This is a genomic window from Pantoea sp. X-Soil-TKNS-1279, assembly GCF_059730565.1.
This window is the reverse complement of the sequence record NZ_AP035948.1, coordinates 1,150,244-1,262,164: the sequence shown is the minus strand read 5'-3', so window position 1 is coordinate 1,262,164 and position 111,921 is coordinate 1,150,244. Positions and strand designations below refer to the sequence as shown.

Sequence of the window (111,921 nt, the reverse complement as noted above, 5' to 3'; positions counted from 1 at the left end):
ATCCTGCAAGGCCGCATCAACCAGCAGGCGATGGGCATCAGCCGTCGTATGTTGGGTACCGTGCAGCGCATCCTGGTGGAAGGTACCTCACGTAAAAACGTGATGGAGCTGTCAGGTCGTACCGCAAACAACCGTGTGGTGAATTTCGAAGGCTCGGTCGGCATGATTGGTAAGTTCGTTGACGTGGAAATCGTCGATGTTTATACCAACTCATTACGTGGCAAAGTGGTACGTACTGAAGACGAGATGGGCCTGCGTGTGGCAGAAAGCCCGGCGTCGGTGATTGCGCGTACGCGTAAAGAGAACGAAATCGGCGTAGGTCTGTTCCAGCCTTGAAACCCCGACCTTTGAGCGACAGCGCACAAAACGCTGTCGCCTGTTGCCTCAGGCAGCACTTGCATTCTGGCAGTGCTGCCCAAATATCTCCCCTGAAGCTTGCGCCCAGGCGTTGCCCCATAAATAATTCCGTAATGATGCGTCGGGCCTTGCTGCCACGCCTCGGATACACTTTTTCAACTGGCCCTGAGTGACCCAAAGGATTCATTTGAATATCGAAACTCGTGAAATCGCCCTTGAACCGGTAGATAACCGCCGACTGCTCAGCCTGTGCGGTCCGTTTGATGACAATGTGAAACAGCTGGAACGGCGTCTGGGGATCGAAATCAACCGCCGTGACAACCAATTTAAACTGGTGGGCCGCACGCTGTGCGTCAACGCCGCAGCAGATATTCTGCGCACCCTGTATGTGGACACGGCACCCGTACGTGGTCAGTTCCAGGATATCGAACCCGAGCAAATCCATTTAGCGATTAAAGAGAGTCGCGTACTGGAACAAAGTGCGGAGAGCGTGCCGGAGTACGGTAAAGCGGTCAATATCAAGACCAAACGCGGCGTGATTAAACCGCGCACGCCCAACCAGGCGCAATACATCGCCAATATTCTCGACCATGACATTACCTTTGGTATCGGTCCTGCCGGTACGGGTAAAACCTATCTGGCGGTTGCTGCCGCAGTCGATGCGCTGGAACGCCAGGAAATTCGCCGTATTCTGCTGACGCGTCCGGCGGTGGAAGCCGGCGAGAAACTTGGTTTCCTGCCAGGCGATCTCAGCCAGAAAGTCGATCCTTATCTGCGCCCACTTTACGATGCGTTGTTCGAGATGCTCGGTTTTGAGCGGGTTGAAAAACTGATGGAACGCAACGTCATCGAAGTGGCACCGCTGGCGTATATGCGTGGCCGTACGCTGAATGATGCCTTTATCATCCTTGATGAGAGCCAGAACACCACCATCGAGCAGATGAAGATGTTCCTGACGCGTATTGGTTTTAACTCCAAAGCGGTGATTACCGGTGACGTAACGCAGATTGACCTGCCACGCCATACGAAATCCGGCCTGCGCCATGCTATCGAAGTGTTGTCCGAAGTCGATGAACTCAGCTTTAACTTCTTCCACAGCGAAGATGTGGTACGTCACCCGGTGGTGGCGCGCATCGTTATCGCCTATGAAGCCTGGGAAGAAGCAGACCAGAAGCGCCGTGATAAACAGGCCGAAGAGCGTAAACGTGAAGCGCTCGCGGCCACCCAACCCAGCCCGCAGGAGCCTTCATGAGCGCGGTAATTCTTGATCTACAACTGGCTTGTGCTGACAGCCAGGGCTTGCCTGACGAAGCGGCTTTCCAGCGTTGGCTGGAAGCTGCCGTCACCCCGTTCCAGCCCGAGAGCGAAGTGACGATACGTCTGGTTGATGAGGCGGAAAGTCATGAGCTAAATCTGACTTATCGTGGGAAAGATAAGCCGACCAACGTGCTCTCTTTTCCCTTTGAAGCCCCACCCGGCATTGAGTTGCCGCTGCTGGGTGACCTGATTATTTGCCGCCAGGTCGTGGAGCAAGAAGCCGTTGAACAAGGGAAAACCCTGGAAGCCCACTGGGCGCACATGGTGGTGCACGGTACACTGCACCTGCTGGGTTACGACCATATCGAAGACGATGAAGCCGAAGAAATGGAAGCGCTGGAGACCGAGATAATGCTTGCCCTTGGTTATCCGGACCCGTACATTTCGGAGAAAGAAGACGCCTGAGCCACTGGCTCCGGTCATTATGCTGCTGGCGTGGACGCCGGCAGTTTCCTTCCCTCACCAGAGAGAACTAAATAAAAACGCCATGAGCGACGACCATTCTCAAAACAGCGATGCACCCAGTAGTAAAAAGGGATTTTTTTCCCTGCTAATCAACCAACTGTTCCACGGCGAACCGAAAAACCGTGACGAACTGCTGGGGCTAATCCGCGATTCTGAGCAAAAAGAACTGATCGACCAGGACACCCGCGACATGCTGGAAGGGGTGCTGGATATTGCCGAACAACGCGTGCGCGACATCATGATCCCACGTTCCCAGATGATCACCCTGAAACGTAACCAGAGCCTCGAAGAGTGCCTGGCGGTGATCATCGAATCGGCCCATTCCCGCTTTCCGGTGATCAGCGAAGATAAAGACCACGTTGAAGGCATTCTGATGGCGAAGGATTTGCTGCCCTTTATGAGCAGCGCCTCAGAACCTTTCAGCATGGAGAAGGTACTGCGTCCGGCAGTCGTGGTGCCGGAAAGCAAGCGTGTGGACCGCATGCTGAAAGAGTTCCGTTCACAGCGCTATCATATGGCGATTGTGATTGATGAGTTTGGCGGCGTGTCCGGTCTGGTGACCATTGAAGACATCCTTGAACTGATCGTCGGAGAGATTGAAGACGAGTATGACGATGAAGAAGATCGTGATATCCGTCAGTTAAACCGCCACACCTACACGGTGCGTGCGTTGACGCCGATTGAAGACTTCAACGAGGTGTTTGGTACCGGCTTCAGTGATGACGAAGTGGATACCATTGGCGGTCTGGTGATGCAGGGATTCGGCCACCTTCCCGCGCGCGGTGAAAGCATTGAAATTGATGGTTACCAATTCAAGGTCGCCATGGCTGACAGCCGCCGTATCATCCAGGTGCATGTAAAAATTCCGGAAGACTCGCCGCTCCCTCAACTGGATGACGAATAACTTTATGGCTTTAGCCTCTCTCTACTCGCGGCAGCGGGTTCGCCTGCTGCTGGCGTTAATTACGGGTGCCATCGGCACCCTTTCCTTTTCCCCGTATGATTTCTGGCCCGCGGCGCTGATTTCGCTGTGCGGCCTGCAACTGTTATTGCTGGACCGTCGTACCGCGCAGGCGGCCGCGATTGGCTTCGCCTGGGCTTTTGGCCTGTTCGGCAGTGGTATCAACTGGGTATACGTCAGCATTGCGACTTTTGGCGGTATGCCGGGACCGGTTAACGTTTTCCTGGTGGTGTTGCTGGCTGCCTACCTGTCGCTCTACCCGATGCTGTTTGCCATCCTGCTTAATCGCCTGTGGCCTCGCGTCACATTATGGCGTCTGGCAGTGGCGGCCCCGGCATTATGGCAAATCACCGAGTTCCTGCGCGGCTGGATCCTCACTGGATTTCCGTGGCTCCAGTTTGGCTACAGCCAGATTGATGGCCCGCTGAAAGGTCTGGCTCCGCTGGCCGGAGTGGAAACCATTACCTTCCTGTTGATGGCCATTGCCGGACTGCTGGCGTATGCGCTGCATCAACGCAACGTCAAAAGCCTGATCGCTGCCGCACTGCTGCTGTTGCTGCCGTGGCCGCTACGCATGTTGCAGTGGTATCAACCGCTGCCGGAACGCAGTGTCAATGTCGCGATGGTACAGGGCAACATCCCGCAATCGATGAAGTGGGATCCCCAGCAACTGCTGAATACCCTGCGGGTCTACACCTCTTACAGCCAGCCGTGGATGGGCAAAGCGCCGATTATTATCTGGCCGGAATCGGCGATTACCGATCTGGAAAGTAATCAGCAACCTTTCCTGCGCGCGCTGGATGACGAACTGCGCGCACGCGGTAGCTCACTCATCACTGGCATCGTCGATTCACGTCTGGAAGGCGACAACCGTTACCACGATTACAACTCGGTGATTGTGTTGGGTGGCGAACAACCTTACAGCTATCAAAGCCAAAACCGTTACCAGAAAAACCATCTGGTGCCGTTTGGTGAGTTTGTCCCGCTGGAAGAATTGCTACGACCGCTGGCACCGTTTTTCGATTTGCCAATGTCGTCCTTCAGCCGTGGCGCTTATATCCAGCCTGCGCTGAAAGTGGCGGGTTATAACCTGACCACCGCCATCTGCTATGAAATCGTATTGGGTGAACAGGTTCGCGCCAATTTCCATCAGGACACTAACTTCCTGCTTACCGTCTCGAATGATGCCTGGTTTGGTCACTCCATCGGCCCATGGCAGCATTTCCAGATGGCGAGAATGCGGGCGCTGGAACTGGGTCGTCCGTTACTGCGTGATACCAATAATGGCGTCACGGCGGTGGTTAACGCCAACGGAGAGGTTGAGAAGATGCTGCCGCAGTTCACCCGTGATGTGCTGACCGCCAAAGTGACTCCGACCACCGGTGAAACCCCCTATGCCAAAGCCGGTATTTGGCCGGTGTGGGTACTGACATTATTGGGCGTAGTGCTGGCGCTGTTACGACGTCGTCACTAACCTCCCACTTTTTACCAAGGCGAAGCTCATCCTTCGCCTTTTTTTATCGCATTTTTCCGCTCCCTTCCCGTGGCTTTACCGCATTCTCTGCTGGCTTTTTACACTCATTAATCGCTTTGGCACGATCATTGCTATTTATTTCAGTGTTTTTCGCAAACATCAGCTTTTGTCAGCGTAATGTTCGCCATGAAGCACCGTAATAAGGCAATGATGCGCACCATTGTGGCGCACAGGTCAAATTTTGCTTTTTATTGGTGCGGAGCGGCTCGCAAAAAAGAAACTTTTCTGTTTCATTGCGTTAACAATTCGCTATGTTAAGCACTATCCTGCGCGCGGTTGCGCTACGGGATAATCAGAAAAGCAGCGAAAAATACACACAACATCACAATCTGCGCAGTTTATCTGCTGTGCACCAGCAATACGAAGGAGTTGGAGATGAAATTACGGAAACTGGGCCTTTGCCTGGCTCTGGCTGGCCTCGCCTCCGTGGCTCATGCGGAAGATGCTAAACCGGCAGCCGCAGCACCGGCCGATCAGCAAGTCAGCACGCTGGATAAAATCAGCAAAAATGGCGTGATTGTCGTCGGGCATCGCGAATCGTCTGTTCCCTTCTCTTACTACGACAATGAGCAAAAAGTCGTCGGCTATTCGCAGGATTACTCCAACGCGATTGTTGAAGCCATTAAGAAAAAGCTGAACAAACCGGATTTGCAGGTCAAAATGCTGCCAATTACCTCGCAGAACCGTATTCCGTTGCTGCAAAACGGCACCTTTGATTTCGAATGTGGTTCCACCACCAACAACCTGGAACGTCAGCAACAGGCAGCCTTCTCTGACACCATCTTCGTGGTAGGTACACGTCTGCTGGTGAAAAAAGGCGGCCCGATTAAAGATTTCGCTGATCTGAAAGGTAAAACCGTGGTTGTCACCTCCGGCACCACCTCAGAAATTCTGCTGAACAAGCTGAATGATTCACAAAAAATGGGCATGCGTATTATCAGCGCCAAAGATCACGGTGACTCCTTCCGTACGCTGGAAACCGGTCGTGCCGTGGCCTTTATGATGGATGACGCCCTACTGGCCGGTGAACGCGCCAAAGCGAAGAAACCGGATAACTGGGAAATCCTCGGCACGCCGCAATCGCATGAAGCTTACGGCTGTATGCTGCGCAAAAACGATCCTGAGTTTAAAAAGCTGATGGATGACACCATTGCCCAGGCGCAGACCTCTGGTGAAGCGGCCAAATGGTTTGATAAGTGGTTCAAAAATCCGATCCCGCCAAAAGGCATGAACATCAATTTTGATCTCTCGGATGATATGAAAGCGCTGTTCAAAGCACCAAACGACAAGGCAATGAACTAACAATCACAATAAGGGCGGCCCTGCTGCCCTCTCGATTGCTGAAAACACGGTGCGGACAGACAGACTCTCACAGGTCGTTCCCCTGAGAAGAGTAAGCAAGACACCGTTCATCAATCTTCCGGGTAACTTGTACCCTACAGGTATAAGTTACCCTTTTTTTACCGGAGCTCGTTATGGGTATCGACTGGAACTGGGGCATCTTTTTACAACCGGCCCCGTTCGGCAACACGACCTACCTCGGCTGGCTGTGGTCCGGATTTCAGGTGACCATTGCCGTCTCCTGCTGCGCCTGGATTATCGCTTTCTTTGTAGGTTCCTTCTTTGGCATTCTGCGAACCGTGCCTAATCGCCTGTTATCAACGATTGGTACTTGTTACGTGGAGTTGTTCCGCAATATTCCACTGATTGTGCAGTTCTTCTTCTGGTATCTGGTCGCGCCGGAACTGGTGGGGGAGAACCTTGGCATGTGGTTTAAATCGGAACTGGACCCGAACATTCAATTCTTCTCTTCATCGGTGATTTGCCTTGGGCTATTCACCGGTGCACGCGTCAGTGAGCAGGTGCGTGCCGCAATTCAGTCGTTGCCGCGCGGCCAGAAAAATGCGGGGCTGGCGATGGGCCTGACGCTGCCGCAAACTTATCGCTACGTGCTGCTGCCAAATGCGTATCGCGTGATAGTGCCGCCGATGACCTCGGAAATGCTTAACCTGGTGAAGAACTCCGCCATCGCCTCAACCATCGGTTTGGTAGATATGGCCGCGCAGGCGGGTAAGTTGCTGGATTATTCAGCACACGCCTACGAATCTTTCACCGCCATCACCCTGGCTTACATTGGTATTAACCTGGTGATTATGCTGCTGATGAGTCTGGTAGAGCGCAAAGTGCGACTGCCCGGCAATATGGGAGGGAAATAATGTACGATTTTGACTGGAGTTCAATTCCTCCCAGCCTGCCCTACCTGCTGAATGGTATGGTGATTACGCTTAAAATCACGCTGACTGCGGTGGTGTTCGGTATCATTTGGGGCACCATCCTCGCGGTGATGCGCTTGTCGCCCTTCACGCCGGTCCGCTGGTTTGCCAAGTTGTACGTCAACCTGTTCCGCTCCGTACCGCTGGTAATGGTGCTGCTGTGGTTTTATCTGGTGGTGCCGAGTTTCCTGCAACAGGTGCTGGGCTTGTCGCCGAAGACCGATATTCGCCTGATCTCCGCGATGGTAGCCTTTTCGCTGTTTGAAGCCGCTTACTACTCGGAGATTATCCGAGCCGGCATCATCAGTATCGCCCGTGGGCAATCCAGTGCCGCACTGGCGCTGGGCATGACCCACTGGCAATCGATGCAACTGGTGATCCTGCCGCAGGCGTTTCGTGCGATGGTGCCGCTGTTACTGACCCAGGGGATTGTGCTGTTTCAGGATACCTCGCTGGTGTACGTACTCAGCCTGGCAGACTTCTTCCGCACCGCGTCCACCATTGGTGAGCGTGACGGTACCCAGGTAGAAATGATTTTGTTTGCCGGACTGGTCTACTTTGTGATCAGCCTGAGCGCTTCGCTGTTGGTTAGTTATCTGAAAAGAAAAAGGACGGTTTAAATGATTAGCCTGAAAAATGTATCTAAGTGGTATGGGCACTTTCAGGTGCTGACCGACTGCTCCACCGAAGTGAAAACCGGTGAAGTGGTGGTGGTATGCGGTCCGTCCGGCTCTGGCAAATCAACGCTGATCAAAACGGTGAACGGTCTGGAACCTATCCAGCAGGGCAGCATTCAGGTCACCGGCATCGAAGTCAACGACAAGAAAACCAACCTCGCACAGCTACGTAGCAAAGTCGGTATGGTGTTCCAGCATTTCGAACTGTTCCCGCACCTCAGCATCGTCGACAACCTGACGCTGGCGCAGGTCAAAGTGCTGAAGCGCGATAAGAAGGCGGCGCGCGAAAAAGGGCTGAAGCTGTTGGCGCGTGTCGGCTTATCCGCGCATGCTGACAAGTTTCCCGGCCAGCTCTCCGGCGGCCAGCAGCAGCGTGTCGCGATCGCCCGTGCGCTGTGCATGGATCCGGTGGCCATGTTGTTCGATGAACCTACTTCAGCGCTCGACCCGGAAATGATCAATGAAGTGCTGGACGTGATGGTGGAACTGGCGCAGGAAGGGATGACCATGATGGTGGTTACCCACGAAATGGGCTTTGCCCGCAAAGTCGCCAATCGCGTGATCTTTATGGACGAAGGCAAAATTGTTGAAGACACCAACAAGGATGATTTCTTTAACAATCCGCAATCAGATCGCGCCAAAGACTTCCTGGCGAAGATCCTGCACTAACGCATAACCCGTCGTGGCGCGATAAATCGCGCCGCGACGAAATAGGATCAGGGTTCAAATGGCTGGCGCTGGAACTGATCGTGGCCGCATTCCGGGCAACGGGTTAAGGTCTCCGGGGTATAAATGGCGCGGGTGAAATGACACTTCTCGCATACCAGATTCCCCAGACCCACCACTTCGCCGCTTTGATAGACGCCATGATGACGCAGATCCTGAAACACTTCGCGCCACTCCAGTTGGCTCTTATCGGTGATATCAGCCAGTTCCTTCCAGATGCTCTCACGGATAACACGCATAAAGACCGAGTCACCCACTGCATCGGATGACTCCTCATAGCTGAGTGCGAACTCCTGGAGATCCCGCCGTACTGCACGCATCACTTCATCAACCTCTGCCGACGTCAAATCCTGCTGCGCCAGCAGACGCAGACGTGCACTGGCAACCAGCGCCTCAATATCACGCTCGCCACGCTCCAGCCGTTGGGTTAATGCCGCTACCGTCGCACGATAGACCTGCGCCACGTTATTCATTTTGTTCTCCTTTCTGCTGCGAATGCCCTGATTAAGTTTAGTCACTGGCAAGTGCACGCGTTGAGGAAATCACAAAAGGGTGAATGTGGCGGCGCATTCAGTAGAAATCGCGCGGGCAAAGGCGCGAAGTGTTGTTGAGGGGCAGCCTTATGGGTATGCTATGCGGATCTAAAAGTACGCTTAGAGCGATATTCATTAAGGACCACAGGCAGCCATGCAAGAGCAATACCGCCCGGAAGAGATAGAATCCCGCGTCCAGCAGCACTGGGACGAAAATGAAACCTTTAAAGTGACCGAGCAGGAAGGCAAAGAGAAATACTACTGCCTCTCTATGCTGCCCTATCCTTCCGGCCGCCTGCACATGGGCCATGTGCGTAACTACACCATCGGTGATGTGATTGCCCGTTATCAGCGTATGCTGGGCAAAAACGTGCTGCAACCCATTGGCTGGGATGCATTTGGTCTGCCCGCCGAAGGTGCGGCAGTCAAAAATAACACCGCCCCTGCTCCCTGGACGTACGACAACATCCAGTACATGAAAAACCAGCTCAAACTGCTGGGTTTTGGTTATGACTGGAGCCGCGAACTGGCAACCTGCCAGCCGGAATATTATCGCTGGGAACAATGGTTTTTCACCAAGCTGTACGAAAAAGGCCTGGTTTACAAGAAGACCTCGGCGGTCAACTGGTGCCCAAATGACCAGACCGTTCTGGCGAACGAGCAGGTCATTGACGGCTGCTGCTGGCGCTGTGACACCAAAGTGGAGCGTAAAGAGATTCCACAATGGTTTGTCAAAATCACTGACTATGCTGAAGAACTGCTGAACGACCTCGACAAGCTGGAAGATTGGCCGGAACAGGTCAAAACCATGCAGCGCAACTGGATTGGCCGGTCTGAAGGCGTGGAGATCACTTTCAACGTTGCCAACAGCGACGAAAAAGTGACGGTCTACACCACCCGCCCTGACACTTTTATGGGGGCGACTTACGTAGCCGTTGCCGCAGGACATCCTTTGGCGCAGCAGGCTGCAACCAGCAACCCGGCGCTGGTGGACTTCATTGACGAATGCCGCAACACCAAAGTGGCAGAAGCCGATATGGCAACGATGGAGAAAAAAGGTATGGCCACCGGCCTGCATGCCATCCATCCGCTGACCGGCGAAGAGATCCCGGTGTGGGTCGCCAACTTCGTCCTGATGGAGTACGGCACCGGTGCGGTGATGGCGGTTCCGGGTCATGACCAGCGCGACTGGGAATTTGCCACCAAATATGACCTGTCAATCAAGCCGGTTATTCTGAACCTCGATGGTACGGCACCCGACCTGAGTGCAGCCGCGATGACCGAAAAAGGCACGCTGTTTAACTCTGGCGAATATGACGGGCTCGACCATCAGGCAGGCTTCAACGCCATCGCCGATGCGCTGACCGCCAAAGGCGTTGGCGTGCGCAAAGTTAACTACCGTCTGCGCGACTGGGGTGTTTCCCGTCAGCGTTACTGGGGTGCACCGATCCCGATGGTCACGCTGGAAGATGGCACCGTGATGCCAACCCCGGAAGATCAATTGCCGGTGATCCTGCCAGAAGACGTAGTGATGGACGGCATTACCAGCCCAATCAAAGCGGATCCTGAGTGGGCGAAAACCACCGTAAACGGCCAACCTGCGCTGCGTGAAACCGATACTTTTGACACCTTCATGGAGTCATCCTGGTACTACGCGCGGTACACCTGTGCCAACTACAACGAAGGTATGCTGGACCCGGCTGCTGCGAACTACTGGCTGCCGGTCGATCAGTATGTTGGCGGTATCGAACACGCCATCATGCACCTGATGTACTTCCGCTTCTATCACAAGCTGCTGCGTGATGCGGGCCTGGTGAACTCTGACGAGCCAGCCAAACGCCTGCTGTGTCAGGGCATGGTGCTGGCAGATGCCTTCTACTACGTGGGTGCCAACGGCGAGCGTAACTGGGTTTCTCCGGTTGACGTCAACGTCGAGCGCGATGAGAAAGGTCGCATCGTAAAAGCTATCGACAATCAGGGCCGCGAAGTGATTTACGCTGGCATGAGCAAAATGTCGAAGTCGAAAAACAACGGTATCGACCCGCAGTTGATGGTAGAACGTTACGGTGCAGATACCGTACGTCTGTTTATGATGTTTGCTTCCCCGGCAGAAATGACGCTGGAGTGGCAGGAATCAGGCGTGGAAGGCGCAAACCGCTTCCTGAAACGTGTCTGGAAACTGGCCTGGGATCACGTCGCAAAAGGTGCCACCGTTGCGCTGGATGTGAACAGCCTGAACGACGATCAGAAAGCGCTGCGTCGCGATCTGCACAAAACCATCGCCAAAGTGGCGGATGATATTGGCCGTCGTCAGACCTTCAACACCGCGATTGCAGCGATCATGGAGCTGATGAACAAGCTGATCCGCGCACCGCAGGAGAGCGATCAGGATCGCGCCCTGTTGCAGGAAGCGCTGGTGGCTGTCACGCGTCTGCTGTACCCGTTCACACCGCACACCAGCTATGCCCTGTGGGAAGCGCTGGGCGGTGAAGGGACTATCGACGACGCCAGCTGGCCGGTCGCTGACGAAGCAGCTATGGTTGAAGACTCACTGCTGGTGGTGGTTCAGGTTAACGGCAAAGTGCGCGGCAAAATCACCGTTGCGCCCGATGCCACCCAGGAGCAGGTGCAGGCGCGTGCCGCGCAGGAGCATCTGGTGGCGAAATATCTGGAAGGCGTCACCATTCGTAAAGTGATTTATGTCCCTGGCAAACTGCTTAACCTGGTCGTGGGTTAAGTTCAGGAGGAACTGTGCGACAACTGATTATCAGGCTGTTTGTCCTGCTGGCGGTGATGATCACCGCTGGCTGTGGTTTTCATCCGCGTGGTACGACACAAATACCCGCGGAAATGAAAACGTTGATCGTCTCTACCGGCGATCCCTATGGTCCACTGGCTCGAACCGTTCGTCAGCAGTTGCGTCTGAATAATGTGCGCATTGTTGATGACACCAAAGATGCACGCGCCACTATTCCGACGCTGCGTCTGGGTGCAGAACGCCAGGGCCGTGATACCGCATCGGTGTTCATTAGCGGGACCACCGCGGAATACTCGCTGGTGATGACCGTCACCGCGCAGGTATTGCTGCCAGGCAAAGGGATCTACCCGATCAGCACCACGGTGTATCGTTCGTTCTTCGACAACCCGAATGCCGCACTGGCGAAGGATGCCGAGCAGGACAAGATCCTACAGGAGATGCGTCAACGTGCAGCCGAGCAACTGGTACGTAAGCTGCTGGTGGTGCATGCCGCACAGGAAAGCCAAAAAGACACGCTGCCAGAACCTGAGGTCATTGTCCCTGGAGAATCACCGGAAGTGCCCTCCTCGTCAGCTACCAGTCTGCAATGATCAGGATCTATCCTGAACAACTCAGCGCGCAGCTCCGTGAGGGGCTGCGCGCCTGTTATTTTCTCACCGGCAATGAACCGCTGCTGATTCAGGAGAGCGCCGACGCCATTCGAGCGGCGTCGACGACTCAGGGATTTGAAGAGCATTTCAGCGTGGCGCTGGATGCGCACACCAGTTGGGACGATTTGTTCGCCAGCTGTCAGTCACTCAGCCTGTTTACCCAACGCCAGACTTTAACTCTGCTGTTCCCAGATAATGGCCCGAATGCGGCGATGGCCGAACAGTTGGTCAAACTTGCCAGCCTGTTGCACAGCGATATTTTGCTGGTGCTGCGTATGGCAAAACTGACTAAAGCGCAGGAAAACAGCGCCTGGTTTAAAGCCCTGAGCGCTCAGGCAGTGCTGGTGCCCTGCCAGACGCCCGAGCAGGCCCAGTTGCCGCGTTGGGTGATGAATCGCGCTAAAGCGATGAAGCTTCAGGTGGACGACGCCGCCATCCAACTGCTTTGCTACTGTTATGAAGGCAATCTGCTGGCACTGGCGCAGGCACTGGAACGGCTGTCGTTATTATGGCCGGATGGCAAGCTGACGCTACCTCGCGTGGAAGAAGCAGTGAACGATGCCGCACACTTTACCCCGTTTCACTGGGTAGATGCGCTGCTGGCTGGCAAAAGTAAACGCGCCCTGCACATCCTGCATCAGTTGGAGAAAGAAGACAGCGAAGTGGTGATTCTGCTGCGCAGTCTGCAACGTGATCTGCTGACGTTGCTGCATTTGCAACGCCATCAGGCGCAACAAGCGTTGCGTACCCTGATGGATCAACAGCGTATCTGGCAGAATCGGCGGGCGTTGTTTATGGAGGCGTTACAACGGCTGGATGCGCGCCGTCTGCAACGTGCTATTCATCTGCTGGCGGAGATTGAGCTGTCGATGAAACAGGATTACGGTCAAAATCTGTGGCCGCAGCTGGAAACCTTATCCCTGCTGCTATGTCACCGCGATTTCCCGATGAGTTTTGCTGATGTCTGAACTTTATGCCCTGTTTGGCGGCACCTTTGATCCGATCCACTTTGGGCATCTGCATCCGGTTGAAGCGCTGGCGCAGCAGATCGGCCTGAAAAAAGTCACCCTGCTGCCGAACAATGTTCCCCCCCATCGCCCACAACCACAAGCCAGCGCCCGGCAACGCGTTGAAATGTTACGCTGTGCAATCGCTGACCGACCCTTGTTTGACATTGATACGCGCGAACTGGAACGCGACACACCGTCATGGACAGTAGCAACGCTGGAAGCATTACGTGCGGAACGCGGAGCGCAGCAGCCTCTCGGATTTATCATCGGTCAGGATTCTCTGCTAACGTTATCCAAATGGCACCGCTGGCAGGACTTGTTGTCGCTGTGTCATTTGCTGGTGTGCAAGCGTCCTGGCTATGCGACGCAGATGGACACCCCTGAGATGCAACAGTGGCTGGATCAGCATCTCGCCCGCGATGTGCAACAACTGCATCGTCTTCCGGCTGGCCATATCTGGCTGGCCGATACGCCGCTTTTCGACATTTCAGCCACAGAAATTCGGCAACGCCGTCATCTGGGCGTTTCCTGTACGGATTTATTGCCTGCATCGGTCATCAACTATATCGATCGTGCTGGCTTATACCTTGAATAATTCAGGTTGACGCCGGGTATTCCCGCCCTGTCTGGGCCGGGAGAATATTCGCCACGTATCTTCCGACAACCTGAAAGATGGGCGGAATATATCTATATTTCGCCGACCGATCGCGACATGCTATACTGCGCCGCTTCATATTTTGGCTGCGTTTCCAGGGCATTCAGCCTGCCCGTAATCACCTGTTTTGAGGGGAACCTTTTGCAAGGTAAAGCACTCCAAGAATTCGTTATTGATAAGATTGATGATCTCAAAGGCCAGGACATCGTCGCACTCGACGTTCAGGGCAAATCCAGCATCACCGATTGCATGATTATCTGCACAGGCACGTCAACCCGCCATGTGACCTCCATCGCTGACCATGTGATGCAGGAGTCACGCGCTGCCGGGCTGGCGCCGTTGGGCGTGGAAGGGAAAGCTGCCGCCGATTGGGTGGTTGTCGATCTCGGCGACGTGATTGTGCATGTTATGCAGGAAGAGAGTCGCCAGCTGTATGAGCTGGAAAAGCTCTGGAGCTAAGCGGTGAAACTGCAGCTTGTGGCCGTCGGGACCAAAATGCCCGACTGGGTTCAGACCGGATTTACCGAGTATCTGCGCCGTTTCCCGAAAGATATGCCGCTGGAATTGACAGAAGTGACAGCAGGCAAACGCGGCAAAAATGCCGACATCAAACGCATTCTGGAAAAAGAAGGTGAAGCGATGTTGGCTGCCGTAGGGAAAGGCAACCGTATTGTGACCCTGGATATACCCGGACAGCCGTGGGAAACCCCACAGCTGGCACAACAGCTGGAACGCTGGAAACAGGATGGGCGCGATGTCAGCCTGTTGATTGGCGGGCCAGAAGGTTTGGCACCGGCCTGTAAGGCAGCGGCAGAGCAGAGCTGGTCGTTGTCGGCACTGACGCTGCCGCATCCGTTGGTGCGTGTGCTGGTGGCTGAAAGCCTGTACCGAGCCTGGAGCATTACCGCCAATCATCCTTATCATCGTGAATAAACACCAGGCCACACCGGATATTAAACACAGCGGATGAAATTACAAACCAACGCCTTTCGCGATTACACAGCCGAACAAAAACTGTTTGTCCGACGTGCTTTAGTCGCCTTTTTCGGCATCTTCCTGCTTTCAGGCATCTTGGTGGTCAATTTGTACCACCTGCAAATTTTGCGTTTTGCCGATTACAGTACCCGTTCCAATGACAACCGTATCAAGTTGGTACCGGTCGCACCGAGTCGCGGCATTATCTTCGATCGTAACGGTGTTCCCCTTGCACTGAACCGCACCATTTATCAGGCTGAACTGGTGCCGGAAAAAGTCGATAACCTGAAACAAACGTTGCAGGATCTGCGACCGATACTCGACCTCACCGATGACGATCTCGATGCTTTTGAGAAAGAGCGGAAACGGTCACGTCGTTTTACCTCGATCCCGGTAAAAACTGCGCTCAGTGATGTGCAGGTGGCCCGCTTTGCCGTTAACCAATATCGTTTTCCTGGCGTAGAAGTAAAAGGCTATCAGCGCCGTTACTATCCCTATGGTCAGACGCTCACCCATGTCGTCGGTTATGTTTCAAAAATTAACGACCGCGATGTTGCCCGCCTCGATCAGGAAGGCAAATGGCCGAACTATGCCGCTACCCACGATATAGGCAAGTTAGGTATCGAGAACTATTACGAAGACGTATTGCACGGCACCACCGGCTATGAAGAAGTTGAAGTCAACAACCGTGGCCGTGTGATTCGCCAGTTGCATGAACAATCGCCGCAGGCCGGGCGAGATATCTACCTCACCATTGACCTGAAATTGCAGCAGTACATCGAAACGCTGCTGGCCGGAAGCCGAGCGGCAGTTGTGGTCAGCGATCCACGTACCGGTGAACTGCTGGCGCTGGTTTCAACGCCAAGCTATGACCCGAACCTGTTTGTTGAAGGCATCTCCAGCGCAGATTACAAGTCATTGCTTAATGACGAAAACCGCCCGCTGTACAACCGCGCGTTACAGGCCGCTTATCCGCCAGCCTCAACGGTGAAACCCTATGTCGCGGTTTCGGCGCTCAGTGCCGGGGTGATCAATCGCAATACCAGCCTGTTTGACCCCGGCTGGTGGCAGTTGCCGGGTTCGGAAAAGCGCTATCGTGACTGGAAAAAATGGGGACACGGGCGTCTTAACGTCACCAAAGCGCTGGAAGAGTCCGCCGATACCTTCTTCTATCAGGTCGCCTATGATATGGGCATCGATCGCCTGTCAGAGTGGATGACCAAATTTGGCTACGGCCATCGCACCGGTATTGACCTGCCGCAGGAAAGTCCCGGTAACATGCCGACACGAGATTGGAAGCTGAAGCGCTTTAAGAAACCCTGGTATCAGGGCGATACTATCCCGGTCGGCATTGGTCAGGGTTACTGGACCGCAACGCCGGTGCAGATGAACAAAGCGCTGATGATTCTGATTAACGATGGCGTGATCAAAGTGCCGCATCTGCTGCGTGCCACCCGTGAAGGTCACACTATGGTGCCGTATCGCCAGGCCCCGGATGAGCCGATTGGTGATATTCACTCCGGCTACTGGGAGATTGCTAAAGATGGGATGTTTGGCGTAGCCAATCGCCCAAACGGCACTGCGCATAAAAGTTTTGCCGACGCGCCGTATAAGATTGCGGCTAAATCCGGTACGGCGCAGGTTTTCGGTCTGAAAGCGAACGAAACCTATAACGCACACAAAATTGCTGAGCATCTGCGCGATCACAAACTAATGGCCGCCTTTGCCCCTTACGATAAACCGCGCGTAGCCGTCACCATGATTCTGGAGAATGGCGGCGCAGGCCCGGCTGTCGGTTCGGTGATGCGCCAGATTCTCGACCACATTATGTTAGGCGATAACAATACGGTGCTGCCAGAAGCAGCGCCGACGCCACCTGGTTATGAAGGTGATTAACAATGTCCATGAATGATAGCCCGCAGAAAAGATCAATCTGGATGCGCATCCATATTGACCCACTTTTTATGCTGGTGATCCTCGGCTTGCTGACTTACAGCGCCATCGTTATCTGGAGTGCCAGTGGTCAGGACCCGGGCATGATGGAGCGTAAAATCGGCCAGATTGTCATGGGGCTGGTGATCATGATTGTGCTGGCCCAGGTCCCCCCCCGCGTTTACGAGAGTTGGGCACCCTATCTCTATATTGTTTGCGTCATCTTGCTGATTGCGGTGGATGCCTTTGGACAGATCAGTAAAGGGGCACAACGCTGGTTGGATCTGGGTGTGGTACGCTTTCAGCCCTCAGAGATCGCCAAAATCGCGGTGCCGTTGATGGTGGCACGCTTTATCAACCGCGATGTGTGTCCCCCAACCCTGAAGAATACCGGTATCGCTCTGATCCTGATTTTCGCCCCGACGCTGCTGGTCGCGGCGCAACCGGACCTCGGCACCTCAATTCTGGTCGCGGCTTCTGGTTTGTTCGTGTTGTTCCTGTCGGGCATGAGCTGGAAATTGATTGGCGTCGCCGTTGTACTGGTGGCAGCCTTCATCCCGGTGCTGTGGTTCTTCCTGATGCATGATTATCAGCGCGCACGCGTGATGATGTTGCTCAATCCGGAAAGCGATCCCCTGGGGGCCGGTTACCATATTATCCAGTCCAAAATTGCCATCGGCTCCGGTGGACTGCGCGGTAAAGGCTGGTTGCATGGCACCCAGTCACAGCTGGAGTTTTTACCGGAACGCCATACCGACTTTATTTTTGCCGTCCTGGCTGAAGAATTGGGGCTGGTTGGCGTATTGGTCCTGCTGGTGCTTTATTTGCTGCTGATTATGCGCGGATTAGTTATCGCTGCGCGGGCACAAACCACTTTTGGTCGCGTGATGGCTGGTGGTTTGATGTTGATTTTATTCGTTTATGTTTTCGTTAACATTGGTATGGTTAGTGGTATCTTACCGGTGGTTGGCGTACCGCTGCCCCTGGTCAGCTACGGCGGATCGGCATTGATTGTATTAATGGCCGGATTTGGCATTGTGATGTCGATCCATACTCATCGAAAAATGTTATCTAAAAGCGTTTAAGAGGCTGCACATGCGTAAGGACTGGCTTGGGATTGCTCTGGCATCATTGGTATTGGCTGCCTGTTCCTCCCAGGAGGAACCGCAGAATACCGCCCCACCACAACCGGCCTACAATGGCCCGGTGGTTGAAATTCCTGGGGTGGAACCACGCTATGAACCGATTAATCCGTCGACCAGTCAGGATTACAGCGTCAATGGCAAAAGCTATCGTATCGTTAAAAACCCCGCTAACTTCAGCGAAGTTGGTTTAGCCACCTCCTACGGTGATGAAGCCAAAGGCAATCGGACTGCGATCGGTGAAACTTTTGATCCTGACGCCATGACCGCCGCGCATCCAACTCTGCCGCTGCCAAGCTACGTGCGTGTTACTAACCTGGCGAATGGTCGCCAAATCGTCGTGCGCGTCAATGATCGCGGGCCATATACCCCAGGGCGCATTATCGACTTGTCACGCGCCGCCGCTGACCGTCTGAACATCTCGAACAATACCCGCGTTCGCGTTGACTATATCAATGTCGCACCGGATGGCACGCTGTCCGGTCCTGGCACCATCGGCACGACGGTAGCGAAGCAGAGCTACGCCTTGCCCGCTCGCCCAGAATTGGGTGGCGGTACGGTGATGATGGGCGGAAGCACCAGCGCAGTCAGCGCACCGCCCGCGCAGGATGTCCGTGCGGTCGATAACAACACCCTGCAAAGCAGTGACAACATGGGTGCGCCCGTTCACAGTAACGGTTTCCTTGGCGCACCTCAGCCACTAGCCAGTGGCGTGCTGGAAGGCAGCGAACCGCAACCGACGGTCGCAACACCGACCCCAGCCCCTGCTGCCGCGGCACCGGTAGCGGCCTCATCCGCACCGGCAAGCGCAGGCAGTTATGTGGTGCAGGTCGGCGCCCTCAATGATTCCGCCCGCGCGCACCAATTAGCCGCCAGCCTGGGTCACCGTTTTGGCGTACAGGGTTTCGTTGAAGCCAACGGTAACGTTTATCGCGTGCAACTGGGTGGCTTTAAAACCCGTACCGAAGCGGCAGCGCTGCAACAGCGTCTGAGCAACGAAGCACAAATGAGTTCTTTTATCACCACTTCCCGTAACGGAATGTGATAATACCCACCAGGCATAGTTATGCCTGGTTACAACAGTTTTGCAAAGCAAGATGCCGCCAGATCAGGTGTTTGCTATAGTAAGGCACTTTTTTCACTCTAAACCCACGGATGTTGTAGTCCTGAACATGAATACGCTGAAACCTTCTCGTTTTCTGAAACGCCTGACAGTGGGATCACTGGTCGCCCTCTCTCTCAGCCATGCCGCCTTCGCGGATGATGTAAACCTCAAAACCATGATTCCGGGCGTGCCGGACATTGATGCTGAAGCCTATGTGCTGATCGACTATAACTCGGGCAAAGTGCTGGCCGAGAAGAACGCCGATGCACGCCGCGACCCGGCCAGTCTCACCAAAATGATGACCAGCTATGTCATTGGTCAGGCGGTAAAAGCAGGCAAAATCCATCAGGATGACATCGTCACCGTGGGTAAAGATGCCTGGGCCACCGGCAACCCGGTGTTTAAAGGTTCTTCACTGATGTTCCTGAAACCGGGCGATCGCGTACCGGTTTCGCAGCTGACGCGCGGTATTGTGTTGCAATCCGGTAACGATGCTTGCGTGGCGATGGCGGATTATGTCGCCGGTAGCCAGGATGCGTTTGTTAACCTGATGAACAACTACGTTCAGGCGTTGGGTCTGAAAAACACCCACTTCCAGACCGTGCACGGCCTGGATGCAGACGGCCAGTACAGCTCAGCCCGCGATATGGCGCTGATTGGTCAGGCGCTGATTCGTGACGTACCCGATGAATACGCGGTTTACCACGAAAAAGAGTTCACCTTTAACAACATCCGTCAGTTGAACCGTAACGGCTTGCTGTGGGATACCAGCCTGAACGTTGACGGCATCAAAACCGGCCATACCGATGCGGCGGGTTATAACCTGGTGGCATCTGCCACCGAAGGCCAGATGCGTCTGATCTCTGCGGTGATGGGAGGTCATACCTACAAAGGCCGTGAAACCGAAAGCAAAAAGCTGCTGACCTGGGGCTTCCGTTTCTTTGAAACCGTCGCACCGTTGAAAGCCGGTAAAGAGTTTGCCTCCGAGCCGGTATGGTTCGGCAACAGCGATCGCGTCCAGCTTGGTGTGGAAAAAGATGCTTATCTGACCATTCCGCGTGGCCGTATGAAAGATCTGAAAGCCAGCTACGTGCTGAACAACACCGAGCTGCACGCACCGTTGCAGAAAAACCAGGTGGTGGGCAGCATCAACTTCCAGCTGGATGGTAAAACCATTGAACAGCGCCCGCTGGTGGTGCTGAACGAAGTCCAGGAAGGCGGTTTCATCAGTCGCATCATCGATTACATCAAACTGATGTTCCACCACTGGTTCGGCTAAGGCGCGATTGAAAAAACGCCACTTTGCCCCTATATAAGTTAATATTATTGCTCCCGCCCCGGCGGGAGCCTGTTTTTATGCACCGGAGTCAATATGAAAACCAAACTGAATGAACTGCTCGAATTCCCTACCCCCTTTACCTATAAAGTGATGGGTCTGGCGCAACCGGAGCTGGTTGATCAAGTGGTTGAAGTGGTGCAGCGTCATGCGCCTGGCGACTACAAGCCGGATGTGAAGCCGAGCAGCAAAGGCAATTATCACTCTGTTTCCATCACCATCATCGCCACCCACATTGAACAGGTTGAAACCCTGTACGAAGAACTGGGCAATATCGATATCGTACGTATGGTGTTGTAATGCTGACGCTGGCAAAGGGTTCTTTGCCAGCGTTATACTTTGCCTCTCACTTCTCTACCGGACTTCGTTTTGTCAGCCAATACGCTTCTTGTTCGTCAACTGGGTCAGCGCGACTGGCAACCCATTTCTGACGCCATGCACCGCTTTACCGATCAACGCGACAGTGACACCCCGGATGAAGTCTGGCTGGTGGAGCACAACCCGGTGTTTACTCAGGGTCAGGCAGGCAAAGCCGAACATTTGCTGATGCCCGGCGATATTCCCGTGGTACAGAGCGACCGTGGTGGTCAGGTGACGTATCACGGGCCAGGTCAGCAGGTGATGTATGTGCTGATTGATGTTAAACGTCGCAAACTAGGCGTTCGCCAGTTGGTGACGGCGCTGGAGGAGACGGTAGTGGCCACTCTCGGCGATTACGGCGTCACCGCGCACGCCCGCCCCGATGCACCCGGCGTATACGTTGGAGAAGAGAAGATTTGTTCGCTCGGTTTGCGCATCCGTAAGGGGTGCTCTTTCCACGGTCTGGCCCTGAATGTGGCGATGGATTTGGCCCCCTTCCTGCGTATCAACCCTTGTGGTTATGCCGGGATGCGCATGGCGCAATTGGGACAGTTTCAGCCCGGCGTGACCACCGCTGATGTGCAACCGCGCCTGGTGCAACACTTTGCCCGTTTGACGGGTTTTGCACAAAGTGAGTGGTTAAATGCCGATGTGCCGGGTTGACCTTGTCCGTCAGTGCGGATTTACAATTTTGTAACCTAACGGCATACACAGCGGCTGATTCCCGCGCTGCGAGATGATATAATTTTTGCAATTTTTTCAAATAAAGTTGAAAGCCTGGTTCTCAGTTTGAGTGAGGAAGCTTTCAAATCGCAATCCCGACCGGAACCTGCAGATTTATGAGTAAACCAATTCAGATGGAACGTGGCGTCAAGTATCGCGATGCCGACAAAATGGCGCTGATTCCGGTGAAAACCGTGGTCACCGAACGCGAGGAGATTCTGCGTAAGCCGGAGTGGATGAAGATCAAACTTCCTGCGGATTCCAGCCGTATTCAGGGCATCAAGGCTGCGATGCGTAAGAATGGCCTGCATTCGGTCTGTGAAGAGGCGTCCTGCCCTAACCTGGCAGAATGTTTTAACCACGGTACCGCTACCTTTATGATCCTTGGGGCTATCTGTACCCGTCGCTGCCCGTTCTGCGACGTGGCACATGGTCGCCCGAATGCCCCTGATGCCAACGAGCCGGTAAAACTGGCACAAACCATCGCCGATATGGCGCTGCGTTATGTGGTTATCACCTCAGTGGATCGCGATGACCTGCGCGATGGCGGTGCCCAGCACTTCGCCGACTGCATCAGTGCTATTCGCGAAAAAAGCCCGTCAATTAAGATTGAAACTCTGGTACCCGATTTCCGTGGTCGCATGGATCGTGCGCTGGAAATCCTTACCGCCACCCCACCGGATGTGTTCAACCACAATCTGGAAAACGTGCCACGCGTCTACCGTCAGGTGCGTCCGGGTGCGAACTACGAGTGGTCACTCAAGCTGCTGGAACGGTTTAAAGAAGCGCATCCGAACGTGCCGACCAAATCCGGTCTGATGGTCGGTCTGGGCGAAACCAATGCAGAAATCATTGAAGTGATGCGCGATCTGCGTCGTCATGGCGTCACCATGCTGACGCTGGGTCAGTATCTGCAACCAAGTCGTCACCACCTGCCAGTGCAGCGTTATGTCAGCCCGGCAGAGTTTGATGAGATGAAAGAAGAAGCGATGGCAATGGGCTTCACCCACGCGGCCTGTGGCCCGTTTGTGCGCTCCTCTTACCATGCAGACATGCAGGCTAAAGGATTGGAAGTGAAGTAAATTCGTAGCGGCGCGACACAAAACAAAAAACCAGACTGGCGACAGTCTGGTTTTTTTATAACGTAATAAATTTTTACACTTATTGACGTTAGCCGTAAAGATTACTCTTTATGGGTGACACGTTCTGCTGATGCTTCTTCAGCAGTGCTTTTGGTTGCGGTGGATTCATCATCTTTCATGGCTTTTTTGAAGCCTTTGATTGCGGAACCCAGATCGCCACCCAGTGAACGTAACTTGTTGGTGCCAAAGAGCAGTACGATGAGAGCACCGATGATCAGCAGTTTGGCAATACTGATACCTTCCATAATTAACCTTTCAACCTTAGCGAAAAACGGTGACTGTTATTTACGCGCAGAAAGCTTAGCGGCTCAACTGCAATCTGTAACAGATTAAGATCAGGACGGCACACATTTGTAGCGGCGCGATTTATCGCGCAATAAATCGTACACCGGATATTGCGCGATAAATCGCACCGCTACAGGGTGTCCCCAATCCTTGATCAGATAAAACGGCTCAAAAACGCCTGGGTACGAGGGTGCTGCGGATTACCTATCACTTGCTCCGGGCTGCCCTGCTCCACCACCACGCCACCGTCCATAAATACTACCCGGTCAGCGGCTTCACGAGCAAAGCCAATTTCATGGGTGACGACAATCATCGTCAGCCCCTGATCCGCCAGCGTGCGCATGGTTGCCAGTACTTCACCCACCAGCTCAGGATCAAGTGCCGAGGTGGGTTCATCAAACAGCATCAGCGCGGGTTTGATTGCCAACGCACGGGCAATCGCCACACGCTGTTGCTGACCACCCGACAGATGGCGCGGCCAGGCATCGGCTTTATCACTTAACCCCACGGTAGCCAGCAACTCGCGGGCATGCTGTAATGCTTGCTGACGCGGAAACTTGTGCACGCCAATCGGCGCTTCAATGATGTTCTGCAACACCGTCATATGTGGGTAAAGATTGAACTGCTGAAACACCATGCCAATCTTCTGGCGCTGGTGGGCAATCTTGCGTGGCGACAGGCGATGCAAAATGCCTTTCTTCAGCTCATAGCCAATTTGTTCCTCACCGACCATGATTGAACCGGCGTTCATATCTTCCAGATGATTAATGCAGCGCAGAAAGGTCGATTTACCCGAACCCGACGGCCCGAGGATCACCACCACTTCCCCCGGAAACACATCGAGGTCGATGCCCTTCAGCACCTCATTGTCACCATAACTTTTCTGCACATTGCGGGCGCGCACCAGCGGCTGAACGTGACTCATACATCCTCCTTCTGCACCAGGGCACCACGACCGATATCCTCGCCCTGTGCGCGGCGTTTGGGCGCGACCACCGTGCGTTTGGTTCCGCGAGCATAGTAACGTTCGATCGCCGACTGACCGACATTCAGAATCGAGGTGATGATCAGATACCAAATCACCGCCACCATCAGCATCGGAATGATTTCAAAGGTACGGTTGTACACCGCCTGCACCGAATAAAGCAGATCGCCCATCGCAATCACGCTCACCAGTGAGGTAGCTTTGATCATGCTGATTAGCTGGTTGCCGGTCGGTGGAATGATGGAACGCATCGCCTGCGGAATAATGATGCGACGCAGTGCCCGCGTCCGGCTCATACCAAAGGCCTGGGTGGTTTCCACCTGACCGTTATCCACCGACAGTAAACCAGCACGAATGATCTCCGCCATATAGGCCGCTTCGTTCAATGCCAGCCCGGCAATCGCTGCGGTTAACGGGGTGATCAGATCATTGGTGTTCCAGCTGGCAAAGGTAATCCCGGTCCAGGGAACGGTAATCGACAGCGTCGGGAACAACGTTGACAGGTTGTACCAAAAGATCAATTGCACCAGCAACGGCGTACCGCGGAAAAACCAGATGTAGAGCGATGAGATGCCGCTTAACAGTTTGTTCTCCGACAGACGCCACACCGCCAACAGCAGACCCAACAACGTGCCGAGGATCATCGACACCACCGTCAGTCCAAGCGTGACCTGCAACCCCTTCAATACCGAGGCTTCCGTGAACCATTTCAACACCACGGACCACTCAAAGTTTGGGTTGGTCGCCACCAGCCAGAGAAAGTTGGAGGCGATCACCAGCACCACAATCCATGAGACCCAGCGTCCATATGTGGGCGCGCTGCGGGCAAAAGCCACGTCGCGCTGCTGCACGTCGGCCTTATCCCTGGCTCGCGAATCGTTGGTGTTCAAACTCATTTTGCCGCCCCTTTCGCCAGGTTACGCCCCGGTGCCTGCAACATGTTTCCGTCCAGCTTCCACTTCTTCATGATGGCTGCATAAGTCCCGTTGCTGAACAGCTCCTTATAGGCATCCAGCACCACGTTACCTAACTCAGAACCTTTCGGCACAACGGTGCCCTGGAAGATATCGCCAAAGCCGTTTTTCTGGCCTTTGCCGGACAACTCCAACTGACCATTCGCCTGCTCAACGAAGTACGTCAGCGGTGCCTGTGATGAGAAGAAGGCATCAGAACGTTTTGAACGCACAGCAAGGATCGAAGAAGGCTGATCGGTAAAGGATTGCACCACAACCGCCGGTTTACCCGCCGCCACACAGGCATCGGATTGCTTGCGGATCACCTGTTCAGCAGACCCCGCCGCCATCACCGCGATACGCTTGCCGCAGGTATCCTCCAGACCATTGATCTTCGCCGGGTTACCTTTCTGCACGCCGAACACCACAAACTCCTGCACAAAATCGATAAAGTCGACTTTTTCCTGGCGGTCCGGGTAATCGCCAATCGGACCAATCGCCAGTTGGTAACGACCAGAGTTAATCCCGGTCAGCACGCCAGACAGGCCGCTGACGGTCGCATGTTCGATTTTCACCCCGAGCAATTGACCCAGCGCGTTGGCAAGATCGGCAGATGCACCGTCCATTGAGTGCGGGCCATTGACGATCTCATACGGAGGAAAAGATCCGTTATTCACGGCGATCATTTTGCCCGCGCTTTTAATCTCAGCAGGCAGACGGTCATGCAGCGCCTGATCCACTTTTTGGCTTGGAATAGCGTCAGCAGCCTGGGCGAAGGATGCCGTCAGCCCTAAAGCCAGCGCGATTGCGGTTGTGATTTTTTTCATGCTCGAGTTTCCCAGTGCTGTCAGTGTGTATTCAATTCAGGTCGGGCAAAACGGCGGTTCTCAAGAACCGGCAAAACGCTGCGTGCGTAAGCGATACGTTGTGGATCGAGGTCGGCGAACACCAATGCCGCTGATTCAGGCGCTTTCGCAATCGCCACGCCGAGTGGGTCAATCACCAGGCTGTTACCGATATTGCGCGGGCCACATTCGCCTACCGCTACCATGTAGCAGGTGTTCTCTAGCGCGCGGGCAGTGGTCAGCAGCTCCCAATGCATCTCCTTCAGTGGCCCTTTCACCCAGGCAGCGGGCAGCACAAGTACATCAGCACCATCCAGCACCAGGCGGCGTGCCAGCTCCGGGAAGCGCACGTCATAACAGGTCATCAGGCCCACTTTCATACCGGCAACCTCAACCAGCGGCGGTATGACATGACCAGGATTGACGCGTTGTGACTCCTGCATGGCAAAAGCATCGTAAAGGTGGAGTTTTTCGTATTCGGCAATGATTTCACCATTGCGGATAGCAATCAGCACGTTCAGCGCTTTCTGTCCTTCAGTCGGGACATGCACGCTCATCATGGTCGTCAGATTATTGCCTTTACTGGCGGCCAGCAGTTGTGTGACAAACGGACCATCCAGCGGTTGCGCCGCTTTCAGTACCAGATCCGGGTCGGCGATATCACGCGCCAGCACACCTTCCGGCAGCACCAGCAAATCCGCGCCACCCGCCAACGCTTTGTTCATCAAACCAATGCAAATATCGGTGTTTTCCTGCCATTCGCGGCTGACCGCAAATTGTCCCATCGCAACTTTCATCATCACTCCCCCTGAGCCGCCGCCGGGAAAATCGCTTCCGGCGTCAGCAATGTTTTGGTCAAGCCCTGTTCGAACAGCTCACTGGCGAAATCCGCAATCATCTTTTTGTTAGCGGTAAATCCGTTTTGATTCCAGTCGGCCGGTAATTCCTGCGCGGTACGTCGCAAATCATCCAGTAACCACGGCGTGGTGTCGGCATATTTCTCGCGTTTCTTCATCCACAGCTGGTACGAACGATCGATAATCTTACTCAATGCCTGCGGCAGCCACGGATGTTCCGCTGCCAGCGCCGGTTTCATTGCCAGAATATGGATCCCCGGGACATAGCCCACACGATTGAAGTAATCACGCTCGGCGCTGGCAAAATCCGGCTGCAACTGGCGCAGGCCCGATCCCGGCAGGAAGAAACCTTCCGGCATAAAGGGGGTGAAGACGGCATCCAGCTCACCGGATTTCAGCAGTTCAATCAGAGGACGTTCACCCGGAGCCACTTCAATGCGTCCCGGACGCCCAAAACCTGCCAGACGATCAACAATCGGATGATCCGCCGTCAGACGGCCCGCAAACCAGTATGCGTCATCAATGCCGACCCCGGCTTCGCGCAGTACGGTGCGTGTCCAGGTATTGCCGGAGTCCTGCCAGCCGGTGACACCAATCTTCTTCCCTTTCAGCTGGGCTGGCGTCGTGATCGGGCTATCCGCCGTGGTGATGATGCAGCGCTGACGGAAGCCACGCATCAGAAAATGGGGCAGACCAAGCAGCGAAGTATCGCCTTTGGCACGCGCCTGGGCATAACGGCTGAACGAGACTTCACCCGCGTCATATTTTTCGCTGGTGCCAAGGTTATCAACCAGCGTACCGACGCGGTCAATTTCCAGCTGAAATCCTTCCGGCTTGATGTCGCCGAGTGCCAGCGGTGTGAAGTAATCCCAGTCACGAACCGCCAGTCTGATGGTTACCATATTCGTCGTTTCCCCGTGTGCAGCCACGCTGCGTTTAGTTATTCAGCAAATAGTGCTTGAATTTGATACTAAATCGGGAATACTAATCTGAACAATAAATACTTTGTTACTGAACAAAGGTTTTTCTTATGACGCAAACGGTAGATATCGACTGGTTCAGCGCGCAAATTACCGATGCGTCGGTAAAGGGCATCACGCTCACCGCTTCCACCTTAATTCGCGATGGTCAGATTGCCGTAGGCATGCAAATGCCCGCGGTGCGCGAGCTGGCGGAACTGCTGGGAGTGAGCCCGGCGACGGTCTCGGCAGCCTGGTCACAGTTAAAAAAACAAAAAGTGCTGGCGGGTAAAGGGCGTAGCGGCGTCTGGGTGTGCGGTAATACGGTGATGCCGCGACCGATTCGCTTTGAGAAAATCGGCAACTACGGCGATAACATTCAGGCAGATTTGGCGATGGCCTCCCCCGATCCGGCGCTGTTGCCGAATCTGCATGCGGCGATGCTGGCGGGCATTCAATCACCCCAGTTGAATAGTTACCATCGTGAAGCCATTTCACCGCAGTTGCTGGCAGCGATTAAGCCGCGCTGGCCCTACCCGGCGGAGTCATGGCTGGCGACGGATGGCGGTTTTGATGCCATGAATGTCATCGTGCAGACGCTGCTGTCGCCTGGCGACAGGGTGGTGCTCGAAGATCCCACCGCAACCCGTTTGCTGGATATGCTGGATAACATTGGCGCAGAAATTCTGCCGCTGCCGTGCGATGAACAGGGCCCCATCCCTTCTGCCTTAGCCGCACACCTGCATAAATCCCCGGCGATGTTTATCTACCAACCCCGCACCCATTCGACCACCGGGCATACCGTGACGCAGCAACGCAGCGCTGAACTCGCGCGCGTGTTAGCCAATAGCAAAACGCTGATCGTTGAGGATGACGGGATTGGTGATCTGTCATGCTGGCCGGTGTGGAGCCTGGGTTTCCACTTTCCTGAACGCGTGGTGCATGTGCATTCGTTTTCCAAAGCCTATGGCCCGGATTTGCGACTGGCCGTACTCTCCGCCCCCGGAGAACTGGTGAAGCGTATTCAGGCCTGGCGTAACTTCGGCGTCAGTTGGACCAGCCGAATTTTGCAGGATGCGGTGGCGTGGATGCTGACAGACACCACCACCCAGCAGCAAGTGGCGCAGGCGAAAACAATCTATCGTGAACGTCGTCAGCAGTTGTTGAACGCCCTGCTGGCACGCGGGCTGGCGCTGACCGATCGCGATGGCCTGAGTCTGTATATTCCGGTAGCGTCAGAACAATATGCCATGATTACGCTGGCGGCCCGAGGAATCGCCGCCGTGCCAGGTGAACGTTACAGTATCAATGCCGAACAGTTTATCCGCGTCAGCACTGCCATGTTCCCTTTGCAACAACTTGACAGTATTGCTGACGCGCTGGTGATTGCATCCGGACGGGAAATTAACCTTAACCCAGATCTTTGATGTGATAGCGTGGGGATTCGACATAACCTTCACGCGCGTAAAACTGGTTAGCTTTCAGGCGTGATGCGTGGCAGTGCACCTCCATCCGGTCGCAGCCGCGTTCACGCGCCAGTTGTTCGGCATAGTTAAGCAATTGCTGACCACTCCCCTTACTGCGCTCACCTTCCGCGATACAAAAGTAGCTGATACGGGCGAAATCGCCGGCCAGCGCCAGTTGCGGAATGAAATGAAGCGAGAGAAATCCGAGGACCTGCGTACCATGCTCCGCCACCAGCAAGACTTCATCCGGATGGCTGGAAAGCTGTGCTAAACGTGAATCAATAAACTCTTCCGTACCTGCGTAACCCAGTTCAGTGAGCAGGGCACTCAGAGCAAAACTGTCTTTCGCCTGTGCCTGACGTATGTTCATCCAGCCTCCTCATTAATCCATTTCCAGCTGTTATATAGCGTTGCCAGCAAAAAAGCTGCAAGTAAGGATTGTTATGGGAATGTTACGAAAATTATCTGTGAGTTACCCCGCAGATCGTGCCCTATCATGCGCCTGTCATCAGGGCTTAAGGATGCGTTAATATTGCTTTGCCATCCTGACCTGGAGCTTACAGGAGGCAGAAATCATGAAGAGTATGAAACCCCGTACAATGGATGAAATGCTGGCAATCACCATCAGCAGTTTCGCCATCATTGCCTGGGCCATTATTTGGTGGCAGGCATAAAAAAACCCGCCAGAAGGCGGGTTTTTAGAATTCTGCGTGTTAACTTACAGGCTGATAACGTTAGCAGCAGATGGGCCTTTAGCGCCGTCGGTGATTTCAAACTCAACGCGCTGACCTTCAGCCAGAGTTTTGAAGCCGTTGCTCTGGATAGCAGAGAAGTGTACGAATACATCTTTGCTGCCATCTTCAGGAGTAATGAAACCGAATCCTTTAGATTCATTAAACCACTTAACGTTACCTTTGATCTTGGACATCTATATTACCTTTACATGAAAAATGGACACTAAACTGTGTCGGCGCCTAGTACAGCAATTGCGGTGACATTTGTCCAGTGCGAATTGATGAAAAAGTGATAAATATCGCCTTTTTCGTCAGCCTTTACACTTTTCATCCGTCTTCCCAGGTCAGAACTGAAATCTCAACCAGGCAAAATAGACATTTCCATTGTTGTAAGTACCTGGAATATAAGTCATTTGAAAGGTAACAGGCCCATATCCCACTGAAGCCATCGGCAACAAAACCGGAATCGGGATATAGTTCCAGTTATCCCTGGCCGTTACACCGGCCGTGAAGCCTGCGCCAAAGTGAAAATTATCATCCCTCAGAGGACGCCATGTAGCTTCCCAACCGTATCCGCCGATCGGTTCCCATTTGTTAAATGAGTCCTTAAACGCCATCAGGTAGAGGCCATGCCAGTTCCCTTTGTCATCCCAACGAGAGATACCACCGCCAGCGCCCCAGGGCCGCTCATTGTACCTGTCGATATGTTCCTGATCATAGGTCCAGCGGTTATGCCAGGTAATGGCAGGCAAGTAGAAGTCATAGTTTTGTGGCTGCGACCATGTCTGGGCCACATTGTCAGTGAAAGTATTCCAGCCAGACTTGATAGCCTGCGTGGTGGTGTCAGCCTGAGCAGAAGAAACGCCCGCAACGATCAAAAAACAGCCGGCAAAGGCTGTAGAAACGTACCGAATCACAACAATCATTCCTGTAACACAATTCTTATGATGGCAAGACATCAGGCACTTATCTGAAATCTGCCCAAAATTAATGCTATCACCTGAAAAGCATAATAAAAATGGACCTGATACTCTTCAGGCATTATCTGGATTGATCCAGGGATCGTCTGCATGGTCAGACGCATGAAGGGTGCATGTTACCGATAATGCGATGAGATAACTGGAACAAGAGATAAACGAAACCGGCATTATCACCATTGATAAAATGTGCACTCCTGCTCTGTTGGCAATTGCTTAAAATTGCTTAATTTTCAGCAAGCTGGATTTGATTGTTGATAACGTAAATAAATTAACGAAATTTATTGTTTGAACTGATGCGGGGAATGAGATAAATCTCAGGATTCCAGGAAGGAGATGAGGAGGAATGCTGATGACTATCCGTTGTAGCCGTTGTGGATGCGCACGATTCTTTTATACATTGAACGGTACCAAGCTAACCCGAGAGCAGCATCACGGAGCCTGCTGTGCTGCCTGCCGCAAACCGCTAAATCTGCGGGATGTGGTTCTGCCGATACCTCGTACTTTTCCTGCGGCATTCACCAATGCAGATTGAGTCTGAAGCGGCACCCGCAGGTGCCAGATAGCGTCAGAAAATCAATTTAAACACGCCAGTAATCGTCAAGAGTCCAACAATGAAGATGATAGCGATGATCCACAGGATTATTTTCATTTTCAGCTCCTTGTTACGTCATAAATAGCGCCTGCTCACTCCAGTATAGATGAAAATTCTACCCTTGCTGCCAGGTGCGATGCCTGTCACGCCATCTTGCTGTCGTTTCGTTTACCTGAAGATTATTTCTGCGACCGGGATCGCAGCTGAAGATTTTTCTTAAGTTTGCCGCTTCGTTCTCCGCCTCAGCACTGTCTAAACTTACAGCGCCTGTAGCAGGCCTCAATTGTTATCACTGCCTAAGTAACAAGGAGATTCTATGAGCACGATAAATACCAGCATGGGACGTTATAGCCTTAAGGCAAAGGACTATGGCAATCATATCAGTGGCAGCATTGCCATAAACGATGAAGGTGGCACGCAGCTCACCATGCAGGAGTTTAAAGAGCATTATCTTGACGATGTCGTCAACAATGTCATTTATCCTGTCACCGGTGGTAACCGTGAGATTACTCGCGCGCTGCGAGATCAAATGGTAAAAGCGGGATTTGAACAACCGCACTGAGTTTTTGGGCCACGGTTTGTGGCCCTTTGCTTTGCATAATCCTCACTTGCCGTTATTACGCAATCGTCGCAGGATGGAGTCTCCATTTTTCAAGGAGATCAACCGCGTGAGTGCCCTTCATCGTATTCCGTCTTCCCCTCTTCATCAGTTTGTGCAGGCTATCTGGTTGCATGCTGGCAGCAGCGCCGACGAAGCACGACTGGTGGCCGATCATCTGGTCGCTGCAAATCTGGCCGGCCACGATTCGCATGGCGTAGGCATGATTCCCAGTTATATGGTTTCGCTCTCGCAGGGCTTTTTACAACTTAACCAGCACACCACTATCGAAAAGGATGTTGGCGCAGTCATTACCTTGAGCGGCCATAACGGCTTTGGTCAGGTTGCGGCATGGGAAGCGATGCAATTGGGGATTGAACGTGCCAGTAAATTTGGTATCGCTGCTGTGGGCCTGCATGATTCACACCATATCGGACGTATTGGTCACTGGGCGGAACAGTGTGCGGCTGCCGGGTTTGTCTCTTTTCACTTCGTCAACGTCGCGGGCGACCCGATGGTGGCGCCATTCAACGGCAGCGACCGCCGTTTCGGTACCAATCCGTTCTGCGCCGTGTTCCCACGAAGCAATGGCAAACCGTTGCTGTTGGATTTCGCCACCAGTGGCATTGCCTTCGGTAAAACCCGTGTCGCCTGGAACAAAGAGCAGCAGGTAGCCGCAGGCTATCTCATCGATCATCAGGGCAAAGCCACCACCGAACCGGGCGTGATGCATCAGGAGCCATATGGTTCACTGCTGCCATTTGGCCTGCATAAAGGCTATGCGCTGGCGACCATGTGTGAAATCCTCGGCGGTGCGCTCTCTGGTGGCCGCACCACCCATGAAGAGACGCTGGTGACCTGTCATGACGCCATCTTCAACTGCATGACCACCATCATCGTCAACCCGGAAGCCTTCGATGCCCCGGCGATGCAGCAGGAAGCGGAGGCTTTCCTCAATTGGGTGAAACGCTCACCACAAAGTGGCGATGCCCCGATTCAGGTGCCGGGCGAATGGGAAGAGAGTAATCGTCTGGAACGTGAGCGCGACGGCATTCCGCTCGACAGCAACAGTTGGGAAAAAATTTGCCTGGCGGCATTGCAGGCAGGTATGCCTGAAGATGAGCTGGCGGCGTTCCGCGCCCTGGCGCAGTAGGCCGCCCCACGCTGAGGCTTAACGCCTCAGCGTTTCCACATCAAATCACCATCGACAGCAGCAAACAACCCACCAGACCGCAGACCGAAATGATGGTCTCCAGCACTGACCAGGATCGGATGGTTTCACCGATAGTCAGGTTGAAATACTCTTTGAATAACCAGAATCCCGGATCGTTGACGTGGGAGAAAATCACGCTGCCCGAGCCAACGGCAATCACCATCAGTTCCGGGCTTGCACCGGAGGTGACAATCAGCGGAGCCACAATGCCGCCTGCCGTAATCGCCGCCACGGTGGCAGAACCCAGCGCAATACGCAGGACAGCCGCAATGGACCACGCCATAAAGATCGGAGAAACATTGGTTTCATGCATCATGCTGGCGATGTATTTATCCACGCCGCTGTCCACCAGCACCTGCTTAAATGCCCCGCCACCGCCAATAATCAGCAGCATCATCGCGATGATTTTGATCGAGTCACTCAGCGTGCCCATCACCTCATCCATGCTACGTCCACGGTTCAAACCAAAAGTGAAGATCGCAATCAACACCGCAATCAGCGTTGCCATGATCGGATCACCAAAGAACTCGGCGTAAGGCAGCACCACATGGCCTTTCGGCAGTACCATCTCCGCCACCGCACGCAGAGCCATCAGGATCACCGGTACCAGAGCCGTCGCAACGCTGACACCAAAACCCGGCATTTCTGCTTCGCTGAAGGTTTTCGGGTTCCACAGTCCTTCCGGAATGGGTTTATCAATGCCTTTGAGGAAACGTGCATACACCGGTCCCGCCAGAATGACGGTAGGAATGCCCAGCAGGGTACCAAACAACAACGTTTTACCCATGTCAGCATTGAACAGGGTGGCAATGGCGGTTGGCCCCGGATGCGGTGGCAGGAAACCGTGGGTGACAGACAGCGCAGCCGCCATCGGCACACCGACAAACAACAATGGAACGCGCGCTGAGGCCGCGATGCTGAACACCAGCGGCAGCATCAGCACAAAGCCCACTTCATAGAACAGTGCGAAACCGACGGTAAAACCGGTCAGTACCAGCGCCCACTGAATATGTTTTTGACCAAATTTAGCGATCAGCGTGGTCGCAATGCGCTGCGCCCCGCCACAGTCAGCCAGCAGTTTGCCCAGCATGGCACCAAAACCCATGATCAGCGCCAGACTACCCAGCGTGCCGCCGACACCCGTTTTGATCGATCCAATCACTTTGTTGACCGGCATGCCCTGCATCATACCGACGGCCAGCGCCACCAGAATCAGCGCAATAAACCCATTCAGTTTGAAACGAATCATCAGCAGCAGCAATAACGCCACCCCGATAGCCACGTAGAGTAATGGCATAATTTTTCTCCACTTTTTGCCAGATCTTTCACCGGCAGCGGTTTGTTGTGATAAGTCCTGAGGACGATGGATAAAGCAGCGTTTGATATGTTGTTACATAGCGTCGCATCTTGTTACCGGTATCATGTTAAGGGTAACACGATAAAGAAATCACCTGCCGCGCCGGGTGAATTTCGGATTTGAGAAGGTGATCAACTTTTTACCCACTGGTTATCAGAATGTTTGCCCCGGCAGCAGGAAGTGATTTGGTTACACTAAGGTCTTTCCGCCCATGAAAAAGGATGTGCAGGTGAGTGAGAATCTGATCGAGCTGTACAGTAATCAACAAACCCTGTTTGCCCGAGGCAGTATTGATCGGCTGGTGCCGTTGCTGGCCGCCAATCCGCAGCCGACGTTGTTGTTCTGTGGTCGCTCGTTTCTGAACGGCCCTACCTGGGCGCGCCTCGGGGCAGCGCTCAACGAGAACATCATCGGCTATGAGATCGTCAGCCATGAGGCTTCGCCAGATGAAATTGATGGCTGGGTCAATCGCTGGCGCGGCCATGTTGATCGTGTGGTGGCGATCGGTGGTGGCAGCGTGCTGGACGCAGCCAAAGCCTTTAGCGCCATGATGCAACATCCGCTACCCACCGCGCGCTATCTGGAGAAAGTGGGTGATACGCCGGTACAGCCTGCCACATTGCCGCTGATTGCGGTTCCGACCACGGCTGGCACCGGTAGCGAAGCGACACAAAACGCAGTAGTGACTGACCAACAACATATCCAGGTGAAAGCTTCACTGCGCCACCCGGTGTTTGTGCCGCAGGTGGCAATTCTCGATCCCGATTTACTCAAAGGGACGCCAGACCCTGTCCTGGCCACCTGCGCCATTGACGCTTTTACCCATCTGTTTGAAGCCTATTTATCGCGCAAAGGCAATCTGTTCAGCCAGCAGATGGCGTTGAGCGGCTTGCGCTTGTTCTTTCAAGCCTGGCCCGCACTGAATTGCACCGATCAGGCAGGTGATAATGCCCGCGAAGCGATGATGATGGCGTCATGGCTGGGCGGCGTCTGCCTGAGTAGCGCCGGATTGGGGGTGATTCACGGTATCGCCGGGGAGCTGGGGGCGATTAAGCCTTTCCATCATGGCGAAGTCTGTGGACGTCTGCTGTTTCCGTTCCTCGATGTGCTGGCCGAAAGCGAACACCCCGAGCAGCAGCAACTGATGGCGAAACTGGCGCAACAACTGCTGCCGGATGATCCGGCACCACCGGCACTGGCGCTAAAAGCCTGGCTGCAACAGCACGCCATCATGCCGTTCTGGCAGGGCGGCCCAACGTTGACAGCGACGGAAGTTGAGTGGATTGTGGCGCGAGCCAACAGTAAAAACGGCTGGGTCAGCTACACCAAAGAGACGTTAACTGACATGATCGCGGCAGCCTGGCAGATCGCATGATCCGTTACGGCGCGATTTATCGCGCCGTTTCGTCCCGGATATGCGTTCAGGCGTGGAATGGCCCCTGCCCTGCCAGCATCTGCTCAATGACCTGCAACACGCCCTCGTCATTATTGGACGGTGCCTGATAACGTGCCGCCTGCTTCACACGCTGCGGCGCATTCTGCATGGCAAAGCTGAAACCAGATTGCACCAACATTTCGAGGTCGTTGCCACCATCGCCAAACGCCATCACTTCCTCATCGTCAATGCCCCAACGCGCCTGCAACAGGCGTAATCCATTGGCCTTATGCAGACCCGGCACAATCAAATCAACCGACCCATGCCCGCTGGACGTCGCCGCTGCGGCACCATGATGCAAGCGTTCAATATCGGCCATCAAAATCGACACATAGTCGTCGGAGAGATTGAGCGCAAATTTAAACAACTTATCGTCACCGGTATCACTCAGGCTATCGATAGCCTTCAGGCGATGACAATAGTGCCGCATTTTCGTCAGCCATGACTCATCGGCATCGGTGAAGTAGTAAGCGCTGTTACGACCGGCAATCAAATACTTCAGATCGGGATAGTGACCACGCTGTAGCGTATCCATCACCGCATGAACGTCATCACGCGAAAACGCCCCACAGAACAGCTCCTCATCCCGGTCAATAATCCACGCGCCATTCTCCGCCACAAAGGCGATCTCGCTGGCGATCTCAGGGAAGAAGGATTTGAGCTGATAATATTGGTTGCCGCTGGCGACCACGAATTTGATGCCACGTTGTTTCAGTTGGGTGTAACAGGCGTGAAAACGTGCGCGATTGTACTGTTTTTTGTCGTCGAGAAAGGTGCCGTCCATATCTACCGCCACCATTTTTACCACGGCCATCATGACTCCTTAGCGCATTGAAAGGAAAACAGATCGCTATAGAGGATAACCTGGCGGGGAGGAGAAAACAGCGAAAAGACGGATGGCAATGGCCATCCGTCGGCAGGATTAGTTGAAGGCGTTATTCAGCAGAATCGCGGTGATGATACCGGTGGCTGCGGCTACAAGGACGTAGTTACCGTCGATATACGACCAATATTCACCGCGTGGCGGTGCATACAGGCCGTGTCCACGCCAGTCATCGACACGATAATGCGGGCCACGGAATTCCGGCGGCGCCGGGTAACCACGACGGAAATCATGGCCGTTCCAGGCGAAGCGATCACCACCGTGATGGCCTTGCGGCATCGGACGTCCAGCATAATGATCATTGCCACGGCCAGGACCACGATCTGCGCCGCGATCAGGGCCACGGTTGTTGCCGTGGTCAGGGCCACGATTACCACCACGATCCGGACCATTACCGTGGTCCTGATGTTGATTACCACCGTGTTGCTGCCAGCGCTGGTCACCGGGGCCGTCAGCCCAGGAAACGCTGGAAATCAATGTGCTGCATGCAATAAGCGAAGCGACTAAAGTCAATGTTGTTTTTTTCATGGTGTTACCTCCAGGGATAACGGCAGTGATAGCGCCGTTAAGCGATACTATTAATGATATGGAGGCAAAAACGCATTTCCAAAACTCCTAAAAAACTGCCGACTTACAATACATTACCTCGAATTATCACTTCCTTAACGTTTATGTCAGGCGTGACATTAAATGGACCGAAAATGCAGCATTCTACGGGGAGCGTAATCCATGAAAAAAACCCGATCGCGAAGATCGGGAGGAATCAATTTCCATTTATTGCATAAAGAGGGGTAACCCTACAAAAGCGAGGGTAAAACTGAAGCACACAACGCCACATCACTAGCATTGCCGGTAAACAATACCATTTCAAAATGAAAAATTCTTTTAAAAATGACTTTTTTTCAGAAAAATACGTAAGGAGTTAGATGCTGAGGTAAATAATCCTCTGCACAGAATTAAATACTTTTAAATAAGGTCTGTGCTCTGACCAGAGTAGCCAACAAGATATTTCTTGCTATCACGACATTATCAGACACATCAGGTCATTCCGCATAAAAAAATAATTAAAATCAAACATGTAAAGAAAAACCACTCTCTTGGCTATCAGCATTTCTTAACGAGACACAGCTTTCATGGATAATTTTCATCTGGCGAAAGCCGTAAAATCCCACAAAAAACCAATTAATACCAAACCGTTATTAATACAGAGTTCAATATTAGCGTTATTAGAAATAACTGATGCGATCAGATTATTCTGCCCAGGAAGTGCGAGCGGAGACTTCTTTTGTTTTTACTTCTGTATACCGGAACGGATAATTACCTGTTGAATACCTCATCACTGGTATTTACCTTGTTGCCAGATGGCGTGTCGTCGATGCCGGATAACGCAGTAACTTAGCTGCGGGTCGTATCGGGCGGCGTACCAGCTCTCCACCACAGTTCGGGCAATGTCCATCGAGCACCCCGGTGACACAATCAATGCAGAAAGTGCACTCAAACGAGCAGATATGCGCTTCTCTTGACTCCGGCGGCAAATCTTTATCACAGCATTCACAGTTAGGACGCAGTTCCAGCATGGTGTTCTCCTGTACGAAAAAATCCATCATCGCCGCTGCAATTGTTTATGACCAGATCGCAGGCAGACACTACAAGGACAAATCAGGACATCAACAGATTCCACATCACGCGATAAATCACGCAGCTGTCCTGCCGAATATGTGACGCTCATCACCAGACCTTCTATAGTTCATGCGTTCCCCTTTTTAAAGAGACGTATTGATGCAAGTTAAAGGTTTGAATATCGGCTTTTTCATCGTCATCCTGGCGATTGTCACGGTGGCGTTTTTTGACGTGCTCACCCCTTACTTCTCCGCCATTTTATGGGCAGCGATTCTGGCGGTGATTTTCCATCCACTGAAATCCGTGTTACGGCAAAAAATGGGGGATCGTAACGGCCTGGCCTCGCTGGTAACATTGCTGATCATCTGCCTGATCGTCTTCACACCGCTGGCTATCGTCACCTCATCGCTGGTGGTGGAGCTCAATACCGTCTACACCAAACTGCAAAACAACTCATCGCAGTTTCCGACGGTCTTTGCCGACCTGTTCCAACATTTGCCAGCGTGGGCACGTAATTATCTGTCTGAACATCATCTGAACAACGCCACGCAAATCCAGGAAAAACTCTCCGGCTTTGCCCTGAAGGGCGGCCAGTATATGGCGGGCAGCGTGTTCATCATCGGTAAAGGCACCTTCACCTTTACTGTAGGTTTTGGTGTGATGTTGTATCTGCTGTTCTTCCTGCTGAAAGATGGTGCCTGGCTGGTAAGCCTGATTTTAGAGGCGCTGCCTCTCTCCACCTATGTCAAACACCATCTGCTGTTGAAGTTTGCGGCGGTGTCTCGCGCGACGGTGAAAGGCACCGTGGTGGTCGCCGTGGTACAAGGGGTATTGGGTGGATTGGCATTCTGGATCACCGATATCGATGGCAGCCTGCTGTGGGGCGCGTTAATGGCGTTTCTCTCGCTCATTCCGGCGATTGGTTCGGCGATCATTTGGGTGCCCGCCGCCATTTTCTTCTTCGCTACCGGCGCGCTGTGGAAAGGCTTGTTCCTCGTTGGCTTCTTTGTGGTGGTGGTCGGTCTGGTGGACAATATTCTGCGCCCGCTGCTGGTGGGTAAAGACACCAAAATGCCGGACTATCTGATTCTGATTGCCACGCTGGGTGGCATGGAAGTTTACGGTATCAACGGCTTTGTCATCGGTCCGTTAATTGCCGCGCTGTTTATCGCCTGCTGGAACCTGCTTTCCGGACGTGATAACCGTGACAACGTGGAAGAGATTGATGAAGAGTTTATTGAGGAAGGGAAGCAGCGCGACTGATAGCGGGTGCCGTCTGGCACCCGACTTAAACGTTAACTCGCCATAACCTTGTCGCCTGATGTGCGCCAGCCGCGCGTCAGGCGTTTTTCAATTTCCACCAGCACAAAGATCCCGGCACTGACCGCCAACGCGATAAACCAGTATTTCAGCGGTAACGGCTGGGTGCCAAACAGGGTATTCATCAGCGGAACATAGATGATCAGCGCCTGGAGCAGGATCAACACCAGCGTCACCAGCCAGATTCCCCGGTTCTTCAGCAAACCAGCATCCAGTGAGAAGCCCTCGCTGTTGCGGCAATTAAGCATATACACCCACTGCGCGGTCACCAGCATCTGCAACAATACGGTGCGAATAAACTCCGGGCTGTAACCACGCGGTTGCAACCAGGCTTCCAGCATAAAAGCACTGACTGAGATCAGCAGCCCCACAAACAGCACACGCCAGATGGCAAATCCATCCATCACATTGCTGCGCACATTGCGTGGCGGCCGCCGCATGATGTTCTGTTCCGCAGGCTCAAACGCCAGACCAAAGGAGAGCGTGGCAGAGGTCGCCATATTCATCCACAGAATCTGAACCGGCGTCAGTGGCAACAGGTTACCCATTAAGATTGCGATGATGATCAGCAACCCCTGAGCAAAACAGGTTGGCATCACAAACAGGATGGTTTTCTTCAGATTGTCATACACCCGACGTCCCTCCTTCACCGCTGCCGCGATGGTGGCGAAGTTGTCATCGGCGAGGATCATATCAGCTGACTCTTTGGTCACTTCTGTCCCTTTGATCCCCATAGCAATACCGACATTGGCCTGCTTCAGCGCCGGGGCATCATTGACGCCATCGCCGGTCATACCGACAATTTCCCCGCTCGCTGCCAGCGCTTTCACCAGCCGTAACTTATGCTCCGGGCTGGTACGAGCGAAGATGTCGTATTCCTGTGCTGCCTGCGCCAATGCGGCATCATCCATATGTTCCAGTTGATAACCCGTCACCGCAGCGGTGCTGTTGCCAATACCCAGCATCTGCCCGATCGCCATCGCCGTTTCCTGATGATCGCCGGTGATCATCTTCACGCGGATACCCGCCTGCTGGCAGTCGCGAATGGCGGTAATCGCTTCCGGGCGTGGCGGGTCCATCATGCATGCCAACCCCAGCAACGTCATACCCTCGCGCAAATCCTCATGGTCGAGTCGATGCTTCACGTTCGGCAACCAGCGCCAGGCCGCCGCCACGGTACGTAACCCCTCGCTGGCGTACGTCGAGATGGCGTTCTCCCAGTAATCCCGATCGATCGCCGCAACGCCCTGATCTCCCTGCTGCTGCTGGCAAAGCGCCAGCAACACATCCGGCGCACCGGTCAGCAGGATGCAAGGTTTCCCATCCATCACCGCACTCACCGCCTGATATTTGTAGAGAGAATCAAACGGCAACTTGCTAACCACTTCAATCGCATCAGACTTCACGCCCGCTTTCGCGGCCAGCACCTTCAGCGCACCCTCGGTGGGGCCACCAATGATCCCCCAGTGGCCCTGTTCGTCCTGGCGCAGTTGGCTTTCATTGCAGCGATCGACAGCCCCGAGAAAGGCCTGCAACACGCTATCTTCTCCCGCAGCATGACCACTGGCGCTGATAACAGGATGAAACTCACCTTGTGGTTCATAGCTGTTGCCGCTGATACGCCACTGGCTGTCCGCCAGTACCACCGCTTTCACCGTCATCTCATTCATGGTCAGAGTGCCGGTTTTATCTGAACAAATAACGGACATCGCACCCAGTGTTTCCACCGTCGGCAACTTGCGAATAATCGCCTGATTGCGCGCCATTGATTGCACACCCAGCGACAAAATGATGGAGATAATGGCCGGCAACCCTTCCGGCACCGCTGCCACCGCGAGGCTGATTACCGACAGCAGCAGTTCCCCCAGAGGAATGTCGCGCAGCAAAAAACCAAACACAAACAGCGCCACCATCATCAACAGGATGATGGCAAAAATTGCTTTACCCAATTTATCGATTTGCACCAGCAGCGGTGTTTTGGCTTCCTCAATCGAGGAGATCATCGCATTGATATGGCCTAACTCGGTATCGCCACCGGTGGCGATCACAACACCCATCGCCGTTCCAGAACTTACCGTAGTGCCCGAATACGCCAGATTGAGCCGGTCACCCAGGGATTTCTCACCTTCCAGCGCCGCGATGCTTTTTGACACCACGGTGGATTCACCGGTCAGAATCGCCTCTTCAACCCGCAAATTATGGACTTCAAACAGGCGCAAATCGGCCGGGATTTTGTCGCCAGGCCGCAGCATGACCACGTCACCCGGCACGATATTCTGCGTGGCAACGGTAGCCTGTAATCCTTCACGCAGCACAATGGCATCGCTCGACAGCATATTTTGAATGCTTTTCAATGACTTCTCGGCGTTACTTTCCTGGATAAATCCAATCAGTGCGTTGATGACAGCAACGCCGAGAATGACAAAGGTATCGACCCAGTGGCCCATCATGGCCGTAACTAGCGCCGCCGCCAGCAGAATATAAATCAGCACATCTTTGAAATGGGCGATAAAACGCATCAACACCGATTTCTCTCGCTTCTGCGGCAGAATATTTGGACCCTGAGTATGCAGTCGCTGCTGCGCCTCTTCACCGCTTAATCCTTGTGGACAACTGTTAAATGCAGAGAACGCGGCTGCGCTGTCTTGTTGATACCAGGGACGCTCGGCGGAATCCGTTCGCCTCATGGTAAAAGGAATGACATTCATAATTACCCCGTGGGACTAAATCAATAAATTATGACCAAAATAAAAATCACACTTTAATAAAATCTCCAGCCATCGCGATGACCAATATCATGTTTTTCGCAGTTTTAAATCCGCAGGTAATTCACCCAAAGCTAGTCACAAAGGTAAATTATTATCACGATAAGAAAATTCTAATCCGACAATATTTAGAGATTTTCAGATTTTATAACCCTTTTTAATCCCTAACACCAAAACAAAACATAACCTTAAAATACAATAAGTTATATTTATTTTATTGTTTTATTTTGATGAGGAAATCGCCTTTCCTGTCACAGGATTGTTGATCTTTAATATTCCATCCAGCCTGAATAAATCGCGCAGAAGACATTAAACGAAACCTTAACGAAAGTTGAAAAAGTTAACTCCCGCCATAAAGATTGCGGGCAATCAGTATTTAAGCTGAATTCGTGATGCATATTTGACCCGGTAGTTAATTGATAAGGGCAAGGAAAATGAACAACTGGCCGGTGTTGGGTGCGTTGCTGTGCTGTTTGATTCTTATTGGTTGTAATAATAAAAAAATCACGGAGATGATAGTACCTAACGTAATTAAGAGTTCTGTATTCAAGGATAATAATGTTGAAACCCTGCGCATCTTCGCGGCACCGAGTAAAGATGGCCTGGCACTGAAAGGTGTCGGATCGTGGCGAGAACATGACGCTCAGAGCAGCCTGAAACTCAACGAGCATCCATACCCACTCGTCCCTTCCCCCCTTCACCGCGGCGATGCGCTGGAGGTGATTTTCAGCGTGCCGGAAAATCTGTTTATCAGCCTGGAGGGGCAAAACGCCAGCAGCTAGTCCCCCTTTCCGTAGCGGCGCGATTTATCACGCGTTTTTTGGTTACGAAAAAACCGCGCGATAAATCGCACCGCTACGGATCATGACTACTCCACGCGCCCAATCTCCGGTGCCAGAATCCATTCGGCGCTGTCGTTCCACACGTCCATTTTCACGATCAATCCCTCTCGCACTTCATAACGATCCAGATAACGATTACCGGCAAAGGGTCGACCATCCGGCCACTCGCCATACAGGGTGCCGTTGGAGTACACCACAACGTGATCGCCGCGATCCATCCAGTCAAATTGTCCGACGGACTTCTTCACCCATTTATAGCGTGCACCGTTGAAGTCCGTGATCCCTTTGGTAGTGGGAAACTCACGTTTCCCGGTAAAGGTGATGCTTACCTGCGGATGCATAAAGGTCGCTGCCAGCACCGCATCGGGAGCCATAGATGCTGCTAAAAACCCCTTAACCACTTCAACCGCTTGCTCAATCTCAGACATAAAACCTCCTGATGTGAATTTGCACAACGCTGGCGCATCAGCACCACAATGGCGCAACTTTGCCGCTAACTTGCGGGATAAACCGCCTGTTTTTAAGCAATAACAAACTGGCATCGTAATTGCTAGAAATAAAAATATTATTGCTAGCAATCCACATGAGGTGAGTGATGTCCGGAAAATCGTTACTGAAAAACTGGCGTTTATGCGCTGCCGCCACCCTGATGACCATGATGTCAGCGAGCGTGTTGGCAGCCGATCCGATCAAAGTCGGTCTGGTCACGGCATTGTCAGGTCAATCGGCTAAATCGGGCGAGGCGCTGACCCGTGGGCTGACCATCGCCATCAACGAGATCAATGCGGCAGGTGGTGTGAAAGGCCATCCGCTGGAGCTGGTGCGCCGTGATGATGAAAGCAACCCCGGCAAAGGGATGCTGGCTGCGCGCGAATTGATCCAGCGTGAAAAAGTTGCCGTGCTATTCGGCGGTCTGGACACCCCCGTCTCGCTGGCGATCGTACCGCTGGCGAATCAATTGAAGACCCCTTTTGTCGGCTTATGGGCCGCAGGCACCGGCATCACCCATAACGGTGCGAAGGAGAACTACGTGTTCCGCGTCTCCGCAGTGGATGAACTGGTGGATGAAGCACTGGTGGAATACGCCAGCGAAAAGAAAGGCATGAAAAAAGCCGGCATGATCCTGGTAAACAATCCGTGGGGTGAATCGAACGAGAAGGGTTTCCGCGCGGCATTGCAGAAAAACAACATCCCGGTAGCCGGGGTTGAACGTATCGAAGACAGTGATGTGGATCTGGTGCCGCAACTGACCCGCCTGAAAAATGACGGTGCCGATACTCTGCTGATGGTCGGCAACGTCGGACCTTCGGCGCAGGTAGTGAAATCGCTGCACAAGATGAACTGGCAGGTACCGGTCGTTTCACACTGGGGACCCGCTGGCGGTCGCTTCAGCGAGCTGGCTGGCCCGGGTGCCGATCAGGTGACCTTTATCCAGACCTTTGTCTTTACCGACCATAACTCGGTCAAAGGCAACCAGGTGATGGATGAACTGAAAAAACAGTATCCACAAATCAAAGGGTTGGCAGATGTCACACCGGCGGTGGGCATCGCCAATGCTTACGATGCCATGCACCTGACCGCCCTGGCGCTGAACAACGCCACCAGCCTCAATGGCACCGCCATTCGCAATGGTTTCTACGCCATCAAGGAATATGACGGCCTGATTAAACATTATCAGCAACCGTTCACCGTGCAGCAACACGACGCCCTGGGACCGAAAGACTACGTGTTTGCCCGGTTTGAAGGCGAGCAGATCCTGCCAGTTACTCAGTAAGGAGAAGGATAATGTGGAGTACCGCCCTGTCCACCGGACTTAGCCTTGGCAGCATGTATGCCCTGCTGGCGCTCGGCTTTCATATCACCTGGATTGTGTCCCGCACCCTGAACTTTGCTCAGGGCAGCGCCATGATGGTGGGCGCAACCCTCGGTTACAGCCTGTACGTGACTTTCGGCTGGCCGTTGTGGCTGGCTCTGCCCGCCACGTTGCTGTGCTGCGCCTTGTATGGCGTGGTGATTGAGCGCCTGCTGGTACGGCCATTTGTGGCACGCAATTCGGAAGCCTGGCTGATGGCGACGGTGGCGGGCGGGATTCTCGTCGATAACCTGGCGATGTTTACTTTCGGCAAAGAACCGCGCCAGTTCCCGGTGACCGACGTCACCTTTACGTTATTTGGCAGCTCATGGTCGCTAATCAACCTGCTAATCCCGCTGACCGGCGTGGTGATCGTGGTGGCTCTGACCGTGATCCGCCGTTACAGCCGCATCGGCAAAGTGCTGGAAGCCACAGTACAGAACCCGCGCGCTGCGCAGTTAATGGGCATTCGGGTGAATACCGTGGTGGCAGTGGCGTTCGCCCTCTCCACCGTGTTTGCCGCGCTGGCTGGCCTGCTGATCGCGCCGTTGTTCAGCATCCAAAGCGATATGGGCACCTTATTCGGCCTGAAAGCCTTCGCGGTGGCGATCCTCGGCGGTCTTGCCAGCAGCAGCGGCATCTGGATCGCCGGGTTGCTGTTTGGCCTCAGTGAAGCGCTGGTTACGCTGTGGTTTGGCTCCGCCTTCACGCAAATCTTCACCTTCTCGCTGGTGATTCTGGCACTGGCGCTGCGCCCGAACGGGTTGTTCGGGCAAAAATTAAGGGTCAAAGTATGATTAAAACCCTCCCCCTCGCTGCGCTGGCGCTGATCAGCCTGCTGCTGCCCTTCGTGCTCGGCAGCTATGCGCTGCTGGTGTTCTCCCTGTTTGCCCTCGCCGTCACCACGGTGGTCGGGCTGAATATACTGCTGGGGCTAAGCGGACAAATCTCCTTCGGCCACATCGCCTTCTACGCGCTCGGAGCCTACATTTCGGCGGCGTTGACCATGAATGGCGTGCCGCTCGGCGTCGCCATGTTGGTGGCGATGGTGGTGTGTGGCGTGATTGGCGGTTTACTGGCCATCCCGGCGCTGCGCGTCAGCGGTCCGTTTCTGGCGATGATTACCATCGCTTTTGCGCTGGTGGTGCGCCATGTGTTGATTGAATGGCGTGAGGTGACCGGCGGCTCGAATGGATTGATGGGCATCCCGATGCCCGACTTTGGCCCGCTCGATCCCAATATCGGACTGGCCTTATGCTGCGCCGTGCTGATGCTGGCAGCGCTGGCGCTGTTTGCCCGCCTGCAAGGCAGCCAATGGGGACTGGCGATGCGTGCCGTCAAGGCCAGTGAGATTGCTGCCCGTTCGCTGGGCTTCAACCCGGTGGTCAGTAAAACGCTGGCGTTCGCGCTTTCTGCCATGCTCGCCAGCGCCGCCGGTACTTTCGTTGCGCCGTTGATGATGTTTATCAACCCGGATTCTTTCCCCTTCGCACAGTCGATCCTGTTTGTGTTGGCAGTGGTGGTTGGCGGTAGCGGTACGCTATTCGGCCCACTGCTGGGCGCGTTATTGATTGTGGTGCTGCCGGAGCTGCTGTCCTCGTTCGCGGAATATCGCCTGCTGATTTTTGCCGTATTGCTGCTCAGCGTGCTGTGGCTGGCACCGCGTGGCCTGCTCGGTACGCTGGCGCGCTGGCTGGCGAAACCCGCTGCACAATTCGCCCCTGCAACACCCGACGAAGCCCTGCTGCAACGTCACTTCCAGCGTGGCGGCAATGATGTGTTGAATGTCGAGGGGATCGGCATCCGTTTTGGTGGCGTCCAGGCGGCCAACGATGTCAGCTTCAAAGTACGTGCCGGTGAGATCCTCGGCCTGATGGGGCCAAACGGCGCCGGAAAAACCACGGTGCTGAATATGATCAGCGGCTTTTATCGTGCCGACAGCGGCAGCATTCGCCTGCAACAGGAACTGCGTGGTCAGCCTGCCTGGCGCGTCGCACGCGCCGGGATCGCCCGCACCTACCAAACCACCCAACTGTTCGGCGGAATGAGCGTGCTGGAAAACCTGCTGGTGGCTCAGCAGCGTGGCCGCCAGGGACTGCCGTGGCGTCACCCGGCGGCGCAGCAACGGGAGGTCGCGCTGGCACTGCTGGCGTTGGTTGGTTATCGTGGTTCGGTGCATACCCCGGCAGAAGATCTGCCGCATGTTGATCGTCGGCTGGTGGAGATTGCCCGTGCGCTGGCGCTCGATCCTGCCCTGCTGCTGCTGGATGAACCCGCAGCCGGACTGAGTCGGGAAGAAACGGATGCCCTGATCCCGCTGTTACGCCGACTGGCAAAATTTGGTCTGGCGGTGATCGTGGTTGAACACGATATGGCGCTGGTGATGGCGGTCAGCGATCGTCTGCAAGTGCTGGATGCCGGTAAACCCCTGGCACAAGGCAGTCCGGCAGAAGTGCAGCGCAATCCGGCGGTGATCGCTGCCTATCTCGGCGGCACCGAGTATCGCGGCAAACCTCGCGTGATGCCGTTGCGCAGCAGCGGGGAACCGGGGCTGGTGGTGGATAAACTGACGCTCGACTATGGCGCTGCGCCGGTGGTGCGTAATGTCAGCTTCACCGTCAATCCGGGCGAAACCGTGGCGATTCTCGGTGCCAACGGAGCCGGGAAGTCCACCATTCTGCAAACGCTGGCCGGGCTGCATCCGGCACGCAGCGGAGCCATTTATCTGCACGATCATTCGATCAAAGAACTCAACGCCGCCCAAATCGCCGCTCGCGGTCTGGCGCTGGTGCCGGAAGGACGCCAGTTGTTCCCGCAAATGACGGTGCTGGATAACCTGCTGATCGGCCAGTATGCCTGTAGCGAACGGCTCGATCCGCAGGCGGAAGTGGAGGCGATCCTGCGCCGCTTCCCGCGCCTGCGCGACCGCCTGCACAGCCAGGCTGGGCTGCTCTCCGGCGGCGAACAACAGATGGTCGCGATTGGCCGTGGCCTGATGTCGCGCCCCTCAATTTTGCTGCTGGATGAACCCAGCCTCGGCCTGTCACCTGCGATGATTGGCGAACTCTATGACGCGCTGGCCGGGTTACGTAATGAAGGCGTCACGCTGCTGCTGGTCGATCAGATGGCAAATCTCGCCCTGACCATTGCCGACCGTGCGCTGGTGCTGGAATCAGGTGAAGTGGTCAAAGCCGGACGCGCGCAGGATCTGCTGGCACAGGCGGATCTGGCAGAAGCCTGGCTGGGAGCAGGGAACGCATGAAACGGCTGAACATCATCAATGCCCGATTGCCGGGCGCAGAGGCGTTGCAAACGCTGTACATCGCCAACGAACATTTTGTCGCTGCACATAATGAACCGGCGGAGACGCTGGATTTGGCGGGTGCGCTGGTGCTGCCCGGTCTGCTGGAAACCCATATCCACCTCGATAAAGCCTGCATCATCGATCGCTGCCGCCAGCAGGAGGGTACGCTGGCGGAGGCGATACGTGAAACCGCGCGCGCCAAAGCCGATTTCAATGAGGAGGACGTTTATCAACGTGGTGCCCGCGTGCTGGAACAAGCCATTATTCAGGGCACCACGCGTATGCGTACCCATATCGAGATCGATCCGGTGATTGGTCTGACCGGTTTTCGCGCCATTCGCCGTTTGCAGGCAGATTATGCCTGGGCGCTGGATCTGCAACTTTGCGTATTTCCGCAGGAAGGGATGCTGAATAATCCAGGCACCGAGACGCTGCTGTGCGAAGCACTGGCATCGGGCGCGGATCTGCTGGGCGGCTGCCCGTATACCGACAGCGATCCAATTGGTCAGATCCAGCGGCTGTTTGCCTTAGCCCAACGCTATGATGTCGATCTCGATTTTCATCTCGATTTCGATCTGTCGCCAGAAAACCGGCTGATCGATAGCGTGATTGAGGAGACAGAACGCGCAGGCTGGGGCGGTCGGGTTACCGTCGGGCACGTTACCAAGTTATCGATTCTGGATATCGAGCCACTGCGTGCATTAGGCCGGAGGCTCGCTGATGCGGGGGTGCAGGTCACCGCCCTGCCCGCCACCGACCTGTTTCTCACCGCGCGCGATCGCTTTGCCCTGCAACCGCGCGGCGTCGCACCGCTGGATGAGCTGGATCGCTGTGGCGTGGTGTGTTCCCTCTCCACCAATAATATCGCCAATCCCTTTACCCCGTTTGGCGATGCCTCACTGGTACGCCAGGCCAACCTGTTCGCCAACGTGCGTCAATTGGGAACCCAGGGAGATTTGCTGCGATGCCTGAGCTGGATCTCCAGCCAGTCGGCAAAGCTGTTGCGCTTAACCGACTATGGCCTGACGCCGGGCTGCCTGGCCGATATGGTGATATTTGATGTGATACACGCCGGGCATATTGTGGCGCAGATTGCTCCACCAATCGCCGGTTTTAAACGTGGCAGACAAACCTTCAACCGCCCGCAGGCTGTGCTCAATAGACCTTAACGGGTATGTGGCCCCCCTCCTTCTCCCGCTTACGGGGGAAGGTCGGGATGAGGGCGACTGACCGCTCGTACCCCGTTTACAGCAGTGCCTGGCTCAGCGACAGCTCCTCGGATACCACTTCGGTTAAATCCAGTTCCGCTTCCAGTTCATTCAGATGCGCCAGCATGATTTGCTGCGCTTCTTCGGTGTTGCCCGCTTTTAACGCCGTAAGGATCGCACCGTGCTCGGCGCACTGGCATGACGGCACATCATTACGCTGATACAGCGCGACAATCAGCGAACTGCGCACCATCAGGTTTGACAGAATTTCACTCAATACTTTGTTGCCGCTGACTTTTGCCAACAACAGGTGAAAGGCACTCAACTCACGCACGATATCACGACGATCCTGCTGCCCGGTGGCGGCATGTTCGGCCTTTTGCTGCGCATCGATATCATCGGCAAACTGCGCCATCTGCGTGGGGGTTATCGACGCCACAATCGCGCTCTCAATCGCCCGCCGGGCAATAAAGATCTCCCGCGCTTCCTGCGCTTCAGGATGCGCCACCATCGCACCGATATTGGGTTCGATAGTCACGATATGCTGCAACGCCAGACGTTGTAGCGCCGCCTGCACATGGTTGCGATTGGCTTTTAGCGCCTCGACAATTTGCGCCTCGACTAACCGCCTGCCTGGCTTTAGACGATGCTGCGCGATAGCAAGCGAGAGCGCATCAACGATACGCTGCACTTCGCGCTGCTTCGCGGTGGCGACCTGACTCATTCTGACCTCATCCGGGGGTGTTAATGCCTCGATATTAACATCTCAAGGGCTGCTTGCTGAACAGGTTGTAGGGGAAATTGCGTGAAGGAAATTGTTGTCGAATATCAATATTTAGCCAACAAGTTTGACATGGGTATTCATCCGCGTTTTGTTTTTTTGGTATAACAACTTTACAAACCTATCACACCTCTCCCAAATGATTGGGCGTTGTTATGCTAAGGGCACCGCATGGCTTTATCTGATTCAACCGGGGAAGACGTCTCCCGCTCGGGCCGCATCTCCGGCCTGGCGCTGCTGGTTGCCAGCGCATTTTTCATGGAGTTTCTTGATGGCACGGTGATCGCCACCGCGTTGCCGGACATGGCCAAAGCGTTTGGCGTCTCCGCTATCGATCTGAACATCGGCATCAGCGCCTATCTGCTGACGCTGGCGGTGCTGATCCCGGCCAACGGTTGGGTGGCGGAACGCTTTGGTGCGCGTAATGTCTTCAGCCTCGCGTTAACCATTTTCACCCTGTCATCACTGTTTTGCGGCCTGACGCACAACGTCACTGAATTTGTGCTGATGCGTATCTTGCAGGGCATTGGCGGTGCCATGATGGTGCCGGTTGGCCGTCTGGTGGTACTGCGCACCACGCCTAAAGATCAGCTGATCAAAGCCATCGCCACCCTGACGTGGCCCGCGCTGGTCGCCCCGATCATTGGGCCGCCGCTCGGCGGGTTTATCACTACCTACGCCAGTTGGCACTGGATCTTTTTCCTCAACGTGCCGCTGGGGATTATCGCCATCATCCTGGCGCTGCGCATGATGCCAAATGACTCGGCTCACCAGCATCGCCCATTCGATGTCACCGGTTTTATCGCTACCGGTGTCACCATGCTGTGCCTGGTGGCAGGCCTGGAAATGTTGAGCCAGCAAAGCGCCAGCCTGGCTGCCGCAGCCGTGACGATTGCACTTGGACTGGCAACGCTGGTGTGGAGCATCCGCCATTTGCGCCGCAGCAAAGCGCCGCTGATTAGTCTGTCATCGCTTTCCGTGCCCTCTTTCCGCATCACCATGCGTGGTGGCTTCCTGCTACGCGCCACTATCAGCTCCGCCCCTTTTATGCTGCCGCTGATGTTCCAGGTCGGTTTCGGCATGAATGCCTTTCAAGCCGGTTCGTTGGTGCTGGCGGTGTTTGCCGGTAACCTGGCGATGAAACCCGCCACCACGCCACTGATTCGCTATTTTGGCTTCCGTAAGCTGCTGATTGGAAACGGTGTGGTTTGTGTGCTGACGCTGCTGCTGTGTGCGTTTTTGACGCCGACTTCACCGCATGTGATTACGCTGGTACTGCTATTTATGGGCGGATTAAGTCGTTCGATGCAGTTTACCGGGATCAGCTCACTGGCTTTTGCCGAGGTGCCCGCGCAGGAGATGAGTTCGGCGAATACGCTATTTAGTACCTCCTTACAGTTGGCGAGCGGGCTGGGGGTAACGCTGGGGGCACTGTGTATCCGGCTGGGGACGGTGTTGGGGGATGAGTTTGGTTACACGGCGGTACCAGGGATAGGGTTTAAAGTGGGGTTTGGGGTGATTGCCCTGATTACGCTGATTGGGGTGTGGGATATGGTGCGGCTGGAGCCGACAGCGGGGGAGCGTGTTTCTCAACGACAACGTTAATCCCGACCTTAGAACAGGTCGGGATAGTCTGGTTATCGCACCGCTGCTTTCGCCTGTTTGATCCAACCATCGAAAGTAGCCTGGTGTGCCTTGATCCAACCATCTACGTGTCGTTGAATATCGGCTGCAGAGGATTCACCTTCATGCATACGTTGATTTTGTGCATTGACATCAGCAAGGGGTAATTTCACGATGGCAAACAATTTCGCTGCTGCCGGGTTTTTAGCCGCCCATTCTTTGTTAGCAACAACATGTTCATTATTAGGTTTGAAACCGTAATTTTTCCCATTAGGCAATGCAGTATCTTCATTTTTCTGAGAACCTGGCGTAACAGAAAAAGGCACGGTCAACCAAACAACATCTTTTCCTGGTTTTAATTCATCACTGACCCAATATGGCGTCCAGGTGAAATACAGAACTGGTTTCCCAGACTTATAGCGCGTCATGGTATCTGCGATGATGGCGGAGTAATTTCCTTGATTCTGCTGCACTGTACTACTTAAACCATAAGCTTTAATTTGTGCATCAATCACCTGTCCACAAACCCAGCCAGGATTACAACCCGCCAGATCCGCTTTTCCATCGCCATTCGCATCAAACAATTTAGCTATTTTCGGATCTTTAAGTTGTGAAATATCTGTAATGTGATACTTATCTGCCGTTTTTTTATCAATCAGGTATCCCTGTGCTGCACCTGTTATATAGCTACCTTCGCGATAAAATTTATTATCACCACCGGCAGCATTGTACATGTCCTTCTGCAACGGCTCCCAGTTTACCGCCATGTAAGTTGCATCTCCGGCAGCGATAGCGGTATACGCAACGTTATAGTCCACTTCCTCAGTGGGTTTGACATCATAACCCAACTTTTCCAATGCCCGGTTGATTAACTCAGTCTGGAAAGATTCTTCAGGCAATGTACTCTGTACCGGGTGTACGTCTACTCCTTTCCCTGGTAAATCTGCGGCAAAAACCACAGATGAAGAGAATAAAGCAGCGACGGGTAATAATATTAATTTTTTTCTGGTCATAATAATGGCCTTTTTTCTGACTATGATATGGCGGAAGAATCTTTCCATACAGAAAGAGAATTGAATGATGACAAACAACCTGATGGGATAGCGCGTAGCTGATAACGGCACATTAAATAAATAAAGGCAGTGGGAAATTTTAAAAGCGAACCAAGGTAACCTGAAATCATCATTGTTATTTCTTCCAGATGCTTTCGCTTTCAGTTATTTGCGAAGCCCTGAATCCACCCTCAAATAATTCAACATCCATTTACCATAACACATAAATCACATCATGCAACCTCTAACGGGGATAATGAGAAAAACAGCGGTATATTCTGGTGTGCATATTACTGATTATCCATGCTATAAAAAATAGATTCAGGGGCAGTACTCCGCATCGTTTCGGAAGCCATCCGGCAGGGCTTTAATAATGGCCGTACTATCGCTGAAAGGCTTAATGAAGCCGTTCACTTTTTTCTGGGCTGGCCTCTTCCAGTGATGGGTGTCGTATTCGTCCTCTGCCGATGACGTTCATTCATTCGCCTGCCAGGTTTGTGTCACTTAATTGCGGATATGAAAAGATTCTTCCTGTCGAGTGACTCACCGTTCTTGCGGGCATTTTGTAGCTGCGTCATCTCAATCGTCAGCCAGTCAATCATTGCAAACCTGCCTTAAGACTATCAGGTGTTCTTTAAGCTGAATATGACGGGTGGCGTCTGATCTACTCAGTACTGTTCATCTGTCAGGATGGTGCGATAAGAATATTCTGATAGCCTGAGTGCGCAAGGATTACACACCTCTTAACAAAACACAGGAATAAAAATGAAAAAGATCGCAGCACTAATCATGCTAACCGCGGTGTTCGCTTTCTCAACCTCAGCTATGGCATGTCCTAAAGGTACGCATCCGCATGGTGGAACAGGCTCGCATCATGCTGGTGGGACTTGCTACTGATATTCATGGCTCACATCTGTGGGCCATTTTTTAGCCACTACAGGATTGAAAAGTTAGGCGTAATTAGATGATTTATGCGGGGTAAATTCTGAGTTCAATGTTGTCCATACCCCCGGAAGTGCCCCCGGCTTGTTGTGTACGATAGCCGCTATCGCACACAACACACTGCCAAAAGCGGGACATTCAGCGCGCCTGGTAGCCGATGCCCTCAATCGCGAAATGCTTCAATGTCACTGGACATTATTGCAGAGAGGTTTTCAGTGATCTTTTCTACAGGCCAATCCCACCACGCCAGCTTTTGCAGCGCCTCTATGGTTTCATCGGAAAAACGTTGTTTAATCACTTTCGCGGGATTACCGCCCACAATCGCATAAGCAGGTACATCGGAAGTCACCACTGAACGCGAGGAGACAATCGCGCCGTTGCCTATCTTCACGCCGGGCATGATTAATGCCTGATATCCAATCCACACATCGTTACCAATTACCGTATCCCCCTTGTAAGGCAAATCCCCAGCCTTTGGCATCAACTTTTCCCATCCATTACCGAAGATATAAAACGGGAACGTGGAGAAACCAGAGAGTTTATGGTTGGCTCCGTTCATTATGAATTGAACACCTTTTGCAATCGCGCAAAATTTGCCAATGATGAGCTTATCGCCAATAAATGGAAAATGATAAAGAACATTACGTTCAAAGTTTTCCGAGTCTTCTGGATCGTCGTAATACGTGAAATCACCAACGATGATATTGGGATTATTCATCGTATTTTTTATAAAGCAAACCTGGGGAAATCCCTTCATGGGATGCTTATCAGACGGATCTGGTCCATGCATACTTGCCTCCTTACTTATTTGGATCAATGTTACGACTGCCAGATCATTATTTTAGCCAGTGCTTTTGCAGGTTGCATCAAAGCTGCACATGGTTTTCTGTGAGATCACACCCGCTTTCAACATACCGGCTGCTGCGCTATGGATAGCTTCAAATGCGGGGCTTTTGAATTTAATTTTTGCTGTCATGACAAATCTCCACACGTTCTTTGATCATCATGATTGGTGTAATTTTCTGTTTTGAGAGAACAGTTTAATGCTTTTCCAGTTCACAGAATCGAGATAGTTCTTGAGAATCAATGTCCGTCATATCCTGCTGGCAAACAGGAAAGCATATATCCGAAACGTCCCGACTTTAGCCAGAATGATGCCCCAGACAGGCAAAGTTTTAAGGAAACGAAATAGACGTCAAAAAATCAGGAATGCAGCATTGATTGGGATTTCAGTGAATTTTGCAGACCTACAGGATTGAATAATAAAAACTAACAGCATGTTATATATCAATATTTCATGTTTTAAATTTATCATATACCCCCAAAAATACCCCCAAATGTTTTTGTGACGCTTTCTTTTGGGTGTTTTTTGAGCAGGCATTGATGGGAATCTTGCTTTTGGTCCAGAGCAATTTCCCTGCTCCTTAAAACCGTGTTCCCTGCGTATCAACATACGCACTTATCGCTGCGTTCCTCATATTAACCTTTCCATGCCCTCTGCGCGAACGACTTGCCGTTTCTGGTGCTCCGCTCAATCCGCACCACGAATGTGTAAAGGAGAATAAAGGTAGATGCGAGTTCAGAACAGGGCGTCTACTTCACCTGGCAAATCTGTCGAGTGGAAACGCGCCATTCTAGTGGATACCTGGTGGATACTTCGAGATTTGATAGCGAGATGATTCACAGTGCGTCTATCTTCTCGGTGTTACCGTTCGCTCACGTTATATATGCAAAATCGTGTCGTTCAGTTAGTTCAGTTGGTTCAATTTATAAAGATGATTGTTTATATAAAAGAATATTTCTTGAAAACTGAACCAACACAATCACGATTTGAACCAACAAGCCTCAACAGGTGAACCAACAAAAGTGAGTGTCTTACATTGTCTTACGATGGTAAAATGCTCACTTCTTACCTGATGCTGGTGTGTTATGAGCAAATCCCTTTCCATAACCTTCCGTGTGCCTGCTGAGTTAAGTGAGGCTTTTACCGGCGCTGTGAGTGCTGCTGGTGGCGATAAAACCGCATGGCTGGTCGATGCTATTCGGCAGAAACTGAACCGGCCAGACAATAATCCTGACACACGCATGATAGCGTTGGTAGAAAGAATGGAGTTAGCAGCAGCTGCGCTGATTGGCGGTAAGCAGGGTATTCCTCCTTTTCCATACGATGAGGTGGCAGTAATCCGCATCGCTTCGGAAACCATCCGGCAGGGCTTTGATAATGGCCGTATCATCGCGGAACGTCTTAATGAGGCTGGCTATCAGACCAAAGCAGGCAAGGCATGGGATAAGGATATTTACAGCGCGTGGAAAAGGCAGACAAACAAACGTTGATGCCAGGCCGTCTCACTTATCAGCGCTGGTGTCGTCATCCCTTTCAGCCGAACGGCTTTTGAATTTCTCAAACGTATTAACGTTAAACAGGATAAGGATTCGATTTGGTCAAGGGTAACACATGGCGAAATTGATACACTGACTTAAGGTGGCGCTTGAGATGCCTAGAATGGCTGCGGCCACTTTCCTGCTCAAAATTAACCTTCCCATGACATATCACTCATTTGTACGGCTACAGGCCGACACATCCCGACTACTTTTTATCGTCACGAAAAGACGAATTAAACACGCGTATAATTCATGTTTGTGTGACGTAATCTCTTGGCTATTGGTTTCCAGATGCGAGCATCCTCTGTCGGAGGATCTCTTTTGCTTACAAGACTTGCGTTACGCCGGTGCGAATTGTTTAGAGGGTGTGCCGGTCTAATGGCTCGCCGTTCTGGCGAGCTATGTGTGGCAGTACCAACTCAAGCGTTTGGCTGTTACAGAAGATAGTTTATTTAACTGTTTTCTCTGAGTAATCCTTCCCTTTTTCTGTCTCTTCTTTAGAGGATAGTGGGAAAGTAATTATCATATTTTTATCTAACCCCTCGCTTTCATTCTCATCTAACAGGAGCCTACGGACATCGATTACTACATCCCGTATATCCACTCGCGGTGAGCCATGACTTAACAGAGATGAAAGTTTTAAGGCCAAATCTTTTGGTAGCCATAAAAAGGCTTTGAAAGTCAGCTCTCTTAATTTCTTTCTATCTTGGTTTGAGGTGTGCCATTCTGCTAAGAGCTCTGCGACAAGCTCAGCTTTTAACCTTATCTGATAATCCCTATCACGCTTCTCTGCTCTTAGTTTGAAATATTCGGCTATGTCTCCTTCCACCCATCCCTTTACGTAACTCTTACCAAACAGAATAATTGCGCCATTTACTAATGAAATGAGAGCGATAAAGGCCCACTGTAACAAATCTTCCATATATCCTCCTTGCTAAAAGAGAACACATTAGCGTTAGGATTAATCTTAGTGAAGTAAAATCACCCCCATTGAACTCGCTGGTAGTCTGTGCGGACTCATGACGCCGAAGGCGGCTACAGGGTTTATGTACAGGCGGCCATCTCACTCTTTTCTTAGAGTTGATTTGCATTCAGATGGACGGTTTTGTCAGATTCGAGTGGAGGTTATTCGACGTTAAAATACTGATCTAACCGTTTAGCGTATTCAGAAAGGTGGTTTGGTGATAGATGTGCATACCGGCGCACCATTTCGATACTTTCCCAGCCCCCCATTTCCTGCACAACGAATAATGGCACTCCGGCCTGAACCAGCCAGCTTGCCCAAGTATGTCTCAGATCATGAAACCGGAAATCCTCAATACCAGCCCTCTTGAGAGCGCTTCGCCAAGCAGTATTATTATCAATGCGCATTATCCGTGATGCTGGTAGAGCTTTTCCGGTTTTGTCGTAGGCCCCTTTTTGGTGGACGAATACCCAAGCTGGGTGGTTACCTTTTTGTTTCGTAAGAATATCTAAGGCTGTTTGATTAAGTGCCACGCCAATGGCGCGACCACTTTTACTTTGTTTTGCATCCACATATGCTACTCGACGTTCCAGGTCTACGTTATCCCATCTTAGATTGATGATGTTAGAGCGGCGTAAACCCGTATTAAGTGCGAAAATTACAACGGATTTTAATGGCTCAGGGCACTCATATATTAACCGTTTTGCTTCATAGGGTTTAAGCCAGCGCACTCGTTCATTTTTAGGCTTTTGGATGGCGATATGCGGGGCTTTTTGCAGACATTTCCAGTCAAACTCAGCCTTTCTAAGCAGTGCCTTAATGACCGCCAGGTGAGCCGACTTGGTGGCATTTGACGCAGGTTTGGGGTGGAATTTTAGAGGTGTCTCATCTCTGTTCTGACTTGAGGCCATCATCGAGCGCCAATTCATTTCATGCTTTCTGTTAGTCATGTCCCTGACCGCGTCATAAATCATTTTTTCATCTATATCAGAGAGGTAGATTCCTTTGAAATGAGTTAACCAGAAATCCAAACGTATTTTATCGTCGCCAATTGATCGTTTATCTTGTTTGTCTCTTAGCCATAGCGCTACTGCTTGTTCGAAAAGCATTGGCAGAGGTTCTTTCAGTCTGGATTCTCGCCATGAGGAAGCCTTGAGATGATCATAAAGCTCTTGGGCAAACGCTTTATTTGTCGTCCCAAGTGATTTCCTGACACGCTTCCCTGTAGCGTTAATGTAATCGCAATACCAGATATTGCCGCGCTTCCGGACAGGCATGCTATACCTCCCTTTAGCACCATGTTGTGCTGAAAAATCATTGCTTATTCACGGAATACACTACCAACTATAAGCATCTTCAAATTTAAAAATGCTTTGATCATCACAATGTGATGTTGGGTTGAATGAATGGTATGTTTCTAAAAATCATTCATAAAATGGATAAGCTAGTATGAAGCACTTACCACTCATTTTGATGGCTTTCACCCTCACAGGATGTTCAGTATCAACAGCTTTGGTTGTTCAAACCGAAGATCAAAAAGACCCATTGATGGGAACAGCGACAGCCTCACTCACCAGAGGTGACTTTGCTGTTGAAAATCTCTCAGGTATGTCCTGCAACGGTACTTATGACCAGTTCACGCAGTCACCTGTTTTAAAAGTTAACTTTGTTTGTAACGATGGTCGTACCGGTAGTGCCCAGGTTGTAAGAACAGGAGCCAATCTTGAAAATGGCTCGGGCAGTGGAAAACTGAGTGACGGAACGCGCTTCAAAATTCTTATGGGTGATTCCGCTACATACGCCAGCCAGCAAGGATATTGGAGTAAATTCTGATTATGAATTCCGGCAACAGTGCCAATTTTCATAAGCTGATCACCAAGAGGCCCGGATAAATTCTCACTGAGAATGTGGTTAATTAATGGAGCATAATTACCCATTATATGCGTATATAATGGGCGAAATGGTTACGATCGCCGCTTTCTGGCTGGCTTCTTCCATGTGAACTCTGGAGCCTCCAACCTTCTACGATTTCTCTCAGTGGCCTGCAAAGCCTGGGCAAGACCTGTCCTGATTGTATAAAGTGTATGCCTGTCGAGTGGTTCGCCATTTCGGCGGACCATCTGAATCAATGTCAGCTCTAACGACTTTCTATCCAGCATATTTCGTCTTACCCGTGATTATTCGAAGCAATGTCGCGTAGCAACTTCTCAGCAATTGCCTGACGCACGAATTCTGCTCGGTTCCCATAACATGGATGCTCAAAATTACCGCCTCGGCGTTTTATCAGGCTGTCCACCTCGCGCGCATGCGCGTACTGGTGCGTAAATCATCAAAGGCGATGACAAGAGTTCCTTTTATGGACTCCAGAAATCATCATTCCCGATTAGCGATTTTTACCCACCCAGCAGTGTTTTCTGCCCTGTTGAAGTCGTGCCTGGCGAACCGGAACCAGCCGTGCCACTGAGAAGGTTTGCGTTAATGCCCTGACGTGATCGCTTGCGGAGTTCTTCATCAGCCTGAGCGGTAGCAGCGTCAGGGTTAACACCAGGAACCTTTGCTTGAGCTGGAGTCTTATTCTGTGTTGCCGAATAAATTGCCGTACCAGCACCTACTGCGGCTGATGCGATTGCTGCATAGGCAGCCAGTGAACCTTCAACTACGCCCATGATTATTCTCCTGTTTACCTTAACTAATTTCTTTTAACGCCTTATCCATCAATTGTCGTGCAATCACATGGATGGTTGGCGCTACACCCAATGTTGATTTACTACGTTCCCGCTCCTGAAGCTCGCGAAGAGCTGAATACTGCTCGCGGCTTAACAGAACAGGCATCACCGTTGCTTTATTCATTTCATTTTCCTGCTTGTATTTCACACAGTTATTATAATTGCAATTAATGAAATGATTTAATTTAATATTTCATTTTTTGCATCAAAAAATCGATCGTATGGATAAGCAATCTTGGTGTAAAGAGGCCTGGCACCAGTGCCAGACATACCTGTGGCAGTTAAATAGACTAATGCGCGGAGAGAAATTCATTTGTGCTGATTGATGCCAAGAGTCAGTAATTATACCTTTAGGAATAGGTGCTCATAACCAAAGGGACGTAGATGAAATTAACACTCCAGGCTTTACCACTTTTATCTGTTTTGTTAATGCCGACAGCATGTCTTGCAACAGTTTTTGGAGGAAGTAACCTTGGTTTTGGCGGCTACCCGGAATTCAGCGAAGTCGCACCAACGCCACCATATACTAATGACCAATACGCTTGGGAGAACTACAAACAGGAAGTTGACGCATACACAGCTAAAGCAAAGCAGTATCTTGAGGATGCAAACTATGACATTCAGCGGATTCAGGAAGCGCAGCAAGACGCCATAAATAAAGCCAATGCCGCGGTGCAGGAATACAATAATCAGGTCCGATGACCGCAAGGGCCGGTCAATTTTAATGCCCAAGCCTGCCAGAACTACATATCCAAAATAACTTTTAAGTGTTGGTTCAAAACACTCTTTTGTTGGTTCAGTGTTGGTTCACTTTATGGATGAAAATCCTTAAAAAATAAGCCACTATAAAAATTGAACCAACTGAACTAACTGAACCAACACTATTTCTCTCACATGAAAGGATTACTCTCCCTCTGCTTCACCCTCTGGCCGGTATTGGATGACATAAACGTTGTACTGCCGCTTGTTAATCCTCGGTGATTTACGTTGATAACCCCTGCCGCTGGCTGGTGGCGTCAGCATCCCACTTTCCACCAGCACTCGCGCGAACTGCTTAGGGTTGAACCCACTGGCAATCTCCTGCTCAAAAGCTGCCGGAAAGGTGTAAAACAAAATGGGCGAATCATCATGGCTTCCACTGGCTCGAAATCCGGCCATATCCCGGATTGGCAGCGACTGAGGGTCATACGGGAAAGGTGCAAAGCGGCTGAAACCGTTGGCATTCAGGAACGCTTCACACTGGGCTACGATCTGCTGATGTTCCTTGTTACCTGTTCCGAATTCACGCACCCAGGCGTTATAGCTGTGCTGAATAGCATCACGACATGTCTGCGCATCCCAACCAGTAATCTCCCGGCTCATTACCAACGCAGCTTCCATCACGGCAAAACGGGCACCTACACGATGAACCTGCTCGCCATATTCAGCAGGTATGAGATTGCGCCACCGCGCCTCTGCTGCCCTGACGGCCTCAGTTGCCTGTTGTTGGTGTGATGCGAGCCATTTAATCCACTCACGTCCTGCTGCGCCATGATGGTTCTGCCAGGCATCCTTCAGCGCATCAGCATGTTGTTTGCCATTCTGGTATTGATGAAATCGTGCCGCCTTGCTTAACGGAATATTCAACAGCCGTACCAACTGCCCTGCTTTAGCCTTCCGGCCGGTCATAGCAATGAACGTTTCCAGATCCATTTCGCCGGTACTGATTGCCACACAGCGCCAGCGTTTCAGATCTCGGTTACCACCCTCTTTGGCCCCCTGTAACTTCCCGACACCGTTAAACAGGGCATATGCGGACTGTGAGACGCTTACAGGATCAGCACCCTGCCCAACCTCATCCAGTGGCATCAGCGCATCGTTATGTGCGGCAGCCTCATTCGCCAGCCCCAGCGCAGTGCCGTACCACGTCAGACGCAACTGATCAGGATTACCGTAGAGGCTGCTGGCTACATTAGCGGTCGTGGTTTTACCGGCGCTCGATTGCTCGTAAAAGTGTATGCCAAAGCCATCAGCACCAGACAGACCAATAAGCGGAGCCGCCAGCGCAGCAGCAACACCCGTCATCATTGAGTAGTTCCCATCGGCCAGTTGTGCCACAGAGTCACGCCAGCTTTCCGCACTCCCTTTGATTGTGTAACCGGCCGCAGCAGAGCTGCGCCCATTGAACAGCACCGGCTTATCAGGTGTACCGATGATTTCCCCGTCAGGCATGATATATGCGCCACACTGCCACCCTGTAGCATGCGCAACGCGCCAGATATCCTTTGAGCCGCTACGTTGTAACCAGTCTGCCAGAATGGCTCTTAGGCCGCTTTTGGTGGTCACGTTAACGCCACCAGCTTTTAGCATTCTCCATCCCTCGCGCTCCCCAATGTCCGCCAGCGGTACTGCCTGAGTGGTTTCAGCATCAGAGCCTGGTGCTTGCCAGCGCAGTATCAGAAACTGATCTTTATCGTCACGACCGATTCCGGCAACCTTCAGGGGTGAACAAAGCCAGCTTTCCCGGTTGATGATTTCACCGCTCTGTTTGTCTGTATTGGGTTCCACCCAATACACGCCATCCTGACGGCTTTCAATTCGGGGTTTGAGTGCTTCGCGCTCCGGTTCTACTGCTTTACCGCCCTCAATCACTTCCAATCGAGCGCCCATGTTTTCCCCCTGAGGTTGATACAGTGAATCGTTAAACGCTGCTGTAGCAGCTTTAAGCCCGTTCTGCTGGCGGTAATCGTCCCAGTCGGCCTTGCAGCTGGTGGGAGGCAATGAAACGCTCCCATTGACGGCTTCAGCAGCTTTATCTGCGAAAATCCTGCCTCTATTTACTTTCGGCTTTCCGTGGTCGTCGAGTTCATTAGGTTCATACCAGTCGTTATCACCGGCAATAATGATTGCGGCATCCGGATATTGACGGCGCATTGACCTGGCTACGGCCGTAAGATTACCGGCATCGAGCGCCACAACGGCCAGCGCATCTGGGCGTATCAGGTGGGCGGTAATCGTTGTTGCCAGCCCCTCACCAATTATGATTGAGGCCACTTCCTGCGGCTGGTTGAGAAGGTGCCAGGCTCCGCGCTTCGCTGAGCCATAGAGCACTTTCTTTTCACCCTGTGGTGTGATGGTCTGCGCTGCGGCGACATTACCGGTTTCATCCACCAGCGACAGAAGAATTGATCCATCAAACAGGCACGGCATAGTGAAACCGCTCAGGCCTTTGGCAATCAGGTATTCGCTTTCCCTATGCGTTACACGGCCTGCGAGCAACTGATAGTGGCTAACAAAACTTTCACGGCGCTGCTCAGCTTCTGCTGCCGCTTTCTGCTGGCGCTCCTGCTCAAGCTGGTGGCGCTGTTCCACCAGGTACTGCCTTCTCTGACTGGCTGATTGCTGGTCAACTTCTGTTTCCCGGTAATCAATACCCAGCACATCAGCCGCCATGCGGGCGGCCTCAGTGGTGTCACAATGGATTACTCTCTTGATAAGATCTAAGCCGTCACCAGCACCGCACTGGTTACAGATAAAGCTCCCGCGCCCTTTGTCATCGAAGCGAAAGCGATCTTTACCACCACAAGCAGGGCATGATGAGTGCTGGCGTGGCGATTGCGGCACGTTAATACCTAACTGGCTGAGAACTTGCGGCCAGCGATTTGCCGCCGCATTGGTGGTTTCACGTATGAGGTCGATGCTTCGCATTAATTTGGCTCTCCTTGCTGTTGGAGAGTCACCGCAATGTCCGAGAGCATGCAATCCAATATTTCATGCCCTCTGCTCGTGAGATTGCCACCTTCCAGGCATTCATCCAGCAATGACAAAGCCTGGTGCTCCCAATCCTTGTGGTGGAGTTTTAATACGAGCAATACGTAGCTGTTAACCAGATCGCGAATGCCTGAGAAACCACCGGTAATATCAATCCTGATATCACCATTTGTTGTTGATACCACGAACCAGTCGCCATTGTTTTGCTGAACCAAGACGTGATAAATAGCTGTCGCGTACTGGTCAGCCAGCGCGTCAAGTTGGATGTTTTTGGTGATTAGCGTCATTGTTTGGCCTGCGCTCCGTTGTCGCGAGATTTCAGGTCGGCATCTACGACTGACTCCAGCACCTCAATGGTGTCGTGAATGGTGCTGTGTGCGAGGCTTATAAGCCAGGCGAGATCCTCATTTGTGCCGGTACCAGGCATCGTATCGAGCAGCACGGAAAGAACCGCGCGCGCCTTCTTCAGATTGGCTGCCTGCTGGTCAATATCAGCAAATAAGATAGCCATCAGATACCCTCTCCCTGAGTCAGTTGATTTGAAAGGCTGGCAATGCGTATATCCGCTCGTCCAGTGGACGAACACAGCTCAGCGAACAGTGTGGCAATCCGCACTGCGACTTTGGGATCGTGTTTCATAAGGGCGGTGTGTACGCTGCCGTTGTAAATTTCGGCCAACTGATTCGCGTATTTATCAGCGTTGTGGATGTCGATAGACACAGACCTTAGCGGCGACTGCCGTTGAGATAAGGCGGCAACCTGCAGGGCATTTTCGATAAATACAGGGGGGTTGAATTGTTTCATGCATTTTCCCCCAAGGCCTTGCATTCGCTATCAGCATCACATTGCTCGAAGCGTGTTAAATCATGGATGCCGTCCACCAACAAAAAAACCTCGTAGCGCTGCTTTTCATCAGTGATTTTTGGGATCACTTCGAGCAGGAGGTGGTGCAGGCCAGCTTGCACTCGTAACAGACGGCCACGTGAGATATTTTCAGGTGTATCAAGATCAGGTGAGTTATCGTTGCCAATAATGGCCTGAACGCGGTGGCAATCTTTTTCGTAGCTTTCCAAGTTGAAGTTATGCATGGCGAATTTCCTTATCCATTAGCTTTAATCCCATGTAGCCCAATTGATAATCGGCTTCTCCCATCGCATCAGGAACTCCTCTCAGCAAAGTCATCAAGGCGCCCATCATCTCGATAGTCTTATCATCTGAGATGTCAGCTTCCATCCAGACAGAAAGTACTGCCTGAGCCTGTTCCACCTGACACTTTGCATCCAAAAGACAGATAGTCATGCTTTACTCCCTTTCCCGCTTTTGCTAGAGCGATACTTGGCCTCGTCTGCATGGTCACTTAGTGCACGTACTGTTTCAGTGAGTGGCTGAAGCATTGCGCCGATTTTGTACATGTCACTTTTGGCATCTTCGGGGTCATAGTCCTCGTTAGCTGCTGCCCAAAACATGATTGACCCAATGTCGGTTATACCTAGCAACAAATCGTTCACCGCTTGTTCAGCTCGACTTTGGATGCCGCTCAGTTCTTCACCGTTAACATTGGTGAAGGTCATACTGGTAAGATCGTTGTATAGGCTCATTTACCAGACTCCATGCTGATTGCTATAGCGTCGGCCAGGCCGTCCAGAAGTGTGGTTACTGCGTCTATCATGTCCGGCACATTGCCATCGTCCGTAGTCAGGGTTTGTAGCCAAACTGACAGAACAGCCTGCGCCTGCGTGATCCGCATCATCACAATTTCGAGGGGAATTGAATGGTTCATTAATAACCTCCGTGTTTCACTTTGAGATATGAGTTTCCTGCCATCCGAGGCGCTGCCTTGGTATTGGCAGGATGCGCAAAGTGAAGAAGATGAATCCATTTGGGGCAAGCTAACGCGGATTTTATTGTTGAAATTGTGACCGAATCTGACAAAGAAACATGATGGTTATCTGAAGTAATTACAGGCAAGCGTGCTGCTAAAGACAGAATGAAATTAGGTGCCAGAATTCGGCGCGCTTCTTTTTCGCTAGAAGCCTGAACAGATATGCGGCAGGGCTTGGCCTGCATGTCAGCGCGTGGCAGAGCCAGAAAACGAAACTCAAATTTGGGCGTGGTTTGGGTGAGGGTAGTAGCCATTATGGCAGCCTCCTTGTACTGGGATTTGATCCCACCACCGGAAACGCCAATTTCGCTGGTGGTGAGCTGAACAGGGTTGGCGTAACCGGCGTACAAGGTAACCGGCGCGGATTTCTCCGCCCCCATCCAGCCCACCATAACTTTGCGAGCGGCACGGATTATAACCGTAGCGCTGAAAAAAGGGTGAACGAATGCGAGGACACAAAAAAAGACGCTAGGCGCGTCATGTGTCGCCTTGTACTTTACCAGGACGCCAATCCTGGCACTGGATTTTGCCAGTGCAGGTTGAGAATAGTATGGATAACAGGACCGGAGCAAGCCCTTTTTTATGGACTCTAAAAACTCAATCCAGACTTCTTTTTGGAACTCCGAGAACTCAATTTTCTCTCGCGTTATGACCCCTAATAAATCTTCACATCCTCGCGATGTGAGGCCAGATAATCCATTTTTTGAACTTCTATTAAGGATGTCGGAAAAACATCTAAGGCCTCCCCCCGCTATATCAGAAATACATTTTCGTGACCGACTATCTTTTTCGACCGAATCACTCATAAACCCATACTGGCCTTGACTCAAAATCGAATTGGGAGTGTTTTGAATGTTAGGTTTTGTCAGGTTCTTGCCAAGTTTGGCTAAGTCCAAAACCATAGAATCCGATAACAACCCAGCTTGTGGTAAGCCCTTACTGTGGACAGCAATCATGGCGTTACCTCCGTAAACTCACGCACAAACCGCTCCACCGGCTGCGTGCAGGACGACCCATAGCCTTCGCGGTAGAATGTCACGCGATTGAATTGCACGCTTACCACTGTAACCAGTGAGCCGTGGGAATCCCGGTAGCAGTGATTGGGTAACGGGGTACTGATGGATTTATGCATGGTCAGCCCCCAAATGTTTGGCTAACCAGCGCTGTGACAGGCGCGTTAACTCTGCTTTGCGCTGGTCGTACTCCATACCCATATCAATCAGCGTTATGTTGGTGCTTTCCAGATAGGTAAAGTGTTCCAGTTGCCTAGTGTTCATGCTGTCGCGCGGCTCGCCAGTAATACCACTTACCTGCGCCCACTGTTTCGCCGTCATGCCACCCAGCACAATACGGGCGATCATGTTGCTTTCGTTGCTGTAGTGGCGGGATTGAGTCTGTTTACCCTGTTCGGCGCGGGCAGATTCCAAAGCGGCGCACATCGGTTTAAAGAGGTTCGCAGCACCAATGCGGGCTTTAAGCTGGCAGCGATACTGTGCGGCAATCTCTGGCACGCTGCGCTGTAGTGCCTCTTCGCACTGGATGAAGTACCGGCGCACGGCACGGCCCTGCTCGTTGCGCTCCACCATAGCCAGCTCTTTTGCCATGCTAAGAGAAAGGCCGGTATCTTTGCTGCGACGATCTCCTCCCCGCTTAGTTATCCAACCTCCATCGGAATGGTTAATTTCTGCACTTTGATTCCCCAAAACGGGGGAATCAAAAAACACATAATCCCCCCCTTGCTCAAATCCGTAGTCTTTGATGCGATCGGAAAGCCACGTCGAATAATCACGCCCAACCCCCAATGCTTTATGCAATGCTTTCGCGCTCACAATGTTGGTTTCCCGGCCACCAATCTGACCTGAAATAACCGGAACAATAGCGGCAAAGTCATTACCAGAAATATCGCTGATGCTGGTGGTAGGTTGAGGGGCGGCCTCAGAAATTAATCTGCTTTTTCCGATTTTCATTTATCTGTCTCCGTTAAGCTGCGTCGAAAGCGTCCGGGTAGAGTGAAAGGATGGCGTTTACGTCATTCTCAGCCAGCTCGTAATAACCACCAGCACGGGCGTTGTATTTCATCAGTTGGATCACACGCATCACATCCCCCCGACATGTGAAGCGATAGCGAAAGTGACTGCCTATCCCGTCAGGGTTCTTCTCATCAATACGTTCAAGGCGAATATCAAGCTGGCGTTCTAGCTCACTCGCGTAATTTCGACCGGATGACAGGCGGCAGTAGCGCAGCAGCTCGTTTTCAGTAAAACCATTAATGCCGCTGTGAAGCATGTACAGGCGTGCACGGTGCTTTTTAGGTGCTGGCTTAATGGCCGTAGCAGGCGTAATATCAGGGTTGTCAGCTTCCTGATTAGCCGCCTGTAATGGGCGGTTTTTCATTTCCATTAGGCCACCTCGCCACGCGATTCAGCGATGCGTTGATCGATCCAATCATCAATTTCACTTTCAAGAAAAGCAATTGAACGAGAACCGATTTTGATAGGTTGTGGAAATTTTCTTTGCGCGATTAGCTTGTAAACCCATGCTTTACCCAAACCAATTCGTTCAAGAACCTGATGCATGCGTATAAGCCTTTGACTTTTTGAAGACATTTTATCTCCTAACAGTTTATGGAGACGCCGACAGACGCCTCTAGATGGCAGGAGAATTTTTGCTCTAAGTCGTGCAATTATGAAGGGTTAAAACGAATGAAATTTTCTTCCGGAAAGGAATTAGCAACAAAAAATTCCGGAAGGCTATCAAAATATTCTATTTTCTGCATGGATCTGCCGCACCAGATCTTCTAAACAATCTCCCACATAGATATCTTTTACTGCTGGAATTAATGTCTTCCTAACTTTCTCTGTTGTATCAATATCGAAATCATCAAAATACAAATAATTTGCATATTGTGTATATGTTGGTGATTGATGGAAGTAATCAGCTAGGATTTTCATATCCAGATATGCTAACACCCTCAAGTCTTTCCATTTCTTCAAAAGTGATTTTTTAAAATTACTTTTCACATTGCTAGGTTCAGTATCAAAAAACTCCCTATGCATTTCCCTCGCTTGAGGCAACCAATTTTTAAATGCTTCAACAAGGATGTCATCAGAAGCATTCAAATCGACTTCACACCAAACTGTTTTCTTAAATAAACCATCAGATTCCCATCCGTAACCTTTTGGTATCTCCCTCCCTTTTTTAAGGACTTCAATACTTGCAGACTCAAGTAATGTATCACCAATAATCTTATTGTAATTGTTGTTTTTCATCCCTCCCATAAACCCTGCATATCTATTTAAAAAGGCTATATGTGGCATATCTATAGCTTTGATTGGGGCCATTAGATCAGCTCTCCCAAGAAATTTTATATCTACTTTTTTTAATTTAAGGGCGTCACCATAGAAAATCTCGACCAAGTGATCAACAGTATCTTTCAACTCAGAATAAATCCTACTATTTTTATATTCATTGAAGTCTTCTTCGGACATAGGTTCTGATTCTTCATCTCTTTCCAAGATAAATCCAGTACTCTCATCACTAAATTCATCATCATACATCTCTTTTTCTATATGTTTTGCATATTCAATACTATCTAGAATTTCAATTCTCTTTCTTAACGAAATGTAAAAGTCAACACTATTATAGTCTTTGGATAGCTCATCATATTTTTTTACATCAATTGTTCTGAGAATATCTTTGACACCAAAATTAAACTGTCTGATATGTTCGAAAAAATCATGAGATTCTTCTACTTCTTCGGCTATTTTCTTAATGGTTTTATCGAGTTCTTCGGGATCTTTCAATTTTTTATTCACACGCCACCTCACGCCCTCTGATCTTGACGGCCATGCCAGCCCGTAGAGGTGTACGGGTTTTCGGGGATCAACCTAGACATAGCCTAATCTTTGTTCGTCTACCGAAGTCTACTACCATCACTTATCACTGTCTATCCATCCAGTTATGCGCGTCTTCCAAACGTACCGTGCACAACGTTCTCCCCTTTCTCCAGCGCCTCCATATAATCTGCATACCACTGAAGCATCTCACGGCGGCCATCCAGATACTGAGCATGGTTATAAGTACCTCGAATACTGTTCTTATCAACGTGGGCAAGCTGCGTTTCAATCCAGGCGGTGTTATATCCCTGTTCATGAAGAATGGTGCTCATTGTGTGGCGGAAACCGTGACCTGTAGCTTTGCCATCGTAGCCAATACGCTTGATCACCTGATTAATGCTGGCCTCACTCATTGTCTTTCCAGCATCGTTCCGCCCCGGAAACACAAAGCGGCCACGCCCGGAAAGCAGGTGGACTTCCTCCAGTAATGCTTTAGCCTGGCGGGAAAGTGGTACAACATGAGGGCGGCGCATCTTCATCCGTTCTGCTGGAATCTGCCAGATGCCCTTTTCTATGTCGATTTCAGACCATTCAGCCGCTCGTAATTCAATCGTGCGCGTGCCAGTGAGCATCAGTAGACGAGTAGCATTCTGTGTCATTCTGCTACCTGTATATTCACTTAGGGCGCGAAGGAAGCCACCAATCTGCTCAGTAAGAAGATGAGGGAAGTGCTTTTGCTTTGGTGCTTTGAGTGCGCCAGCTAAATCAACAACAGGATTGTGCTCAGCCCTGCCCGTGATAACGGCATAGGTAAATATCTGCCTGCAAGCCTGGCGGGTTTTCTTCAGCTTATCCAGAACGCCTCGTTGCTCCATCTTTCTGAGCACCATAAGCATTTCTGCGGCTTTGATTTCTGCGATGGCTCGCTTACCAATAAAGGGGAATACATCTTTCTGCAGGTATTCGAGAATGTCATTTGCATACCCCTGTGACCAATTAGGGCGTTTATGCTCATGCCATTCAACCGCCAGAGCTTCGAAACTGTTACTGACAGCCAGAATCTTTGCCTGCTTCTCTGACTGTTTAACCTCGCTCGGATCACCACCAGCAGCTAAAGTGCGCTTGGCCTCATCACGCTTTGCTCTGGCATCAGCCAGAGATACGTCAGGATATACCCCCAGCGCCAGCAGCTTTTCTTTTCCAGCGTAACGGTACTTTAAACGCCAATAACGTGAACCATTGGTATTCACCAAAAGGTACAAACCACCGCCATCAGAGAGCTTGTAGGCTTTGTCCTTTGGCTTTGAAGCGTCCACTGTGCGGGCATTTAGTTTCAATTTGGGGGTATCTCATTTCATTGAACGGGAATCTACCCCCAAATGTACCCCCACAGCGTTGTTGATTTCAATAGATGTTAGTAGACGTTGAGATAACGACATTCGCGGGAAGGCGCTTCATGACTGGGGTTTTGTGGACTTTGGTAGACGATGAGAGAAGAAAAAATGGCACGCCCTACAGGATTCGAACCTGTGACCTACGGCTTAGAAGGCCGGTGCTCTATCCAGCTGAGCTAAGGGCGCATATGCGGTTGCGTCGAATTATACGTTGGCACGCAGTCGCGTCAACGTTTTTGCACCTGCCAAGTGCAGAGTGCTGATGTTCTAACCAATCCCTGTCAATGACGCTTACGATAATCGCTCAGCGACACCAGATTACTCTCCTCATCCGCCTTGCCTTCCAGCTCCACGCCCGGTAAAAACGCCCCATTAAACCGCTCACGCATCAGGTTCATCTCTTCACGGTCCGGCTCCAGTTCGCGCAGAAAGCCCATCGCCAGCAACAGCTGTTGTTGGGTGATCACCGGTGAAAAATGCGCCCGACTGAGAATCTGATGCCAGCGCCGCATGTTCTCTTCCCCGCCATCAACAATGCACACCTGCCAAATCAGCAGCACTGCCGCCGCGTTCTGCAAATGGCTTTCATTGTCGCCGGTGATGTAGTCAGTGAACTCCTTTGCCGCCTCTTTCCCCATCAACGATAGCATCGATTCCACATGGACCGGTGGCAGTTGCAGTCGTTTGCTCAGGGACTGAGCCGCATGGCGTGAACCGGCCGTCAGCAGGCGGAAGCCCACCACAAAAACCACCACTAAAGTCGCAAGGATTAGCCAGATCATAAACATTCCACTAAATTCATTGCCGGGCATCATACGGGTTAACGCGGGCAATCTGAAGTGACAAAAGCGCGCCTCAGGATCAATCTGTGCCTGACAGCGCGACGCGCTTCTGACAGAATAGGCGCCTTTCCCCGATTCAACATTACACAGTGGATTTCCTCTCTGATGGCAGCAAAAATTATTGACGGTAAAACGATTGCGCAGCAGGTGCGCCTTGAGGTTGCGGAAAAAGTACAGCAGCGTCTGGCGGCTGGAAAACGTGCGCCTGGCCTGGCAGTCGTTCTGGTGGGGGAAAACCCCGCTTCGCAGATCTATGTCGCCAGCAAACGCCGCGCCTGTGAAGAAGTGGGATTCGTTTCCCGCTCTTACGATCTGCCAGCAACCACCAGCGAAGCCGAGCTGCTGGATTTGATTGATGCGCTGAACAACGATCACGAAATCGATGGCATTCTGGTGCAGCTACCGCTTCCGGCAGGCATCGATAACGTCAAGGTACTGGAACGCATCGTGCCGGATAAAGACGTCGACGGTTTCCATCCTTACAACGTGGGCCGTCTGTGCCAACGCGCGCCGAAGCTGCGTCCCTGCACCCCGCGCGGTATTGTCACGCTGCTGGAGCGCTACAACATCGATACCTATGGCCTGAATGCTGTGGTGGTTGGCGCATCCAACATCGTTGGCCGTCCGATGAGCATGGAGCTGCTGCTGGCCGGTTGCACCACCACCGTGACCCACCGTTTCACCAAAGATCTGCGTCACCATATCGAACATGCCGATCTGTTGATCGTAGCAGTAGGTAAACCGAACTTTATTCCGGGCGACTGGATCAAGCCGGGCGCGATTGTGATTGATGTCGGTATCAACCGTCTGGAAAGCGGCAAAGTGGTTGGCGATGTGGATTTCGAAGCGGCCTCAGAACGCGCTTCCTACATCACCCCTGTGCCGGGCGGCGTTGGCCCGATGACGGTCGCCACCCTGATTCAGAACACCCTGCAAGCGTGTGAAGAGTATCACGATGAGGAGAACGCATAATGGCGACGTTTTCTTTGGGTAAACACCCACATGTTGATCTTTGCGATTTGCTGAAACTCGAAGGCTGGGTGGAGAGCGGCGCGCAGGCCAAAGCGGTGATCGACGAAGGCGAAGTGCGCGTTGATGGCGCGATCGAGACCCGTAAGCGCTGCAAAATCCTTGCCGGTCAGACGGTAGAATTTGCCGGCCAACGCATTACCGTGGTGGCTTAAAAAACCGTAGCAGCGCGATTTATCGCGCTTGTTGCTGCTAAAGAGTGCGATAAATCGCGCCGCTACCAGGCTGAAATAAAAAGGGCGAACATCAAAGTTCGCCCTTTTTTTCGTTACTTACGACGCCAGGTGGTGCCCTGCGGGCCATCTTCCAACACGATGCCCAGCGCATTCAATTTATCGCGCGCCACATCAGCTTGCGCCCAGTCTTTCGCTTTACGCGCATCGTTACGCATCTTAATCAACGCTTCGATTTCAGCCACTTCATCGTCGTTGGCTTGCGCACCGCTTTGCAGGAACTGCTCCGGGTCCTGTTGCAGAATACCCAGCACATCCGCCAGCTGACGCAGTTTTGCCGCCAGCGCATCCGCCGCGGTTTTGTCTTCCGCTTTCAGGCGGTTCACTTCGCGCGCCATATCGAACAGCACCGAATAGGCTTCCGGCGTGTTGAAGTCATCTTCCATCGCGCTACGAAAACGCGCTTCGAACTCTTCGCCACCGGCAGCCACTGCGCTGACATCGGTATGACGCAATGCGGTGTAGAGACGCTCCAGCGCCGCGCGAGCCTGGTTAAGGTTATCTTCGCCATAGTTGAGCTGGCTGCGATAGTGACCGGACATCAGGAAGTAACGCACGGTTTCGGCGTCGTAATGTTGCAGCACATCGCGCACGGTAAAGAAGTTGCCGAGGGATTTTGACATCTTCTCGCGATCAACCATCACCATGCCGGAGTGCATCCAGTAGTTAACATACGGGCCATCGTGCGCACAGGTGGATTGCGCCACCTCGTTTTCATGATGCGGGAACATCAGGTCCGAACCGCCACCGTGGATATCAAAATGGGTGCCGAGTTGTTTGCAGTTCATCGCCGAACATTCGATATGCCAACCCGGACGCCCGTTGCCCCACGGTGAGTTCCACGCGGGTTCGTCGGCTTTGGACATCTTCCACAGCACGAAATCCATCGGGTTGCGCTTCACTTCGGCTACTTCAACACGCGCACCGGCCTGGAGTTGTTCCAGATCCTGACGCGACAGCACGCCGTAATCTTTATCGCTCAGTACATCAAACATCACATCGCCGTTGTCGGCTACGTAGGCATGCCCACGTTCGATCAGGCGGCCAACCAGCTCGATGATCTCGTCGATATGACGCGTCGCACGCGGCTCCAGATCGGGCGGCAGAATGCCCAGCGCAGCGAAATCTTTATGCATCTCACCGATCATACGATTGGTCAGGGTTTCGATGCTTTCGCCATTCTCGTTGGCACGTTTGATGATTTTGTCGTCGATATCGGTGATGTTACGCACATACTTCAGCTTATAACCGACATAGCGCAGGTAACGCGCTACCACGTCAAACGCCACAAAAGTACGTCCGTGGCCAATATGACAGAGGTCGTACACCGTGATGCCGCACACGTACATGCCGATTTCGCCAGCATGAATGGGTTTGAATTCCTCTTTCTGTCGCGTCAGGGTGTTATAAATCTTTAGCATTGAACGGTTCCGTATTTAACGTGTGCGGGAAAGGCCTTTCCAGGCTAGCTGCGTATTGTGCCGTATTTTTTACTTCAGCGCGACGCCAGCATAGCAACTGTCGCTGCCTTGCTGACGCGTCATCACAATTTGTGATATAAGATGCGTCTACAAAAATGCCCGCTGCTTTGAGGCAGGCGCGGCAATCGACACCGACGACAACCTTTACAGGACGAGAATGATGGTCACCTTCCAGACGAACCACGGCGATATCGTGATTAAAACCTTCGATGACAAAGCGCCGGCAACCGTAAAGAACTTCCTGGATTACTGTCGTGAAGGTTTCTACGACAACACCATTTTCCACCGTGTGATCAACGGCTTTATGATTCAGGGCGGCGGCTTTGAGCCGGGCATGAAGCAGAAAGCAACTAAAGAAGATATCCGCAACGAAGCCAACAACGGCCTGAAAAACACCCGTGGCACCCTGGCGATGGCGCGTACTCAGGCTCCGCACTCGGCGACGGCTCAGTTCTTCATTAACGTGGCAGACAACGACTTCCTGAACTTCCGCGACGAAAGCCTGCAAGGCTGGGGTTACTGCGTGTTCGCAGAAGTGGTTGAAGGCATGGACGTGGTCGACAAAATCAAAGCGGTAGCCACCGGCCGCAGCGGCATGCATCAGGACGTGCCGAAAGATGACGTAGTCATCCAGAAAGTGACCGTTAGCGAGTAATGTCGCGCACGCTGTTTATCGCAGATCTTCATCTGTGTGAAGAAGAACCGGCAATCACTGCCGGTTTTCTGCATTTTTTGCAGCGGGAAGCGCATCAATGCGATGCGCTTTATATCCTTGGCGATCTGTTCGAAGCCTGGATTGGCGATGACGATCCCAACCCTTTGCATCAGCAAATCGCCGATGCGCTCAAGGCCCTGCCGGTGCCGACATTCTTTATCCACGGTAATCGCGATTTTCTGCTCGGTCAGCGTTTTGCGCGTGCCAGCGGCATGACATTGTTGCCAGAGGAACAGGTGTTAACCCTGTACGGTAAACGTCTGCTGATTATGCATGGCGACACCCTGTGCACCGACGATGAAGGCTATCAACGCTTTCGCGCTAAAGTGCACCAGCGCTGGCTGCAAAAGCTGTTTCTGGCCTTACCGCTCAGCTTGCGGATGCGTATCGCTGCCAAAATGCGCGCCAACAGCAAACAAGCCAATCAACACAAATCCCTGAGCATCATGGATGTGAACCAGCAGGCGGTGATGGATGCCATGACCCGCCAACAGGTGCGGCTATTGATCCACGGCCACACCCATCGCCCGGCGATCCATGATTTTGTTTTACAGGGTGAAAATGCCCAGCGCGTAGTGTTGGGTGCCTGGCATCAGCAGGGATCGATGATTCAGGTCGACGCCGATGGCGTCAGGCTTAGCGAATTTCCGTTCTGATTAACGGGCAATCTTGCCCGTTTTCCGGCCACGCAACCGTTTTCCTTGCTGCCATCTCATGCTATTCTCTGTGCCCTTCTTCACCTGCCCGCCCGGCCAGGTTCGTTTGTATATTCACAGGAGTTGACCGCATGTCATCCAACGCCGCCCCGGCTCGTATCGCCATCGTCATGGGTTCCAAAAGTGACTGGGCTACCATGCAGTTCGCCGAGGAAATTCTTAACAGCCTGGATGTCCCCTTCCATGTGGAAGTGGTTTCTGCTCACCGTACGCCGGACAAACTGTTCAGCTTCGCCGAAAACGCCGCGCAAAATGGTTTCCAGGTGATTATCGCCGGAGCTGGCGGTGCAGCCCATCTGCCGGGCATGCTGGCCGCCAAAACCCTGGTGCCGGTGCTGGGTGTCCCGGTACAAAGCGCCGCCTTAAGCGGTGTCGACAGCCTCTACTCGATTGTGCAGATGCCGCGTGGTATTCCGGTAGGTACACTGGCAATCGGTAAAGCCGGTGCCGCCAATGCTGCCCTGCTGGCCGCGCAGATTCTGGCAATTCACGACAGCGCGCTGGCAACTCGCCTCGCCAACTGGCGTCAGACCCAGACCGACGAAGTGCTGAACAACCCGGATCCGCGGGGGGATGCATGAAGCCGGTTTGCGTACTGGGAAATGGTCAGTTAGGCCGTATGCTGCGCCAGGCGGGTGAACCGCTGGGCATTGCCGTTTATCCGGTCGGGCTGGATGCAGAACCTTCTGCGCTGCCGATCGCACAAAGCGTGATCACGGCGGAAATTGAACGCTGGCCTGAAACCGCGCTGACGCGTGAGCTGGCAAGCCATCCGGCCTTTGTGAACCGCGATATTTTCCCGCGTCTGGCCGATCGCCTGACGCAAAAACAGTTGCTCGATCAACTGAACCTCGCCACCGCACCGTGGCAACTGCTGGCGGATAAAAGCGAATGGCCGCAGGTGTTCAGCTCGCTTGGCGAACTGGCTATCGTCAAACGCCGCACCGGCGGCTACGACGGACGCGGTCAGTGGCGTCTGCGCGCCAATGAAACCGACACCCTGCCGGATGAATGCTACGGTGAATGCATCGTTGAACAGGGCATCAACTTCAGCGGTGAAGTGTCGCTGGTTGGCGCGCGTGGTCAGGATGGCAGCACCGTTTTCTATCCGCTGACCCATAACCTGCATCAGGAAGGGATCCTGCGCACCAGCGTCGCGTTCCCACAAGCCGATGCGGCGCAGCAGCAACAGGCCGAAGCGATGCTCAGCGCGATCATGCATGAGCTGAATTACGTCGGTGTGATGGCGATGGAGTGCTTTGTTACGCCGCAGGGCTTGCTGATCAACGAACTGGCACCGCGTGTCCACAACAGCGGACACTGGACGCAGAATGGTGCTTCCATCAGCCAGTTCGAGCTGCATCTGCGCGCAGTGCTGGGTTTACCGCTGCCGCAGCCGGTGGTGTATGCACCTTCGGTAATGGTCAACCTGATTGGTACGGATGTGAATCTGGCGTGGCTGCATCAGCCGTTGGTACATCTGCATTGGTACGAGAAAGAAGTGCGTCCGGGACGTAAAGTCGGCCACCTCAATCTGACCGACAGCGACCAGGGTCGTCTGGCCGCGGCATTAAATGCGCTGGTGCCGTTGCTGCCGGCGGAGTATGCCAGCGGTATCGCCTGGGCCGTAGAGAAGCTGTAATTAAAAGGTCGCCAGCAATGGCGACCTTACCCTTCCGTGGCGGCGCAATTTATTGCGCGAATTTTGACTTTTGCGTCAAGGTCAAAGGCGCGCGATAAATCGCGGCGCTACGCCCGGATGCATGTCGACCAGGCGATCACGCCGCCTCAAACCGCCTGAACAACGCCTTCCCTTTCAGCAAACGCACCCCCAGCCAGCCGCCGCACAACGACAGCAAAATCGCCCCGGTGATCGGCAGCGCCAGCCACAGGCTCCAGTCCGGTTCCCAGGGAAAATCGAAGATTTTGCGCTGCAAACCCCATAACGCCGCCTCCGCGCCCAGTGCTGCCGCAACCCCGGATACCACGCCGAGCAAGGCAAACTCACACCACAGGGTGCCGCGCAGCAGTCGTTTGCTGGCACCCAGCGTGCGATAAACCACCAGCTCCTGACGTCGTTGACGCATCCCGACCTGAATCTGCGCCAGCAGCAGCAGCACGCCACAGATCGTCACCAACACCACCATAATCTCCAGCGCCTGACTCACCTGCGCCAGCACCTGGCCGATTTGGCGCATCATGCTGCCGATATCCAGCAAACTCAGGGTGGGGAATGCCCGGTTGAGCTGCGCCAGCAAGGCAGGGTTATTCGCCATACGGAAACTGGTCAGCCAGGTTTGCGGCTGGTCATCCAGCGCCCCCGGCGGAAAGATAAAAAAGAAGTTGGGGCGCAAACTCTCCCAATCCACTTTACGCAGGCTGGTAATTTTGGCGCTGAACTGCTGGGTATCGCCGCTGAAAGTTAAGGTGTCACCCAGCTTCACCCCCAGACGATCCGCCAGCTCAGTCTCCACCGACACTTCCCCGACACGCGGCGGCCAACTCCCCGCTACCAGCGGATTGTGGTCCGGACGATCCGCCTGCCATGTCAGATTCAGCTCACGATTCAAGGCGTTATCCATATTCGGATCGGCATCCTTACCGTTGAGCTGCGTCAGTCGGGCGCGGATAATCGGGTAGAAAGTCTCCGCTTTGATCTGATGCGATTGCAGGAAATCACGTACCTGTGGCACCTGTTCATGCGTCATATTCAGCAGAAAATAGTTCGGACTATCCGGTGGCAACTGTTGCTGCCAGCGATCAAGCAGATCGCCGCGCATCACCAGCAGTAACGCCAGCAACATGAAGGAGAGTGAAAACGCCGCCAGTTGGCTGAGGGTCATTGCCGGTTGTCGCAACAGACGGTTGATGGCCAGTCGCAGCGCCAGGTTACGCACCACCAGACGTCGCAACAGCAGCAAAGTGCCCCAGCCCAGTAACGCCAGCAACAACGCCAGCAACACCACCCCCGCCAGCAACGCCCACAACATCTTGCTGCCGCCCATCAACAACGCCAGCAGGCCAATCACCACCAACGCCATCACTGGCAGATAGACGCGCAACGGCCAGACATTCGCCACCGCATCCCGACGCAGCACGCGTAATGGCTGGGTTGCCAGCAATAACCGGTAAGGACGCATCCCCACCAGCAGCGAGATCACGAACATCGCCCCCAACGACCACAACCACGGCCAGAAACTGGCCGCCGGAAGTGCCGCAGGCAGCACCGGTTTCAACATCGCCAGCAGGATGATTTCAATGCCCTGTCCCAGCACGCTACCCGCCACCGCCGCCAGCAGCAATACCGCCAGCCACTGACCGATGATCAAACGTTGCAGCACCTTACGCGTCGCACCGAGGGTCTTCAGCACCGCCACCAGATCATAGCGGCTGCGGCAATAGTGGCTCATCGCCACCGCCACCGCCGCAATCGCCAGCAGCAAAGTCAGCAAGGCGGAGAGCAACAAAAATTGCTGCGCGCGCTGCATCGATCGCCCCAGTGCATCTTCTGAGTTTTCCACGCTAATCCAGCGTTGATCCGCCTTGAGCTGCGGCTGGATCCAGTTATCGTAGCGCGCCAGCGGAGCAGGATCGCCTGAGAACTTGTAGCGCCAGCTCAGCCGGCTGCCGGGCTGGATCGCGCCGGTTTTCTCCACATCCGCCAGGTTCATCAGCAAACGCGGTGCGGTCTGAAAAGGGTTAAAACCCGCGTCAGGTTCCTGAATAACTTCACCTGCGATACGCAGCGTGGTATCGCCCACATCAATCTGATCGCCGGTTTTCAGGTTCAACAGCGCCAACAATCGGGGGGCTGCCAGCACCGTCCCTGCACGAGGACGCAAACCGGGCGGATCGGTTTGCAGGGTGCCAAACATCGGATACGCGTCATCCACTGCCTTCACATCCGCCAGCTGTGGCGTTTCCTGCGCAAAGGTCATGGTCATAAAACTCAGTTGAGGGCTGACTGAAAGTCCCTCGTGCCGCGCCTGAGCCAGCCAGGCTTCCGGTACCGGCGCGCTACTGCGCAAAGTACGATCCCCGGCCATAAAATCACGACTTTGCTGGCTTAACCCTTTTTCCATCCGATCGCTGATCGACCCCAGTGCCAGCACGCAGGCCACCGCCAGCGTCAACGCCAGCCAAACGATCAACAAGGAGGGCGAACGCCACTCACGCCAGAACCAACGCCAGATCATGACTCCTCCCACAATTTGCCATCACGCAACCGCAGACGACGATCGCAACGCGCCGCCAGCTGCTCATCATGGGTAACCAGGATCAGGGTGGTGGCAAAATCGCGGTTAAGGGAGAACAGCAGATCGGCGATGCGATCGCCGGTCTGACGATCGAGGTTGCCAGTCGGTTCATCAGCAAACAACAAGCCAGGACGACCATTAAAGGCGCGGGCGAGCGCCACCCGCTGCTGCTCGCCACCGGAAAGCTGGGCGGGAAGATGATGCAACCGCGCTTTCAAACCGAGCTGTGTCAGCAACTCGACCGCCTGATCGCGGCTTTCGCGGTCGCTGACACCACGCAACAGCGCGGGGAGCTGGACGTTTTCCAGCGCATTCAGCGTCGGCACCAGCATAAAGGATTGAAAGACAAAACCGACTTCCCGCGCGCGCAGCGCCGCACGTTGCTCCTCGTCCATGCTATGTAACGGCTCGCCCAGCAGATGCACTTCACCGCTGCTGCCATCGTCCAGCCCGGCAAGGATACCCAGCAGAGTAGATTTACCCGAACCGGACTCGCCAATCAGCGCAATGGTCTGGGCGGGTTTGACAACCAGCTCAACTCCGGTAAGGATGGTCAGCTGATGCTCTCCCTGACCGACGGACTTAGTAAGATGATGAACTTCAACAATGTTTTCCGCTGGCATTATTCCTTCCTGTTGTTATTACTTCTGCTGGTGTCACGTCTTGCTGCGGCCGATACGCTGCTGGTGCTGGGCGACAGCCTGAGTGCCGGTTATCGCATGTCCGCGAACATCGCATGGCCGAGTTTGCTCGACAAAGAGTGGCAGCAGCAGCCCAGAATTATCAACGCCAGCATCAGTGGCGATACCGCCGGTCAGGGGCTGGCGCGTTTACCGGCGCTATTAAAACAGCATCAACCGCGCTGGGTGTTAATCGAATTGGGCGGTAACGATGGCTTGCGTGGCTTCCCACCGCAAAATATCGCCCAGGATCTGAGCAAAATTATCGACGATGTGAAGGCGGCAAAAGCGCAGCCGCTGCTGATGCAAATTCGCATACCGGCAAATTATGGGCGTCGTTATACGCAGGCGTTTAGCGCGATTTATCCGCAGCTGGCACAGCAGTACAACATTCCTCTGGTGCCCTTCTTTATGGAGCAGGTGTACCTGAAACCGGAGTGGATGCAGCAGGATGGTATTCACCCGAATCCGGATGCACAGCCCTTTATCGCAGGGGTGATGGCGAAGGAACTGGCTCCGCTAGTAAAGCATGATTAACGCAGGCGCGTGATTTTTAACAGGTAAAGTTATGCAAAAAAACATTCTTATCACCGGCTGCTCCAGCGGTATCGGCCTGGTGGCCGCCAATGACCTGCTGATGCGCGGTTATCGCGTAATTGCCGCCTGCCGTCGGGCGGAAGACGTTGCACGCATGCATGCGCTTGGTTTTATCGGCATTACGCTCGATCTGGACGATCCGGCCAGTGTCGATGCCGCAGCGGATCAGGTTATTGCGCTGACAGAAAATCGTCTTCACGGGCTGTTCAATAACGCCGGTTTTGGCATTTATGGACCGCTCGCCAGCCTGTCACGCCAGCAACTGGAACAACAATTCTCCACTAACTTCTTTGGGACGCATCAACTGACCATGCGCCTGTTGCCCGCCCTGCAAGCCACCGGCAGTGGACGTATCATTAATACCAGCTCGGTGCTGGGGGTGATCTCCACCCCCGGACGCGGCGCTTACGCTGCCAGTAAATATGCGCTCGAAGCCTGGAGCGATGCGCTGCGCATGGAGTTACGCACCACGGGCGTGCGCGTCAGCCTGATTGAGCCAGGGCCGATCCATACCCGTTTTACGGAAAACGTCCATCAGGGGGAAAGCGACAAACCGGTGCGTAATCCCGGCATCGCCGCGCATTTTTCCCTGCCGCCTGAGGCGATCCTGCCGAAGCTGCGTCACGCCCTGGAAAGCGCGCATCCGCGCCTGCGTTATCCAGTGACGCTGGTGAGTTGGACCATGAGCCTGTTAAAAAGAGTACTGCCAGGCTGGATGCTGGATCGCATTTTGCGCAGCAAATAGGCTGCAAGCCTGATTAGAACTTGAAGCCGGGCAGCTTGCCCCCATATTCTCAACACACTTTCAGCAAAGAGACGTATTCATGTCACACGCTTTGATTATCGACATCAACGAATCCAATCTGCATCAGACGCTGGAACAATCCATGCAGCTGCCGGTGCTGTTTTATTTCTGGTCCGATCGCAGCCAGCACTGCCAGCAACTGACGCCTGTGCTGGAGCACCTGGCCCAGGAGTACGCTGGTCAGTTTATTCTGGCAAAACTGGATTGCGATAAAGAGCAGATGGTGGCTTCTCAATTTGGTCTGCGCTCCATCCCGACGGTGTACCTGTTCCAGAACGGTCAACCGGTCGATGGCTTCCAGGGGCCGCAGCCAGAGGAGGCGATTCGCGCCCTACTGCAAAAAGTGTTGCCGCGTGAAGAAGAAATAAAAGCCCAGCAGGCGATAGCCCTGATGGAAGAAGGCAAACCGCTGGAGGCGCTGCCGCTGCTGAAAGATGCCTGGCAGCTGAGTAATCAGGCCAGCGAAATTGGCTTCCTGCTGGCGGAAGTTCTGATCACCCTGAATCGTAGCGATGAAGCGGAAGCGGTGTTAAATGCGGTGCCGTTGCAGGATCAGGACACCCGTTATCAAAGCCTGGTGGCGCAAATCGAGCTGCTGAAAAAAGCCGCCGACACGCCAGAAATTCAACTGTTGCAGGAACAACTGGCGAATGAGCCCGCGAACGCCGAGCTGGCTGCTAAACTGTCGTTACAGCTGCATCAGGTTGGTCGTAATGAAGAAGCCCTTGAATTGCTATTTGGTTTCCTGAAAAGCGACCTCAACGCCGGTGACGGCCAGGTGCGTAAAATGTTGCAGGAAATTCTGGCCGCACTCGGCACCGGTGATGCCCTGGCTGCACGTTATCGTCGCCAGCTTTATTCACTGCTGTACTAATCAGTACGGGGTAGTAATCGGGCCGAAGCGACTCGGCCCGAAACAGTGACAACCTGGAGGTTATTATGTTGACCGTGATGCCAGTCATCATCGTACTCGCGTTGGTGACCGTTTGGGCCGGAGTAAAAATTGTGCCACAGGGTTATCAGTGGACGGTTGAGCGCTTTGGGCGCTATACCCGCACGCTGCAACCTGGCCTGACGTTAGTTGTTCCCTTCATGGATCGCATTGGCCGCAAGGTCAACATGATGGAGCGCGTCCTTGATATCCCCTCTCAGGAAGTCATCTCGAAAGATAATGCCAACGTCACCATTGACGCCGTCTGCTTCCTTCAGGTGATCGACGCAGCGCGCACAGCCTATGAAGTCAGCAACCTGGAGCTGGCAATTCTCAATCTCACCATGACCAACATTCGTACCGTATTAGGCGGCATGGAGTTGGATGAAATGCTGTCGCAGCGCGATAACATCAATACCCGTCTGCTGCATATTGTCGATGAAGCGACCAATCCCTGGGGTGTAAAAATCACCCGTATCGAAATTCGAGATGTGCGTCCGCCGCAGGAGTTGATTGCGGCCATGAACGCGCAGATGAAAGCCGAACGGACTAAACGCGCCGATATTCTGACGGCAGAAGGGGTGCGACAGGCTGCGATTCTACGCGCCGAGGGGGAAAAACAGTCGCAGATACTGAAAGCCGAAGGGGAACGAACCGCCGCGTTCCTGCATGCCGAAGCGCGAGAGCGTGAGGCGCAAGCAGAGGCTAATGCAACGCGCATGGTATCTGAAGCCATCGCCGCCGGGGATATTCAGGCCGTGAACTACTTCGTGGCGCAAAAATATACCGATGCGTTGCAGAAAATTGGCCAGGCCAATAACAGCAAAGTGGTGATGATGCCACTGGATGCCACCAGCCTGCTTGGATCGATAGCCGGAATTAGCGAGCTGCTGAAAGAGAGCGGCCGGGAGCGCAAACCGTGATCCTGATGGAGCTGATTGCCCACCCGCACTGGTTCTGGCTGACGCTTGGCGGCCTGCTGCTGGCGGCTGAAATGCTTGGCACCAGCGGCTATCTGCTATGGAGCGGGCTGGCAGCGGTGCTGGTTGGCCTGATCGAGTGGTTTTTTCCCTTCTCGTGGACCAGCCAGGGCCTGTTGTTTGCGGTGTTAACACTGCTGTGTGTCTATTTCTGGTATCGCTGGATGCGTTATCGCGAAGCCTCGCAACAACCCAATAGTCTGAATCAGCGTGGTACGCAACTTATCGGCCAACACTTTACGCTGGAAAACGCCCTGAAAGACGGCACCGGCCATGTGCGCATTGGCGACAGCAGTTGGCGCGTGCAGGCAGAGAGCGATCTGCCTGCCGGTACCCAGGTCATCGTCACTGGCGTAGTTGGCATTACGCTGATGATTCAGCCTCGCTTTCCGGCTGTCTGATGGCAGCAGCCCGCCAGGTGGTTGATGATGGGGCACTCCGCGCCATCATCGCCGGGACAGGCTTCCGCCAACGCCAGTAAGCGCGCCCGCATGGCGTGTAATTCTTCAATATGCGCCGCGATCTCATCCGCTTTCTGCAAAGTGCGCGCTTTTACGTCGGCGCTGTGGCGGGCAGGATCGTTAAACAACGTCACCAGCTCGCGACATTCGTCGAGAGTGAACCCCACCTGACGCGCCTGACGCAACAGATTGAGTTCATCAATATGGTGTGGATTGTAACTACGATAACCATTTTCACTGCGCAGCGGTGGCGTGACGACGCCCTTCTCTTCATAGAAACGAATCGCTTTGCTGGTCAGCCCGGTCTTTTTGGCAACATCGCTAATGTTCATGTGATCCCCTTGACCTTCCCCTGAATGGAAGGTTTAGGCTTTATAACTAATGCAAAGTCTGCATGCAGTCAAACCTGAACGCATAAGGAGTTAAATATGTCACACACACAGTTGCTGGCGCTGGACGGCCTCTCCTGCGGCCACTGCGTCAAACGCGTCAAAGAAGCGCTGGAACAGCGCAGCGATGTTGAACAGGCTGAAGTTACCCAACAGGAAGCGCGTGTCACCGGTGCTGCCAGCGCCAGCGATCTGATCGCGACCGTAGAACAGGCGGGTTACCACGCAGCACTGAAAGACAGCCCAAAGTCTGAACCGTTGACAGCATCAGAGCCGCAGCCGGAGGCGCTGACAACGGAGGAACGATCGCAACCGGCAAATGACCCCCTGCCCGTCCACCACCTGCTGATTGGCGGCATGAGCTGTGCCAGCTGTGTGAGTCGTGTCGAGCAGGCATTGCAAAAGGTACCTGGCGTCAGCCAGGCACGCGTTAACCTGGGTGAGCGCAGCGCGTTGGTATTGGGTGATGCGCAACCCGCGGCGTTAATTGGCGCTGTCGATCTGGCGGGTTATTCGGCAGAAATCATCGAAGATGAGCAAACTCGCCGGGAACGCCAGCAGGTCAGCGCCCGCCAGGCGATGCGCCGCTTTGGCTGGCAATCCGCGCTGGCATTGTTGCTCGGCGTGCCCATGATGATCTGGGGCATGCTGGGCGACAATATGATGCTCAGCGACAGCAATATCACCCTATGGCGCTCACTGGGCGTGATCACCCTGTTGGTGATGGTGATTGCCGGTGGCCATTTCTACCGCAGCGCCTGGCGTAGCCTGCGCCACGGAACCGCCACCATGGATACGTTGGTGGCGCTCGGAACCGGTGCCGCCTGGCTCTACTCAATGAGCGTCGCGCTCTGGCCACAATTTTTCCCGCATCAGGCCCGGCATCTCTATTTTGAAGCCAGCGTGATGATTATTGGTCTGATCAACCTCGGTCATGCGCTGGAACAACGCGCAAGGCAGCGCGCCTCACAAGCGCTGGAACGTTTGCTGGACTTAACCCCAGCGCAGGCTCGCGTCATTACCGACCAGGGTGAAACCCTGATACCGCTCAGCGATGTGCAGCCTGGTATGGTGATTAAACTGGTCACCGGCGATCGTATCCCGGTTGATGGCGAAGTGGAAAGCGGCGAAGGCTGGTGCGACGAAGCGATGCTGACCGGCGAAGCGGTGCCGCAAACTAAACAGGCCGGAGATAAAGTCTTTGCTGGTACGCTGCTCCAGGATGGCACGTTGCGCTTTGTCGCGCGCGCCACCGGCAGCCATACCACGCTGGCACGCATCATCAATCTGGTCCGTCAGGCGCAAAGCAGTAAGCCCGATATCGGACGTCTCGCCGATCGCATCTCTGCCGTGTTTGTGCCGGTGGTGGTGGCGATTGCGCTGTTAAGTGGCCTGGTGTGGTATCTGACCGGACCGCAACCGCAGTTGGCTTATACGTTGGTGATTGTCACTACGGTGCTGATTATCGCCTGTCCTTGCGCCCTTGGTCTGGCAACGCCAATGTCGGTGATTGCTGGCGTAGGACGTGCCGCAGAACTTGGCGTGCTGGTGCGTGATGCGGATGCACTCCAGCGCGCCAGTGAAGTTGACACCCTGGTATTTGATAAAACCGGCACCCTGACCCAAGGCACGCCGCAGGTGAGCGATGTGTTGTTGTATAGCGACTGGGATCGTCAGCAGGTACTGCACGCTGCCGCCCAGCTGGAACAGGGTTCCAGCCATCCACTGGCAACCGCAATTATCGCGGCAGTGCCGGATCTGCCTGCCGTTGATGTTGAGCAATTTCGTACAATACGCGGTAAGGGCGTGAGCGCTACAGTGGCAGGCAGAACCTTACTACTCGGCAACCAGGCGCTGATGGAAGCCCAACAAGTGGATTGCACACCCGCCCGTGAAGATATTGAACGTCTGGCGGCGCTGGGTGCCACGCCAGTGCTGCTGGCCGATGACAGGCAACTGCTGGGGTTGATCGCGCTACGTGACAACCTGCGTCCGGAGAGCCGCGCGGCGCTGCAACGCCTGCATCAGTTGGGGTTTCAGTTGGTGATGCTGACCGGTGACCATGAAAAAACCGCACGCGCAATCGCTGCTGAAGCCGGTATCGACGACGTGATCGCCGGGGTGCTGCCAGAAGGCAAAGCACAAGCCATCGAGCAGTTGCAACAACAGGGGCGCAAAGTGGTGATGGTCGGTGATGGCATCAATGATGCTCCGGCGCTGGCCCAGGCAGATGTTGGTATTGCTATGGGTGGCGGTAGCGATGTGGCGGTTGAAACCGCCGCCATGACGCTGATGCGTAATGACCTGCACTGCGTGGTGGATGCGCTGGCGATTTCCCGCGCCACGCTGCGTAATATGCGGCAGAACCTGCTGGGTGCATTTATTTACAACAGCTTTGGCATTCCAATTGCCGCAGGTGTGCTTTATCCGTTTACCGGCATGCTGCTTAGCCCGATTGTGGCGGGAGCGGCGATGGCGCTCTCCTCCATCACGGTGGTGAGTAATGCTAATCGTCTGTTGCGGTTTAAGCCACCGGTACACGAATAGCAAGCCCTGCCCTGTTTTTCGCGCGATGAAATCGCTAGCATGGATTTTTGACTAAAAAAGGACAGGGAATGAGACGCAGCCTGTGGCAATGCGTAACACAGCTGGCATCGCGACTTTTTCCGGCCAACTACGCCTGGCCCGCGATGGATATTCAGTTGGGCAATCGCCAGTTACACCTGGTCGGCAGCATTCATATGGGTACACGCGATATGCAGCCGCTGCCGGCACGTTTGTTGCGCCAACTGGCGAAAGCCGACGCGCTGATCGTTGAAGCAGACATCACCCAAGGCGGTTCCCCCTTTGTCGAAGGAGAAAACCTGCCGCCGCTGGCAGAACGCCTCGACAGCGAGACACTGACCAGGCTAACCGCGCTCTGCGATGAGCTGATGCTGTCGGTAATGATGTTTGACAACCTGCCGATATGGCAGATTGCCCTGATGTTGCAAGCGCAACAGGCACAGCGCCTCGGGTTGCGGCCACAATATGGCATCGATTATCAACTTTTGCAGGCTGCCAAAGCGACCCATAAGCCGGTGATTGAGCTGGAAGGACCGGACACACAAATCGCACTGCTGAAGTCGTTGCCGGAGAATGGCCTGCCCTTGTTGCTGGATACGCTGGAACACTGGCACACCAACGCACGTTTGCTGCAAACCATGATCAGCTGGTGGCTGGATGCACCGCCGAAGCAGCAGCCGGTCGCGCTACCCACCACCTTCAGCAATGAATTGAATGACACCTTGATGCGCAACCGCAATCAGCACTGGCGCGAATTGTTGCTGGCATTACCGCCGGGACGTTATGTGGTGGCCGTGGGGGCGTTGCATCTTTACGGGGATGATAATTTACCGAGCCTGTTCAAAGCGCGCTAAAAAAAGAAGGCCGATATTAATATCGGCCCGTCAAAGAGGAATTTGTTTATGATTTTGGTTATCACACAACCATTGCTGGCTGGCGCGGGCCAATTCTCGCGCAAAGTTCAGAATTTCGCCAGTACTATTCGCCGTTTCTGAAATAAGATTTTCCTTAGCAAGGATCGAAAAATGACGCCCGCTGTAAAACTGCTGGAAAAACAAAAAGTCACCTTTACTCTGCATCCGTATGATCATGACAGCCATGAAACCAACTTTGGCGACGAAGCGGTGCGAAAACTGAATCTCGATGCTCGACAGGTATTCAAAACGCTGCTGGTAGCGCTGAATGGCGATGCGAAACACCTGGCAGTAGCGGTTACGCCGGTATCCAGTCAGCTCGATTTGAAGAAAGTCGCTAAAGCGCTGGGGGCGAAAAAAGCCGATATGGCTGACCCGCTGCTGGCACAGCGCGTCACCGGTTATCTGGTGGGCGGCATCAGCCCGCTGGGGCAGAAAAAACGCCTGCCCACGGTGATTGATCAACAAGCGGCGGAATTTGCCACCATCTTTATCTCCGGCGGTAAACGCGGGCTGGATATCGAACTGGCAGCACAGGATCTGGCGCGTTTGCTGGATGCCCCCCTGGCCGATGTGGCGCGCCGCGATTAATCAGGCTGCTGGGCGCAAAGTTGATCGATCATCCAGCGCCCGGCGGGTCCCGGTGGATTACGCGTCGACCAGACCGCTTCCACCGCAATATGCTGCGGCCAGCCTGACACCGGCAACTCCTTCAACACCTGATGACCAAACTGCTGCACCAGCCAGCGCGGCAACACGCTCCAGCCAAATCCCTGCTCCGCCATCTCCAGTAATAACAGATAAGACGGTGCCGACCACACCCGACCCGCTGGCATCGGGTCACGCGTCTCCACCCAGGTATTGAGCCGCAACTGACGCAACGCCCCGAGTTGCGCTTCGGTAACCTGTTTCTGCTGGGCCAACGCCTGGTCCTGATGCAGATAAATCGCCATCTGCGCCTCCACCTGTAAGCGTGCCACCGCGATATCTGGCGGTAATGAGGGCTGAGCGCGCACCACCCCAAGATGCACGCGTCCGGCCTGTAGCAGGTCCAGCACGTCGGCATCTTCGGCGATCATGCATTCAAATTCGATATCCGGATAGCGCGCTTCAAAACGCTTCAGCAGCGTTTCATGATATTCCGCCTGCCAGAAATCGGAGATCGCCAGACTGAGGCGCGGCTCGACACCCTGCGACAGCCGCACCGCCAGCTCATCCAGCCGCTGGCTGGCCGCCAGGATCTGCTGCACCTGCGCCAGTGCTCGCTGTCCCTGCTCGGTTAATACCGGCTGACGTCCCTGCCGATCAAACAACATAAAGCCTAAATCGTCTTCGAGATTCGCCACCGCGCTACTGATGGTGGACTGGCTTTTGCCCAACGCCCGTGCCGCCGCAGAGAATGACCCGCTGGCGACGGTCTGCACAAAAGCCTCAAGGGATTCCGGGGAGTATTTCATGGTTATCCATCGCTTTTATCGATAGGTGTTCATTTTATCTTAATTTCGGCAAGTGAGAAAATGCGTCCTGTAATGAATCAGGAGGTTTTTATGCGTACCCGTTCTTTGAAAGAACGTTTTTTCCACGCTGCTGGCTTTGAAATTCTGGCGATTTTGACTGTTTCCCCGTTAGCCGCCTGGGTAATGGATAAGCCGCTGTTTGAAATGGGGCTGTTGGCGATCATGCTGTCGACCGTCGCCATGCTGTGGAACATGATTTATAACGCCGGATTTGATCGCCTGTACCCACGGGATCGGGTGCAGCGAGGCGCTGGCCTGCGCGTACTGCACGCGCTGGGTTTTGAGGGCGGTTTTATTGTGATTGGTTTACCGATTGCTGCCTGGATGCTCAGTATCACGTTGTTGCAGGCGTTGATGGTGGAAGTGGCGTTTTTCCTGTTCTTCCTGCCCTACACCGTCGCGTATAACTGGCTGTGGGATATTCTGCGTCAGCGCTGGCTCACGCGCAAAGCGTGCCAGGCGTGAGAAACCCGCGCGATAATTCGCGCCGCTACAAACGAGCACGGTAAGGTAGCGGCGCGTTTATCGCGCAATGATGCATTAGTTTTCCACCGCATGCGGCAGTATCCATGCCAGCACCGTCTTCGGATAGCTGCGCTTCCTGGGTTTCTCCGGCGCGCTATCCCGTTGCTGTTTCTGCTCCGCGGTCAGGTGCACAATTCCCTCTCCCGGTGCGTAGTCACTCACTTTCAACGGTGAATGCTGACTCACCCAGCCGCGCAACACATCCGCATCGCGCAACCCGGTGTTGGTATAACCTGCGAGGTTATCAATGCGCGGATAACCATCGCCGCCGGTAGCGTTGAAGCTGTTGGTCGCCATGCGATAGGTTTTATCCTTCTGTAATGGCTCACCGTTGATCTTCACCTCACTGACATCGCTACCATCCGCCACCAGGCTGATATTGGCAAACTGCGCAAAGCCACCGGCATCGGTTTTAATATTGGCAACGATTGCCAGATACGTCAGCAATTGATTACCGGTCAGGGTGACGGACACCACCTGATTGCTGAAGGGCTGCACCTGCAACACATCGCGCCAGCTGATCGCCCCTTGCGGCAGTGAAGTACGAATCCCGCCACCGCTCATCACCGCAAAATCTGCTTTGGTGGCGGCCATCTGCGCACGCAGAATTAACTGGCCGAGGTTAGTTTGCTCAAAACGCACCTTGTCCCGCTCGCCAACAAAGACGCCGTCGCTGCTGCCGACCGGCACATCCAGTTTGGCTTCTGCGCGTTTCTGGAAGGGGGTCAGCAGTTTCATCATTGCCGGATTCGGTGGAATCTCCTGCTGCCAGGTCAACCAGGACTCGCTGCCATCCGCATTCTTGATCTTATGCTTCAGATTGACCGGGAGCAGTTGGTAGCTATCCAGCGCCAGCTCACCGTTGCGGAAGGTAAAATCACCGCGCCCGACGAATTTACCCCACTCTTTCGCTTGTACGATCCACACACCATTCTGGCGGTCCGGCTGGCAGGGCTGGCCTGGCTGATAATTTTTCACGCTGACGTTCTCTTTCTCCATGCACACCGCATCGTGTGAATGGCTGCCAACGATCAGGTTCACGGTGCCAGGCGGCAAGCTGCGCGCCAGCTCGACATCGCCCGGCGCATTGCTGCCATGCTGGCCGTCGTCATAATGGCCCATGTGGGTGAGAAGAATAATCACGTCCGGCTTGACGCTGGCACGTAACTCGGCCACCGCTTTTTCGGTTTCAGTGACCGGATCTCGAATCTCGATAGTTGCCATATTGGCCGGATTGGCGATACGCAGGGTGTCGGGCGTGGTCAGGCCGATTACGGCAACTTTCAGCCCCATCCGGGTAAAGACCGCCCAGGGCTTGAACAGCCGCTGGCCGCTGGATTTTGCGTAAATATTGGCGGAAAGAAAGGGAAATTTGGCCCATTTCTGCTGCTTTTGCAGCACGCTGAGCGGTTTATCAAACTCATGGTTACCCAGCGCCATCGCATCATAGCCCACCAGGTTCATGCCGCGAATATCGGGTTCCGCATCAAGCAAATCCGACTCCGGCACACCGGTATTAACGTCACCGCCGGAAAGGATCAGCACACCGCTTCCTTTTGATTGCGCATCATAACGTTGCGTATCCATCAGGGTTTTCTGCGCGGCCAGACCATACTCGCCCTGCGCGTTGGGCCAGAAATGACCATGCTGATCGTTAGTATGCAGGATAGTAAGACGGTAGCTGCGGTCGGGCTGCCATGCCTGTGCCAGTATCGGCAGCAACAGGATAATCAATGCCAGCCAATGGCTTTTGCGCGGAATTAACAACAAGCCGATCTCCTTATTCTGCGTTTTTCCACTAACCAGTGGACTTTATGTGCTTTATCGCCCTTCTGTGTCGCACAGATCGCACTTTAACTCAAGATGAAAGGCTTATAGAGTCTTGAGAGAAGTAACAATCTGATAACGAAAATTGACCCTCTCAGGATTTCTATGGCAAGTGATCATACTCTCTCATCCCCGGCACGCGCACCGGGGCGCACGGCGTTCGGCATTTTAGGGGCGATCAGCCTCGCGCATCTGCTGAACGATATGTTGCAGTCGCTGTTGCTGGCGATTTACCCGCTGTTGCAAAAAGATTTTAGCCTCAACTTTGTGCAAATCGGTTTAATCACCCTCACCTTCCAGGTGACCGCCTCGTTGCTGCAACCCGTGGTCGGCTACTACACCGACAAATATCCCAAACCCTGGTCGTTACCGGTTGGCATGGGTTTTACCCTGTGTGGCCTGGTGCTGCTGACCTTCGCCAGTGACTATCTCCAGGTACTGCTGGCAGCGGCACTGGTGGGTAGCGGTTCATCAATTTTTCATCCCGAATCTTCCCGTGTCGCCCGTATGGCATCCGGTGGACGTCATGGCCTGGCGCAATCGCTGTTCCAGGTGGGCGGGAATTTCGGCAGTGCACTCGGCCCGCTGCTGGCCGCAATGATTGTTGCACCCTATGGCAAAGGCCATCTCGGCTGGTTCGTGCTGGCCGCGTTGCTGGGGATCATCGTGTTGTTGCAGGTCAGCCGCTGGTATAGCCACCAGCAGCGCGCCAGTAAAGCCAAAGCTGCCACGGTGTTGTCCAATCCACTACCGCGAAAAAAAGTGGTGCTGGCGATCAGCATTTTGCTGCTGCTGATTTTCTCCAAGTACTTCTATCTCACCAGCCTGAGCAGCTACTACACCTTCTATTTAATGCAGAAATTCGGTCTCTCGGTGCAGGCGTCGCAATTTCATCTGTTTGTATTTCTTGGCGCAGTGGCGGCAGGGACCATTATTGGTGGGCCGATTGGCGACAAAATTGGTCGTAAGTATGTGATCTGGTGCTCGATTCTCGGTGTCGCCCCCTTTACGCTGCTGTTGCCGCACGCGTCATTAATGTGGACAAGTGTACTGAGCGTAATTATTGGTCTGATTCTCGCCTCAGCGTTTTCTGCCATTCTGGTGTACGCGCAGGAGTTGCTACCGGGACGTATCGGTATGGTTTCCGGGCTATTTTTCGGTTTTGCCTTCGGTATGGGTGGGTTGGGTGCCGCCGTGCTGGGCGTGGTGGCAGACCACACCAGCATCGAATGGGTATATCAAATCTGTGCCTGGTTGCCACTTATCGGCCTTTTGACCGCTTTCCTGCCAGATAACCATCACGCCTGAGCCTGTTTCGGGGGGTAATTATTTTTCCTTACCCCCCCTTTATTCAGCATGAATCCTGCCGATATTGTGAGATAACTGAAGAAAATGACACTTTGGTTGAATTTTTCTCTTATTTTTTCATTTTTTTCTGCTTATCCCGCTCAAATGTTTAAACGCGGTTAGCGATTGTGCAGTAAACTAGGTTGTTACAAGCGGATACATTTGCACACAAGGAGACAGGCATGCATCACACCACACCGTTGATCACCACCATCGTCGGGGCACTGGTCCTGGCCTTTCTCCTTGGTATGTTGGCACATCGCCTGCGAATTTCGCCGCTGGTCGGTTACTTGCTGGCCGGTGTGATGGCCGGTCCCTTTACCCCTGGTTTTGTCGCCGATACCAATCTGGCCCCTGAATTAGCTGAACTGGGGGTGATCCTGCTGATGTTTGGTGTGGGGCTGCACTTTTCGCTGAAAGATTTGATGTCGGTAAAGTCGGTCGCCATTCCCGGTGCAGTGGCGCAAATCGCCGTGGCAACCTTGCTGGGAATGGGGCTGTCGTGGGCGCTGGGCTGGTCAATGATGACCGGGCTGGTGTTTGGCTTGTGTCTCTCCACCGCCAGTACCGTGGTGTTACTGCGTGCGCTGGAGGAGCGTCAACTGATTGACAGCCAGCGCGGGCAAATTGCCATCGGCTGGCTGATTGTCGAAGACCTGGTCATGGTGCTGACGCTGGTGCTGCTGCCTGCCATCGCTGGCATGCTGGAACAGGGTAACGCCAGCCCAACCCTGTTGGCGTGGGACCTGTTGCTGACCATCGGTAAAGTGGTCACCTTTATGGTGCTGATGATGGTGGTGGGCCGCCGCGTGATCCCCTGGATTCTGGCGAAAAGTGCTGCCACCGGTTCACGCGAGCTGTTCACCCTGGCGGTGCTGGCACTGGCGCTGGGCATTGCGTTTGGTGCAGTAGAATTCTTTGATGTCTCCTTTGCCCTCGGCGCTTTCTTCGCAGGCATGGTGCTGAACGAATCTGAATTAAGCCACCGAGCAGCACACGATACGCTGCCGCTACGTGATGCGTTTGCCGTGCTGTTTTTCGTTTCTGTTGGCATGTTGTTCGACCCGATGATTCTGGTCAACCAGCCGTTGGCGGTACTGGGGTCGCTGGTGATTATCGTGGTGGGCAAATCGGTCGCTGCCTGGCTGCTGGTCACGTTGCTGGGCCACTCACGCCGCACAGCCCTGACGATCTCCGTTAGCCTGGCGCAGATTGGCGAGTTTGCCTTCATTCTGGCCGGTCTTGGCATTTCGCTGGGGTTACTGAGCCAGGAGGGGCGTAATCTGGTGCTGGCCGCAGCCATCCTGTCGATTATGCTGAACCCGATTCTCTTTACTGTGTTGGAACGTTATCTCGACAAAACCGAGACGATGGAAGAGCAGACGCTGATCGATCCTATCGAGGAGGAGAAGCAAATTCCGGTGGATATCTGTGACCATGCGGTGATTGTCGGCTATGGACGCGTCGGTAGCCTGCTGGGACAGAAGCTGCTTGAAGCGGATGTGCCGTTAGTGGTGGTGGAAAACTCGCGACCACGCGTTGAAGCGCTGCGCGAGCAAGGCATCAAAGCGGTGCTGGGCAATGCCGCCAGCAGCGACATCATGGAGCTGGCGCGCCTCGACTGCGCCCGCTGGCTACTGCTGACCATTCCCAATGGTTATGAAGCTGGTGAGGTTGTCACGGCGGCGCGCGCGAAGCGCGACAATATAGAGATAATCGCCCGCGCCCATTATGACGACGAAGTGGAATACATCCTCGAACGTGGTGCCAATCGCGTGGTGATGGGGGAACGAGAGATCGCTAACAGCATGTTGCATATGCTGGAAGAAGAGATTGCGCAAAGGCCGATTGTGCGTGAATGTCCGATTTGATTTAACGCCGTAGCGGCGGCGCGATAAATCGCGCCGCCGCTACGGGGTAATTTTTATCTGTCCCAGTACGACTCTTCGAGGCTATCCTCACGCTCCGGTAAACCTCGCGTCAGACGCGGGGAATGCTGATTCAGCACCTGGTAGCTGACGCGGTTGGCATATTTACACACCTGCGCCAGTGATGAATACGTCAGATACTCGCGCGCATGTTTACTGGAGTTCGGCACTTTCTGGCGGTGGAAATTATTGGCGGTGATATCGTGCAGTAGCGCTGCTAAAGCCGCATCCCCCGCGCCATTGGTGTTCATAATCTTCTCCGGACCGCCCATATAAGGCGCGATATGCGAGAAGATGCGCAATGGCTGCTGGCAATCCCGCTGGCGCATGGCACGGCTGAACTCATATTGGTTAAATTCAGCAATCGCGCCTGGCAGCAACGGATGGTTGGTTTTGCGCTTAAATTCTTCTTCGGTAAAGCCCGCCATATATAACCCGGTTGGCCCGGCGGTGCAGAGCACCAAATCGACCCAATCCAACGCCATATTGGCCGCCAGCAGCGGATCGGCCTCTCCGGTCAGGGCCAGGGCTTCCTCTTCATTCATCGCGACGATGGAGACATGTTCGCGCAGAAAATCGCGCCAGAACTGTGGGTTGTCCTGAATGACGTATTTGGTGCCCAGCGTTAACACCACCGGTACGTTATGTTTTTTGGCGAACGCAATCGCGCGCAGCGTCGCTTCCGGCATCGGTTCTCCGGGCTGACAACGCACCAGATAGGAGGTCAACACCAGCGCTGACGCGCCCGCGATCACCTCTTCAGGAATGCTGTCGGCCTTTAACTGGTTCATCAGACCGGGGCTGATGGCAAAGGTACGCTCGCCCTGCTCACCAATCAGGGTGAAACAACGACCAATCGCGCCATCGACACCTTGCAAATAGTTGAGATCCATCCGGCTGGAGGTGTTGCACAGGTAACGATAGGCGTAGCTACCGATCTGGATGCTGTTGCACATCACGCCCAGCAACACCGAACGGTCATCGGCCAGCACCGAGTAGTTATGCAAAGTGTTGCCAATGGTGCCACCGGCAAACTGGTGGCTAATTAACTCGTCACGCATCAGCTCGTGGTACAACGCTTCCGCCGTGGCATTATCAATCACCAGCGAATGACCCGCACTCAGGCCGTAACGTTGCAGGAAGCCATCATCAACTTTGGCTTCAATATCTACCAGCGTCTGATCAATACCGACGACCCAGCTGCCCTCTTCCTGCTCTTGTTGCGTAGCCTGCAACAGCGGATCGCGCGCGCTAACGGGGAAATAGTGTTTGGATTTGCGTTTGCCGGGAAATTTCATGGGGGATGCCGTCTGGAAAATCAGGCAGAGAATGATAACACATTCTCTGCCACTCCCTTAACGGCGCGCGTTGACCAGCTGCACCATCATGGCAATGTGCTCATCATCGGCGTTCAACGCAGGGATATACTCAAACTTCTCACCACCCGCATGCAGGAAGAATTCACGGTTCTGCTCGCTAATCTCCTCCAGCGTTTCAAGGCAGTCTGCGGCAAAGCCGGGACTCATCACCTGCACATGCTTGATACCTTTGGCGGGCAGACCTTGCATGGTTTCGTCGGTGTAAGGCGTCAGCCAGGGCTCACGGCCAAAGCGCGACTGGAAGGTCATCATGATCTTGTGTGGCGCGATGCCGAGCGCGGCGGCCAGCGCATCGGTGGTATCTTTGCAGCGTTGCGGATAGTCATCGCCTTCGTCGGCGAAGCGCTGTGGGATGCCGTGATAGGACAGCACCAACAGATCCGGCTCGCCATGCTGGGCGAAAGAACGCTCGACGGAGGCTTTCAGCGCCGCGATATATGCCGGATGTTCAGCGTAATCACGAATAAAAGCCACTTCTGGCAGGGAACGCAGCGGTTTGAAGCTGGCAGCCAGGCCATCCCATACGGCCGCAACTGTGGAGCAGGAGAATTGCGGATAGAGCGGCAACACGATCAATTTAGTGACGCCCTGTGCCAGCAGACGCTCAACCGCACCTTCAAGGCTCGGCTGGCCGTAGCTCATGCCCAGCTCCACTGGCATATCGATTTGCTGTGCCAGCGCATCACGCTGCCGCTTGCTGAACACCATCAGCGGCGAACCTTCATCCATCCAGACCGATGCATAAAGCTTCGATACGCGCGGCGAACGGAACGGCAGGATAATAAAGTTGAGAATCGGCCACCACAACCAGCGCGGCGTATCCACCACGCGCGGGTCACCGAGGAATTGTTTCAGATAACGTTTAACCGCTGGTGTAGTGGGTGCGTCTGGCGTGCCTAAATTAACCAGTAAAACCCCGGGCTTTTCTTGCCTCATTGTATTTCCTTGCTGTCGAAACGAATGGGTCAAAATCGTGGGAAATTGTAGCGGAAAAAGCGGGAGGGAAAAGCAATTGCTGCAAAAGGGCCGATAAACCGGCCCTTAACTGGCTTAGCCGAGAATCGCGGCCAGCTGTGCACTCACTTCAGCAACCTGACGGGTGCCGTCGATTTTGTGGTATTGGGTGTTACCGGCTTCCGCTTCTTTGCTGTAGTAAGCAATCAGCGGCGCAGTCAGCTGATGGTATTCCACCAGACGCTTACGCACCGTTTCTTCCTGGTCATCTTTACGTGTTGTCAGCTCTTCGCCGGTCACGTCGTCTTTACCTTCCACTTTCGGCGGATTGTACTTAACGTGATAAACGCGACCCGACGCCGCATGCACGCGACGACCTACAATACGATCCACAATCAGTTCATCCGGTACGGCAAACTCCAGCACGAAATCGACGCTGATACCGGCTTCTTTCATGGCATCAGCCTGCGGAATGGTGCGCGGGAAGCCATCAAGCAAAAAACCGTTTTTGCAGTCTTCCTGAGTAATACGCTCTTTAACCAGCGCAATTACCAGCTCGTCAGTCACCAGTTTACCGGCATCCATAATGGCTTTCGCCTGCTGGCCCAGCTCAGTGCCCGCTTTCACTGCCGCACGCAGCATGTCACCTGTGGAGATTTGCGGAATACCGTATTTCTCCATGATGAATTGAGCCTGAGTGCCTTTACCTGCGCCCGGTGCCCCGAGCAGAATAATACGCATTGCGTAATTCCCCTTGCGAATCGCATTGATCAATCTGAGAAGGCGAAGACCATACCACTATGCCCCGCCCACCACAAGGAAAGGGGCGCGGTAACGGCTAATGTCCTACTTTACTGCCTTTTGCCACCGATACCAGCCCGACGCGGGATTTTTCCGCATTTTCAGAATTGCGACCGCTATTTAACAGCTCGCGCAGGCGCTTCGTCAGTTTCATTGTCATATTCTGACTTTTGTTGGCGCTGCCACGCACATTGGCACGAAGAAGGACGCGCCCACGCTCGGGCCACTGATGCAAATCAGGCTGCGGCGAGTTTGGCAGCTTACCCGGCATAATCGGCAGCACCGCGAATGACAGACCCGGCTGTTGCAAAGATTGCAGCGAAAATGGCGCTTCCAGCGTGATGGTATCAACGCTGGCGATATTATAAGGTCGCCATTGCGCAGCCGCCATCTGTGCCAACGCCTGCTCCGGCGCATCACCCAGCGCCAGCCCCTGTTCAAACAGGCGCAACTCACTGCGCACCAGGGTACTGAAATCATGGGTACGTAAGGCGATCAATACTAAATCCGTTCCCAGCGCCGCGTGACGATCGAGCCGTGTGACAAACAGTCGCGCCTCGCTTATCAGCCGTCGGTGCAACAACGTGGCGAAAGACTCAGATGCATCGGTGACGCCCTGGCTCTGGCATTCAGCCAGCGCGCGTACCCGCCCCTGAAACAGGTCAATATGTTCAACCAGAGCAATATTCCCCGCCATCACCGGCACTGCTGCCAGGATACTTAATTCACTGACAGGATAATGCGACGCATAGCGGGTTTGGTTACGCGCCTGCTCCTGGCGTAAAAACAGTTGGGAAAGCAGCACCCGCGCAATATGCAATGAAGGTGCAAAGAAGAGATCATACTGTTCAAGCCGATAATGGCGGGAAAGCTGGCCGCGAAGCTGATCGCGCGCCGCCGCCCTGGCAGAAGCATTCTGTGAAGCCATCGCGTGATTTTTCTCTGTTTATTGTGCTGTGTGATGGCGGATGAGGCTCGGATCCGTGGCAGAAATTACCGGCGAAACACAGAGACGCCTGCCAGTCAACCCGCCAGAATCAGGGGGAAAGGTTAGGGGAATGCGGCTGGACTTTAAAATGATATAAACTGACAATCCCTGTTAGGTTTTTACACAGGGGATGAGTATGACCGGGCTACCTTCGTTACGTGCACTGCATTATTTCCACCAGGCGGCACTGCACAGCAGTTTTAGCGTAGCCGCAGAACGTCTGCATGTGACCCATAGCGCCATCAGCCATCAGGTCCGACAGCTGGAAAGCTGGATGGGTAAGCCTCTGTTTGTCCGTACAAATGGACGTGTCAAATTAACCTCACATGGTGAGCGATTACTGGTCAGTTGTCAGAAGGCCTTCAGCGAACTCTCCACGACCTGTGAAAGTATCCGCACCGGCATGCGTCACCATCTTAGCGTCTCCTGCGCGCCGAGTTTTCTTTCCCAATGGCTGATCCCGCGCATCGGCACTTTTTATCTGCGCTATCCTGATATTGAGATCCAGTTCCAGCAACTGGTAGAAATTGACCAGTTACGCAGTGAACATACCGATGTTCTGATTCACAGTTACGAACAAACACCTGATGAAGACATTGATGCCACCCTGATTAGCGATGATTACATCGGCCCGCTCTGTGCCCCCCAATTTGCCGCACGCTTCCAGAGTGAGCAGGATCTCGCCGCCTTACCCCTTCTGCATGCTGATACCCGACTTCACGCCTGGGCGGAGTGGGCAAAAACCAGCGGTACGCGAGGGAATTTCTGGGTGGGAAAACATTTTGATAATTTGACGTTGGGCATTCAGGCAGCCAGAAATGGCCTGGGCGTGATCATGGCACCGCGTTTGCTGGTGCGGCAAGAATTACACGACGGCACACTGATCGCGCCACTTGGTTTTGTGCGGGTGGATCGCGCCACCTGGATGATGACCAAGGCGTCACGTCAGCATGATGCGGAGATTACCTTGTTTCGTGATTGGTTGAGGGACGAAGCGCACCACTGATCACTATTGCCAATAAGATACTTATTACATAAACGTAAAACGTGAATGGTATGAGGATACGTTATGGATGCACTTATTGCCCAACTACTGAATAGTGGTATTGGTGAAGCGACAAAAGTCATGGTTGAAAAGTTGCTGAAGGTCGACTGGATCCCAACCCGAAAAGCAGGCAAAAAACTTCTCAGCCAAATGCAATCACCCCACATTCAGCAGGCCTATCTGGAAAAGCATGCTTATGCTGCTCTGCGTATGCGCACTTTGCATAATCCCGATTATGACGTTTTGCTTGAAGATATTTATTATCCGCTCACCATTGAAAACAGGCCGGAAAAGACCGAACTGATTGTCAGTGATGGCGCACAGATAATCTCACAGAACATCGTCAACATCATTGGGATTGCCGGACAAGGCAAAAGTACCATTCTGCGTAAACTGTTTCTTGAAGAGATCAGAAAGCATCGTCGATTGCCTTTCTTCCTGGAATTACGCCGTATTGAGGACGGCAACGTCCTGGAATATCTTCACGCGCAATTAAACATATTAGGATTCGATCTTAATCAGGATGCTTTAGAGCAACTCTTGTCGTCAGGAAAAATCATCATTTTACTGGACGGTTTTGATGAAATTAAAGATAACCTGCGCTCTGCTTTTATCCGATCTATTTTTGAAATTAATAAAAAATATCGCTGCCCTGTCATTGTCACCAGTCGCCCCGATACTGAGATATGCAGTGAAGCTGGCATCACCAATGTTTTTGTCAAATCACTTACGGATAAGGACAGATACGGCATACTTAAAAAACTCGCCACGCCCGATGATTTCAACGAATTATCCCAGCTTCTCAGAACGAATTCTGGGTTAGCGAATACGCTGGTGAGTCCTATCCTGTTGACCCTGTTACATGCCTGCTATCATGACTGGGATGAACTACCACGAACTGCCGTGGATTTTTATCGCCTGTTGTTTACCACCTTGTATCACAAGCATGACCGTATCAAGGCCTTGTCCAGGCAACGCCGCTGTAAATTACAAACAGACGAAATTCAATGGTGTTTTTCGGCGATGTGTTTATTTGCCATGGAAGATGAAGTCTATGAGTTCAACGAGGAAAATCTCCACGCTTACGCTGCCCGGGCGCTGGATACCGCCGCTCTTGATGAGCAAGAACGCGATAACTTTTTGCATGACATCATTAGCATCACCTGCCTGATACAACCCGATGGTTTTAATCGCTATGTTTTTTTGCACAAATCATTGCAAGAATATCATGCTGCTTATGCTGTCACAAAATTACCTGAAGATTATAAAGATAAATATTATGACTATTTTTCCGATAAACTGGGGACGGGCATTGAGTATGACAACGTCCTCTTTTTCTTATTTCATATTGATGAAGATTGGTTTCGCCGAAAGATTATGACCGAGCGGTTCGAAAAGACGGGTTTTATTTCACTCGCAAACAAGAACGACGAAGAACTTGCTGAATACCTACTCCAGTCGCTTAAGTACGATGATGCGCTCTATGAAATCACAAAATTCGCCAATGGGTTTAGCAACGAGATTGTTGCCAGTACTATACCAGACATACAGACATCACTTCACACGCTTGCCGTTATGTCTGGTAAACCCAGAGATGCAGGACTACATACCGACACTGTCATCAATAACATTCTTGAAGAAAGCATCCATCCCGATAATCTCCATCAATACCGAACAACACTGCACGAGAAAACACCTGCTGACGATCCCAATAAGGATCAGTACAACATTGCTCTGTCTGAACTGTTCTATCAATCAGAATATTGGGATGAACTAGTCTTTTCCATCAGCAGTGAAATCTATCGATATTATCACGGCGTGTATTTACCAACGAAAGAAAGACTTCACGAGAAGAAACAAGCGTTATCACGCGGTATGAAGATCAAACTTTAAGTTTGGGCAAACGAGGCAGCACTAAACTTGCGCTGATGTGAGCAATAAAGGGCGACCTGCTGGTCGCCCTTGTGCTGTTTAGGCAGTTAACAACTGATTCATACGACGAATAAACTGGTTCGGATCGTCCAGCGTACCGCGCTCAGCCAGCAGCGCCTGGTCGAGCAGCAGTTCCACCCATTCGCCAAAGCGGCTTTCATCCTGGGTATCCGCCACACGTTTCACCAGCGTATGATCCGGGTTCAGTTCAAAGATGTATTTCACATCCGGCACTTCCTGGCCCGCCGCCGCGAACAATTTCGCCATCTGGGTGCTCATTTCGTTGGCATCGGTGGTGACAATCGCCGGCGTATCCGTCAGACGATGGGTTAAACGTACCTCTTTGACACGCTCGCCCAGCAGGGTTTTCACGCGATCAACGAACGGCTCCAGCGCTTTTTCCGCTTCTTTCTGTTCTTCGGTTTCTTCGTCGGCCAGTTTGCTCAGCGACTCATCCGCTTTGCTCACCGACTGGAAGGTTTTACCGTCAAACTCGGTGAGGTAGCTCATCATCCATTCGTCGATACGATCGGACAGCAGCAGCACCTCGATGCCTTTTTTGCGGAACAGCTCCAGATGCGGGCTGCTCTTGGCGGCGGCATAGCTGTCAGCGGTGATGTAGTAAATCTTGTCCTGGCCTTCCACCATGCGGCTCAGATAGTCGTCCAGAGAAATCGTCTGCTCGGCACCTTCGCTTTGCGTGGTGGCAAAACGCAACAGCTTCGCAATCTGCTGCTGATTAGCATGATCTTCGGCCGGGCCTTCTTTCAGCACCAGGCCGAACTCTTTCCAGAACTGCTGATATTTTTCCGCGTCATCTTTCGCCAGTTTTTCCAGCATTTGCAGGCTACGCTTGGTCAGCGCACCGCGCAGGCTTTGGGTCACGCGGCTGTCTTGCAGAATTTCACGCGAAACGTTAAGCGGCAGGTCGTTGGAATCAATCAGACCACGCACGAAACGCAGGTAGTTCGGCATAAACTGTTCGGCGTCGTCCATGATAAACACGCGCTGGACGTAAAGTTTCAGGCCGTGTTTGTGGTCGCGGTTCCACATGTCAAACGGGGCGCGTGCCGGGATATACAGCAGGCTGGTGTACTCCTGCTTACCTTCCACGCGGTTGTGGCTCCAGGCCGCAGGCTCGCTGAAGTCATGGGCGATGTGTTTATAGAATTCGTGGTACTCTTCGTCGCTGATCTCAGCTTTGTTGCGCGTCCACAGCGCCTGGGCTTTGTTGATTTTTTCCCAGCTGGTGGTGTCGCTCTCTTCATCTTTGCTTTCGATCTCGACCGGCAGCGCGATGTGATCGGAATATTTGCCGATGATGCTGCGCACACGCCAGGCATCAAGGAATTCATCCTCGCCTTCACGCATATGCAGGGTGATCTCGGTGCCGCGATCGGCTTTCTCGATCTCAGCCAGGGTATATTCGCCCTCACCGGCCGATTCCCAGAACACACCTTCTTCGGCGCTGGCACCGGCGGCGCGGGTACGCACGGTGACTTTATCAGCCACGATAAATGCCGAGTAGAAACCGACACCGAACTGACCAATCAGCTGGCTATCTTTTGCCTGGTCAGAACCCATCGACTCCAGAAACGCTTTGGTGCCTGATTTTGCGATGGTGCCGAGGTTCTCAATCACCTCATCACGACGCATACCGATGCCGTTATCACTCAGCGTCAGCGTACGATTTTCCTTGTTGACCGAGATCCGCACGCGCAGGTCGCCGTCGCCTTCGTACAGATCCGGTGACGACAGCGCGCGGAAGCGCAGTTTGTCAGCCGCATCGGAGGCGTTGGAGATCAGTTCACGCAGGAAAATCTCTTTATTTGAATAGAGGGAATGGATCATCAGGTGCAGAAGTTGTTTTACCTCTGACTGGAAGCCACGCGTCTCTTGTCCTTTCATGGTCATTGCTACCTCAACTGAATCGGGTTGATCGAACGTTGAGGAAGAGATGGGGATGGTGCGGAGAATTTCAAGCCGGTATCAAGATTGATACCGGCAAGTGATTAAAATTTAATCTTGTGACGTCCAGCCAGCGAGTGCGACAGCGTGGTGCCATCGACCATCTCCAGCTCACCGCCCACCGGCACGCCGTGTGCAATGCGGCTGGCATCCACGCCGTACTGGCTGCACAGCTCGGCGATATAGTTGGCCGTGGCTTCTCCTTCCACCGTAGGATTGGTCGCGAGGATCACTTCCTGCAACGTTTCCTGCTCCAGGCGCTGCTCCAGACGATCCAGCCCGATATCCTGCGGGCCGATACCATCCAGCGGCGACAGGTGGCCCATCAGCACAAAGTAGCGACCTGCGAACTGGCCGGTCTGCTCAATGGCGTGGATATCCGCCGGACTTTCCACCACGCAAATCTGGCCGTTTTGTTGACGACGCGGATTGGCGCAGATGGTGCAGATCTCCTGCTCGGTGAACGTGCGGCAATCGGCACAGTGGCCGATTTCCGACATCGCGCGCGTTAACGCCTGCGCCAGGCGCATGCCACCGCTGCGATCGCGCTGCAACAGATGAAAGGCCATACGCTGCGCTGACTTCGGGCCAACCCCCGGCAGACAACGCAGCGACTCCATCAAGGATTCAAGCAGTGGACTGGTTTGCATCAGAACGGCATCTTGAAGCCTGGCGGCAGCTGCATACCGGCAGACACAGAAGCCATTTTCTCTTTCTGCGTTTCATCGATACGGCGTGCGGCGTCATTGAACGCGGCAGCGATCAGATCTTCCAGCATATCTTTGTCATCTTCCAGCAGGCTCGGATCCACTTCCACGCGACGGCAGTTATGCGCGCCGTTGATGGTCACTTTGACCAGGCCAGCACCTGATTCGCCAGTGACTTCCAGCGCGGCGATCTCTTCCTGAACTTTGGCCATTTTGTCCTGCATCTGCTGGGCCTGTTTCATCAGGTTGCCCAATCCGCCTTTTCCAAACATAGTCTTCTCTCTCTGCTGGGGCTGCGTCGCGCGCTCATCGCACGGCAGCATGTTCATACGGGTCGAATACTCTCTTCATCCAAATCCGCGTCAAAGAAACGACGCAAGGTCTGAATGTGGGTATCGCTAATGATCGACTGACGCGCCTGCGACAGTTTCTCTTCATAAATGGCCTGACGCCATTCCAGTGGCGTCAATACCGCGGAATTATCGTCTTCAATAATGGTCAGTTCAACCGTCTCACCTGCCGCATGGCTGAGTGCCTCGGCCAATGCCTGGCGCGCACCACCTGAATTCAGATGACGCTGGCTGCTGCGCAGATGCAGACACACCTGATTATCGCCCTGCTCTTTCCAGGCGTTCAGCGCCAGTTGCTGCACCAGCTTTGGCAACGTCAGAGCGGCGATTTCCGCCGCCCAGGCATCGCGCTGCTGCGCTTCTTCCGCCAGACGTTGCGCCAGCTCAGGGGTTTTCTCATGCTCCAGCGCTGAACGCAAGGCTTTTGGCGTCGCGACCGGCTCAGCGATAACCTCGGTCGGCGTTTGCGCTTTCCAGCGATAGGCTTCCGGTTTTGCCGCCGCTTTTACCGCCGGTTCACTTGCTCGTTGCTGCACCCGTTCCGTGACATTCGCCAGGCGTTCCAGTGCCGCATTAGCCGGCCGCGCGGAACGCGCTGCCGGCTCACTCTTTTTTGCTTTGCTGGCTCCCTGACGCAATAACTGCGTACGGGCCTGTAACAACTGGCTGGTGGCATCCGACAGATTTTCCGGCGCAGGAGCCATATCTGGATAATCGGCAGGAATCGGCGGCGCTTCAGTCTGCGGCGGTGCCATTTGTGGTTGCGCCGCCACTAACGGTGCAGCAGCCGGAGCCGCCTGCGGCGTCAGCACCGGGCGTGCAACCGGTTCGGCAATCAACGCCTGCGGGTGAAACGCCAGCGCACGTAATAACGTCATTTCCACACCCAGACGGCGATCCGGTGCCAGCGGCAGATCTTTACGCCCCATCAGCAGCGTCTGGTAATAAAGTTGCACGTCGGCTGGCGGCAATACCCGCGCCAGTTCGCGCAGACGTTGCGCCTGGTTGACTTCATCCTCGCTGAGCGAGCCTGGCAACAGTTGTACCATGGCGATACGGTGCAGCAGACGCAGCATTTCCACCAGCAAGGCTTCCCACTCGACGCCGCGTGACGCCGCCTGGTTCAGCAGCGCCATCACCTGTTCACCGTTGCCTTCGCTTAACGCTTCAATCAACGCTAACGGCTGCTCATCGTCCAGCGTGCCGAGCATCTGTGCCACGCTATCACGCGTCACACTACCCTGCCCCATCGCAATCGCCTGATCGGTCAGGCTGAGTGCATCACGCATACTGCCTTCGGCAGCGCGCGCCAGCAGTTGCAACGCGCGCGGTTCGGCGGCGATCTGCTCCTGCTGTAAAATATGCTCCAGTTGCTGGCGAATCTGTTCGACATCCAACGCTTTGAGATGGAACTGTAAGCAACGGGATAAAATGGTGACCGGCAGCTTTTGCGGATCGGTGGTCGCCAGCAGAAATTTAACGTGTGATGGCGGCTCTTCCAGCGTTTTCAGCAACGCGTTAAAGCTGTGACGTGACAGCATGTGTACTTCATCAATCAGATAGACTTTGAAGCGGCCACGCGCTGGCGCGTATTGCACGTTATCGAGTAAATCACGGGTGTCTTCAACTTTGGTGCGCGACGCCGCATCGATCTCAATCAGATCGACAAAACGTCCCTGCTCGATTTCACGGCAGTTATCGCACACGCCACAAGGCGTCGAGGTGATGCCGGTTTCGCAGTTGAGGCCCTTTGCCAGCAGACGCGCAATCGAGGTTTTACCTACGCCACGGGTGCCGGAAAAGAGATAAGCATGATGGATTCGTCCCAGTGACAACCCGTTGGCCAGCGCAGTCAGCACATGTTCCTGACCGACTACGTCAGCGAAAGCCTGGGGACGCCATTTTCGCGCAAGTACCTGATAGCTCATGTGGATTCGATCACTGGATTTGGTTGAGTTGGCACAGCGGCACGACTAAGGAGCCGAGGCCCACTGTCAGTCAAAAGGGGAAAAACGCTGCTTTGCAAACCCTGTTTATTTTGGCAGTAGTTTAACAGCCAACACCCAAGATGCCTATAACTTTGCGGAGATGCGCCCCGTCGGATAACGGAGCGCGCTGGCCTTAGTGGCCGGGGAAATTAACCAGGCTGAAGCAATCGAGGCCCATCGCTTTCAGACGCGTTTCGCCACTCAGATCAAACAGGTTAATAATGAAAGCAGCATCTTTCACCTCACCGCCTGCACGACGGATCAGTTTCACGGTAGCTTCGATAGTGCCACCGGTCGCCAGCAGATCATCCACCACCAGCACCACGTCACCCGGCTGGATAGCATCCTGATGCAATTCCAGTGTGTCGGTACCGTACTCCAGTTCATAGCTTTCGCTAAAGGTGGCTCGCGGCAGTTTGCCCGGCTTACGCACCGGCACAAAACCCACGCCTAAACCCAGCGCGACCGGCGCGCCAAACAGGAAACCACGCGCTTCCGTCCCCACCACTTTGGTGATGCCTTTGTCACGATAACGCTCAACGAGGATGGCAATCGACGCCGCATAGGCTTGCGGGTCTTCCATCAGACTGGTGACGTCACGGAACAGAATGCCCGGTTTGGGGTAGTCAGGAATGCTTTTGATGCTGTTTTTAATGAGTTCAAGCTGCTGAGCAGTTGCGGTCATAGTGTTACGCCTGGTGAAATCTCTATTTCGCGCAGCTCCCATAGCGCCATTACCCGGAGGACCGGGTTAAGCGAAGTCAGTTCACAAAGGGAAGCCACGCACGAAGAGGCCCAAATCTAAGCAAATGGTCGCCTAAATGCAACCCTGTCGCTACGTTTCACGTTCGTCTGTACTTTCTGCCACCACCGGAATCCGCCACATAAACAGCAGCAAGATGCACAACATCACGCCAAGCATAATGCGCACCCACCACAGATGAACCAACCAGATGGACACAGCAAAAGTAAGGATAATCAGCAGCATGGCACGACCTTTTGCTCCAGGTGGCATCGCACGATGGCGCTGCCAGTGGCGCAGATAACGACCAAAAGGTGAACGCCATAACAACCAGTGATGGAAACGCGGTGAGGAACGGGCAAAACACCAGGCCGCCAGCAACACAAATGGCGTGGTAGGTAATAAAGGTAATACAATCCCCAGCGTGCCCAGCACAATTGCCAGCCAGCCAAGGCTCAGTAATAAAATGCGTTGCATAACGGATGCCTGATAAAATCGATACCGCGCTACGTTAACACAGTCGGGAAAAGAGTGATGCCCTTGCCACGCCCACAACAACGTCTTCAATCCACGCTGGTACTGCTGCGCCAGCAAATCGCTCAGCAACCAGATGGGAGCTGCCGGCAGCCGCGTTTTGATGCGCAGTTGTTCCACTGCAAAGGAACACGCCTCGCCGACTATCTGCAAGAGCTGGAACACAATATCGCCCAGCTCACCGCCGCTGATCAGGACGCCACGCGTCGGCAGTGGCTGGCCGATAAAGTCGTGGATCAGATTGCTGCTTTACAACGTGAGTGCCAGAGCCAGCAACTGCGCGTGGCGCGTGAACGGCCACATACTGATGTCAAACAACAGAAACGTGAAGAGTATCGAGGTTATGAGACGCGGTTGCTGGCGATGATCGCCGAACGTGAGCAGCATCTGCAACATGCCGAAACCTTAAGCGTCCAGCAGCAATTGATTCGTGAGCTGGAGCAGCTTCAGGCGCGTCTGGGACGCTGTCGCCAGGCCATCCACAAGCTGGAGCTGCAATTTACCGCACGGTAAGCGCCGTGATCTTTCCTCTATACTCATTTCTCCTGAGATGAGGAGTTGCATATGGCTTTTATCGCCTGGATTTTGACCGGTCTTGCCGCCGGCTGGCTAAAACGGGTGCTATTTCCCGGACGACCTGGTGGCTTTATCGTTACGCTGATACTGGCGGTGATAGGTGCGCTGATCGGCGGTTATATCGCCAGTTATTTTAACGCGGGCGACATGGTAACCCTTAGCGTGGCGACCCTGGGCATGGCACTGGCTGGCGCCGTGGTGATGCTGCTGGTGGTGATGAAATTACGTATTTAGGAGAGACGATGTCACTGGAAACGGCACCAGACGAAATCAAACTGGCAGTGGATCTGATTCAACTGCTTGAGGAGAACCAGGTTCCCACCACCACGGTGCTGGCCGCGTTGGCAATTGTCCGACGCGATTATGAACAGAAACAAGCCGCAGAAAAATCCCCGTAACGGCGCGATAAATCGTGCCTTTACGAATGAATACCGTTGGATAATGTTGGGCTGAAGCGCAACATATCCAACAGGGCTTCAACCAGGCCCGGCGCTTCTGCCGCCAGATCAAAACTTTCCGGGGTAAACAGCCAACTTTCCATCATGCCATTAACGTAGGCGCGCATAATCAACGCTGCCTGACGGGTGTTGAGGCTGCCGGGCAACTGACCCGCATCAATGCATGCACGCAGCACCTCTTCTATTCTGTCGTAACATTCCAGCAGTAAGCTTTGCTGCATATTCTGCAAGGTTGCCATTTCACCCACAAATTCGCATTTGTGGAAAATGATCTCCATTAGTGCGCGTCTTTTGGGATCCTTTGCAGTAGCGTCAAGGATATAGATCAACATCGAACGCATAACAGAGAGTGGATCGTCGGGGTATTTTGTTTGATACTCAAGTTCCACATCGTCAAGTCCAGCGTCACATTGCAACCAGATTTCATGTAACAGATCGGCTTTATTCTTGAAATGCCAGTAGATGGCTCCCCGCGTGACGCCGGCAGCCGCAGCGATATCCGCCAGTGATGTGGCGGCAACACCGTGTTCTGAGAAGTGAGCTAACGCGGCATCAAGAATTTGATTACGCGTTTCAAGTGCTTGTGCTTTGGTTTTTCGTGCCATAGCGGACTTTTTTTACAAACTGGCAAGTTTACATACATTTGTGAATGTATGTACCATAGCACGACCCGTGTTTTAACGCAGCAATGGGTTTAACGGTTTGTGATCCATTGATCATTTGATATCGGACACTCGAGGTTTATTTATGAATAAAAACAGAGGATTAGCCCCTCTGGCGGCCGTCCTGATGCTTTCAGGCAGCTTTGTATTGACAGGATGTGATGATAATAAATCCCAGCAAGCCGCCCAGCAGCAGCCCCCTGAAGTGGGTGTTGTGACGTTAAAAAACGAGCCACTGAAAATCACCACTGAACTCCCTGGCCGTACTTCGGCTTTCCGTGTTGCGGAAGTTCGCCCTCAGGTCTCAGGTATCATTCTGAAGCGTAACTTTGTTGAAGGCAGTGACGTTAAAGCAGGGGTTTCCCTGTATCAGATCGATCCCGCTACCTATCAGGCGGCTTACGACAATGCAAAAGGTGCCCTGGCAGAAGCGCAAGCCAATGCGCGCATCGCAGATTTGACGGTTAAACGCTATAAGCCGCTGCTGGGTACCAAGTACATTAGCCAGCAGGATTATGACACCGCCGTCGCTACCGCCGCGCAGAATGCCGCAGCCGTACAGGCCGCACAGGCGAACGTGGAAAGTGCCCGCATTAATCTGGCATACACCAAGGTGACCTCCCCAATTAGCGGACGTATTGGTAAATCTTCCGTGACGGAAGGTGCGCTGGTTTCGAGTGCGCAGACTACCGCGCTGGCTACCGTGCAGCAGCTCGATCCGATGTATGTTGACGTGACCCAATCCAGCGATGATTTCCTGCGTTTGCGCGCCGAGCTGGAAGCTGGTCAGCTGAAACAGACCGACGGCAAAGCCAATGTTGTTCTGTTGATGCAAAACGGCAGCACCTACTCACAGGCCGGTACGCTGGAGTTCTCCGACGTGACCGTCGACGAAACCACCGGCTCGATTACCCTGCGAGCGATCTTCCCGAACCCGGATGGCCGCCTGTTGCCTGGCATGTTTGTCCGTGCGCGTCTGGATGAAGGTACCAATCCGAGTGCGTTGCTGGTGCCTCAGCAGGCAGTAACCCGTACCCCAACCGGTCAGGCCACAGCCATGGTTGTCGGAGCCGATAACAAAGT

116 protein-coding genes, 1 tRNA gene, 1 pseudogene and 1 other annotated feature (2 of these 119 only partly in view) are annotated in these 111,921 nt (G+C 53.4%); of the genes and pseudogenes, 59 read left to right on the top strand and 59 right to left on the bottom strand.

All coding sequences use genetic code 11. From position 1 onward, the window contains the following. From miaB to AC6I8N_RS05785, 9 genes are all read left to right on the top strand, one after another. On the top strand, window positions 1–336 hold the final stretch of the coding sequence (gene miaB / locus AC6I8N_RS05825; protein ID WP_497830241.1) for a tRNA (N6-isopentenyl adenosine(37)-C2)-methylthiotransferase MiaB. Its footprint begins 1,089 nt before the window's first position; only the last 336 of its 1,425 coding nucleotides appear in the window; the start codon falls outside the window, past its left edge; its stop codon occupies window positions 334–336. 208 nt (window positions 337–544) lie between these two features. After that, a complete protein-coding gene (locus tag AC6I8N_RS05820) occupies window positions 545–1,609 on the top strand; it encodes a PhoH family protein (protein WP_021182381.1) in 1,065 nt (354 codons plus the stop codon). Further along, the gene (gene ybeY, locus AC6I8N_RS05815) at window positions 1,606–2,079 is read left to right on the top strand and encodes an rRNA maturation RNase YbeY (protein ID WP_021182380.1); all 474 of its coding nucleotides are present in this window, start codon (window positions 1,606–1,608) and stop codon (window positions 2,077–2,079) included. Before AC6I8N_RS05820 ends, ybeY begins: the two co-directional genes overlap by 4 nt. Before the next feature lie 82 nt (window positions 2,080–2,161). Then, window positions 2,162–3,043: a CNNM family magnesium/cobalt transport protein CorC gene (gene corC / locus AC6I8N_RS05810; RefSeq protein WP_036624428.1), complete on the top strand. Its 882-nt coding sequence runs from the start codon at window positions 2,162–2,164 to the stop codon at window positions 3,041–3,043. A gap of 4 nt (window positions 3,044–3,047) precedes the next feature. After that, window positions 3,048–4,574, top strand: a complete 1,527-nt coding sequence (gene lnt, locus AC6I8N_RS05805; protein WP_497830240.1) for an apolipoprotein N-acyltransferase — start codon at window positions 3,048–3,050, stop codon at window positions 4,572–4,574. A gap of 435 nt (window positions 4,575–5,009) precedes the next feature. Then, the gene (locus tag AC6I8N_RS05800; RefSeq protein WP_021182377.1) at window positions 5,010–5,936 is read left to right on the top strand and encodes a glutamate/aspartate ABC transporter substrate-binding protein; all 927 of its coding nucleotides are present in this window, start codon (window positions 5,010–5,012) and stop codon (window positions 5,934–5,936) included. A 173-nt stretch (window positions 5,937–6,109) separates the two neighbouring features. Next, complete coding sequence (locus AC6I8N_RS05795) at window positions 6,110–6,850, top strand: amino acid ABC transporter permease (RefSeq protein ID WP_021182376.1); 741 nt, start codon at window positions 6,110–6,112, stop codon at window positions 6,848–6,850. Then, on the top strand, window positions 6,850–7,527 hold the full coding sequence (gene gltK, locus AC6I8N_RS05790; protein ID WP_021182375.1) for a glutamate/aspartate ABC transporter permease GltK: 678 nt from the start codon (window positions 6,850–6,852) through the stop codon (window positions 7,525–7,527). The genes AC6I8N_RS05795 and gltK overlap by 1 nt, the downstream gene beginning before the upstream one ends. Continuing rightward, a complete protein-coding gene (locus AC6I8N_RS05785; protein ID WP_013508259.1) occupies window positions 7,528–8,253 on the top strand; it encodes an amino acid ABC transporter ATP-binding protein in 726 nt (241 codons plus the stop codon). It begins immediately after the preceding gene. 47 nt (window positions 8,254–8,300) lie between these two features. Here the strand turns inward: AC6I8N_RS05785 and AC6I8N_RS05780 are convergent, their stop codons facing one another. Further along, window positions 8,301–8,783 (bottom strand): zinc ribbon-containing protein, encoded by a 483-nt coding sequence (locus AC6I8N_RS05780; protein WP_208725010.1) that lies wholly within the window; start codon window positions 8,781–8,783, stop codon window positions 8,301–8,303. A gap of 214 nt (window positions 8,784–8,997) precedes the next feature. On the opposite strand from AC6I8N_RS05780, the gene leuS reads away from it, so the two are divergent. From leuS to lipA, 13 genes are all read left to right on the top strand, one after another. Then, entirely contained in the window at window positions 8,998–11,580 is a 2,583-nt protein-coding gene (leuS, locus tag AC6I8N_RS05775; protein WP_497830239.1) for a leucine--tRNA ligase, read from the top strand. A gap of 14 nt (window positions 11,581–11,594) precedes the next feature. Continuing rightward, on the top strand, window positions 11,595–12,191 hold the full coding sequence (lptE, locus tag AC6I8N_RS05770) for an LPS assembly lipoprotein LptE (RefSeq protein WP_497830238.1): 597 nt from the start codon (window positions 11,595–11,597) through the stop codon (window positions 12,189–12,191). Next, complete coding sequence (gene holA, locus AC6I8N_RS05765) at window positions 12,188–13,219, top strand: DNA polymerase III subunit delta (RefSeq protein WP_021182371.1); 1,032 nt, start codon at window positions 12,188–12,190, stop codon at window positions 13,217–13,219. Before lptE ends, holA begins: the two co-directional genes overlap by 4 nt. Then, window positions 13,212–13,856 carry a nicotinate-nucleotide adenylyltransferase gene (nadD, locus tag AC6I8N_RS05760; RefSeq protein WP_021182370.1) on the top strand — a complete coding sequence of 215 codons (645 nt, stop codon included), beginning with the start codon at window positions 13,212–13,214 and terminating at the stop codon, window positions 13,854–13,856. The genes holA and nadD overlap by 8 nt, the downstream gene beginning before the upstream one ends. Window positions 13,857–14,057: 201 nt before the next feature. Beyond that, a complete protein-coding gene (rsfS, locus tag AC6I8N_RS05755) occupies window positions 14,058–14,375 on the top strand; it encodes a ribosome silencing factor (RefSeq protein ID WP_036624423.1) in 318 nt (105 codons plus the stop codon). Window positions 14,376–14,378: 3 nt separating this feature from the next. Next, entirely contained in the window at window positions 14,379–14,849 is a 471-nt protein-coding gene (gene rlmH, locus AC6I8N_RS05750; RefSeq protein WP_013508252.1) for a 23S rRNA (pseudouridine(1915)-N(3))-methyltransferase RlmH, read from the top strand. A gap of 33 nt (window positions 14,850–14,882) precedes the next feature. After that, window positions 14,883–16,787 (top strand): peptidoglycan DD-transpeptidase MrdA, encoded by a 1,905-nt coding sequence (gene mrdA / locus AC6I8N_RS05745; RefSeq protein WP_021182367.1) that lies wholly within the window; start codon window positions 14,883–14,885, stop codon window positions 16,785–16,787. Between the two features lie 8 nt (window positions 16,788–16,795). Continuing rightward, window positions 16,796–17,908 carry a peptidoglycan glycosyltransferase MrdB gene (gene mrdB, locus AC6I8N_RS05740; RefSeq protein WP_036624753.1) on the top strand — a complete coding sequence of 371 codons (1,113 nt, stop codon included), beginning with the start codon at window positions 16,796–16,798 and terminating at the stop codon, window positions 17,906–17,908. Between the two features lie 10 nt (window positions 17,909–17,918). Continuing rightward, entirely contained in the window at window positions 17,919–19,010 is a 1,092-nt protein-coding gene (gene rlpA, locus AC6I8N_RS05735) for an endolytic peptidoglycan transglycosylase RlpA (protein WP_021182365.1), read from the top strand. Window positions 19,011–19,137: 127 nt separating this feature from the next. Beyond that, window positions 19,138–20,349 carry a D-alanyl-D-alanine carboxypeptidase DacA gene (gene dacA / locus AC6I8N_RS05730; protein ID WP_021182364.1) on the top strand — a complete coding sequence of 404 codons (1,212 nt, stop codon included), beginning with the start codon at window positions 19,138–19,140 and terminating at the stop codon, window positions 20,347–20,349. A 93-nt stretch (window positions 20,350–20,442) separates the two neighbouring features. Further along, window positions 20,443–20,706, top strand: a complete 264-nt coding sequence (gene ybeD, locus AC6I8N_RS05725) for a DUF493 family protein YbeD (RefSeq protein ID WP_013508247.1) — start codon at window positions 20,443–20,445, stop codon at window positions 20,704–20,706. A gap of 69 nt (window positions 20,707–20,775) precedes the next feature. Further along, on the top strand, window positions 20,776–21,429 hold the full coding sequence (lipB, locus tag AC6I8N_RS05720; RefSeq protein WP_021182363.1) for a lipoyl(octanoyl) transferase LipB: 654 nt from the start codon (window positions 20,776–20,778) through the stop codon (window positions 21,427–21,429). A 176-nt stretch (window positions 21,430–21,605) separates the two neighbouring features. Further along, window positions 21,606–22,571 carry a lipoyl synthase gene (lipA, locus tag AC6I8N_RS05715; protein WP_021182362.1) on the top strand — a complete coding sequence of 322 codons (966 nt, stop codon included), beginning with the start codon at window positions 21,606–21,608 and terminating at the stop codon, window positions 22,569–22,571. A 101-nt stretch (window positions 22,572–22,672) separates the two neighbouring features. On the opposite strand, the gene tatE is transcribed toward lipA, so the two are convergent. From tatE to AC6I8N_RS05685, 6 genes are all read right to left on the bottom strand, one after another. Then, complete coding sequence (gene tatE / locus AC6I8N_RS05710; protein WP_497830237.1) at window positions 22,673–22,876, bottom strand: twin-arginine translocase subunit TatE; 204 nt, start codon at window positions 22,874–22,876, stop codon at window positions 22,673–22,675. Between the two features lie 194 nt (window positions 22,877–23,070). Further along, window positions 23,071–23,841, bottom strand: coding sequence for an amino acid ABC transporter ATP-binding protein (locus tag AC6I8N_RS05705; protein WP_021182360.1), 771 nt, complete (start codon window positions 23,839–23,841; stop codon window positions 23,071–23,073). Continuing rightward, window positions 23,838–24,797: an amino acid ABC transporter permease gene (locus AC6I8N_RS05700; RefSeq protein WP_497830236.1), complete on the bottom strand. Its 960-nt coding sequence runs from the start codon at window positions 24,795–24,797 to the stop codon at window positions 23,838–23,840. Before AC6I8N_RS05700 ends, AC6I8N_RS05705 begins: the two co-directional genes overlap by 4 nt. Beyond that, a complete protein-coding gene (locus tag AC6I8N_RS05695) occupies window positions 24,794–25,681 on the bottom strand; it encodes an ABC transporter substrate-binding protein (RefSeq protein WP_021182358.1) in 888 nt (295 codons plus the stop codon). Before AC6I8N_RS05695 ends, AC6I8N_RS05700 begins: the two co-directional genes overlap by 4 nt. A gap of 20 nt (window positions 25,682–25,701) precedes the next feature. Continuing rightward, a complete protein-coding gene (locus tag AC6I8N_RS05690; protein WP_013508240.1) occupies window positions 25,702–26,496 on the bottom strand; it encodes a deaminated glutathione amidase in 795 nt (264 codons plus the stop codon). A 2-nt stretch (window positions 26,497–26,498) separates the two neighbouring features. Next, the gene (locus AC6I8N_RS05685) at window positions 26,499–27,458 is read right to left on the bottom strand and encodes an ABC transporter substrate-binding protein (RefSeq protein ID WP_497830235.1); all 960 of its coding nucleotides are present in this window, start codon (window positions 27,456–27,458) and stop codon (window positions 26,499–26,501) included. 128 nt (window positions 27,459–27,586) lie between these two features. Between AC6I8N_RS05685 and AC6I8N_RS05680 the strand changes: the two genes are divergently transcribed. Further along, on the top strand, window positions 27,587–28,942 hold the full coding sequence (locus AC6I8N_RS05680; protein WP_497830234.1) for an aminotransferase-like domain-containing protein: 1,356 nt from the start codon (window positions 27,587–27,589) through the stop codon (window positions 28,940–28,942). Here the strand turns inward: AC6I8N_RS05680 and AC6I8N_RS05675 are convergent. The 4 genes from AC6I8N_RS05675 to AC6I8N_RS05660 form a co-directional block, all read right to left on the bottom strand. Next, window positions 28,926–29,351 carry a GNAT family N-acetyltransferase gene (locus AC6I8N_RS05675; protein WP_021182355.1) on the bottom strand — a complete coding sequence of 142 codons (426 nt, stop codon included), beginning with the start codon at window positions 29,349–29,351 and terminating at the stop codon, window positions 28,926–28,928. The genes AC6I8N_RS05680 and AC6I8N_RS05675 overlap by 17 nt on opposite strands. Window positions 29,352–29,699: 348 nt before the next feature. Continuing rightward, window positions 29,700–29,909 carry a transcription antiterminator/RNA stability regulator CspE gene (gene cspE, locus AC6I8N_RS05670; protein ID WP_006118399.1) on the bottom strand — a complete coding sequence of 70 codons (210 nt, stop codon included), beginning with the start codon at window positions 29,907–29,909 and terminating at the stop codon, window positions 29,700–29,702. Window positions 29,910–30,059: 150 nt separating this feature from the next. Continuing rightward, window positions 30,060–30,641, bottom strand: a complete 582-nt coding sequence (pagP, locus tag AC6I8N_RS05665; protein WP_497830233.1) for a lipid IV(A) palmitoyltransferase PagP — start codon at window positions 30,639–30,641, stop codon at window positions 30,060–30,062. A gap of 619 nt (window positions 30,642–31,260) precedes the next feature. Continuing rightward, on the bottom strand, window positions 31,261–31,344 hold the full coding sequence (locus AC6I8N_RS05660) for a small membrane protein YohP (RefSeq protein WP_017346848.1): 84 nt from the start codon (window positions 31,342–31,344) through the stop codon (window positions 31,261–31,263). A gap of 259 nt (window positions 31,345–31,603) precedes the next feature. On the opposite strand from AC6I8N_RS05660, the gene AC6I8N_RS05655 reads away from it, so the two are divergent. Together AC6I8N_RS05655 and AC6I8N_RS05650 are read left to right on the top strand one after the other, a co-directional pair. Further along, window positions 31,604–31,849, top strand: a complete 246-nt coding sequence (locus AC6I8N_RS05655) for a hypothetical protein (RefSeq protein WP_021182353.1) — start codon at window positions 31,604–31,606, stop codon at window positions 31,847–31,849. A gap of 106 nt (window positions 31,850–31,955) precedes the next feature. Then, complete coding sequence (locus tag AC6I8N_RS05650) at window positions 31,956–33,038, top strand: malate/lactate/ureidoglycolate dehydrogenase (RefSeq protein WP_497830232.1); 1,083 nt, start codon at window positions 31,956–31,958, stop codon at window positions 33,036–33,038. A 40-nt stretch (window positions 33,039–33,078) separates the two neighbouring features. On the opposite strand, the gene gntT is transcribed toward AC6I8N_RS05650, so the two are convergent. Continuing rightward, complete coding sequence (gene gntT / locus AC6I8N_RS05645; protein ID WP_021182351.1) at window positions 33,079–34,395, bottom strand: gluconate transporter; 1,317 nt, start codon at window positions 34,393–34,395, stop codon at window positions 33,079–33,081. Between the two features lie 271 nt (window positions 34,396–34,666). On the opposite strand from gntT, the gene AC6I8N_RS05640 reads away from it, so the two are divergent. After that, window positions 34,667–35,830 (top strand): iron-containing alcohol dehydrogenase, encoded by a 1,164-nt coding sequence (locus tag AC6I8N_RS05640; protein WP_497830231.1) that lies wholly within the window; start codon window positions 34,667–34,669, stop codon window positions 35,828–35,830. 46 nt (window positions 35,831–35,876) lie between these two features. On the opposite strand, the gene AC6I8N_RS05635 is transcribed toward AC6I8N_RS05640, so the two are convergent. From AC6I8N_RS05635 to AC6I8N_RS05625, 3 genes are all read right to left on the bottom strand, one after another. Beyond that, window positions 35,877–36,704 carry a Cof-type HAD-IIB family hydrolase gene (locus AC6I8N_RS05635; protein WP_497830666.1) on the bottom strand — a complete coding sequence of 276 codons (828 nt, stop codon included), beginning with the start codon at window positions 36,702–36,704 and terminating at the stop codon, window positions 35,877–35,879. 108 nt (window positions 36,705–36,812) lie between these two features. Beyond that, entirely contained in the window at window positions 36,813–37,301 is a 489-nt protein-coding gene (locus tag AC6I8N_RS05630; RefSeq protein WP_021182348.1) for an RcnB family protein, read from the bottom strand. An 818-nt stretch (window positions 37,302–38,119) separates the two neighbouring features. Next, complete coding sequence (locus AC6I8N_RS05625) at window positions 38,120–38,350, bottom strand: DUF1272 domain-containing protein (RefSeq protein ID WP_071783553.1); 231 nt, start codon at window positions 38,348–38,350, stop codon at window positions 38,120–38,122. A gap of 202 nt (window positions 38,351–38,552) precedes the next feature. Here AC6I8N_RS05625 and AC6I8N_RS05620 point away from each other — a divergent pair, with 202 nt between their 5' ends. After that, complete coding sequence (locus AC6I8N_RS05620) at window positions 38,553–39,656, top strand: AI-2E family transporter (RefSeq protein WP_021182346.1); 1,104 nt, start codon at window positions 38,553–38,555, stop codon at window positions 39,654–39,656. A gap of 32 nt (window positions 39,657–39,688) precedes the next feature. Here the strand turns inward: AC6I8N_RS05620 and AC6I8N_RS05615 are convergent, their stop codons facing one another. After that, window positions 39,689–42,421 (bottom strand): cation-transporting P-type ATPase, encoded by a 2,733-nt coding sequence (locus AC6I8N_RS05615; RefSeq protein WP_497830230.1) that lies wholly within the window; start codon window positions 42,419–42,421, stop codon window positions 39,689–39,691. 491 nt (window positions 42,422–42,912) lie between these two features. Here AC6I8N_RS05615 and AC6I8N_RS05610 point away from each other — a divergent pair, with 491 nt between their 5' ends. After that, window positions 42,913–43,260, top strand: a complete 348-nt coding sequence (locus tag AC6I8N_RS05610) for a hypothetical protein (protein WP_497830229.1) — start codon at window positions 42,913–42,915, stop codon at window positions 43,258–43,260. Between the two features lie 86 nt (window positions 43,261–43,346). On the opposite strand, the gene AC6I8N_RS05605 is transcribed toward AC6I8N_RS05610, so the two are convergent. Beyond that, on the bottom strand, window positions 43,347–43,748 hold the full coding sequence (locus AC6I8N_RS05605; protein ID WP_021182338.1) for a nuclear transport factor 2 family protein: 402 nt from the start codon (window positions 43,746–43,748) through the stop codon (window positions 43,347–43,349). 167 nt (window positions 43,749–43,915) lie between these two features. Here AC6I8N_RS05605 and AC6I8N_RS05600 point away from each other — a divergent pair, with 167 nt between their 5' ends. From AC6I8N_RS05600 to AC6I8N_RS05585, 4 genes are read left to right on the top strand one after another with little or no spacing between them, the layout of a single operon-like run. Further along, window positions 43,916–45,094 (top strand): ABC transporter substrate-binding protein, encoded by a 1,179-nt coding sequence (locus tag AC6I8N_RS05600; RefSeq protein WP_497830228.1) that lies wholly within the window; start codon window positions 43,916–43,918, stop codon window positions 45,092–45,094. An 11-nt stretch (window positions 45,095–45,105) separates the two neighbouring features. Next, window positions 45,106–45,969: a branched-chain amino acid ABC transporter permease gene (locus AC6I8N_RS05595; protein ID WP_021182336.1), complete on the top strand. Its 864-nt coding sequence runs from the start codon at window positions 45,106–45,108 to the stop codon at window positions 45,967–45,969. Continuing rightward, entirely contained in the window at window positions 45,966–48,434 is a 2,469-nt protein-coding gene (locus tag AC6I8N_RS05590) for a branched-chain amino acid ABC transporter ATP-binding protein/permease (protein ID WP_497830227.1), read from the top strand. Before AC6I8N_RS05595 ends, AC6I8N_RS05590 begins: the two co-directional genes overlap by 4 nt. After that, entirely contained in the window at window positions 48,431–49,645 is a 1,215-nt protein-coding gene (locus AC6I8N_RS05585; RefSeq protein ID WP_497830226.1) for an amidohydrolase family protein, read from the top strand. The genes AC6I8N_RS05590 and AC6I8N_RS05585 overlap by 4 nt, the downstream gene beginning before the upstream one ends. A gap of 76 nt (window positions 49,646–49,721) precedes the next feature. Here AC6I8N_RS05585 and AC6I8N_RS05580 read toward each other — a convergent pair whose 3' ends face one another. Then, window positions 49,722–50,408 (bottom strand): GntR family transcriptional regulator, encoded by a 687-nt coding sequence (locus tag AC6I8N_RS05580; protein ID WP_021182333.1) that lies wholly within the window; start codon window positions 50,406–50,408, stop codon window positions 49,722–49,724. A gap of 228 nt (window positions 50,409–50,636) precedes the next feature. Between AC6I8N_RS05580 and AC6I8N_RS05575 the strand changes: the two genes are divergently transcribed. Continuing rightward, window positions 50,637–52,070, top strand: a complete 1,434-nt coding sequence (locus AC6I8N_RS05575; protein ID WP_497830225.1) for an MFS transporter — start codon at window positions 50,637–50,639, stop codon at window positions 52,068–52,070. Window positions 52,071–52,102: 32 nt separating this feature from the next. Here AC6I8N_RS05575 and proX read toward each other — a convergent pair whose 3' ends face one another. The 3 genes and pseudogenes from proX to AC6I8N_RS05560 all read right to left on the bottom strand — a co-directional run. Next, window positions 52,103–53,101: a glycine betaine/L-proline ABC transporter substrate-binding protein ProX gene (gene proX / locus AC6I8N_RS05570; protein WP_497830224.1), complete on the bottom strand. Its 999-nt coding sequence runs from the start codon at window positions 53,099–53,101 to the stop codon at window positions 52,103–52,105. 1,144 nt (window positions 53,102–54,245) lie between these two features. Beyond that, window positions 54,246–54,872, bottom strand: coding sequence for a Vat family streptogramin A O-acetyltransferase (locus AC6I8N_RS05565; protein ID WP_497830223.1), 627 nt, complete (start codon window positions 54,870–54,872; stop codon window positions 54,246–54,248). 66 nt (window positions 54,873–54,938) lie between these two features. Continuing rightward, window positions 54,939–55,058, bottom strand: a pseudogene (locus AC6I8N_RS05560) (helix-turn-helix domain-containing protein); the annotation flags it as partial. Between the two features lie 953 nt (window positions 55,059–56,011). Between AC6I8N_RS05560 and AC6I8N_RS05555 the strand changes: the two are divergent. Next, entirely contained in the window at window positions 56,012–56,416 is a 405-nt protein-coding gene (locus AC6I8N_RS05555) for a hypothetical protein (protein WP_497830222.1), read from the top strand. Window positions 56,417–56,912: 496 nt separating this feature from the next. On the opposite strand, the gene AC6I8N_RS05550 is transcribed toward AC6I8N_RS05555, so the two are convergent. Next, window positions 56,913–57,386 (bottom strand): hypothetical protein, encoded by a 474-nt coding sequence (locus AC6I8N_RS05550; protein WP_497830221.1) that lies wholly within the window; start codon window positions 57,384–57,386, stop codon window positions 56,913–56,915. Between the two features lie 203 nt (window positions 57,387–57,589). Further along, window positions 57,590–58,705: a site-specific integrase gene (locus AC6I8N_RS05545; RefSeq protein WP_497830220.1), complete on the bottom strand. Its 1,116-nt coding sequence runs from the start codon at window positions 58,703–58,705 to the stop codon at window positions 57,590–57,592. Between the two features lie 172 nt (window positions 58,706–58,877). Here AC6I8N_RS05545 and AC6I8N_RS05540 point away from each other — a divergent pair, with 172 nt between their 5' ends. Continuing rightward, complete coding sequence (locus tag AC6I8N_RS05540) at window positions 58,878–59,261, top strand: hypothetical protein (RefSeq protein ID WP_497830219.1); 384 nt, start codon at window positions 58,878–58,880, stop codon at window positions 59,259–59,261. 560 nt (window positions 59,262–59,821) lie between these two features. On the opposite strand, the gene AC6I8N_RS05535 is transcribed toward AC6I8N_RS05540, so the two are convergent. Both AC6I8N_RS05535 and AC6I8N_RS05530 read right to left on the bottom strand, forming a co-directional pair. After that, window positions 59,822–60,094 carry a hypothetical protein gene (locus AC6I8N_RS05535; protein ID WP_497830218.1) on the bottom strand — a complete coding sequence of 91 codons (273 nt, stop codon included), beginning with the start codon at window positions 60,092–60,094 and terminating at the stop codon, window positions 59,822–59,824. A gap of 19 nt (window positions 60,095–60,113) precedes the next feature. After that, window positions 60,114–60,278 carry a hypothetical protein gene (locus AC6I8N_RS05530; RefSeq protein WP_497830217.1) on the bottom strand — a complete coding sequence of 55 codons (165 nt, stop codon included), beginning with the start codon at window positions 60,276–60,278 and terminating at the stop codon, window positions 60,114–60,116. A gap of 260 nt (window positions 60,279–60,538) precedes the next feature. On the opposite strand from AC6I8N_RS05530, the gene AC6I8N_RS05525 reads away from it, so the two are divergent. Further along, window positions 60,539–60,856 carry a hypothetical protein gene (locus AC6I8N_RS05525; RefSeq protein ID WP_497830216.1) on the top strand — a complete coding sequence of 106 codons (318 nt, stop codon included), beginning with the start codon at window positions 60,539–60,541 and terminating at the stop codon, window positions 60,854–60,856. Window positions 60,857–61,057: 201 nt separating this feature from the next. Here AC6I8N_RS05525 and AC6I8N_RS05520 read toward each other — a convergent pair whose 3' ends face one another. The 17 genes from AC6I8N_RS05520 to AC6I8N_RS05440 all read right to left on the bottom strand — a co-directional run bounded on the left by AC6I8N_RS05520 (window position 61,058) and on the right by AC6I8N_RS05440 (window position 71,798). Further along, a complete protein-coding gene (locus AC6I8N_RS05520; protein WP_497830665.1) occupies window positions 61,058–63,841 on the bottom strand; it encodes a DUF927 domain-containing protein in 2,784 nt (927 codons plus the stop codon). Continuing rightward, on the bottom strand, window positions 63,841–64,191 hold the full coding sequence (locus AC6I8N_RS05515) for a hypothetical protein (protein WP_497830215.1): 351 nt from the start codon (window positions 64,189–64,191) through the stop codon (window positions 63,841–63,843). Before AC6I8N_RS05515 ends, AC6I8N_RS05520 begins: the two co-directional genes overlap by 1 nt. After that, entirely contained in the window at window positions 64,188–64,415 is a 228-nt protein-coding gene (locus AC6I8N_RS05510) for a hypothetical protein (RefSeq protein ID WP_497830214.1), read from the bottom strand. Before AC6I8N_RS05510 ends, AC6I8N_RS05515 begins: the two co-directional genes overlap by 4 nt. After that, window positions 64,415–64,708: a hypothetical protein gene (locus tag AC6I8N_RS05505; protein ID WP_497830213.1), complete on the bottom strand. Its 294-nt coding sequence runs from the start codon at window positions 64,706–64,708 to the stop codon at window positions 64,415–64,417. Before AC6I8N_RS05505 ends, AC6I8N_RS05510 begins: the two co-directional genes overlap by 1 nt. Next, the gene (locus tag AC6I8N_RS05500) at window positions 64,705–64,992 is read right to left on the bottom strand and encodes a transcriptional regulator (RefSeq protein WP_497830212.1); all 288 of its coding nucleotides are present in this window, start codon (window positions 64,990–64,992) and stop codon (window positions 64,705–64,707) included. The genes AC6I8N_RS05505 and AC6I8N_RS05500 overlap by 4 nt, the downstream gene beginning before the upstream one ends. Beyond that, a complete protein-coding gene (locus AC6I8N_RS05495; protein WP_497830211.1) occupies window positions 64,985–65,203 on the bottom strand; it encodes a hypothetical protein in 219 nt (72 codons plus the stop codon). The genes AC6I8N_RS05500 and AC6I8N_RS05495 overlap by 8 nt, the downstream gene beginning before the upstream one ends. Continuing rightward, a complete protein-coding gene (locus tag AC6I8N_RS05490) occupies window positions 65,200–65,502 on the bottom strand; it encodes a ubiquinol-cytochrome C reductase (RefSeq protein ID WP_497830210.1) in 303 nt (100 codons plus the stop codon). Before AC6I8N_RS05490 ends, AC6I8N_RS05495 begins: the two co-directional genes overlap by 4 nt. Further along, a complete protein-coding gene (locus tag AC6I8N_RS05485; RefSeq protein ID WP_497830209.1) occupies window positions 65,499–65,684 on the bottom strand; it encodes a hypothetical protein in 186 nt (61 codons plus the stop codon). The genes AC6I8N_RS05490 and AC6I8N_RS05485 overlap by 4 nt, the downstream gene beginning before the upstream one ends. Continuing rightward, window positions 65,684–66,742, bottom strand: coding sequence for a host cell division inhibitor Icd-like protein (locus tag AC6I8N_RS05480; protein ID WP_497830208.1), 1,059 nt, complete (start codon window positions 66,740–66,742; stop codon window positions 65,684–65,686). Before AC6I8N_RS05480 ends, AC6I8N_RS05485 begins: the two co-directional genes overlap by 1 nt. Further along, on the bottom strand, window positions 66,739–66,918 hold the full coding sequence (locus AC6I8N_RS05475; protein ID WP_497830207.1) for a DUF4222 domain-containing protein: 180 nt from the start codon (window positions 66,916–66,918) through the stop codon (window positions 66,739–66,741). Before AC6I8N_RS05475 ends, AC6I8N_RS05480 begins: the two co-directional genes overlap by 4 nt. Further along, window positions 66,911–67,753, bottom strand: coding sequence for an antA/AntB antirepressor family protein (locus AC6I8N_RS05470; protein ID WP_497830206.1), 843 nt, complete (start codon window positions 67,751–67,753; stop codon window positions 66,911–66,913). The genes AC6I8N_RS05475 and AC6I8N_RS05470 overlap by 8 nt, the downstream gene beginning before the upstream one ends. A gap of 13 nt (window positions 67,754–67,766) precedes the next feature. Then, entirely contained in the window at window positions 67,767–68,186 is a 420-nt protein-coding gene (locus AC6I8N_RS05465; protein WP_497830205.1) for a PM1773 family protein, read from the bottom strand. After that, window positions 68,186–68,392, bottom strand: a complete 207-nt coding sequence (locus AC6I8N_RS05460) for a helix-turn-helix transcriptional regulator (RefSeq protein ID WP_497830204.1) — start codon at window positions 68,390–68,392, stop codon at window positions 68,186–68,188. Before AC6I8N_RS05460 ends, AC6I8N_RS05465 begins: the two co-directional genes overlap by 1 nt. 147 nt (window positions 68,393–68,539) lie before the next feature. After that, window positions 68,540–69,601, bottom strand: a complete 1,062-nt coding sequence (locus AC6I8N_RS05455) for a DUF6387 family protein (RefSeq protein WP_497830203.1) — start codon at window positions 69,599–69,601, stop codon at window positions 68,540–68,542. A gap of 143 nt (window positions 69,602–69,744) precedes the next feature. Continuing rightward, on the bottom strand, window positions 69,745–70,959 hold the full coding sequence (locus AC6I8N_RS05450) for a tyrosine-type recombinase/integrase (protein WP_497830202.1): 1,215 nt from the start codon (window positions 70,957–70,959) through the stop codon (window positions 69,745–69,747). A 166-nt stretch (window positions 70,960–71,125) separates the two neighbouring features. Further along, window positions 71,126–71,202, bottom strand: a tRNA-Arg gene (locus AC6I8N_RS05445). 95 nt (window positions 71,203–71,297) lie between these two features. Beyond that, complete coding sequence (locus tag AC6I8N_RS05440) at window positions 71,298–71,798, bottom strand: DUF1198 family protein (RefSeq protein WP_497830201.1); 501 nt, start codon at window positions 71,796–71,798, stop codon at window positions 71,298–71,300. Window positions 71,799–71,963: 165 nt separating this feature from the next. On the opposite strand from AC6I8N_RS05440, the gene folD reads away from it, so the two are divergent. Both folD and ybcJ read left to right on the top strand, forming a co-directional pair. Next, complete coding sequence (gene folD, locus AC6I8N_RS05435) at window positions 71,964–72,830, top strand: bifunctional methylenetetrahydrofolate dehydrogenase/methenyltetrahydrofolate cyclohydrolase FolD (protein WP_021182321.1); 867 nt, start codon at window positions 71,964–71,966, stop codon at window positions 72,828–72,830. Then, window positions 72,830–73,042 carry a ribosome-associated protein YbcJ gene (gene ybcJ, locus AC6I8N_RS05430; protein WP_013508198.1) on the top strand — a complete coding sequence of 71 codons (213 nt, stop codon included), beginning with the start codon at window positions 72,830–72,832 and terminating at the stop codon, window positions 73,040–73,042. The genes folD and ybcJ overlap by 1 nt, the downstream gene beginning before the upstream one ends. Window positions 73,043–73,155: 113 nt before the next feature. Here ybcJ and cysS read toward each other — a convergent pair whose 3' ends face one another. Next, a complete protein-coding gene (cysS, locus tag AC6I8N_RS05425; protein WP_021182320.1) occupies window positions 73,156–74,541 on the bottom strand; it encodes a cysteine--tRNA ligase in 1,386 nt (461 codons plus the stop codon). 220 nt (window positions 74,542–74,761) lie between these two features. On the opposite strand from cysS, the gene ppiB reads away from it, so the two are divergent. From ppiB to purK, 4 genes are all read left to right on the top strand, one after another. Beyond that, window positions 74,762–75,256 carry a peptidylprolyl isomerase B gene (gene ppiB / locus AC6I8N_RS05420; protein WP_021182319.1) on the top strand — a complete coding sequence of 165 codons (495 nt, stop codon included), beginning with the start codon at window positions 74,762–74,764 and terminating at the stop codon, window positions 75,254–75,256. Next, on the top strand, window positions 75,256–75,972 hold the full coding sequence (gene lpxH / locus AC6I8N_RS05415) for a UDP-2,3-diacylglucosamine diphosphatase (protein ID WP_021182318.1): 717 nt from the start codon (window positions 75,256–75,258) through the stop codon (window positions 75,970–75,972). The genes ppiB and lpxH overlap by 1 nt, the downstream gene beginning before the upstream one ends. Before the next feature lie 131 nt (window positions 75,973–76,103). Then, a complete protein-coding gene (gene purE, locus AC6I8N_RS05410; protein WP_013508194.1) occupies window positions 76,104–76,613 on the top strand; it encodes a 5-(carboxyamino)imidazole ribonucleotide mutase in 510 nt (169 codons plus the stop codon). Then, window positions 76,610–77,674 (top strand): 5-(carboxyamino)imidazole ribonucleotide synthase, encoded by a 1,065-nt coding sequence (gene purK / locus AC6I8N_RS05405; RefSeq protein ID WP_021182317.1) that lies wholly within the window; start codon window positions 76,610–76,612, stop codon window positions 77,672–77,674. Before purE ends, purK begins: the two co-directional genes overlap by 4 nt. Window positions 77,675–77,810: 136 nt before the next feature. Here purK and ybbP read toward each other — a convergent pair whose 3' ends face one another. Both ybbP and ybbA read right to left on the bottom strand, forming a co-directional pair. Further along, a complete protein-coding gene (gene ybbP, locus AC6I8N_RS05400; protein ID WP_497830200.1) occupies window positions 77,811–80,228 on the bottom strand; it encodes a putative ABC transporter permease subunit YbbP in 2,418 nt (805 codons plus the stop codon). Continuing rightward, on the bottom strand, window positions 80,225–80,911 hold the full coding sequence (ybbA, locus tag AC6I8N_RS05395; protein ID WP_036624740.1) for a putative ABC transporter ATP-binding protein YbbA: 687 nt from the start codon (window positions 80,909–80,911) through the stop codon (window positions 80,225–80,227). The genes ybbP and ybbA overlap by 4 nt, the downstream gene beginning before the upstream one ends. On the opposite strand from ybbA, the gene tesA reads away from it, so the two are divergent. The 5 genes from tesA to AC6I8N_RS05370 all read left to right on the top strand — a co-directional run bounded on the left by tesA (window position 80,879) and on the right by AC6I8N_RS05370 (window position 84,682). Continuing rightward, complete coding sequence (gene tesA, locus AC6I8N_RS05390) at window positions 80,879–81,505, top strand: multifunctional acyl-CoA thioesterase I/protease I/lysophospholipase L1 (protein WP_497830199.1); 627 nt, start codon at window positions 80,879–80,881, stop codon at window positions 81,503–81,505. The two genes, ybbA and tesA, sit on opposite strands and share 33 nt — an antisense overlap. 31 nt (window positions 81,506–81,536) lie before the next feature. Further along, window positions 81,537–82,310, top strand: coding sequence for an SDR family oxidoreductase (locus tag AC6I8N_RS05385; RefSeq protein ID WP_497830198.1), 774 nt, complete (start codon window positions 81,537–81,539; stop codon window positions 82,308–82,310). 79 nt (window positions 82,311–82,389) lie between these two features. Then, complete coding sequence (locus AC6I8N_RS05380) at window positions 82,390–83,244, top strand: tetratricopeptide repeat protein (protein ID WP_497830197.1); 855 nt, start codon at window positions 82,390–82,392, stop codon at window positions 83,242–83,244. A 65-nt stretch (window positions 83,245–83,309) separates the two neighbouring features. Next, entirely contained in the window at window positions 83,310–84,224 is a 915-nt protein-coding gene (locus tag AC6I8N_RS05375; RefSeq protein ID WP_415174714.1) for an SPFH domain-containing protein, read from the top strand. Then, complete coding sequence (locus AC6I8N_RS05370) at window positions 84,224–84,682, top strand: NfeD family protein (protein ID WP_208725496.1); 459 nt, start codon at window positions 84,224–84,226, stop codon at window positions 84,680–84,682. Before AC6I8N_RS05375 ends, AC6I8N_RS05370 begins: the two co-directional genes overlap by 1 nt. Here the strand turns inward: AC6I8N_RS05370 and cueR are convergent. Next, complete coding sequence (gene cueR, locus AC6I8N_RS05365; RefSeq protein ID WP_021182307.1) at window positions 84,658–85,074, bottom strand: Cu(I)-responsive transcriptional regulator; 417 nt, start codon at window positions 85,072–85,074, stop codon at window positions 84,658–84,660. The genes AC6I8N_RS05370 and cueR overlap by 25 nt on opposite strands. Before the next feature lie 96 nt (window positions 85,075–85,170). On the opposite strand from cueR, the gene copA reads away from it, so the two are divergent. From copA to ybaK, 3 genes are all read left to right on the top strand, one after another. Beyond that, complete coding sequence (copA, locus tag AC6I8N_RS05360; RefSeq protein WP_497830196.1) at window positions 85,171–87,678, top strand: copper-exporting P-type ATPase CopA; 2,508 nt, start codon at window positions 85,171–85,173, stop codon at window positions 87,676–87,678. Window positions 87,679–87,746: 68 nt separating this feature from the next. Beyond that, the gene (locus tag AC6I8N_RS05355) at window positions 87,747–88,550 is read left to right on the top strand and encodes a TraB/GumN family protein (protein ID WP_497830195.1); all 804 of its coding nucleotides are present in this window, start codon (window positions 87,747–87,749) and stop codon (window positions 88,548–88,550) included. A 171-nt stretch (window positions 88,551–88,721) separates the two neighbouring features. Further along, window positions 88,722–89,201 (top strand): Cys-tRNA(Pro)/Cys-tRNA(Cys) deacylase YbaK, encoded by a 480-nt coding sequence (gene ybaK / locus AC6I8N_RS05350; protein ID WP_013508182.1) that lies wholly within the window; start codon window positions 88,722–88,724, stop codon window positions 89,199–89,201. Here ybaK and AC6I8N_RS05345 read toward each other — a convergent pair. Further along, the gene (locus AC6I8N_RS05345) at window positions 89,198–90,067 is read right to left on the bottom strand and encodes a LysR family transcriptional regulator (protein ID WP_021182303.1); all 870 of its coding nucleotides are present in this window, start codon (window positions 90,065–90,067) and stop codon (window positions 89,198–89,200) included. The genes ybaK and AC6I8N_RS05345 overlap by 4 nt on opposite strands. A 90-nt stretch (window positions 90,068–90,157) precedes the next feature. Here AC6I8N_RS05345 and AC6I8N_RS05340 point away from each other — a divergent pair, with 90 nt between their 5' ends. Next, complete coding sequence (locus AC6I8N_RS05340) at window positions 90,158–90,592, top strand: multidrug/biocide efflux PACE transporter (protein WP_208724977.1); 435 nt, start codon at window positions 90,158–90,160, stop codon at window positions 90,590–90,592. Window positions 90,593–90,667: 75 nt separating this feature from the next. Here AC6I8N_RS05340 and ushA read toward each other — a convergent pair whose 3' ends face one another. Then, window positions 90,668–92,422 (bottom strand): bifunctional UDP-sugar hydrolase/5'-nucleotidase UshA, encoded by a 1,755-nt coding sequence (ushA, locus tag AC6I8N_RS05335; RefSeq protein WP_497830194.1) that lies wholly within the window; start codon window positions 92,420–92,422, stop codon window positions 90,668–90,670. Between the two features lie 162 nt (window positions 92,423–92,584). Here ushA and AC6I8N_RS05330 point away from each other — a divergent pair, with 162 nt between their 5' ends. Both AC6I8N_RS05330 and ybaL read left to right on the top strand, forming a co-directional pair. Continuing rightward, the gene (locus tag AC6I8N_RS05330; RefSeq protein WP_497830193.1) at window positions 92,585–93,787 is read left to right on the top strand and encodes an MFS transporter; all 1,203 of its coding nucleotides are present in this window, start codon (window positions 92,585–92,587) and stop codon (window positions 93,785–93,787) included. A 221-nt stretch (window positions 93,788–94,008) separates the two neighbouring features. Beyond that, on the top strand, window positions 94,009–95,697 hold the full coding sequence (gene ybaL / locus AC6I8N_RS05325) for a YbaL family putative K(+) efflux transporter (RefSeq protein ID WP_497830192.1): 1,689 nt from the start codon (window positions 94,009–94,011) through the stop codon (window positions 95,695–95,697). 53 nt (window positions 95,698–95,750) lie between these two features. Here the strand turns inward: ybaL and AC6I8N_RS05320 are convergent, their stop codons facing one another. The 4 genes from AC6I8N_RS05320 to AC6I8N_RS05305 form a co-directional block, all read right to left on the bottom strand. Further along, on the bottom strand, window positions 95,751–97,052 hold the full coding sequence (locus AC6I8N_RS05320) for an inosine/guanosine kinase (RefSeq protein ID WP_497830191.1): 1,302 nt from the start codon (window positions 97,050–97,052) through the stop codon (window positions 95,751–95,753). Window positions 97,053–97,109: 57 nt separating this feature from the next. Next, a complete protein-coding gene (gene hemH, locus AC6I8N_RS05315; RefSeq protein WP_497830190.1) occupies window positions 97,110–98,069 on the bottom strand; it encodes a ferrochelatase in 960 nt (319 codons plus the stop codon). Window positions 98,070–98,183: 114 nt separating this feature from the next. Then, entirely contained in the window at window positions 98,184–98,828 is a 645-nt protein-coding gene (gene adk / locus AC6I8N_RS05310; protein ID WP_021182296.1) for an adenylate kinase, read from the bottom strand. A 97-nt stretch (window positions 98,829–98,925) separates the two neighbouring features. After that, window positions 98,926–99,816, bottom strand: a complete 891-nt coding sequence (locus AC6I8N_RS05305; protein ID WP_021182295.1) for a DUF6024 family protein — start codon at window positions 99,814–99,816, stop codon at window positions 98,926–98,928. Between the two features lie 196 nt (window positions 99,817–100,012). On the opposite strand from AC6I8N_RS05305, the gene AC6I8N_RS05300 reads away from it, so the two are divergent. Continuing rightward, entirely contained in the window at window positions 100,013–100,882 is an 870-nt protein-coding gene (locus AC6I8N_RS05300) for a LysR substrate-binding domain-containing protein (RefSeq protein WP_021182294.1), read from the top strand. A gap of 63 nt (window positions 100,883–100,945) precedes the next feature. Next, window positions 100,946–102,814, top strand: coding sequence for an NACHT domain-containing protein (locus AC6I8N_RS05295; protein WP_497830189.1), 1,869 nt, complete (start codon window positions 100,946–100,948; stop codon window positions 102,812–102,814). 78 nt (window positions 102,815–102,892) lie between these two features. On the opposite strand, the gene htpG is transcribed toward AC6I8N_RS05295, so the two are convergent. From htpG to AC6I8N_RS05265, 6 genes are all read right to left on the bottom strand, one after another. Further along, on the bottom strand, window positions 102,893–104,767 hold the full coding sequence (htpG, locus tag AC6I8N_RS05290; RefSeq protein ID WP_208724972.1) for a molecular chaperone HtpG: 1,875 nt from the start codon (window positions 104,765–104,767) through the stop codon (window positions 102,893–102,895). 98 nt (window positions 104,768–104,865) lie between these two features. After that, window positions 104,866–105,471 (bottom strand): recombination mediator RecR, encoded by a 606-nt coding sequence (gene recR, locus AC6I8N_RS05285; RefSeq protein ID WP_208724971.1) that lies wholly within the window; start codon window positions 105,469–105,471, stop codon window positions 104,866–104,868. After that, on the bottom strand, window positions 105,471–105,800 hold the full coding sequence (locus AC6I8N_RS05280) for a YbaB/EbfC family nucleoid-associated protein (RefSeq protein WP_021182290.1): 330 nt from the start codon (window positions 105,798–105,800) through the stop codon (window positions 105,471–105,473). The genes recR and AC6I8N_RS05280 overlap by 1 nt, the downstream gene beginning before the upstream one ends. 53 nt (window positions 105,801–105,853) lie before the next feature. Further along, the gene (gene dnaX / locus AC6I8N_RS05275; protein ID WP_497830188.1) at window positions 105,854–107,806 is read right to left on the bottom strand and encodes a DNA polymerase III subunit gamma/tau; all 1,953 of its coding nucleotides are present in this window, start codon (window positions 107,804–107,806) and stop codon (window positions 105,854–105,856) included. Beyond that, window positions 106,451–106,512: a sequence feature (DnaX frameshifting element), on the bottom strand. It overlaps the preceding gene by 62 nt. A 193-nt stretch (window positions 107,807–107,999) precedes the next feature. Beyond that, on the bottom strand, window positions 108,000–108,551 hold the full coding sequence (gene apt, locus AC6I8N_RS05270; protein WP_497830187.1) for an adenine phosphoribosyltransferase: 552 nt from the start codon (window positions 108,549–108,551) through the stop codon (window positions 108,000–108,002). Window positions 108,552–108,701: 150 nt separating this feature from the next. After that, window positions 108,702–109,085: a DUF454 family protein gene (locus tag AC6I8N_RS05265; RefSeq protein WP_021182287.1), complete on the bottom strand. Its 384-nt coding sequence runs from the start codon at window positions 109,083–109,085 to the stop codon at window positions 108,702–108,704. Between the two features lie 57 nt (window positions 109,086–109,142). Between AC6I8N_RS05265 and priC the strand changes: the two genes are divergently transcribed. Genes priC through rsmS form a run of 3 tightly spaced genes read left to right on the top strand, consistent with a single transcriptional unit; the run spans window position 109,143 to window position 110,116 of the window. Further along, window positions 109,143–109,655: a primosomal replication protein PriC gene (gene priC, locus AC6I8N_RS05260; RefSeq protein WP_497830186.1), complete on the top strand. Its 513-nt coding sequence runs from the start codon at window positions 109,143–109,145 to the stop codon at window positions 109,653–109,655. Window positions 109,656–109,706: 51 nt separating this feature from the next. Then, the gene (locus tag AC6I8N_RS05255) at window positions 109,707–109,952 is read left to right on the top strand and encodes a GlsB/YeaQ/YmgE family stress response membrane protein (protein WP_021182285.1); all 246 of its coding nucleotides are present in this window, start codon (window positions 109,707–109,709) and stop codon (window positions 109,950–109,952) included. 8 nt (window positions 109,953–109,960) lie between these two features. Next, the gene (gene rsmS / locus AC6I8N_RS05250; protein WP_021182284.1) at window positions 109,961–110,116 is read left to right on the top strand and encodes a pleiotropic regulatory protein RsmS; all 156 of its coding nucleotides are present in this window, start codon (window positions 109,961–109,963) and stop codon (window positions 110,114–110,116) included. 20 nt (window positions 110,117–110,136) lie between these two features. Here rsmS and acrR read toward each other — a convergent pair whose 3' ends face one another. Beyond that, entirely contained in the window at window positions 110,137–110,781 is a 645-nt protein-coding gene (acrR, locus tag AC6I8N_RS05245) for a multidrug efflux transporter transcriptional repressor AcrR (RefSeq protein WP_021182283.1), read from the bottom strand. A 142-nt stretch (window positions 110,782–110,923) separates the two neighbouring features. Between acrR and AC6I8N_RS05240 the strand changes: the two genes are divergently transcribed. Further along, window positions 110,924–111,921, top strand: the 5' portion of a protein-coding gene (locus tag AC6I8N_RS05240) for an efflux RND transporter periplasmic adaptor subunit (protein WP_021182282.1). Its footprint extends 199 nt past the window's final position; 998 of the gene's 1,197 nt are visible here — the first part of the coding sequence; its start codon is at window positions 110,924–110,926; the stop codon falls past the right edge of the window.

What these genes read in the sequence shown, in the direction of transcription:
- purK (WP_021182317.1), top strand. Translation starts at nt 76,610, where the DNA reads ATGAAGCCGGTTTGCGTACTGGGAAATGGTCAGTTAGGCCGTATGCTG.
- AC6I8N_RS05630 (WP_021182348.1), bottom strand. Translation starts at nt 37,301, where the DNA reads ATGAAAAAAACAACATTGACTTTAGTCGCTTCGCTTATTGCATGCAGC.
- cueR (WP_021182307.1), bottom strand. Translation starts at nt 85,074, where the DNA reads ATGAACATTAGCGATGTTGCCAAAAAGACCGGGCTGACCAGCAAAGCG.
- htpG (WP_208724972.1), bottom strand. Translation starts at nt 104,767, where the DNA reads ATGACCATGAAAGGACAAGAGACGCGTGGCTTCCAGTCAGAGGTAAAA.
- AC6I8N_RS05375 (WP_415174714.1), top strand. Translation starts at nt 83,310, where the DNA reads ATGTTGACCGTGATGCCAGTCATCATCGTACTCGCGTTGGTGACCGTT.
- ppiB (WP_021182319.1), top strand. Translation starts at nt 74,762, where the DNA reads ATGGTCACCTTCCAGACGAACCACGGCGATATCGTGATTAAAACCTTC.
- cspE (WP_006118399.1), bottom strand. Translation starts at nt 29,909, where the DNA reads ATGTCCAAGATCAAAGGTAACGTTAAGTGGTTTAATGAATCTAAAGGA.
- AC6I8N_RS05550 (WP_497830221.1), bottom strand. Translation starts at nt 57,386, where the DNA reads ATGGAAGATTTGTTACAGTGGGCCTTTATCGCTCTCATTTCATTAGTA.
- purE (WP_013508194.1), top strand. Translation starts at nt 76,104, where the DNA reads ATGTCATCCAACGCCGCCCCGGCTCGTATCGCCATCGTCATGGGTTCC.
- AC6I8N_RS05580 (WP_021182333.1), bottom strand. Translation starts at nt 50,408, where the DNA reads ATGAGTCAGGTCGCCACCGCGAAGCAGCGCGAAGTGCAGCGTATCGTT.
- ybbA (WP_036624740.1), bottom strand. Translation starts at nt 80,911, where the DNA reads ATGCCAGCGGAAAACATTGTTGAAGTTCATCATCTTACTAAGTCCGTC.
- AC6I8N_RS05545 (WP_497830220.1), bottom strand. Translation starts at nt 58,705, where the DNA reads ATGCCTGTCCGGAAGCGCGGCAATATCTGGTATTGCGATTACATTAAC.
- AC6I8N_RS05510 (WP_497830214.1), bottom strand. Translation starts at nt 64,415, where the DNA reads ATGGCTATCTTATTTGCTGATATTGACCAGCAGGCAGCCAATCTGAAG.
- AC6I8N_RS05470 (WP_497830206.1), bottom strand. Translation starts at nt 67,753, where the DNA reads ATGAAAATCGGAAAAAGCAGATTAATTTCTGAGGCCGCCCCTCAACCT.
- AC6I8N_RS05520 (WP_497830665.1), bottom strand. Translation starts at nt 63,841, where the DNA reads ATGCGAAGCATCGACCTCATACGTGAAACCACCAATGCGGCGGCAAAT.
- tatE (WP_497830237.1), bottom strand. Translation starts at nt 22,876, where the DNA reads ATGGAAGGTATCAGTATTGCCAAACTGCTGATCATCGGTGCTCTCATC.
- mrdB (WP_036624753.1), top strand. Translation starts at nt 16,796, where the DNA reads ATGAATGATAGCCCGCAGAAAAGATCAATCTGGATGCGCATCCATATT.
- apt (WP_497830187.1), bottom strand. Translation starts at nt 108,551, where the DNA reads ATGACCGCAACTGCTCAGCAGCTTGAACTCATTAAAAACAGCATCAAA.
- rlpA (WP_021182365.1), top strand. Translation starts at nt 17,919, where the DNA reads ATGCGTAAGGACTGGCTTGGGATTGCTCTGGCATCATTGGTATTGGCT.
- AC6I8N_RS05500 (WP_497830212.1), bottom strand. Translation starts at nt 64,992, where the DNA reads ATGCATAACTTCAACTTGGAAAGCTACGAAAAAGATTGCCACCGCGTT.
- AC6I8N_RS05690 (WP_013508240.1), bottom strand. Translation starts at nt 26,496, where the DNA reads ATGAAAGTTGCGATGGGACAATTTGCGGTCAGCCGCGAATGGCAGGAA.
- pagP (WP_497830233.1), bottom strand. Translation starts at nt 30,641, where the DNA reads ATGATTGTTGTGATTCGGTACGTTTCTACAGCCTTTGCCGGCTGTTTT.
- tesA (WP_497830199.1), top strand. Translation starts at nt 80,879, where the DNA reads ATGATGAACTTCAACAATGTTTTCCGCTGGCATTATTCCTTCCTGTTG.
- corC (WP_036624428.1), top strand. Translation starts at nt 2,162, where the DNA reads ATGAGCGACGACCATTCTCAAAACAGCGATGCACCCAGTAGTAAAAAG.
- AC6I8N_RS05490 (WP_497830210.1), bottom strand. Translation starts at nt 65,502, where the DNA reads ATGAGCCTATACAACGATCTTACCAGTATGACCTTCACCAATGTTAAC.
- AC6I8N_RS05300 (WP_021182294.1), top strand. Translation starts at nt 100,013, where the DNA reads ATGACCGGGCTACCTTCGTTACGTGCACTGCATTATTTCCACCAGGCG.
- AC6I8N_RS05610 (WP_497830229.1), top strand. Translation starts at nt 42,913, where the DNA reads ATGAACAACTGGCCGGTGTTGGGTGCGTTGCTGTGCTGTTTGATTCTT.
- AC6I8N_RS05525 (WP_497830216.1), top strand. Translation starts at nt 60,539, where the DNA reads ATGAAATTAACACTCCAGGCTTTACCACTTTTATCTGTTTTGTTAATG.
- gltK (WP_021182375.1), top strand. Translation starts at nt 6,850, where the DNA reads ATGTACGATTTTGACTGGAGTTCAATTCCTCCCAGCCTGCCCTACCTG.
- AC6I8N_RS05515 (WP_497830215.1), bottom strand. Translation starts at nt 64,191, where the DNA reads ATGACGCTAATCACCAAAAACATCCAACTTGACGCGCTGGCTGACCAG.
- hemH (WP_497830190.1), bottom strand. Translation starts at nt 98,069, where the DNA reads ATGAGGCAAGAAAAGCCCGGGGTTTTACTGGTTAATTTAGGCACGCCA.
- recR (WP_208724971.1), bottom strand. Translation starts at nt 105,471, where the DNA reads ATGCAAACCAGTCCACTGCTTGAATCCTTGATGGAGTCGCTGCGTTGT.
- AC6I8N_RS05565 (WP_497830223.1), bottom strand. Translation starts at nt 54,872, where the DNA reads ATGCATGGACCAGATCCGTCTGATAAGCATCCCATGAAGGGATTTCCC.
- AC6I8N_RS05800 (WP_021182377.1), top strand. Translation starts at nt 5,010, where the DNA reads ATGAAATTACGGAAACTGGGCCTTTGCCTGGCTCTGGCTGGCCTCGCC.
- mrdA (WP_021182367.1), top strand. Translation starts at nt 14,883, where the DNA reads ATGAAATTACAAACCAACGCCTTTCGCGATTACACAGCCGAACAAAAA.
- ybcJ (WP_013508198.1), top strand. Translation starts at nt 72,830, where the DNA reads ATGGCGACGTTTTCTTTGGGTAAACACCCACATGTTGATCTTTGCGAT.
- priC (WP_497830186.1), top strand. Translation starts at nt 109,143, where the DNA reads ATGCCCTTGCCACGCCCACAACAACGTCTTCAATCCACGCTGGTACTG.
- AC6I8N_RS05705 (WP_021182360.1), bottom strand. Translation starts at nt 23,841, where the DNA reads ATGAGTCACGTTCAGCCGCTGGTGCGCGCCCGCAATGTGCAGAAAAGT.
- nadD (WP_021182370.1), top strand. Translation starts at nt 13,212, where the DNA reads ATGTCTGAACTTTATGCCCTGTTTGGCGGCACCTTTGATCCGATCCAC.
- AC6I8N_RS05620 (WP_021182346.1), top strand. Translation starts at nt 38,553, where the DNA reads ATGCAAGTTAAAGGTTTGAATATCGGCTTTTTCATCGTCATCCTGGCG.
- AC6I8N_RS05540 (WP_497830219.1), top strand. Translation starts at nt 58,878, where the DNA reads ATGAAGCACTTACCACTCATTTTGATGGCTTTCACCCTCACAGGATGT.
- AC6I8N_RS05385 (WP_497830198.1), top strand. Translation starts at nt 81,537, where the DNA reads ATGCAAAAAAACATTCTTATCACCGGCTGCTCCAGCGGTATCGGCCTG.
- AC6I8N_RS05685 (WP_497830235.1), bottom strand. Translation starts at nt 27,458, where the DNA reads ATGGTAACCATCAGACTGGCGGTTCGTGACTGGGATTACTTCACACCG.
- AC6I8N_RS05585 (WP_497830226.1), top strand. Translation starts at nt 48,431, where the DNA reads ATGAAACGGCTGAACATCATCAATGCCCGATTGCCGGGCGCAGAGGCG.
- AC6I8N_RS05660 (WP_017346848.1), bottom strand. Translation starts at nt 31,344, where the DNA reads ATGAAAATAATCCTGTGGATCATCGCTATCATCTTCATTGTTGGACTC.
- AC6I8N_RS05265 (WP_021182287.1), bottom strand. Translation starts at nt 109,085, where the DNA reads ATGCAACGCATTTTATTACTGAGCCTTGGCTGGCTGGCAATTGTGCTG.
- AC6I8N_RS05605 (WP_021182338.1), bottom strand. Translation starts at nt 43,748, where the DNA reads ATGTCTGAGATTGAGCAAGCGGTTGAAGTGGTTAAGGGGTTTTTAGCA.
- cysS (WP_021182320.1), bottom strand. Translation starts at nt 74,541, where the DNA reads ATGCTAAAGATTTATAACACCCTGACGCGACAGAAAGAGGAATTCAAA.
- AC6I8N_RS05640 (WP_497830231.1), top strand. Translation starts at nt 34,667, where the DNA reads ATGAAAAAGGATGTGCAGGTGAGTGAGAATCTGATCGAGCTGTACAGT.
- AC6I8N_RS05675 (WP_021182355.1), bottom strand. Translation starts at nt 29,351, where the DNA reads ATGAACATACGTCAGGCACAGGCGAAAGACAGTTTTGCTCTGAGTGCC.
- AC6I8N_RS05280 (WP_021182290.1), bottom strand. Translation starts at nt 105,800, where the DNA reads ATGTTTGGAAAAGGCGGATTGGGCAACCTGATGAAACAGGCCCAGCAG.
- ybaL (WP_497830192.1), top strand. Translation starts at nt 94,009, where the DNA reads ATGCATCACACCACACCGTTGATCACCACCATCGTCGGGGCACTGGTC.
- AC6I8N_RS05460 (WP_497830204.1), bottom strand. Translation starts at nt 68,392, where the DNA reads ATGTCTTCAAAAAGTCAAAGGCTTATACGCATGCATCAGGTTCTTGAA.
- lipA (WP_021182362.1), top strand. Translation starts at nt 21,606, where the DNA reads ATGAGTAAACCAATTCAGATGGAACGTGGCGTCAAGTATCGCGATGCC.
- AC6I8N_RS05320 (WP_497830191.1), bottom strand. Translation starts at nt 97,052, where the DNA reads ATGAAATTTCCCGGCAAACGCAAATCCAAACACTATTTCCCCGTTAGC.
- AC6I8N_RS05505 (WP_497830213.1), bottom strand. Translation starts at nt 64,708, where the DNA reads ATGAAACAATTCAACCCCCCTGTATTTATCGAAAATGCCCTGCAGGTT.
- ybaK (WP_013508182.1), top strand. Translation starts at nt 88,722, where the DNA reads ATGACGCCCGCTGTAAAACTGCTGGAAAAACAAAAAGTCACCTTTACT.
- leuS (WP_497830239.1), top strand. Translation starts at nt 8,998, where the DNA reads ATGCAAGAGCAATACCGCCCGGAAGAGATAGAATCCCGCGTCCAGCAG.
- AC6I8N_RS05795 (WP_021182376.1), top strand. Translation starts at nt 6,110, where the DNA reads ATGGGTATCGACTGGAACTGGGGCATCTTTTTACAACCGGCCCCGTTC.
- lpxH (WP_021182318.1), top strand. Translation starts at nt 75,256, where the DNA reads ATGTCGCGCACGCTGTTTATCGCAGATCTTCATCTGTGTGAAGAAGAA.
- proX (WP_497830224.1), bottom strand. Translation starts at nt 53,101, where the DNA reads ATGACCAGAAAAAAATTAATATTATTACCCGTCGCTGCTTTATTCTCT.
- AC6I8N_RS05695 (WP_021182358.1), bottom strand. Translation starts at nt 25,681, where the DNA reads ATGAAAAAAATCACAACCGCAATCGCGCTGGCTTTAGGGCTGACGGCA.
- adk (WP_021182296.1), bottom strand. Translation starts at nt 98,828, where the DNA reads ATGCGTATTATTCTGCTCGGGGCACCGGGCGCAGGTAAAGGCACTCAG.
- AC6I8N_RS05615 (WP_497830230.1), bottom strand. Translation starts at nt 42,421, where the DNA reads ATGAATGTCATTCCTTTTACCATGAGGCGAACGGATTCCGCCGAGCGT.
- AC6I8N_RS05380 (WP_497830197.1), top strand. Translation starts at nt 82,390, where the DNA reads ATGTCACACGCTTTGATTATCGACATCAACGAATCCAATCTGCATCAG.
- AC6I8N_RS05340 (WP_208724977.1), top strand. Translation starts at nt 90,158, where the DNA reads ATGCGTACCCGTTCTTTGAAAGAACGTTTTTTCCACGCTGCTGGCTTT.
- AC6I8N_RS05575 (WP_497830225.1), top strand. Translation starts at nt 50,637, where the DNA reads ATGGCTTTATCTGATTCAACCGGGGAAGACGTCTCCCGCTCGGGCCGC.
- rsmS (WP_021182284.1), top strand. Translation starts at nt 109,961, where the DNA reads ATGTCACTGGAAACGGCACCAGACGAAATCAAACTGGCAGTGGATCTG.
- AC6I8N_RS05680 (WP_497830234.1), top strand. Translation starts at nt 27,587, where the DNA reads ATGACGCAAACGGTAGATATCGACTGGTTCAGCGCGCAAATTACCGAT.
- AC6I8N_RS05495 (WP_497830211.1), bottom strand. Translation starts at nt 65,203, where the DNA reads ATGACTATCTGTCTTTTGGATGCAAAGTGTCAGGTGGAACAGGCTCAG.
- AC6I8N_RS05330 (WP_497830193.1), top strand. Translation starts at nt 92,585, where the DNA reads ATGGCAAGTGATCATACTCTCTCATCCCCGGCACGCGCACCGGGGCGC.
- AC6I8N_RS05295 (WP_497830189.1), top strand. Translation starts at nt 100,946, where the DNA reads ATGGATGCACTTATTGCCCAACTACTGAATAGTGGTATTGGTGAAGCG.
- AC6I8N_RS05345 (WP_021182303.1), bottom strand. Translation starts at nt 90,067, where the DNA reads ATGAAATACTCCCCGGAATCCCTTGAGGCTTTTGTGCAGACCGTCGCC.
- AC6I8N_RS05355 (WP_497830195.1), top strand. Translation starts at nt 87,747, where the DNA reads ATGAGACGCAGCCTGTGGCAATGCGTAACACAGCTGGCATCGCGACTT.
- AC6I8N_RS05600 (WP_497830228.1), top strand. Translation starts at nt 43,916, where the DNA reads ATGTCCGGAAAATCGTTACTGAAAAACTGGCGTTTATGCGCTGCCGCC.
- AC6I8N_RS05700 (WP_497830236.1), bottom strand. Translation starts at nt 24,797, where the DNA reads ATGAGTTTGAACACCAACGATTCGCGAGCCAGGGATAAGGCCGACGTG.
- folD (WP_021182321.1), top strand. Translation starts at nt 71,964, where the DNA reads ATGGCAGCAAAAATTATTGACGGTAAAACGATTGCGCAGCAGGTGCGC.
- AC6I8N_RS05440 (WP_497830201.1), bottom strand. Translation starts at nt 71,798, where the DNA reads ATGATCTGGCTAATCCTTGCGACTTTAGTGGTGGTTTTTGTGGTGGGC.
- AC6I8N_RS05785 (WP_013508259.1), top strand. Translation starts at nt 7,528, where the DNA reads ATGATTAGCCTGAAAAATGTATCTAAGTGGTATGGGCACTTTCAGGTG.
- AC6I8N_RS05625 (WP_071783553.1), bottom strand. Translation starts at nt 38,350, where the DNA reads ATGCTGGAACTGCGTCCTAACTGTGAATGCTGTGATAAAGATTTGCCG.
- copA (WP_497830196.1), top strand. Translation starts at nt 85,171, where the DNA reads ATGTCACACACACAGTTGCTGGCGCTGGACGGCCTCTCCTGCGGCCAC.
- acrR (WP_021182283.1), bottom strand. Translation starts at nt 110,781, where the DNA reads ATGGCACGAAAAACCAAAGCACAAGCACTTGAAACGCGTAATCAAATT.
- AC6I8N_RS05255 (WP_021182285.1), top strand. Translation starts at nt 109,707, where the DNA reads ATGGCTTTTATCGCCTGGATTTTGACCGGTCTTGCCGCCGGCTGGCTA.
- lnt (WP_497830240.1), top strand. Translation starts at nt 3,048, where the DNA reads ATGGCTTTAGCCTCTCTCTACTCGCGGCAGCGGGTTCGCCTGCTGCTG.
- dnaX (WP_497830188.1), bottom strand. Translation starts at nt 107,806, where the DNA reads ATGAGCTATCAGGTACTTGCGCGAAAATGGCGTCCCCAGGCTTTCGCT.
- AC6I8N_RS05655 (WP_021182353.1), top strand. Translation starts at nt 31,604, where the DNA reads ATGAGCACGATAAATACCAGCATGGGACGTTATAGCCTTAAGGCAAAG.
- AC6I8N_RS05635 (WP_497830666.1), bottom strand. Translation starts at nt 36,704, where the DNA reads ATGGCCGTGGTAAAAATGGTGGCGGTAGATATGGACGGCACCTTTCTC.
- gntT (WP_021182351.1), bottom strand. Translation starts at nt 34,395, where the DNA reads ATGCCATTACTCTACGTGGCTATCGGGGTGGCGTTATTGCTGCTGCTG.
- AC6I8N_RS05535 (WP_497830218.1), bottom strand. Translation starts at nt 60,094, where the DNA reads ATGGGCGTAGTTGAAGGTTCACTGGCTGCCTATGCAGCAATCGCATCA.
- AC6I8N_RS05555 (WP_497830222.1), top strand. Translation starts at nt 56,012, where the DNA reads ATGAGCAAATCCCTTTCCATAACCTTCCGTGTGCCTGCTGAGTTAAGT.
- AC6I8N_RS05305 (WP_021182295.1), bottom strand. Translation starts at nt 99,816, where the DNA reads ATGGCTTCACAGAATGCTTCTGCCAGGGCGGCGGCGCGCGATCAGCTT.
- AC6I8N_RS05480 (WP_497830208.1), bottom strand. Translation starts at nt 66,742, where the DNA reads ATGATTGCTGTCCACAGTAAGGGCTTACCACAAGCTGGGTTGTTATCG.
- ybeY (WP_021182380.1), top strand. Translation starts at nt 1,606, where the DNA reads ATGAGCGCGGTAATTCTTGATCTACAACTGGCTTGTGCTGACAGCCAG.
- ybeD (WP_013508247.1), top strand. Translation starts at nt 20,443, where the DNA reads ATGAAAACCAAACTGAATGAACTGCTCGAATTCCCTACCCCCTTTACC.
- AC6I8N_RS05780 (WP_208725010.1), bottom strand. Translation starts at nt 8,783, where the DNA reads ATGAATAACGTGGCGCAGGTCTATCGTGCGACGGTAGCGGCATTAACC.
- dacA (WP_021182364.1), top strand. Translation starts at nt 19,138, where the DNA reads ATGAATACGCTGAAACCTTCTCGTTTTCTGAAACGCCTGACAGTGGGA.
- AC6I8N_RS05590 (WP_497830227.1), top strand. Translation starts at nt 45,966, where the DNA reads ATGATTAAAACCCTCCCCCTCGCTGCGCTGGCGCTGATCAGCCTGCTG.
- AC6I8N_RS05485 (WP_497830209.1), bottom strand. Translation starts at nt 65,684, where the DNA reads ATGAACCATTCAATTCCCCTCGAAATTGTGATGATGCGGATCACGCAG.
- AC6I8N_RS05475 (WP_497830207.1), bottom strand. Translation starts at nt 66,918, where the DNA reads ATGCATAAATCCATCAGTACCCCGTTACCCAATCACTGCTACCGGGAT.
- AC6I8N_RS05530 (WP_497830217.1), bottom strand. Translation starts at nt 60,278, where the DNA reads ATGAATAAAGCAACGGTGATGCCTGTTCTGTTAAGCCGCGAGCAGTAT.
- AC6I8N_RS05595 (WP_021182336.1), top strand. Translation starts at nt 45,106, where the DNA reads ATGTGGAGTACCGCCCTGTCCACCGGACTTAGCCTTGGCAGCATGTAT.
- holA (WP_021182371.1), top strand. Translation starts at nt 12,188, where the DNA reads ATGATCAGGATCTATCCTGAACAACTCAGCGCGCAGCTCCGTGAGGGG.
- AC6I8N_RS05465 (WP_497830205.1), bottom strand. Translation starts at nt 68,186, where the DNA reads ATGGAAATGAAAAACCGCCCATTACAGGCGGCTAATCAGGAAGCTGAC.
- ybbP (WP_497830200.1), bottom strand. Translation starts at nt 80,228, where the DNA reads ATGATCTGGCGTTGGTTCTGGCGTGAGTGGCGTTCGCCCTCCTTGTTG.